Here is a 112,970-nt window from a genome sequence, read left to right as displayed (position 1 = left end):
GAGTTACACTATCCTACACAATTTTTTAACAAAAACTGAGACAAGTACGACTTTTTGCGTGCACAGGTTACATCCCGCGGGTTTCTTGGTTTAATAACCGCATTCATTTCCACCTCATTTTAAAATTGAAACAGGGCATTGAAATGCAAAAACTTATCAACTCGGTGCAGAACTATGCGTGGGGCAGTAAAACGGCGCTGACGGAGCTTTACGGCATAGCTAACCCGCAGCAGCAGCCGATGGCGGAGCTGTGGATGGGCGCGCACCCAAAAAGCAGCTCTCAGGTGGTTGATGCTAACGGCCAAACCGTGTCGCTACGTGACGTCATCGAAAAGCATAAATCCACCCTGCTGGGCGATGCGGTTGCTGAGCGTTTTGGAGAGCTGCCCTTCCTGTTTAAAGTCCTTTGCGCCGCACAACCGCTGTCCATTCAGGTGCATCCGAACAAACGTAATTCTGAAACAGGCTTTGCCCGGGAAAATGCCGCCGGGATCCCGCTGGATGCCGCCGAGCGCAACTACAAGGATCCGAACCATAAGCCAGAGCTGGTTTTTGCCCTGACGCCGTTCCTGGCGATGAACGCATTTCGCGAGTTCTCTGAGATCGTCTCCCTGCTGCAACCGGTCGCTGGCGCTCACACCGCTATCGCGCATTTTCTGGAAAACCCCAATGCTGAACGGCTGAGTGAACTGTTCGCCGGTCTGCTGAATATGCAGGGGGAAGAAAAATCCCGCGCGCTGGCGATTCTGAAAGCCGCTCTGGAAAATCAGCAAGGCGAACCGTGGCAGACGATTCGTCTTATCGCCGAGTTTTACCCGGATGACAGCGGCCTGTTTTCGCCGCTGCTGTTAAACGTGGTGAAACTGAATCCGGGAGAAGCCATGTTCCTGTTCGCTGAAACGCCGCATGCCTATCTGCAGGGTGTGGCGCTGGAAGTGATGGCCAATTCTGATAACGTTTTGCGCGCCGGACTGACGCCAAAATATATCGATATTCCGGAACTGGTCGCCAACGTCAGATTCGACGCTAAGCCAGCCAACCAGTTGTTAACAACGCCGGAGAAAAACGGTGCGGAACTGGACTTCCCTATTCCGGTAGATGATTTCGCCTTCTCGTTGCACGACCTGTCCGCGCAGGAAACGCCCGTCGCGCAGCAAAGCGCGGCGATTCTGTTCTGCGTGGAAGGCGAAGCTGTGCTCAGCAAAGGCGAGCAACGTCTGGTGTTGAAGCCCGGCGAGTCTGCGTTCATCAGCGCTGCGGAGTCGCCGATCATGGCCAGTGGCGTGGGCCGTTTAGCGCGGGTCTACAACAAGTTCTAGCAACTTACTGAATTTTTTAACAACTCTTGCTAAGCTAGTAAGAGGTCTTTGCGTTCTCCAGGCGGCCCGGGCTGCCTGGTTTCATTTTATGGATAAACAATATGAAAAAATCGCTGGTAGCTGCGAGTGTCATCGTCGCACTCGGTATCGTCTGGACGGGCGGTGCATGGTACACAGGTAAGAAGCTGGAAACCCATCTTTCTGAGATGGTCAGTCAGGCCAATGAGCAAATTAAGCGCAGCGCGCCGCAGGCGAATGTGGAACTTGGCTATCAAAACTATCAGCGCGGCGTGTTCAGCAGCCAGCTGCAACTGGTGCTTAAGCCGGTTGCCGGCAAAGAAAATCCGTGGCTGAAAGCGGGCCAGAGCGTGGTTTTCAATGAGTCTGTCGATCATGGTCCTTTCCCCTTCGCGCAGTTAAAAACCCTGAATCTCATCCCGTCAATGGCCTCGGTGAAAACCACCCTGCAAAATAACGAGGTCAGCAAGCCGCTGTTTGATCTCGCCAAAGGTGAAGCCCCCTTTGAGATCAACTCCCGTATAAGCTACAGCGGCGATACGCGTTCGGTGATGGCGGTGAAGCCGCTGAATTACGAAAATGAGACCGATAAAGTTGCCTTTAGCGGCGGCGATTTCATCTTCAACGCCGACAAAGAAGGCAAAGAGGTGTCGCTTTCCGGTGAAGCGCAGAGTGGTCTGGTGAACGCAGTAAACGAATATGGTCAGAAGGTTCAGTTCACCTTCAACAATCTTAAGACCGAAGGTTCCAGCACCCTCGCGAGCTTCGGCGAGCGCGTTGGCGATCAGAAACTGACCCTCGATAAAATGGCGATCTCTGTAGAAGGCAAAGAGATGGCGCTGCTCGAAGGTATGGAAATTAACGGCAAAACCGATCTGGTCAACGACGGCAAAACCATTAACAGCCAGTTGGATTATTCGCTTAACAGCCTGAAAGTGCAGAATCAGGATCTGGGTAGCGGTAAGCTGACGCTGAAAGTGGGCCAGATAGACGGCGAAGCATGGCATCAGTTTAGCCAGCAGTATAATGCGCAAACCCAGGCGCTGTTGACACAGCCGGAAATCGCAGATAACCCGGAACTCTATCAGCAGAAAGTGACCGAGGCGTTCTTCAGCGCCCTGCCGCTGCTGATGAAAGGTGAACCGGTGGTGACGGTCGCGCCGCTGAGCTGGAAAAACGCAAAAGGTGAAACCACCTTCAACCTGTCCCTGTTCCTGAAAGACCCGGCAACCGCGCAGGGCGAGCCGAAAACGCTGGCCGATGAAGTCGACCGTTCGGTGAAATCACTTGACGGCAAATTAGCCATCCCCATGGATATGGCCGTTGAGTTCATGACGCAGATTGCCAAACTGGAAGGTTACCAGCAGGAGCAGGCGGAAAAACTGGCTACACAGCAGGTCAAAGGTCTGTCAGCCATGGGGCAGATGTTCCGCGTGACCACCCTGGAAGACAACACCATTGGCAGCAGCCTGCAGTACGCTAACGGCCAGGTGACGCTGAACGGGAATAAAATGCCGTTGGAAGAATTTGTCGGCTTGTTCGGCATGGCGTCATTGCCGGTGCCAGACGCACCGACGCAGCCGTAAGGCCCACTCTGAACCCCTCGTCTGAGGGGTTTATTTTTGTATCACCAGCCGCGCCGATAACGTCTGGTTACGGGTGTGTCCGTCATCATGGCCGATGCGTTGCAGTATGCGTTCCGCCAGGGAATACCCCATTTCGCGCGCCGGCGTTGTGGCCCAAACAATAGGCAAATCATCCAGCGCGTTTTCCGGAACGTCGGCAAACGCCCCCAGTGAAATCTGCTGTTCAAAGTAACGATCGACGCCGACCTCGCCGCTCTGGCGACCGGCGCGCATCAGGCCAAACCACGCGCCCATGGCGATCACTTCGTTATAGCAGACCACGGCGCTGATGGTCGGATTTCGTCGTAGCAACGTGGTGATGGCCTCAGCCGCCTGTTTTTGGCTGGTGGCGCACTCCAGCACCCAGTCACTGTGAAACGGCAGACCATATTTCAACAGCGTGGCGCAGTAGCCGCCCACGCGTTCGGCACGGGTCAAAGAAGAGCTTTGCCCGCCTAACCAGGCAATACGCTGATGGCCGTGGCGGATGAGATGCTCCGTCAGCAACTGTGCCGCCTGCATGTTGTCGGGGCGCACGGTATCCACGTCGTCGGGATAGCTGGCGCGGGAGGCAAACACCACGGGAATGCCCTTTTCTTCCGCCATCACGCGTAGCGTCTCACTGCTCCCCGCAGCGCCGGCGATGATCACCCCATCGACACCCTGATTCAGTAACATCGTAAAACGCTGTTCCAGCTGTTCGCCGTCATGTCCGCCATGCAGCAGAAAGACCATCCGTCCCTGCGACTCCAGCGCTTCGGTCAAGCCCGCGGTAAGCTCCGCGTAAAACCGGGCGGATAAATCACGAACGATCAGCCCAACAACGCCGCTCTGTCCTCCCCGCAGCGCGGAAGCCTGACGGTTGCGCACAAAGCCCAGTTCTTCGATCGCCGCATTGACGCGCTCGCCGGTGGCGGTTGAAATACGTCCTTTACCGCTGAGCACCAGCGAAACCGTACTGACCGACACCCCCGCCGCCAGCGCCACATCGTGGATAGTGATTTTTTTGGCTATAGCCATGGAAACAACAAACTCCCCTGCTAACGTGACAGATAAAACGTTTTATCAATCACTTATATTTATACGCCCTATTATCCTTCGATAATGTGACTTTCGCCGCACTAAAATAAGGTAAAACGTTTTATCTTTCCGCTCAAATTTACGCATTACCGATGGATTTTCACAAGGAGTCGTTAGATGACGGCAAAAACAGTACCCAAAATCACGTTATGGGAATTTTTCCAGCAGTTGGGCAAAACCTTCATGCTGCCCGTCGCTTTACTGTCGTTTTGCGGCATTATGTTGGGCATCGGCAGTTCGCTAAGCAGCCACGATGTGCTGACTCTGCTTCCGGCGTTGGGCAATCCGGTCCTGCAGGCGATCTTCACCTGGATGAGCAAAGTCGGCTCATTCGCCTTTAGCTTCCTGCCGGTCATGTTCTGCATCGCGATTCCTTTAGGTCTGGCGCGCGAAAACAAAGGCGTCGCCGCGTTCGCCGGTTTCGTCGGCTATGCGGTGATGAACCTTGCGGTTAACTTCTGGCTAACCGCAAAAGGCATTCTGCCCGCCACCGACCCGGCGGTGCTGAAAGCCAATAACATCCAGAATATCCTCGGGATCCCGTCCATCGACACCGGGATCCTCGGCGCGGTCATCGCCGGTATTATCGTCTGGATGCTGCACGAACGTTTTCACAATATTCGTCTGCCGGATGCGCTGGCATTCTTCGGCGGGACCCGCTTTGTGCCGATTATCTCTTCCGTGGTTATGGGCCTGGTGGGTCTGGTCATTCCACTGGTTTGGCCGGTATTTGCGATGGGCATCAGCGGACTCGGTCATATGATTAACAGCGCGGGCGACTTTGGCCCTATGTTGTTTGGTACCGGCGAACGTCTGTTGTTACCGTTTGGTTTACATCACATTCTGGTTGCGCTGATTCGCTTTACCGACGCAGGCGGTACCCAGGAAGTGTGCGGTCATACGGTGAGCGGCGCCCTGACTATCTTCCAGGCGCAGTTGAGCTGCCCTACCACACAGGGGTTCTCTGAAAGCGCAACCCGCTTTCTCTCACAGGGTAAAATGCCCGCGTTCCTCGGTGGCTTACCGGGAGCCGCATTAGCGATGTATCACTGCGCCCGGCCTGAAAATCGCCATAAAATCAAAGGACTGTTGATTTCTGGCCTGATCGCGTGCGTCGTGGGCGGCACCACGGAACCGCTGGAATTTTTATTCCTGTTCGTTGCCCCGGTACTGTATGTGATTCACGCGTTACTGACGGGTCTGGGTTTCACCATTATGTCGGTGCTGGGCGTGACCATCGGCAACACTGACGGCAATATTATCGATTTTGTCGTGTTTGGTATTCTGCACGGCCTGTCGACCAAGTGGTATCTGGTGCCAGTGGTAGCCGCTATCTGGTTCGCGGTGTACTACGTCATTTTCCGCTTCGCCATCACCCGCTTTAATCTGAAAACGCCGGGTCGCGACAGTGACATCGCCAGCACGATAGAAAAAGCCGTTGCCGGCGCGCCGGGTAAATCGGGCTATAATGTGCCAGCCATTCTGGCGGCGCTGGGCGGTGCCGATAATATCGTCAGCCTCGATAACTGCATCACCCGCCTGCGTCTGTCGGTGAAGGATATGTCGATTGTGAACGTCCAGGCGCTCAAGGACAACCGCGCCATTGGGGTGGTTCAGTTGAATCAGCATAATTTGCAGGTGGTCATTGGTCCGCAGGTTCAGTCGGTGAAAGACGAAATGGCGGGTCTGATGAATACCGTTCAGGCATAAGGGCTACGCTATGTTCGATTTTTCAACCGTTGTTGACAGGCATGGGACCTGGTGCACCCAATGGGATTACGTTGCCGACCGTTTTGGTTCTGCCGATCTGCTGCCGTTTACCATTTCCGATATGGATTTCGCGACGGCGCCCTGTATCCTGGAGGCGCTGCACCAGCGCCTCGCTCACGGCGTACTGGGCTACAGCCGCTGGCAAAATGATGCGTTTCTCGGCGCCATCGCCTCCTGGTTCGATCAACGACACAACACCGCGATCGACACCGGTTCGCTGGTGTATGGCCCCTCGGTGATCTATATGGTGTCGGAATTAATTCGCCAGTGGTCCGCGCCGGGTGACGGCGTGGTTGTCCATACGCCTGCCTATGACGCTTTTTACAAAGCCATAGAGGGCAATCAGCGCACCGTGATTCCCGTCGCCCTGGAAAACCCCCGTGCGGGATGGATCTGCGATCGGGATAAACTGGAAGCGGCGCTGGCGCGACCGGAGAGTAAAATTCTGTTGCTGTGCAGCCCGCACAACCCGACCGGTAAAGTCTGGACGCGCGGTGAACTGGAGATCATGGCGGCGCTGTGCGAGCGCCACGGCGTTCGGGTTATTTCCGATGAAATTCATATGGACATGGTGTGGGGAGAACAGCCGCACATTCCCTGGTGCAACGTGGCGAACGGCAACTGGGCGCTGTTTACCTCCGGCTCGAAGAGCTTCAATATTCCGGCGCTTACTGGCGCGTATGGCCTGATACAAGATGAACAGAGCCGCACTCGTTATCTCAATGCGCTAAAAGGTCGCGATGGTCTCTCGTCGCCTGCCGTCCTGGCGCTGACCGCGCACATCGCAGCCTACGAGCAAGGCGCGCCCTGGCTGGATGCGCTTCGCGGTTACCTGAAGGATAATTTGCGTTATGTTGCCAATACGCTTAACGGCGCCTTTCCGGAACTGGCCTGGCAACCGCCGCAATCAACGTATCTGGCGTGGATCGATCTGCGTTCGCTGAAGATTGATGATCATGCGTTACAGTCTGCGCTTATTCATCAGCAAAAAATCGCCATTATGCCCGGCTTTACCTATGGCGATGAGGGTCGCGGCTTTGTGCGTTTAAATGCCGGTTGCCCGCGTTCGAAACTTGAACAAGGCGTCTCCGGTCTGATAAAGGCGATTCGTTCCGTCCGCTAACGCACCGTTGCGCAATGAAATTAATCATTGCGCAACATAGCTTTTCATCGGGATTTGTTTTTATAATAGCGCGCACTTTTCTATTCAAATAATGAGTGCGACCATGATTGATACTTCCCTGCCGTTAACTGACATTCATCGCCACCTGGATGGCAACATCCGCGCCCAGACCATCCTCGACCTTGGTCGCCAGTTCAATTTGACGCTTCCAGCCCAGACGCTCGACACGCTGATCCCCCATGTTCAGGTGACCGCGACGGAACCCGATCTGGTCAGTTTCCTCTCTAAGCTGGACTGGGGAGTCAAAGTATTAGGCTCCCTGGAGGCCTGCCGCCGCGTGGCGTTCGAGAACATTGAAGATGCCGCCCGAAATGGCCTGCACTACGTTGAACTGCGATTTTCTCCGGGTTATATGGCCATGACGCATAACCTCCCGATCGCGGGCGTGGTGGAAGCGGTCATCGCGGGTGTAAGCGAAGGTTGCGAAGCCTTCGGCGTGTCGGCGCGTTTGATTGGCATCATGAGCCGCACTTTTGGCGAAGCCGCCTGTTTGCAAGAGCTCGAGGCGCTTCTGGCGCACCGCGATCAGATCACCGCGCTGGATCTCGCCGGAGATGAACTGGGCTTTCCGGGCAGTTTGTTCCTGTCGCATTTTAACCGGGCCCGTGACGCCGGGTGGCGCATTACCATTCATGCGGGAGAAGCCGCGGGCCCGGAAAGCATCTGGCAGGCAATTCGTGAGCTGGGCGCAGAGCGCATCGGACACGGCGTGAAAGCCGTTGAGGATCCTGCGTTGATGGACTTTCTTGCGGAGCAGCGCATCGGAATTGAGTCCTGCCTGACATCAAATATACAGACCAGCACCGTGGCATCGCTGGCGGCGCATCCGCTGAAAACTTTCCTTGAGCATGGCGTACTGGCCAGTCTGAACACCGACGATCCGGCAGTACAGGGCGTAGATATTATTCATGAATATACCGTCGCGGCGCCGGCTGCGGGTCTGACGCGTGAACAAATTCGCCAGGCGCAGATCAACGGTCTGGAAATCGCTTTTCTGAGTGCGCAGGAAAAACAGGCGCTGCGCGAAAAAGTGGCGGCAGCGTAAAGGACGGTGCCGGATGGCGGTAATGCCTTATCCGGCCTACTGCATAAGCCTGCCCGGCGGGCGATAGCGCCGCCGGGCAGATAGCTCTTACGTCAGACTCAGCGTCGAACGGTGTTTAGCCGACTCAATACCAAGCTCAATCAATTCCATAATCTGAATCGCCTGGCTTGCAGGTACCGGGTTTTCTCCATTACCGTTCAGCGCGTCGCGGATTCCGGCGTAATACGCCGGATAATTCCCCGGAACGGTCAGCCAGGTCTCTTCGACGCGCGTTTCGCCTTCCACGCGGGTAAGCACGCCGTCGCGCATGTCGTAGCCCCAGTCTTCCTGTGGCAGACGCTCGCCGTTTTTCAGCCGCTCTTCCTGCGGGTCAAGGCCATATTTCACATAGCTCCCCCGCGAACCGTGTACGATATAGCGCGCCGATTCCGCCGCCGCCAGCATCGTTCCATGCAAAATCACCCGGCGCTGGGGATAAGAGAGCGTGGCGTGAAAATAGTCGGTTGACTGCGCCCCCGGACGCAGTTGCGCCAGATCGACGGTCATACTGACCGGCAGACCAAACAGGTTGATTGCTTGATCCAGCAGATGCGGCGCCAGATCGTACCAGATACCGCTACCTGGCCCGCCCTGTTCGCGCCAGCGATCGCGGACCTGCGGGCGGAAGCGGTCAAAGTGAGACTCAAAATAGGCCACTTCCCCCAGCACGCCCTCTGACAGCATCGCTTTCAGGGTCAGAAAATCGCTGTCCCAACGGCGGTTATGAAAGACGGAAAGCACCCGTCCAAAGCTGCGCGCCAGCGCATCCAGTTCGCGAGCTTGTGACAGTGTCACGGTAAAAGGCTTATCAACCACCACGTGCTTACCGGCTTCCAGTGCGGCTTTCGCCAGCGGGAAATGGGTGTCGTTAGGGGTGGGAATGACAATCAGGTCAATATTGGGGTCGTTAAACAAATGCTTTGGCTCAGAGACAACGGCCACGGCAGGCCAGTCCGCCTTCACCTTGGCTGCATCGCTGCTGGAAATGACGGCCAGTTCCAGACCGGGTGTACCATCAATTAACGGCGCGTGGAACGTCTTGCTGGCGTATCCATAGCCAATCAATCCTACGCGGATATTGTCACTCATCATGTTGCCTCTCGTTTCAGTCTGTGACCATTTCACACTATCCATAATCGTCTAACAATAGTTTACTTCGCCCCGCAGCAGAAAGGCGAAGAGTTAACTTAAGTCAAACAACCGTCATTTAAGCGGCGTCCGGGGTAATAAAGTGACTGAAACCGTTCCCGAAACCCTTGCTGGCTTAACTTTCGCTAAGTAAAATTCGCCGTCTGTGTTTAAGGATAAATCAAAGCAAATGTCGTCAGTGATCAATCGTATTATCGAATTAACGGGTTGGGTGGTTCTTGCATTTTCCGTGGTGCTACTGGGCGTGGCTAATCATATTGATAATTACCAGCCGCCAGAGCAAACCGCAGCCGTTCAGAAAAAATGATGCTCTCCCGCCAGGCGGCTTGCGTCGTCTGGCGTTCAGAAACGGGCTTTTAAATACAGAAAAGGCTGAAAAAGTATCTGAAAAAGGTAAATCTGCCGCTTACCGCGCCTGCGCATATTGCCAGTTTCAATGAAGCAGGATAACCTTCTGGCCAGTGCCGTCTGGCACGGCTTTAGCTGTTAAGAAATCACTTATTTTGCATTGGTATCCCGGGCGACCTGGTCAGGGATCGTTTGTTTATTTTTTTTACGTTCGCAACTCAATAGGCATTATTTTTATATTAGGGATCCCTGTTTATGACCGTTCAGGATTATTTATTAAAATTCCGCAAAATTAGTTCACTTGAAAGTCTGGAAAAGTTGTTCGACCATCTCCATTACACGCTTACCGACGATCGGGACATCATCAATATGTATCGCGCTGCCGATCACCGTCGCGCGGAACTGGTATCCGGCGGTCGACTGTTTGATGTGGGTCAGGTGCCAAAGTCCGTCTGGCGTTACGTCCAATAAGAAAGTAGCGCTTGCCAGCAAAAGCTTTATAATAACCGCCCCAAAAAGAACGGTACGTCTGGCAATTCCGGAGATTTTATGACCACAACCCCGGCACAACGCATTGGAGGCTGGTTACTTGGCCCACTGGCCTGGCTTTTAGTCGCGTTGTTAAGTGCTTCGCTGGCCCTTTTTCTTTACGCTACGGCGCTCGCAACGCCGCAAACGTTCAGAATGTTGTCAGAACAAAGCGGGGGCAATCTGGTTTTATGGGGCGTTTCTTTTCTTACCGCGATCGCCATGTGGTATTACACCCTGTGGTTGACGATTGCTTTCTTTAAGCGCAGACGTTGTGTGCCAAAGCACTATATTGTCTGGTTGCTGGTGTCGGTTTTGCTGGCGATCAAATCCTTTGCCTTTTCGCCCGTGCCCGATGCTCTTGCCGTACGTCAACTGCTGTTTCCGCTGTTGGCGGCAGCACTGCTGGTGCCCTATTTCAAACGCTCTGCGCGCGTGAAATCGACTTTCGTGAACCCGTAATAACCATACAGTTAACCTGTTGTCGCCTGCTGTAGATTGTCAGATAATAGGCGGCTTTTTTATTTCAGGCCGAAAAATGACTGATTACCTGCTGCTGTTTATCGGAACTGTGCTGGTCAATAACTTTGTACTGGTGAAGTTTCTGGGGCTTTGTCCGTTTATGGGGGTGTCCAAAAAACTGGAAACCGCCATGGGGATGGGCCTCGCAACGACGTTCGTGATGACCCTGGCCTCGATCTGCGCATGGCTGATTGATACCTGGATCCTGATTCCGCTCAATCTGATTTATCTGCGCACGCTGGCCTTTATTCTGGTTATCGCGGTTGTTGTCCAGTTCACCGAAATGGTGGTGCGTAAGACCAGCCCGGCGCTTTATCGCCTGTTGGGGATTTTCTTACCGTTGATCACCACCAACTGTGCCGTACTGGGCGTCGCGCTGCTGAATATCAACCTTGGTCACACTTTTTTACAGTCGGCGCTGTACGGATTTTCCGCCGCCGTCGGTTTTTCGTTGGTCATGGTGCTGTTTGCCGCCATTCGCGAGCGCCTCGCCGTGGCGGATGTCCCTGCCCCCTTTCGCGGTAACGCGATTGCGTTGATCACGGCAGGGCTAATGTCTCTGGCCTTTATGGGCTTTAGTGGTTTGGTGAAGTTGTAATGAATGCTTTCTGGATTGCCGTTGCCGCCTTGAGCCTGCTGGGCCTGGTGTTCGGCGCCATTCTGGGCTATGCCTCCCGCCGCTATGCGGTGGAAGATGATCCGGTCGTCGAAAAAATTGATGAAATTTTACCGCAAAGCCAGTGTGGGCAGTGCGGTTACCCCGGCTGTCGTCCCTACGCTGAAGCTATCGGTAGCCAGGGTGAGAAAATCAACCGCTGTGCGCCCGGCGGCGAAGCGGTGATGCTTAAAATCGCTGAACTGTTGAATGTCGATCCGCAGCCGATAGACGGCGATGAACAGGCCATTGCGCCTGTGCGTATGCTGGCCGTAATTGATGAAGCCAACTGTATCGGCTGCACGAAGTGCATTCAGGCCTGCCCTGTTGACGCGATTGTCGGTGCGACGCGCGCCATGCACACGGTGATGAGCGATCTCTGTACCGGCTGCAATCTCTGCGTCGATCCTTGCCCGACACAGTGTATCGAACTGCGCCCGGTCGCCGAGACGCCTGACAGTTGGAAGTGGGATTTAAACACGATCCCCGTGCGCATTATCCCCGTGGAACAACATGCTTAAGTTATTCTCTGCTTTCAGAAAAAATAAGATCTGGGATTTCGATGGCGGTATTCATCCGCCAGAAATGAAATCGCAGTCCAACGGAACGCCGCTGCGTCAGGTCCCCCTGGCGCAGCGCTTCGTTATTCCCCTAAAACAGCACATTGGCGCCGAGGGCGAACTGTGCGTTGCTGTCGGTGAGCACGTATTGCGGGGACAGCCGTTAACCCGTGGGCGCGGAAAAATGCTGCCGGTACATGCGCCCACCTCCGGTACGATAGCGGCAATTGCCCCGCACTCCACCGCCCATCCCTCCGCCCTCGCTGAACTGAGCGTGATCATTGATGCCGACGGCGAAGACCGCTGGATTGAGCGTGATGGTTGGTCGGATTACACCTCGCATAGTCGCGAAGAATTAATCACCCGCATCCACCAGTATGGCGTTGCGGGTCTTGGCGGCGCGGGCTTCCCAACCGGCGTAAAACTGCAGGGCGGCGGTGATAAAATCGAAACGCTGATCGTCAACGCGGCGGAATGTGAACCTTACATTACCGCTGACGATCGCCTGATGCAGGACTGTGCCGCGCAGGTCGTCGAGGGGATCCGCATCCTTGCGCATATCCTCCAGCCACGCGAGGTTCTGATTGGTATTGAAGATAACAAACCGCAGGCCATTTCGATGTTGCGCGCCGTGTTGGCCGACGCTCATGACATCTCCCTGCGCGTGATCCCCACTAAATATCCCTCAGGCGGCGCGAAACAACTTACCCAGATCCTGACCGGCAAACAGGTGCCCCACGGCGGTCGTTCCTCCGATATCGGCGTGCTGATGCAAAACGTCGGTACCGCCTATGCCGTTAAACGTGCGGTAATTGATGGTGAACCCATTACCGAACGCGTGGTGACGCTGACAGGCGAAGCCGTCAGTCGCCCCGGCAACGTCTGGGCGCGACTGGGTACGCCGGTGCGTCATCTTCTGAACGACGCGGGATTCTGCCCTTCAGCCGATCAAATGGTGATCATGGGCGGCCCACTAATGGGCTTCACTCTGCCCTGGCTCGATGTGCCGGTGGTCAAAATCACTAACTGTCTGCTGGCGCCTTCCGCAACCGAAATGGGCGACCCCCAGGAAGAAAAAGGCTGTATTCGCTGCAGCGCCTGTGCGGACGCCTGCCCGGCCGATCTACTGCCGCAACAGCTTTACTGGTTCAGTAAAGGGCAGCAGCATGATAAAGCCACCGCACACAACATTGCTGACTGCATTGAATGCGGCGCCTGCGCATGGGTATGCCCGAGCAATATTCCTCTGGTGCAATATTTCCGTCAGGAAAAAGCCGAACTGAACGCAATAAGCCAGGAAGAAAAACGGGCGGCGGAAGCCAAAGCGCGATTTGAAGCACGTCAGGCGCGTCTGGAACGCGAAAAAGCGGCACGCCTTGAGCGCCATAAAAAAGCGGCGGTCCAGCCAGCGGCGAAAGACCAGGACGCCATCGCTGCCGCCCTTGCGCGAGTGAAACAAAAACAAGCTCAGGCAACTCAGCCGGTTATCATCCAGGCCGGGGAAAAACCGGATAACAGCGCGGTCATTGCCGCCCGGGAAGCGCGTAAGGCTCAGGCGCGCGCAAAACAGGCGGAAAATAGTGTCACCACGGATACCGACCCGCGTAAAGCGGCGGTCGAAGCCGCTATTGCCCGCGCGAAAGCGCGTAAGCTGACACAGCCGGCAACGGACGAACAGGCCGCGCCCGCCGAACCGGTGGACCCGCGTAAGGCGGCGGTTGAGGCTGCCATTGCCCGCGCGAAAGCGCGTAAGCTGGCGCAGCAGGCAACGGACCAACAGGCCGCGCCCGCCGAACCGGTGGACCCGCGTAAAGCGGCGGTTGAAGCCGCCATTGCCCGCGCGAAAGCGCGTAAGCTGACACAGCAGGCAACGGACGAACAGGCCGCGCCCGCCGAACCGGTCGATCCGCGTAAAGCGGCGGTTGAAGCCGCCATTGCCCGCGCGAAAGCCAAAAAAGCCGCTCAGCAGCAGGTTGTCAACGAGGAATAAATGGTATTCAGAATCGCAAGTTCTCCTTACACGCATAACCAGCGTCAGACATCACGCATTATGCTGCTGGTTTTACTCGCCGCCGTACCGGGTATTGCCGCACAGCTGTGGTTTTTTGGCTGGGGCACGCTTTTTCAGATTGTGCTTGCAGGCATCAGCGCCGTTCTCGCAGAAGCCGCGGTGCTCAGACTGCGTAAACAGCCGGTTCTGTCCGTTTTAAAAGACAATTCCGCTGTGTTGACCGGATTGCTGTTGGCCGTCAGTATTCCGCCGCTGGCCCCCTGGTGGATGGGGGTGCTCGGTACCGTTTTCGCCGTGATTATCGCCAAACAGCTGTATGGCGGCCTGGGTCAGAATCCGTTTAACCCGGCAATGATTGGCTACGTTGTCCTGCTCATCTCCTTCCCCGTTCAGATGACAAGCTGGCTACCGCCACATGAGATTGCCGCGCTATCGCCAGGCCTGCTGGATGCGCTTCAGGTGATCCTGACCGGTCATACCGCCAGCGGTAACGATATGAATAGCTTGCGGATGGGCATTGACGGGATCAGTCAGGCCACGCCGCTGGATACCTTTAAAACTGCGCTGCATGCGGGGCGCTCTGTTGACCAGATCCAGCAATACCCTATTTACCGCGGCGCGTTTGCGGGTGTGGGCTGGCAGTGGGTCAATCTTGCATGGCTGGCTGGCGGTGTCTGGTTGCTGTGGAAAAAAGCGATTCGCTGGCATATTCCGGTCAGCTTTCTGCTCTCGTTAAGTGTCTGCGCAACGCTGGGCTGGTTTTTCGCCCCCGACGCCCTGGCCTCACCGTCAATCCACCTGCTTTCCGGTGCGACCATGCTCGGCGCGTTCTTTATTTTGACCGATCCGGTAACGGCCTCGACCACGAATCGGGGTCGTCTGGTGTTCGGCGCGCTTGCGGGGCTGCTGGTTTGGCTCATCCGCAGCTTTGGCGGTTATCCGGATGGCGTAGCCTTCGCCGTGCTGCTGGCGAATATTACGGTTCCGCTGATCGATTATTACACCCGTCCGCGGGTGTATGGCCATCGCAAAGGATAATCCATGCTGAAAACGATTCGTAAACATGGCATCACGCTGGCGCTGTTTGCAGCAGGCTCAACCGGACTGACCGCCGCCATCAATATGATGACCAAAACGACCATCGACGAGCAGGCCGCTCTCCAGCAAAAAGCGCTTTTTGATCAGGTGCTGCCCGCCGATCGCTATAACAATCAGCTACAGAACCGTTGTTTCATCGTTAGCGCCCCGGCGCTGGGGAAAGGCGAGCACCGCGTTTATATCGCCGAGAAAAACGGCACTCCCGTCGCGGCGGTAATGGAAGCGACGGCGCCTGATGGTTACTCCGGCGCGATTCAACTGCTGGTTGGCGCAGACTTCAACGGCACGGTTTTAGGCACGCGGGTTACCGAACATCACGAAACGCCAGGGCTGGGCGATAAAATCGAACGGCGCTTGTCAGACTGGATCACGCATTTCAGCGGTAAATCGATCCAGGGCGCAAACGACAGTCGCTGGGCAGTAAAAAAAGATGGCGGCGACTTTGACCAGTTTACTGGCGCGACCATTACGCCTCGCGCAGTGGTTAACGCCGTGAAGCGCGCTGGACTTTATGCACAAACGTTGCCCGCGCAACTTTCACACCTTCCCGCCTGTGGAGAATAGACCATGAGCGAAATCAAAGACGTTATTGTCCAGGGGTTATGGAAAAACAACTCCGCGCTGGTTCAGCTGTTGGGCTTATGCCCTCTGCTGGCGGTGACCTCAACGGCAACCAATGCGTTGGGCCTGGGACTTGCCACTACGCTGGTGCTGACGCTCACCAACCTGACCGTTTCAGCGTTGCGCCGCTGGACGCCAGCGGAAATTCGTATCCCGATTTATGTCATGATCATCGCGTCGGTAGTGAGCGCCGTGCAGATGCTGATCAACGCCTATGCCTATGGCCTTTACCAGTCGTTAGGCATCTTTATTCCGCTTATCGTGACCAACTGCATCGTGGTGGGCCGCGCGGAAGCTTTTGCGGCGAAGAAAGGACCGGCGCTTTCGGCGCTTGACGGTTTCGCTATCGGCATGGGCGCCACTGGCGCGATGTTCGTGTTGGGGTCACTGCGTGAGATCCTCGGTAACGGCACACTGTTTGACGGCGCGGACAGCCTGCTGGGAAGCTGGGCGAAAGTGCTGCGGATTGAAATTTTCCACACCGATTCCCCTTTCCTGCTGGCGATGTTGCCGCCGGGCGCCTTCATTGGGCTTGGCCTGATGCTGGCAGTGAAATACCTTATTGACGAGAAAATGAAAAAACGCCGCGCCAGCGTGGCGGTCGCAACGGAACTGCCCTCTGGCGAAACAGGGAATGCCTCATGAACAAAACGAAACGGCTGGAAATTTTAACCCGCTTGCGTGACAACAATCCGCACCCGACAACGGAACTGAACTTCAATTCGCCTTTTGAACTGTTGATCGCGGTCCTGCTGTCGGCCCAGGCCACCGACGTGAGCGTTAATAAAGCCACCGCGAAGCTTTACCCGGTCGCCAATACCCCTGCCGCCATGCTCGCGCTTGGCGTGGAGGGCGTTAAGTCATACATCAAGACAATCGGCTTGTTTAACAGCAAGGCCGAAAACGTCATCAAAACCTGCCGTATCTTGCTGGAAAAACATCAGGGTGAAGTACCCGAAGATCGCGCTGCGCTGGAAGCTCTGCCGGGCGTTGGTCGCAAGACCGCTAACGTCGTGCTTAACACCGCATTTGGCTGGCCCACCATCGCCGTAGATACGCATATTTTCCGCGTCTGTAACCGAACCCAGTTCGCGCCAGGTAAAAACGTTGAGCAGGTAGAAGAAAAGCTGCTGAAAGTGGTTCCCGCAGAGTTTAAAGTTGACTGCCATCACTGGCTGATTCTGCATGGCCGCTACACCTGCATTGCGCGTAAACCGCGCTGCGGCTCCTGCATTATTGAAGATCTTTGCGAATACAAAGACAAAGTCGACTTTTGACCGACCGGGGCGTCAGCCCGCCCCGTCATAACCCTTTGTTATCCTCTCCATGTGCGGTTCGTTACCGACAATCCTATCGCCTGACATCCAGACCCTAATGGAATATGCGGGTGTTTAAACACTTATCCAGGTTAATCATTTTTTTGATAGCAAAAATTTCTATCCAATTGTGATCGCGATCAAACTGATAACCCTATGTAAATTATTTTATTCATTCTGGTTAAATTCAGCTGCAAATGCCCCGCTCAAAACTTTTATTGACAATACAATACACTGGCTATTTTTCAGATATTGGCCTATATCACTGCCTTAATCGTCAAATAGCAGAACATATTGCCACAGACCCCTTTCACGCCCTCTTCATTAGCGTAAAAATCTGCCTTTTTACGATTAAAGAAATTTAACGCTGGATAACATTTCTCATGCCCGATGAATTCACCACTTCAGATATATGTAACAGATTATTACAAAGGACTTGTCTGAAAGTGCAAGATAGTGAACATTACTTGCCGTTTCCCCTCCCACTATAACAATTTCACGGCTGCGTAAGACGCATCACGTGACAGAACACCCCCGTTAATATGGGATGTAAAAAAAGAGGTATAAGTGTCTACTGCAAACAATAAACCAACGGAAAGCGTCAGTCTGAACGCTTTCAAACAACCGAAAGCGTTCTATCTCATCTTCTCGATTGAGCTCTGGGAGCGTTTTGGTTATTACGGCCTGCAAGGGATCATGGCCGTTTACCTGGTTAAACAACTGGGTATGTCTGAAGCGGATTCTATCACCCTGTTCTCCTCCTTTAGCGCCCTGGTTTACGGTCTGGTCGCCATTGGTGGTTGGTTAGGGGATAAAGTACTGGGCACCAAGCGCGTGATTATGCTTGGTGCGATCGTGTTGGCTATTGGTTATGCGCTGGTCGCCTGGTCCGGTCACGATGCCGGGATCGTTTATATGGGGATGGCAGCCATTGCAGTGGGTAACGGCTTGTTTAAAGCCAACCCGTCTTCCCTGCTGTCTACCTGCTATGCCAAAGATGACCCGCGTCTTGATGGCGCATTTACCATGTACTACATGTCCGTCAACATCGGTTCATTCTTCTCCATGCTTGCGACACCATGGCTGGCTGCGCGTTACGGCTGGAGCACCGCGTTTGCACTGAGCGTTGTCGGTATGCTGATCACCGTTGTTAACTTCGCCTTCTGCCAGCGCTGGGTGAAAAACTACGGTTCGAAACCTGACTTCGAGCCTGTCAACTATCGCAACCTGCTGCTGACCATTGTTGGCGTTGTCGCGCTGATCGCCGTTGCGACCTGGCTGCTTCACAACCAGGAAATCGCGCGCATGGCGCTGGGCGTGATCGCCCTCGGTATCGTGATTATTTTTGCGAAAGAAGCCTTTTCCATGCAGGGCGCGGCACGCCGCAAAATGATTGTCGCCTTCATTCTGATGCTGGAAGCGATCATCTTCTTCGTTCTGTACAGCCAGATGCCAACCTCGCTGAACTTCTTCGCGATCCGTAACGTTGAGCACTCCATTCTGGGTATCGCGTTCGAGCCGGAACAGTATCAGGCGCTGAACCCGTTCTGGATCATCATCGGTAGCCCGATCCTCGCCGCTATCTATAACAAAATGGGCGACACCCTGCCGATGCCGATGAAATTCGCGCTGGGTATGGTGCTGTGCTCCGGTGCGTTCCTCGTGCTGCCGCTGGGTGCGAAATTCGCCACCGACGCAGGCATCGTCTCCGTTAACTGGCTGATTATTTGCTACGGCCTGCAAAGTATCGGTGAACTGATGATCTCCGGTCTGGGTCTGGCGATGGTGGCGCAACTGGTTCCGCAGCGTCTGATGGGCTTCATCATGGGGAGCTGGTTCCTGACGACCGCTGGCGCGAATATCATCGGCGGTTACGTCGCGAACATGATGGCTGTACCAGAAAACGTTACCGACCCGCTGATGTCTCTCGAAGTATACGGTCGCGTCTTCCTGCAGATTGGTGTGGCTACCGCCGTTATCGCAGCGCTGATGCTGCTTACTGCGCCGAAGCTGAACCGCATGACCCTGGACGACAACAACGACCAGAAAGCGTCTAAAACCGCTACCGCGTAAGACGTTGGGAAACACAAACGAGAGCCGCTAACTTTGCGTTAGCGGCTTTTTTTTTGTTCGCTCTCGCACTAGGATACGGTAAACCTCAGTTGAAAGGAGTAACCGATGAAACTGTTCTATAAGCCAGGCGCCTGTTCTCTTGCTTCCCACATTACCCTTCGCGAGAGCGGCAAAGATTTCACCCTTGAAGGGGTGGACTTAATGAAAAAGCGGCTGGAAAACGGCGATGACTTTTTCGCGGTTAACCCAAAAGGGCAAGTTCCGGCGCTATTGCTTGACGATGGCACTTTGCTGACGGAAGGCGTGGCGATCATGCAGTATCTCGCAGACAGCGTGCCGGATCGCCAACTGCTGGCGCCGGTGGGCAGTATTTCACGTTATAAAACGCTGGAATGGCTTAACTATATCGCTACTGAGCTGCACAAAGGCTTCACCCCGCTGTTTCGCCCGGATACGCCAGAAGAGTACAAACCCGCCGTCCGCGCTTTGCTGGAGAAAAAACTGCAATACGTCGATGAATCACTCAAAGAGGGTCAGTGGATTTGCGGTCAGCGATTTACCATTGCCGACGCCTATCTTTTTACCGTACTGCGCTGGGCAAGTGCGGTGAAGCTGAATATGGCGAGCTTAAACCATATTGCAGGGTATATGCAGCGAGCGGCAGAACGACCGGCCATTGCCGCGGCGCTTAAGGCGGAAGGGTTGAAATAGCCGGACTGGCTGTGTAGCCGGGTATCGCTAACGCTTACCCGGCCTACGTTACGACAACCGCTTATAAGCGGGTCGCGCTGAAATAGTGCTCTGGTCTGGCGATACGATCCTGCGCCGCCACCACCTGCAGTTCATATTCCTGCATTTCCCGGGTCGCGATCATAATCTCATACACCGCCGCGGTGACATGTTCCAGCGCCTGCTGAAGGGTTGCTCCCTGCAACAGTTTTACCAACAGCAAACCGCTGGTGACGTCGCCAACCCCCACCGGCTGGCGCGTGCCGAAATCGACCAACGGACGGCTGATGTGCCAGGCTTCTTCTGCCGTTACCAGCAGCATTTCAAAACGCTCCATGCTGAAGCCTGCGCGCGCCAGATGTTTCACCAGAACAATCTGTGGACCCTGCGCGATTAACTCACGGGCTGCCGCGACAGCGTCTTCTACGCTGTTCACCGCATGTTCGCACAGGATTTCCAGCTCAATCAGGTTAGGCGCAATGATGTCGCTGGCGGGAAGCGCATGACGAACGTGAAACTCAGCGACGCCTGGCGCCACGATGCAGCCCTTTTCCGGGTGTCCCATGACCGGGTCGCAAAAATATTTTGCCGCCGGATTCGCCGCTTTCACCTGGCGGACGATCCCCAGAATATGCTCACCTTGCTCCGCAGATCCCAGATAACCGCTCAGCACTGCATCACAGCGTTTGAGCTGATCGATATCGGCGATACCCTGCACAATTTCGCTCAGATGCGACGGTGGCATAACACACCCCGTCCATTTGCCGTACTGCGTGTGATTAGAGAATTGTACCGTATTGAGGGGCCAGACGTTGGCGCCGAGGCGGCGCATTGGGAATTCCGCAGCGCTGTTGCCAGCATGTCCAAAAACCACATGGGACTGGATGGCGAGGATATTCTTCATTTTTTGCTTACCACAACCCTGAAAAAAGAAAGGGGCGTAGTTTCCCACGCCCCTGCTGACTTATTGTTACTTCCAGCACACCAGACAGTAATTCTTCTTGCCGCGACGCAGCAGCGTGTAGCGGCCATACAGACGATCGCTTTCCGCGAAGACATACTCCGGATCGGACTGCTTTGCGCCGTTAATGGTGATCGCGTTCGAGGCGATAGTTTTACGCGCCTGACCGCGAGAAGGCTGCAGCTCGGCATCCACCAGCGCCTGCATCAGATCTGCGCCCTTTTCCATCTCAACCATCGGAACGCCGTCCTGCGCAAGCTGTTCGAAGTCCGCTTCGCTCAGATCGCTCAGCGTCCCGTTGAACAGGCTCTCGGTGATGCGTTTCGCCGCCACCAGACCTTCTTCACCGTGGACCAGACGCGTCACCTGCTCAGCCAGCACGTACTGGGCGCGAGGCGCTTTGCCGCTGTTTTTGTCTTCTTCTTCCAGCGCGTTGATCTCTTCAATATCCATAAAGGTGAAGAATTTCAGGAAGCGATACACATCGGCATCGGCGGTGTTGATCCAGAACTGGTAGAATTTGTAAGTACTGGTTTTCTTCGGATCCAGCCACACTGCGCCGCCTTCGGTTTTACCAAACTTGGTGCCGTCGGCTTTGGTGATCAGCGGAACGGTCAGCCCGAACACCTGGTTCTGATGCAGACGACGGGTCAGGTCGATACCGGAAGTAATGTTGCCCCACTGGTCCGAACCGCCAATTTGCAGCGTCACGCCGTGAAGTTTATTCAGGCAGGCAAAATCGTAACCTTGCAGAAGATTGTAGGAGAACTCGGTAAACGAGATACCCTGATCGTCACGATTCAGGCGCTGCTTCACCGCTTCTTTGTTGATCATCTGGTTAACGGAGAAATGCTTACCGATATCGCGCAGGAAGGTCAGCACGTTCATGTTGCCGAACCAGTCATAGTTGTTCGCTGCGATGGCGGAATTGTCGCCGCAGTCGAAATCGAGGAACGGCGCAACCTGTTTACGGATTTTGTCTACCCACTCCTGAACGGTATCTTCCGTGTTCAGTTTACGCTCGGCGGCTTTGAAGCTCGGATCGCCAATCAGACCCGTTGCGCCGCCAACCAGCGCGACGGGCTTATGACCAGCCTGCTGGAAGCGTTTCAGGCATAACAAGGGAACCAGATGCCCCAAATGCAAGCTGTCAGCGGTAGGATCGAAGCCGCAATAGAGCGCGATCGGGCCTTGCGCCAGTCGCTCTGCTAACGCTTCCTCGTCCGTCACCTGGGCTACCAGCCCCCGCTCTTGCAATTGTTTAATCAAGTTACTGCTTGCCATCAAAATCTCCATGTATAAAACGACTGCACCTTTGCCGGTACACGACTTTTCGCCAGACGCGAAAGCTCTATAGAATAAAGCGCCGGGGCACGCAGCGCTAGCGCTTAAAACAACATTTTCGGGGTTTACGGGGCGAGCCGATCAATTTTCCACGCGTTATTTTCCCGCTGATAGAGAAAGCGATCATGCAGACGGTGCTGACCACCCTGCCAAAACTCCATTTGCTCGATGCTGATGCGGAATCCGCCCCAGAAGCTGGGCAGCGGTACGTCGCCCTGTTGGAACTTCTGTTTCAGCTCAAGGAATTTGCTTTCGAGGATCCCGCGAGCGGAAATTCGGCTGGACTGCTTAGAGACCCAGGCGCCTATCTGGCTGTCTCGCGGACGGCTGTGGAAATACTTGATCACTTCGAGCGTCGACAACCGTTCTGCCTGACCGATAACCATCACCTGACGTTCCAGCATATGCCACGGGAACAGCAGGCTGACGCGCGGATTATTTTCAATTTGATGCGCTTTGCGGCTTCCGAGGTTGGTGTAGAAGACCAGCCCTTTTTCATCATAGTGCTTGAGGAGGACGATACGCTGGTACGGTTGGCCATTTTCATCGACCGTAGCGACGACCATCGCGGTGGGATCGGCCAGTCTGGCTTCACATGCCTGAGCCAGCCAGCGTTCGAAAAGGGTTAATGGTTCAGCGGGGAGATCGTGGCGACGCAGGCCACCTTTTGTGTATTCACGGCGCAGGTGCGCGATTTGCTGCAATTCGTCGTTATCAGACATGGTGTTCGCTACGGATTGTCAGTGGGTGGCGCTATTGTGCGCCGCCCTGTTGAAAATCTCAACGCTTCGGGTTTTGTAACTGACAGTTATTCAACACGATGCGGTCGCGCTTATAAACGGTGGCGCTGTCGCCCTTCGACCAGAAAACATAAATGCCGTCGGTGTACCGCGCGCCGGAGGCTGATACGCCCTGCTTGAGAGTCAGCAGCTTATTATCATAAATAAAGCTAACGTCCTGGCGGGTGTTATTCGATTTAACGGTTAGCGGTTTTTCGTCGCACTGGTATTCCAGCGTGTCCGTTTGCATCCGCTCGACAAACTGGTTATAGACGCTGCAGCCTGACAGCATAAGCGGAAGGCAGAGGAGTAAGAGTTTTTTCATAGCCGTATCCTGAAGACTTTCCTGGTCATGGAGGGTGAAAATACCCTCCCTAATGTTCCGATTGTAACGTCAGACGCCGCCAGAAAAATTCAGTTAACTCTGAGTTCGCGGGTTAGCCGGAAAAATCCCGCCCAGCACACTCGCTTCGCGCGCGCCGGTCACCGACGGTAAATTACCCGGCAGTCCGGCTACCGTTCGCCACGCCAGCCAGGCGAAAGCCAACGCTTCCATATCATCACCGCTGACGCCCGCGGTATCGGTGGTGGTCACTTCCGTTCCCGGCAGTAACGCAGCCAACCTCGCCATCAGCAGCGGGTTGCGGCTTCCTCCGCCACACACCATCAGACGGTCGCAACCCCCGTTCAGCAACACTTGTTCAGAAATTGTCACCGCAGTCAGCTCGGTAAGCGTCGCCTGTACGTCCTGCGCTTTCACGCCGGGAAAGGACGCCAGTTGACGTTCGATCCAGCCATAGTTGAAATACTCCCGCCCGGTACTTTTCGGCGCAGGCAGCGCGAACCACGGATCGCTGAGCATCGCCTGCAGCAGAGGAATGATTACCGTTCCGCCGCGCGCCCATTCAGCATCTTTATCATATGGCTTCGCACACTGCCGCCAGATCCAGGCATCCATCAGCATATTGCCGGGCCCGGTGTCATGCCCGCGCACCGGCTGATCCGGTATCAACAGCGAAAGATTGGCGATTCCGCCGATATTGAGCACCATTCGCCGCTCCGTCGGATGCGCCAGCAGCGCCTGGTGAAAAGCAGGGACCAGCGGCGCGCCCTGTCCGCCCAGCGCGATATCCCGACGGCGAAAATCGCCCACCACCGTGATACCGGTGCGCGCCACAATCTGGTTGTTATCGCCTATCTGCATCGTATGCGGGAATGCGCCCGTCGGCTCATGCCATACCGTTTGCCCGTGACAGCCAATCGCCACAATGTCCTGAGGGCGAAGCTTTTCCTGAGCAAGCAGTCCGTTAACCGCGTCAGCGAAGAGTTGGCCAAGTTGCACATCAAGCTGGCCTAACCGGGAAAGGGTCAGGGGCTGTCCCTGGCAAATGTCGAGAATCGCGTGTTTAAGCGCGACGGGCATCGGCCAGCTCACGCTCGCCTGTTGCGCCACCATTGTGTCATCTATCGTCGCCAGTACCACGTCAACACCATCGAGGCTGGTGCCTGACATCACGCCAATATAGCGGCCCGATTTCATACCTGTTCCTTATTAAGCCTGACTTTGCGTCACACTCCATCATAAACCCGCGGGCAATGCTACGCTTCATTAACGTTTTGTTCCGAAATTCCGTATAGCGTCCTGTTTAATAAACTGACTGAATAGTTCGTTTAAAGTTGGTTAACGAGCCTGTTATTATGATTTCTGTTTAGTCTGGACAGAATATGTGACCTCAAACGCACAAATGCCATATAATTGAACCATGGGAGATGCCTGGATGGCGTTTCATGGTGAACAGGAGATTTTAAATGATTAAACGTGTGCTGATCGTTTCACTGGCTGGCCTGTCCTTAGTGGGCTGTGCTAACACCGATAGCCTTTCAGGTGATGTGTATACCGCTTCGGAAGCAAAACAAGTGCAGAACGTCACTTACGGTACCATCGTAAACGTTCGTCCGGTTCAGATTCAGGCGGGTAACGATGAAAACGTGATCGGTGCGATCGGGGGTGCGGTTCTCGGTGGTTTCCTGGGTAACACCGTTGGCGGTGGTACGGGCCGTTCACTGGCTACCGCAGCAGGCGCAGTCGCCGGCGGCGTCGCAGGCCAGAGCGTTCAGGGTGCGATGAATAAAACCCAGGGCGTGGAACTGGAAATCCGTAAGGATGATGGAAATACCATCATGGTCGTACAGAAACAGGGTAACACCCGTTTCTCTGCGGGTCAGCGCGTGGTGCTGGCAAGCAACGGTCGTCAGGTTACCGTCTCTCCGCGCTAATCGAATTACGTGTGGTCAGGGCTGGCCACACGTCTCCCCACCTCAGTCTCGCGACTGTAACTCGATAATATTGCGCTCAAGTCGGGCGATGAGTTTAATCAGCAGATCAATTTCCTGCGTTGAAATCCCTTCCAGAATTTCACCACGCGTTTTGTTGATGACCGCTTCCATGTCGGCAATCAGCGGTTCAGCCTTTTCCGTCAGCTTGATACGTTTTGCCCGACGATCGCTGGCGCACGTCTGTCGTGAAATCAGGCCTTTTTCTTCGAGCTGATCCAGCGTACGTACCAGTGATGGCTGTTCAATGCCGATCGCTTTTGCCAATTGAATCTGTGATTGATCGGGCGGCAATTGGTGAATATTATGCAGCGTTACCCAGTGTGTCTGCGTCAATTCCAGAGGCTTAAGACGGTGGTCTATCAAAGCACGCCAAATGCGCACCAACCGTGCCAGATCAGAACCTAATGGCGATTCCAATTTCATCTCCTTATAATTAGCTTGCTAAGATATTATACTGATTTTAGAATAGTGTGCAGCATTTGCATTCCTAAAACAAATGTATTGCTGCATTTGCTTACGTGTTGACATATTTTTCAGACATTACGCGAAAAAAGCGCGTTCTGAGTTTTTTTTTGCTAAACCTGTAGTAACGCGACCTGACGCAAAGGATTTTTGCTGTGACCATCGCACTTAATGCAACGGGAATGCCCTTACAAGACATGGTGATTGGCGCATCCATTTATTTCCCTCCCCTTTTCAAAGCCTTTGCGCTGGGCTTTATCCTGTGGCTGTTCATTCATCGCCTTCTGCGCGACCGCCTCTATTCCGGCGAATACTGGCATCCTTTGTTGCTGGATCTCTCTCTTTTTGCCCTGTGCGTCTGCGCTGGCCTGTTATTGTTGGTGGTGTTCTGATTATGTCACTTAAAACGTTAAAATATTTTTCGACGATCGTCATCGCCACTGCCGCGGTGCTCGCCGGTTGGTGGATGTGGAATTATTACATGCAGTCTCCCTGGACGCGTGACGGTAAAGTCAGAGCCGAACAGGTCAGCGTTACCCCGCAGGTATCCGGGGCGATCGTCGACCTGAAAGTGAAAGATAACCAGTTTGTTCACGCCGGCGACCTGCTGTTCAGCATCGACAAAACACCTTTTCATATCGCAGAGCTCAATGCGCAAGCTCAACTGGCAAAAGCACAGTCCGATCTGGCTAAAGCCAATAACGAAGCCAACCGCCGTCGCCATTTAACCCGTAACGTAATCTCCGCCGAGGAGCTTGACACGGCTAACCTGAATGTCAAAGCCATGCAAGCAAGCGTTGGCGTCGCCCAGGCAACGCTGAAGCAGGCCCAGTGGCAGCTCAGTCAGACGGAAGTACGCGCCCCGGTTTCCGGCTGGATCACCAACCTTTCCACCCGAACGGGGGATTTCGCCGCCACCGGACAGCCGCTGTTTGCGCTGGTCGACAGCCACTCTTTTTACGTGATGGGGTATTTTGAAGAGACCAAATTACGCCACATTCATCCTGGCGCGCCTGCGCAAATAACGCTTTATAGCGGCAACGTAAAGTTACAGGGTCACGTTTCCAGTATCGGTCGCGCCATTTACGACCAGAGCGTGGAAAGTGATTCAGGTCTGGTGCCAGACATTAAACCCAATGTGCCCTGGGTTCGGCTGGCGCAGCGGGTGCCAGTGCGGATTGAATTTAACGCATTGCCGAAAGACCTGACGCTTGTCTCTGGCACCACCTGCAGTGTGGCGATTGGGCAGTAAATGACGCTCCCTCGTCTCTCACTGCGCAATACGCCATGGCTGAAAGCCACCGCCGGACAATGGCGCTATGCGCTGCGTAACACCCTTGCCATGTGCCTGGCGCTGACCTTTGCCTATTACCTGAATCTCGATGAACCCTACTGGGCGATGACCTCCGCTGCGGTTGTCAGCTTCCCGACCGTGGGCGGCGTGATCAGTAAAAGCCTGGGCCGTATCGCGGGGAGCCTGCTTGGCGCTACCGCTGCGCTGATTCTCGCCGGGCACACCCTTAATGAACCATGGCTTTTTCTGCTTAGCATGGCGGCGTGGATCGGCTTTTGTACCTGGGCCTGCGCGTATTTCAGCAATAATGTCGCTTACGCCTTTCAACTGGCGGGCTACACGGCGGCGATTATCGCCTTTCCAATGGTAAACATTGTCGAAATAACCCAACTGTGGGATATCGCCCAGGCGCGAGTCTGCGAAGTGATTGTCGGGATTTTATGCGGCGGCATGATGATGATGATCCTGCCCAGTACCTCAGACGGCACCGCCCTGTTGACGGCGCTGAAGAAGATGCATGCGCGCCTGCTGGAACATGCGAGTTTGCTGTGGCAACCGGACACAACCGATGCCATTCGCGCCGCTCACGAAGGGGTGATAGGGCAAATACTGACGATGAACTTATTGCGTATCCAGGCGTTCTGGAGCCATTACCGCTTTCGTCGACAGAACCCGCTGCTTAATGCCCTGCTGCACCAGCAACTGCGTCTCACCAGCGTCATCTCCAGCCTGCGAAGAATGTTGCTGAACTGGCCCAATCCGCCCGCCAATAGCCGGGAGATTATTGAGGCGCTACTGCTCGCCCTGGCCCGACCGCAAACTGACAGCTATACCGTCGCCAGGATCCTTGCCCCGCTTGCACCGCCAGATAGATCAGATTTTCGTCACGTCGCCTTCTGGCAGCGGCTGCGCTATTTTTGCCGTCTTTATCTGCAAAGCAGCCGCCAGCTACGGCTACTGGAAACAGACACGCTACAGGCGCACATCAGCATCCCGCGGGTCCCAGCCCTTGCGCGCCATACTGACAGCGCGGAGGCTATCTGGAGCGGCCTGCGCACCTTCGCTACGCTAATGGCTATCGGCGCCTGGAGTATCGGCGCGCAGTGGGAATCGGGCTCGGGGGCGCTCACGCTGGCCGCCATCAGTTGTGTGCTCTATTCGGTAGTAGCGACACCGTTTAAATCGCTGTCGCTACTGATGCGTACGCTGGTGTTACTGTCGTTGTTCAGCTTTGTGGTGAAGTTTGGTTTGATGGTTCAGATCAGCGATCTCTGGCAATTTTTGCTGTTCCTGTTTCCGTTACTCGTCACCATGCAACTGTTCAAACTGCAAATGCCAAAGCTGGCGGGCCTGTGGGGACAATTGATTGTGTTTATGGGCTCATTTATCGCGGTGACGAACCCGCCCGTTTATGACTTTGCCGATTTCCTTAACGATAATACGGCCAAAATTGTTGGCGTCGCCCTGTCATGGCTGGCATTCGCCATTCTGCGTCCCGGTTCTGATGCGCGTAAAAGCCGGCGGCATATCCGCGCGCTGCGTCGCGATTTTGTCGATCAGTTAAGCCGTCGCCCCTCACTCAGCGAACATGAGTTTGAGTCGCTGACTTATCACCACGTCAGCCAGTTAAGCAACAGCCAGGACGCGCTGGCGAGGCGCTGGCTTCTGCGATGGGGAGTGGTGTTACTGAACTGTTCACACGTTGTCTGGCAGCTGCGCGCCTGGGAATCGCGCTCCGATCCGCTGTCGCGGGTGAGAGATATCTGTATCGCTTTGTTGCGTGACGTGATGAGCGAGCGCGGCGTACAACAGCGGCCGCTGGCGGCGTCCCTGGCGGAACTGCTGCGCATCTGCGAAACGCTTTCGCGTCACCCGCAGCCTGCCGCGCAGGAACTGGCCGCTCTTCTCTGGCGGCTACACTGCTCGCTGTCACAACTCGAGCAGGCGCCGCCAGAAGGAACGCTGACAACCTGATTATTTAATGACACCACAGGCAAACCGAGCCCCGCCGCCGCCCAACGGTTTTGGCTGATCGGACATATTATCGCCGCCAACGTGGATCATCAGCGCCTTATCTTTGATTTCATCGAGGGATTTCAGGCGTGATGCGGTCACAGGAATAACGGCTTTCCCTTCGTTGTTGACCACCAGCACGGGCAAGTCGCCTAAATGCCCTTCACCGTCTGGCCCGGCGTGCTTACCGGTTTGGTGGGGGTCGAAGTGCCCGCCCGCGGCTTCTGCGGCAGATGCTTTACCGTCTTTCATCGCCGGTTCGCAACTGCCATTCGCGTGAATGTGAAAACCATGCTCGCCCGGCGGCAACGCTTTCAGATCCGGCGTAAACTCCAGCCCTTTATCGGTTTCATTAATGGTCACCTCACCGATGGATTGCCCAATACCTTGTGCGGTGACCAGATTCATTTCCACTTTCTCACTGGCGGCCTGCGCCCCGGTACAGGCTAACAGGGTTAACACGGCCAGACTTAATCGTTTCATAGGACCTCCGTTTTGTGTGCATTTGGCTTAAGTGTAAACCAGAGACGCAATTTTGAACGGAAAATCCATTATTTAGCGATTACGGCACGTCATACCCGAGCGCGGCTTTACGAATACGGAACCATTGCTGACGGCTCATGTTCAGCGACGCCGATCCCACGGCGGCCCTGACGCGCTCAATTTTGCCGGAACCGATAATTGGCAGCGGCTGCGATGGCAAACGAAGCACCCAGGCGTACACGACCTGCTCAATCGTCTCTGCGTTTAGCTCCTCCGCCACTACCGCCAGCTCATTACGTAGCGGCTGAAACGCATCGTCGTTAAATAAACGACCGCCGCCGAGGCACGACCATGCCATCGGACGAATACGCAGTTGCTGAAGTTGATCGAGCGTGCCATCCAGCAGCAGCGGCTGATGCACCGGAGAAATCTCCACCTGATTCGTTGCCAGCGTGAACGGTAAACGGGACTGCAGCAGCGTAAACTGCGCGGGAGTAAAGTTTGACACGCCAAAGTGACGTACTTTTCCGCTCTGGTGCAGATGCTGGAAGGCTTCTGCCACCTCGTCGGCGTCCATCAGCGGATCGGGACGATGAATCAGCAGCAGATCCAGACGATCGGTGGCCAGATTGACCAGCGACTGCTCAGCACTCTTCACGATATGGTCACGATCGGTGATGTAGTGGCCGAGGGCGTTTTCTGCCCGCGCGGTGGTGGCGATACCGCATTTTGTGACAATCTCCATTTGCTCGCGCAGATGCGGCGCCAGCTTCAGCGCGTCACCAAAGGCCGCCTCGCACTGGTAGCCGCCATAAATATCCGCGTGGTCGACGGTGGTGATACCCAGTTCCAGGTGCTGCTCGATAAAGCTTACTCGCTCCTGGGGGGACATGTTCCAGTCCATCAGTCGCCAGTAGCCCATCACAAAGCGGGAAAAGGTCGGGCCTTGCGGCGCAATTGTCGTACGCTGAACCATAACTGCTTCCTCGTGAAATAAAGTGTTCCGAGTATATACAATTCGTCGGTTAAAAGAGTGAAGGCTGTTGCGGTTCTTCAGGCTCTGCGGGTTTGTTTGCGCGCAATTTACGCAGCAGGCGCTGGCGGCACAGCCTCAGCACGTCCTGCTTCTGGGCGTCACTCATTTTCTGCCAGTTGAAGCGTTCGTCACGGCTGCGAAAACAGCCGCGACAAAATCCCCTCTCGTCGGACTGACAGATGCCGCGACACGGACTCTGGACGGGAAAAAATTCTAACTGCTCTGCCACATCCCCTCCTCATCTTTCGCCTGTACACACTATTGAAGACGGAAACCTGCTATCTGGCAACCCGGCTTGCATTAGACCGACTGGTCTATTACACTCTGCCCTATGAACAAGCATACTGAATGCGATACCCGCGAACACTTACTGGCCACCGGCGAGCGTCTGTGCATGCAGCGCGGATTTACCGGGATGGGCCTTAGCGAACTGTTGAAGACCGCCGAAGTGCCAAAGGGCTCGTTTTACCACTATTTTCGCTCCAAGGAAGCTTTTGGCGTCGCGATGCTGGAGCGCCATTTTGCCGCTTATCATCAGCGATTGACGGAGCACTTTACTACGGGCGCCGGAAATTACCGTGACCGCATTCTGGCTTACTATCAGGAAACGCTGAACCAGTTTCGTCAGCAGGGGACCATCAGTGGTTGTCTGACGGTAAAACTGTCCGCTGAGGTGTGCGATCTGTCTGAAGACATGCGTTCCGCGATGGACAAAGGCGCGAGTAATATTATCGCCATTCTTGCCCATGCGCTGGAAAAGGGTCGCGAAAGCCATTGTCTGACATTTCCCGGCGAGCCGTTACAACAGGCGCAAATCCTTTACGCGCTCTGGTTGGGCGCGAATTTACAGGCCAAGATTTCGCGCAGCGCCATGCCGCTCGAAAACGCGCTGGCGCATGTGCGACGTATCATCACAACGCCTGAGGGTTAACAGGCGTTTTTATTTACTCAATCACTAGACGACCGGTCTATTCATCACTGGAGCCATTATGTCCTCTGAAAAACTGTTTACCCCACTGAAGGTGGGTGCGATCACCGCAGCTAACCGTGTATTCATGGCCCCGCTGACGCGTCTGCGCAGCATTGAGCCTGGCGACATCCCGACTCCGTTAATGGCAGAATATTACCGCCAGCGCGCCAGCGCCGGTCTCATCATCAGCGAAGCGACGCAAATTTCCGCCCAGGCGAAAGGCTATGCGGGCGCGCCGGGTCTGCACAGCGACGAGCAGATTGCCGCGTGGAAAAAAATTACTGCCGGCGTTCATGCAGAAAACGGGCATATTGCCGTACAGCTGTGGCACACCGGGCGCATTTCCCATGCCAGCCTGCAACCTGGAGGGCAGCCGCCGGTTTCCGCTTCCGCGCTCAGCGCCGGGACGCGCACCTCTCTACGTGACGAAAACGGCAATGCGATCCGCGTTGACACCTCCATGCCGCGCGCGCTGGAAACCCATGAAATCCCGGGTATCGTGAATGATTTCCGCCAGGCCATCGCCAATGCCCGCGAAGCCGGTTTCGATCTCGTTGAGTTGCACTCCGCCCACGGATATCTGCTGCATCAATTCCTTTCACCTTCGTCTAACCACCGTACCGACCAGTACGGCGGCAGCGTTGAAAATCGCGCGCGTCTGGTTCTTGAGGTAGTGGATGCGGGGATTCAGGAATGGGGCGCTGACCGTATTGGTATTCGCATCTCCCCTATCGGTACTTTCCAGAACGTGGACAATGGCCCCAACGAAGAAGCAGATGCGCTGTATCTGATCGAAGAACTGGGTAAACGTGGCATCGCTTATCTGCATATGTCCGAGCCGGACTGGGCAGGCGGCGCATCTTATACTGAAGCCTTCCGCGAAAAAGTACGCGCGCGTTTCCAGGGGCCCATCGTTGGCGCTGGCGCATACACCCGTGAAAAAGCGGAAACCCTCATTGAAAAAGGCCTGATCGACGCGGTTGCGTTCGGTCGCGATTACATTGCAAACCCGGATCTGGTCACCCGACTGCAACGTAAAGCCGAGCTGAACCCGCAGCGCAGCGAGAGTTTCTACGGTGGCGGCGCGGAAGGTTATACCGATTACCCGACGCTGTGATCCCGCCTGCGGCATTCCTCCATTGATAGCGGCGCGAAAACGCCGCTATACTAAAACAACATTTTGAATGTATTGACCATTTTTAAGGGGATAAACAATGCGTTTACTTCATACCATGCTGCGCGTCGGCGATTTGCAGCGTTCTATCGACTTTTACACTAACGTTTTAGGCATGAAACTGCTGCGTACCAGCGAAAACCCGGAGTACAAATATTCTCTGGCATTTGTCGGCTACGGTGAAGAGAGTGACGAAGCGGTGATCGAACTGACGTATAACTGGGGTGTCGATCGCTATGAACTGGGGACCGCCTATGGTCACATTGCGCTGAGCGTTGATAACGCAGCGGAAGCCTGCGAGCGGATTCGCCAGAACGGCGGTAATGTCACGCGCGAAGCGGGTCCGGTAAAAGGCGGCACCACCGTGATTGCGTTTGTTGAAGATCCGGACGGTTACAAAATCGAACTGATCGAAGAAAAAGACGCCGGTCGCGGTCTGGGTAATTAATCCCTTCCGGGCGCGGCTTCTCTGCGCCCGCAGTTTTACTGCAATGAACGCCTTTTTTTGGCATACTACGCGCTGCATTTTTTCTGTATTTAAGAGACCCCGATGTCCGATAACGCTCAACTTACCGGTCTGTGCGACCGTTTTCGCGGTTTTTACCCTGTCGTCATTGATGTTGAAACGGCCGGGTTTAATGCCAGAACCGATGCGCTGCTTGAAATTGCCGCCATCACGTTGAAAATGGATGAACAGGGCTGGCTGATGCCGGACACTACGCTGCATTTCCATGTCGAACCGTTCGAAGGCGCGAATTTGCAGCCCGAAGCGCTGGCGTTTAACGGCATCGACCCCAGCAACCCGCTGCGTGGCGCGGTGAGTGAATATGACGCCCTGCACGCCATTTTTAAAATGGTGCGGAAAGGAATTAAAGACAGCGGCTGTAACCGCGCGATCATGGTGGCGCATAACGCTACGTTCGATCACAGCTTTATGATGGCGGCGGCCGAGCGCGCCTCGCTGAAGCGCAACCCTTTTCATCCGTTTGTCACTTTCGACACTGCCGCCCTCAGCGGACTGGCGCTAGGCCAAACGGTTCTGTCGAAAGCCTGTCTGGCGGCAGGTATGGAGTTTGACGGCACGCAGGCTCATTCGGCGCTTTACGACACGGAACGTACGGCAGTGCTGTTTTGTGAAATCGTCAACCGCTGGAAACGTCTGGGCGGCTGGCCGCTGGCCATGCCCGAGGCTTAACGCCGAACGTAAAAAAGCGACCTTTCGGTCGCTTTTTTAGTGAGTGCCGGATGACCGCGCGTTGGCGACTTCTCCAGCCTGTCACCTCAATCCCGCAGGCGTCACCTTACTCGGTATCTGATTCTTCAGACTTGTACTTCGCCGCGGTCTCTTTGATCAGTTGCTGCAATTCGCCACGCTGATACATTTCGATCAGGATGTCGCAGCCGCCAACCAGTTCGCCATCAACCCACAACTGCGGGAAGGTTGGCCAGTTAGCATACTTCGGCAGTTCGGCGCGGATATCCGGGTTCTGCAAAATATCGACATAAGCAAAACGCTCACCACAGGCAGAAAGCGCCTGCACAGCCTGGGCAGAGAACCCGCAGCTTGGCAGTTTTGGCGAACCTTTCATATACAGCAGGATTGGGTTTTCAGCGATCTGGCGCTGAATTTTTTCGATAGTGGTGCTCATTGTCTTGCTTCCTTAACTTCTTTTACGGCAGTCGTCTGACATTGTAACGGCTCAGGCCGACATCGGAAAATAACATTTTCATTACGCTTTACTATTTTATCGTCTGAAGCCTTAAGTTGCATTGCAAATCACTGTTCAGGCCGCCCTTTTCAGCCAATTGTCTATTGAATAAGCAAATTTACCTTTGGTTGCTGCTTTTTTTGGCACTTATGCGCGTAACACTTTTTTTAACAATAAAAGCTATTAACTTTCTTCAATTCTATAGATTAGAATCATCAGGTTTTGTAAATCACATGCAGGCATGATTGCGCCTGCCTTAACCGAGGAATGCTCAGTGGCGCGGATTAACCGACTCTCCCTCACGCTCTGTGCTTTACTGTTTACAACGATTTCCTTTATGTCCGTGGCCCAGGCTTCCCGGCAGGCCAGGACAACGTCTGATATTTCTCACAGCAAGAAAACCGCAGACAAGAAAAAAAGCACCGCAACAGCGAAAAAGACCACGAAAAATTCCCAACGCACCGCAAAAAAAACAACCGCTAAAAACGCAGTGAAAACGGCATCGGCCAGCAAAAAACGTGTAACCCCCTCCAGCAAAACCTCCCGAACGACCAGTCGCCGCACAAAATCTGGCGTTTCGAAGACAGCCGTCGTGAGCTGGACGGAAAAATGCACGCCACGAAAAGGCCGCAAGCCACACTGCGTGAAGGTGAAAAGCGCAGCGGCCAGCACCCTTGCGGACGTGCATAAGTTAAAAGTCCAAAAAGCCACCAGTACAGCAATGAATAAACTGATGAGCCAGATTGGTAAACCCTACCGCTGGGGCGGTACATCGCCGCGTACTGGCTTCGACTGTAGCGGTCTGGTCTATTACGCCTATAAGGATTTGGTTAAATTCCGCATACCCCGCACGGCAAACGAGATGTATCACCTGCGTGATGCGGCGCCGATCGAACAGGGTGAGCTGAAAAATGGCGATCTGGTGTTCTTCCGTACCCAGGGTCGCGGCACAGCCGATCACGTTGGCGTCTACGTCGGTAACGGCAAATTTATTCAGTCGCCACGCAGCGGTCAGGAAATCCAAATCACCTCTCTTAGCGAAGACTACTGGCAGCGCCATTATGTCGGCGCCCGCCGGGTGATGACGCCGAAAACCATTCGCTAAAACTTTACCCTGTTGTTACACAACAGGGTAAGTTCTTCTTTTGCCACACCTTTCAATTTGCTACCCTATCCTTACGTACAATAAGGTTATTGTGCGAATCAATATTAATAATAAGGAGAGAAGCAATGTCGTTCGAATTACCTGCATTACCGTATGCCAAAGATGCGCTTGCGCCGCATATTTCCGCTGAAACGCTGGAATACCACTATGGCAAACACCATCAGACCTATGTGACAAACCTGAATAACCTGATCAAAGGCACCGCATTTGAAGGCAAATCGCTGGAAGAGATTGTGCGGAGCTCTGAGGGGGGCGTGTTTAACAACGCCGCTCAGGTCTGGAACCACACCTTCTACTGGAATTGCCTGGCGCCGAATGCCGGTGGGGAACCCACGGGTGAACTGGCTGACGCTATCGCCGCCGCGTTTGGCAGCTTCGCCGACTTCAAGGCCCAGTTTACCGATGCCGCGATCAAGAACTTCGGCTCCGGCTGGACCTGGCTGGTTAAAGACAAAGACGGCAAGCTGGCTATCGTGTCCACGTCTAACGCGGGGACGCCGCTCAACACAGACGCCACGCCGTTAATGACCGTCGACGTATGGGAACACGCCTATTACATTGACTATCGTAACGCGCGTCCGGGTTATCTGGAAAACTTCTGGGCGCTGGTTAACTGGGCGTTTGTGGCGAAAAACTTTGCCGCATAACTGAAAAATGCCCGACAGCACATTCGTGCGTCGGGCATTAAAGAGTTTGCCGTTTTAGCTGGCGACGCACTCTGTCTGCGGCTGTTTTCTGGCGGAAATAAACACCAGCAGTAGCGCCAGCCCCGCCACGATCGCCCCCATAACCGGAACAAAAGCGTAGCCCAGACCGCCGGAAATGACCGCCCCGCCCGCGGCAGCGCCCAGCGCATTACCCAGGTTGAAAGCGCCAATATTCACTGACGAAGAAAGGCCCGGCGCCTCGTGCGCCACACGCATCACCCGCATTTGCAGTGGAGGTACCACCGCGAAGGTCGCCGCTCCCCAGACCACCATAGCGATCGCTGCCCCCAGCGCATTTTGCGCCAGAAAGGGGATCGCCAGCATAATCACCATCAGAAGCAACAGAAAACCTTTCAGGGTGCCATTCACCGAACGGTCAGCCAGTTTTCCGCCAAAATAATTACCGATGGAAAACCCAACGCCAATCAGCACCAGCATACCGGTGACAAACGCTGGCGAGGCATGCGTAATGCTGTGCAATACGGGCGCGATGTAGGTATACAGCGTAAACATCGCCCCAGCCCCCAGAACAGTGGTTAATAACGCCGTCAACACCTGCGGACGCATCAGCACCGCCAGCTCCTTTTTTACCTCCGGACGCGTTCCAGCGCTGCCCTTCGGCAAGGAGAAGAACAGGCTCGCCATCGCGATAACGCCCAGCCCGGCGGTCGCCATAAACGACATTCGCCAGCCGATAGTTTCACCGAGCCAGGTGGCAGCCGGAACACCGCCGATGTTGGCGATTGTCAGTCCCATAAACATTGTTGCCACCGCGCTGGCCTGCTTATGCTTTGGCACTACGCTTGCCGCCACGACGGAGCCCAGCCCAAAAAAGGCGCCGTGGTTCAGACTGGTCAGAACGCGAGAGAGCATCAGGGTGGTGTAATCAGGAGAGATAGCGGAAAGCGCATTGCCCACGGTGAAAATGGCCATCAGAAAGATCAGCGCATTGCGACGTCCGCGATGTGAAAGCAGTAGCGTCATTAATGGCGCGCCGACCATCACCCCAATGGCATAAGCGCTGATCAGCATTCCTGCGGCGGGAATCGTCACATCAACGCCGCGAGCGATGACCGGCAATAATCCCATGGGAGAAAATTCAGTGGTGCCGATCCCGAACGCGCCTATGGCCAACGCCAGTAAAGGGTAATTTATTTTCATACGGTAATGACTCCGCCTGTTCGCGCTTAAACGCGGTGGACAAGAAAAGCCAAAAGCATGACATCAATCACAAAAAAAGAGAAGTTAACAAATTTACAAAAGACTTTTGCATTTTTGATAACAATTGGCGAAGGGAATGTGAGGGAGCGACACTCCCTCAGCGGTAAATCAGTGCAGTGCTGCGGTTAAACCACCTGCCACGATCAGAGCCAGAACAATAAACGTGGTCACTAATGAAAATTTCAGATCGGTGCTCATCAACTTTTCTCCTTTTTATTCCCACACAAAAAGTGATATAGCGCATTTTTACACACTTGAAAGCAAAAATCTCCCACGATTTAGGGTGATATCTGTTTTTAACACTTCCCCTTTTCGTTAAGATCAGCCAAAATTCGACGCTTACTTGTTTAGCGTACCGGCCATTGACCCCTTCCTGACGTTCCGTGTCGTTTTCCCGGCGTGCCGCAACCCTGATGTTGCGATCAGGGTGTGTAAAGGCAAACGTTTACTTAGCGTATTTTACTGTTCAGGTTGGGTCTGGAGTGAGATGTAATGGCAACAATTAAAGATGTAGCGAAACGAGCAAACGTTTCCACTACAACCGTATCACACGTTATTAACAAAACGCGTTTTGTTGCAGAAGAAACGCGTAACGCGGTGTGGGCGGCAATCAAAGAATTGCACTATTCCCCCAGCGCCGTCGCCCGAAGCCTGAAGGTCAACCATACCAAGTCCATCGGCCTGTTGGCGACCAGCAGCGAAGCCGCCTACTTTGCCGAAATTATAGAAGCCGTTGAAAAAAACTGTTTCCAGAAGGGTTATACCCTCATCCTCGGCAACGCGTGGAATAACCTGGAAAAACAGCGCGCCTATCTGTCGATGATGGCGCAAAAACGCGTGGATGGCCTGTTGGTCATGTGTTCTGAATATCCGGAACCTCTGCTTTCTATGCTCGAAGAATACCGTCATATTCCCATGGTAGTGATGGACTGGGGCGAAGCCAAAGCCGATTTCACGGACACGGTGATCGATAACGCCTTTGAAGGCGGCTATATGGCAGGCCGATACTTGGTGGAGCGCGGACATCGTGAAATCGGCGTGATTCCCGGTCCGTTGGAGCGGAACACCGGCGCAGGCCGTCTGGCTGGCTTTATGAAAGCGATGGAAGAAGCGCTGATCAACGTGCCGGAAAACTGGATTGTGCAGGGCGATTTTGAGCCGGAGTCCGGCTACCGCGCAATGCAGCAAATCCTGTCGCAGTCACACCGTCCGACAGCGGTATTCTGCGGCGGCGACATCATGGCGATGGGCGCGCTCTGTGCTGCCGATGAAATGGGTCTGCGCGTCCCGCAGGATGTCTCGCTGATCGGTTATGACAACGTGCGAAACGCGCGCTTCTTTACGCCAGCGTTAACCACTATTCATCAGCCGAAGGATTCTCTGGGTGAAACGGCGTTTAATATGCTGTTAGACCGTATCGTCAATAAGCGCGAGGAGTCCCAGTCGATCGAAGTCCACCCGCGACTGATTGAACGTCGCTCTGTTGCGGACGGCCCGTTCCGCGACTACCGCCGTTAAGTCGCGCCTGCGGGAGTCTCATCAGGCTCCCGCAGCCACTCTCTGTTCAGTGTTTCACTGTCTCCCAGATACTCCAGCAGCCACGCCAGCGCCGGCGAGGTATCGTTTTGTTGCCAGGTGAGACAGCAGGCGGCATCCGGGAAAGGATTTTCCAGCTCCAGCGCAACCCACTGCCCCGTGTTAAGACGAGGTTTGGCAAAATGCGTCGGCACCATGCCAATACACAAGCCAGCGCTGATACAGGTTGCGGAAGAGTCCCAGTCCGGCACGACCATACGGCGTTGATTATCCAGTAACCATGTGACGCGTTTGGGCAGGTTTCGGGAGGTATCCTCCAGCACCAGCGACGGCCAGTTTCGCAGCGTGTCGTCGCTCAACGGCCCCATTATGCTCGCCAGCGGATGGGAACGCGCCACCACGCAACTCCAGCTCAACATTCCCATATCGCGAAAGGCATAGCGACCGCCCACCGGAATAGCGCGCGTCGCGCCAATGGCCAACTCCACCCGACCATCGGACAACGCGTCCCAGACGCCGTTGAAAACTTCCTGAAAAACCAGCAGCTCTACATCATCAAAATGACGGTAAAAGTCGACGACCATCTGGCGGGTCCGTTCCGGACGCACGATATTATCCACCGCAACAGGCAACTGCCCGCGCCAGCCATTGGCGATTTGCTGACACTGTTGCCGGGTGTCCTGCATTTTTTTGATAACAGAACGCCCTTCTTTTAAAAACCAGGCCCCGGCGGGCGTCAGCACCACGTCACGGTGGCGGCGTTCAAACAGTGGGACCGCCAACCACTCTTCCAGTTGCCGTACCGTGTAGCTGACCGCAGAAGGCACCCGGTGCAATTCCTGAGCCGCTGAACTGAAGCTGCCGTTACGCGCAACGGCGTCGACGACTTCCAGCGCATATTCTGACCACATAATCTGCCTGCAAAATTTTTGAATGCAATAACCAAATATTACCGTTTCACAAGGAGAAAGACACTCCCTACACTCTGCGCGAAGATTATTCATTAAAATAAGAGAACAACTATGCAAACAGCGATGCAACCTGGAAAAGGGTTTTTAGTCTGGCTGGCGGGACTGAGCGTACTGGGCTTTCTGGCCACCGACATGTATCTCCCCGCTTTCGCCGCCATTCAATCCGACCTGCAAACGCCCGCGTCGGCGGTCAGCGCCAGCCTCAGCCTGTTTTTAGCAGGTTTTGCCGTTGCGCAACTGCTGTGGGGACCGCTTTCAGACCGCTATGGACGCAAACCGATCCTGCTGTCAGGTTTAGCCATTTTTGCCCTCGGCAGCCTGGGGATGCTGTGGGTAGAAAGCGCCGCCGCACTGCTGGTTTTACGCTTTGTGCAGGCGGTAGGCGTCTGCGCCGCAACGGTGATCTGGCAGGCGCTGGTAACGGACTATTATCCTTCGCAGAAAATTAACCGCATTTTTGCGACCATAATGCCGTTAGTGGGCCTTTCCCCTGCGCTGGCGCCCTTGCTAGGTAGTTGGATCCTGACCCATTTTTCCTGGCAGGCGATTTTCGCCACCCTGTTCGCGATTACCCTGGTGTTGATGCTGCCCGCTCTGCGTCTGAAACCGACTCAAAACGCCCGTAAGGATGGCCAGGATAAGCTGACGTTCGCGACGCTGCTGCGTACCCGGGCTTATCGTGGCAATGTGCTGATCTACGCGGCCTGCTCTGCCAGCTTCTTTGCCTGGCTCACCGGTTCGCCGTTTATCCTGAGCGAAATGGGCTATAGTCCGGCGGTCATTGGCCTGAGCTATGTGCCGCAGACCATCGCCTTTCTGGTTGGCGGTTATGGGTGTCGCGCAGCGCTGCAAAAATGGCAGGGGCAGCAGCTTCTTCCCTGGCTGCTGGTCCTCTACGCGCTAAGCGTTGTCGCCACCTGGGGCGTGGGTTTTCTGAATCACGTCTCGCTGACGGAAGTGCTGATCCCCTTCTGCGTCATGGCGATTGCGAACGGCGCGATCTACCCGATAGTCGTGGCCCAGGCGTTACGTCCGTTTCCCCAGGCGACGGGGCGCGCTGCGGCATTGCAGAATACGCTTCAGTTGGGATTATGCTTCCTGGCAAGTCTGGTGGTTTCGTGGTTAATCAGCACCCCACTTCTCACCACCACCAGCGTTATGCTGGCCACCGTTGTGCTGGCGGCATTGGGTTACAAAATGCAGGCGCAGGCGAGTATTGTGGAACGTCAGCAGGACAATCCGGAGATGGCCCACGGCGAATCCCATTGATAACGCTAATATATTTTATTCGTTAGGAAGCTAACAATTTTTGGTTGTATCATCGGTTTTTGAGGCCTATACTAAATTTCGGTTGTTAAAAATACGATAATAATTATGTGTTAACGGGAACCGGAGCGTTCCCGCTTCACCATGGATGGCCTTTTCGGCAAGGGTTTCTCCCTTCCTCTGTTCTACGTCGGATTATAGACTCGCGGAATATTTCCGTGAGATTTCTCACAAAGCCAAAAAGCGTCTACGCTGTTTTAAGGTTCTGATCACCGACCAGTGATGGAGAAGCTATGAGTTCATCGTGTATAGAAGAAGTTAACGTACCGGATGACGACTGGTACCGTATCACCAACGAATTATTAAGCCGCGCAGGCATAGCCATCAACGGTCCAGCCCCCGCTGATATCCGCGTCAATAACCCCCGTTTTTTTAAACGCGTATTACAGCAGGGCTCGCTCGGTTTGGGCGAAAGCTATATGGATGGCTGGTGGGAATGCGATCGTCTGGACATGTTTTTTAGCAAAGTCCTTCGCGCCGGACTGGAAAATCAACTCCCCCATCATTTCAAAGATACTCTCCGCATCGCTGGCGCTCGCCTGTTTAATTTACAAAGCAAAAAACGCGCCTGGATTGTCGGCAAAGAGCACTACGATCTGGGTAATGATCTGTTTAGTCGAATGCTCGATCCGTATATGCAATATTCCTGCGGATACTGGAAAGAAGCCGGAACGCTTGAGGCGGCGCAACAAGCCAAACTCCAACTGATTTGTGAAAAGCTGCAATTACGCCCCGGCATGCGCGTGCTGGATATCGGCTGCGGTTGGGGCGGTCTGGCGCAATATATGGCGACCCACTTCGGCGTCAGCGTGGTCGGCGTGACGATTTCCGCTGAGCAGCAAAAAATGGCGCAGGCGCGCTGTACCGGACTCGATGTCACCATCCTGCTTGAGGACTATCGTGATTTACGCGATCAGTTTGACCGCATTGTCTCGGTTGGGATGTTTGAACACGTCGGCCCGAAAAATTACAACACCTATTTCGAGGTGGTGGATCGGAATTTAAAACCGGACGGCATTTTTCTGCTGCATACCATCGGTTCGAAAAAAACCGACAATAACGTCGACCCGTGGATCAATAAGTATATTTTCCCGAACGGTTGTCTACCTTCGGTTCGCCAGATCGCGAACGCCAGTGAGTCGCGCTTTGTGATGGAAGACTGGCATAACTTTGGCGCGGACTATGACACAACCCTCATGGCATGGTATGAGCGATTCCTCGCGGCATGGCCTGATATTGCCGATAACTACAGCGAGCGCTTCAAACGGATGTTCAGCTATTATCTGAATGCCTGTGCGGGCGCGTTCCGCGCGCGGGATATTCAGCTGTGGCAGGTCGTGTTCTCACGCGGCGTAGAAAACGGTTTGCGGGTGGCCCGTTAAGTACCAAGCCCCTGTTCTGCTACAGGGGCTTTACGGGTTACGCTTCGCTTGTCGACCGGACTGTCGCCGCTTCCCGCGCCGCCAGTACCCGTTCTACCGTATCAACCACCGCCTGGGTTTGCGGGTCAATTTCGATATTCACCCGCGCGCCCAGCTTTTTCTTGCCAAGCGTTGTGCGCTCAATCGTTTCCGGAATCAGGTGAACGCAAAAGCGCGTCGCGGTCACTTCGCCTACCGTCAGACTGATCCCGTCAATGCCAATAAATCCTTTGTAGAGGATATATTTCATTAAGGTCGGATCCTGAACTTTAAACCAAATCTGGCGATTATTTTCTGAGGTCAAAATCTTAGAAACCTCTGCCGTGGTCATGATATGACCCGACATCAAATGACCGCCAATTTCATCGCTGAATTTCGCCGCACGTTCAACGTTTACCCGATCCCCCGCTTTCAGCTCGCCAAGATTGGTAATACGCAGCGTCTCTTTCATCAGATCAAAACTGATGTGGCTGCCGTTAATGTCGGTCACGGTCAGACAACAGCCGTTATGCGCGACCGACGCGCCCGTCTCCAGCCCGTCCAGCATGTATTCAGGTAATTCCACGACATGGGTGCGAAAGTTTGGTTTTTCATCAACAGACACCACTCTGGCGGTGCCCTGCACAATACCCGTAAACATAACTGCAACTCCCAAATTCAGTTCAACCATTTCTGCCTGCCACAATAGCAGTTGGAAAATCAGGTTGCCAGCGAAGCGCCCCCCGCGCCTGTTTTTTCACTGGAGAAATATCCATTCCTCGCTACAATAGACTGAAATTTCCCCGCATCTTCTTCTTGCTGCCCTTGCTGGCGGCTTTTTTAGTCTCTCTTATAACAACAAAATATAGGTGTTCACGTGCAGAAGTATATTAGCGAAGCGCGTCAGTTATTGGCTCTGGCAATACCGGTGATTCTTGCGCAAATCGCCCAAACCGCAATGGGTTTTGTGGATACCGTCATGGCGGGAGGCTACAGCGCTACCGACATGGCGGCAGTGGCGATTGGTACCTCCATCTGGTTGCCGGCCATTTTATTTGGACATGGACTGCTGCTGGCGTTAACGCCGGTTATCGCGCAGCTTAACGGCTCAGGCCGACGCGAGCGCATCGCCCATCAGGTCCGTCAGGGTTTCTGGCTGGCAGGCTTTGTCTCGGTTGCCATTATGATTGTGCTGTGGAACGCCGGATACATTATCCGCGCCATGCATAACATCGATCCTGCGCTGGCGGATAAAGCCGTCGGCTATCTCCGCGCGCTGCTGTGGGGCGCACCGGGGTATCTGTTCTTTCAGGTGGCGCGTAACCAGTGCGAAGGTCTGGCAAAAACCAAACCGGGGATGGTGATGGGATTTATCGGCCTGTTGGTCAACATTCCGGTGAACTATGTGTTTATTTATGGCCATTTCGGGATGCCCGAACTGGGCGGCGTCGGTTGTGGCGTGGCGACGGCGGCCGTTTATTGGGTGATGTTTGTCGCCATGATTTCGTGGGTTAAACACGCTCGCTCCATGCGTGACATTCGGAACGCCGAACGCTTCAGTAAACCCGATGGCGTAGTGATGAAACGCCTGGTACAACTGGGATTGCCCATCGCGTTGGCCTTATTTTTCGAAGTGACGTTGTTTGCGGTCGTGGCGCTGCTGGTGTCCCCCCTGGGCATTGTCGACGTGGCAGGCCATCAGATTGCGCTCAACTTCAGTTCGCTGATGTTCGTGCTACCGATGTCGCTTGCGGCAGCGGTTACCATTCGAGTGGGCTATCGTCTGGGGCAAGGTTCGACACTGGATGCGCAAACCGCAGCGCGTACCGGGATCGGTGTGGGCGTTTGCATGGCCTGCATCACCGCCATTTTCACCGTATCGCTGCGTGAGCAGATCACCCTGCTGTATAACGATAATCCTGAGGTGGTGACACTGGCTGCCCAACTGATGCTGCTGGCGGCAATCTACCAGATTTCTGACTCTATTCAGGTGATCGGCAGCGGCATTCTGCGTGGTTACAAAGACACGCGTTCGATTTTCTATATTACGTTTGTCGCTTACTGGGTTCTGGGTCTACCCAGCGGTTACATCCTTGCGCTAACCGATCTGGTGGTGAACCGTATGGGTCCTGCAGGATTCTGGATGGGCTTTATTATCGGTCTGACGTCAGCCGCCATTATGATGATGTTGCGTATGCGCTTCCTGCAGCGTCAGCCCTCGACGGTAATTCTTCAGCGCGCTGCGCGTTAAATCTGCAATAGCCGCCTTCTGGCGGCTATTCTCTCGTCACTTTGCGCACTTCCTCCGCAATCGAGCGAAAACCGAAAGAAAATAACCCTTTCCCTCTTGCCTCATTCCATCTCTGCCGCTAATATTCGTCCCCGTTGTCACCTACAACGTTGCGTTCATAGCTCAGTTGGTTAGAGCACCACCTTGACATGGTGGGGGTCGTTGGTTCGAGTCCAATTGAACGCACCATCTTTCTGTACAGTGCGTCCGTAGCTCAGTTGGTTAGAGCACCACCTTGACATGGTGGGGGTCGGTGGTTCGAGTCCACTCGGACGCACCATTCAGCTATCTTTCTGTTATTCCCGTTACTTTCTCTCTTTTTCTTTCTTTACGCTCACTCTGTTTTTCTCCTCACGCTTCCGTGTCGCGTTAGCATCAGACCGCATTGATGAAAAACGCCCGACATGCGCCGGGCGTAAAACAACGTCAGTTAACGATTACGGCTTATGTTCAAGCACCGGGTTCGCGTTTATGGCAATACGCTGAGGTTTCTCCTCTTCCGGTATATCCTGTAGCAACGCGATTGTCAGCAAACCGTTTTCCAGCGACGCGCCGGTGACGTTGACATGCTCCGGCAGACTGTAGCTGGCGCGGAAGTCGCTGCGGCTGATCCCCCGGTGGATCCATCCCTCTTCGCCGTGTTCTGTTTTCTCCTCTTCACGTTTACCGCTGATATTCAGCTGACCGCCGACGGTTTCAATTTCCAGCTCGCTCTCTTTCCAGCCCGGCACGCTGAGGGTGAGCTCATAGCGGTTATCCTCCAGCCGCCGGATATTGTACGAAGGCGTGGAGGGCAACGGCGTGCTGCCGGTTAGTTGGCTGAAAAGGCGATCGATGCGGTTAAAGCGGTCCGCAAACAGAGAGTCGGAGAGATCGTGTAATACGGGAAACGTTCTGAGCGTCATCATGTACCTCCTGAACAGTAAAGAAAATATTCAAAAAGTTCATGTCTTACGGGCAGGTGTTGTTTACCCTCACCCATTTTTCATATATGTCCGTAGCGTTGATTTTCAATACGACAAAGCGGAATTTTGCGATCTCTAGCACGCTACCGGTTTCTTACTCGCCACTTCGCTGAAAAGCAGACTCTCCGTCGAATAAACCGTCAGATTTACTGGAATATCCGTTCTGACGGATCACGCAAGTAGCGGACGTGAGATCATCTCCAGCCCCAGCACTGTCAGAAACAGCAAGAAACATAGCCTGAACAGCCGCAGGCCGATCCGTGCCCGAATTTTTTGTCCCAGCCACATCCCAAGGAGAGCGGGGATAATCGCCATCCCCGACAGGGACAGTTGCCTGACATGAATAGCATCATGCAGATACAGACCTGCAGCTAGCGCAATCGTCGAGACGGTAAACGAGAGGCCCAACGCCTGAACCAACTCATCACGCCCGAAACGCAGCGACTGAAGCCATGGCACGGCGGGCATGACAAAGACACCGGTGGCACCGGTGACAAAGCCAGTGACCAGTCCCATGACAGGCGACAGCAGACGTTCTAACCGCGCTGAGACGTGCATTGCAGGACGGCATAGCGCATAGCTGGCGTAAATGATAAGCGCGACGCCCAGGCCAACGCCTGCCCACAGCGGCGGAATACTGACCAGCAGAAACGACCCCACAACCGTGCCGATGACGATAAACATCATCATCAGCCAGAGACGCCGCAATACCTCTTGTAAGATAGGCCCCGAAAACAATTGCCAGAGATTCGTCACCAGCGAAGGGATAACCAGAAGCGCCGCCGCTTCAGCCAGCGGCATAACCGTACCAAGCAGACCCATCGCCACCGTCGGCAACCCCATGCCAGTCACACCTTTGACCCAGCCTGCGGCAATAAATATCAGGAAACAATACAAATAAAGGGGTTCATTCATCTTGCTGGCCCACATTGTTGAACAGAGCGGCATTGGAACATCTGGCCGGAGCCGCCACAATGCGGTATTTTCCTCGGCAACTGCGGAAAAACCGAAGGCGGAAATAAATGCGTTTTGATCTGGCCGACCTGCAATTGTTTATCTGTATCGTGGATGCCGGCAGCATCACCGGCGGGGCCTCTGCAGCCAACCTGGCACTGGCGTCCGCCAGCGAACGACTCCGAAAAATGGAAGGAAACTCTGGAATACCCTTATTGCTGCGTCATCCGCGCGGGATCTCATTAACGACAGCAGGAGAGGCAGTGGAGCGCCATGCCCGCATCATCCTTGAGCAACATCGGCGGTTGCGCGAGGAAATGGTCGCCCTTGCCGCGGGTCATCAGGAGACGCTTCGCCTTTATGCTAACAGCTCAGCGCTGACCACATTTCTGCCGGGTAAACTCGCCGCCTGGCTGACCTCCCATCCGGGGATACATATCGAAACCGAAGAACGCGCCAGCACCGATATTGTCAGCAGCTTACTGTCAGGTGAGGCAGATGTCGGCATTGTTTCAGACGCCGTGGCCGCCGGCATGCTCAAACGGGAGCCCGTCGCGGAGGATCCGCTCGTGCTGATCGTCCCGCTAACGCATCCGCTTGCGGATAAGGAGGCGCTTTTTTTCGTGGATATTATTGCGGCGCCAATGGTGGCGCTTTATTCCACCCGTGCCCTGCAACGCCATATTGAACAAAACGCAACACATGCTGGCCTGGCGCTTAATATCCGCATTCGGTTGAATCACTATGAGGGATTATGCGAGATGGTGGCACACGGCACCGGCGTGGCGATTCTTCCCGCCGTCATCGCCGCGCGTTATCAGAGCCGCTATCCTTTTGCGATCGTTGCGCTACGTGATGGCTGGGCGTTGCGCAGGCTGTGTCTGTGCTACCGAAACGACGTCGCCTTTAGCCCCGCCATACGATCCTTATTCGACTGTCTGAGACAGCCCTAACGGCTGTTTCATAACAGCCGTCGCGTCCTGCTTCCCCCGCGGGCGATGTTCAGCAGGCTTACCGTCTTTCAGTAAATTCTGTTAACAGGCGAATTGCCCGGAGATCCGTGCCACCCGGTCTATGCTGTCTATACTTTACCGTTAACGTTTTGTTATGGGAGGTAAGATGGAGTATCTGGCACGGCTTAACGTCGTTACTGTACTAATGTCAGCGACATTCTGGATCAATCTTGGCATCGTTTTCGTTGTCACCTTAATCACCTACTGGCTCATCAACTGGCTGCTGAATTTCATTTACAGAACCATTGAGCGTCGCGATCACAAGGAGATTAAGCATCCTGGGTTACGGGTGATCGTGTTTGACATGTTAAAGCGAACCAGCAAATTGCTGATTTTCTTTGCCGCATTCCTGTTCAGTTTGCGCTTCGTCGCCCTCCCCGATCGGCTGTTTGCAAGCCTGAGCCACGCATGGTTTCTCGTGATCGCCATTCAAATCGCCATCTGGCTGGATCAGGGGGTACAGTCGTGGATGCGCCATCTGCTACACGCGCCCGGTACGCATAAAAATCCGGTCACCCTGGTTATTCTTGGGATGATTCTGCGCGTGGTTGTCTGGTCCATGATGCTGCTGTCGATTCTGGCAAACGCTGGGGTGGATATTACCGCGCTGGTAGCAAGTCTCGGGGTTGGCGGTATCGCCATCGCGCTGGCGGTGCAGACCGTTCTCAGCGACGTCTTCGCCTCGCTATCGATTGGTTTTGATAAGCCTTTCGAGATTGGCGACTTCGTGGTGTTCAATGACGTCGCAGGGACAATCGAGCATATTGGCCTGAAAACAACGCGTATCCGCAGCCTCAGCGGCGAGCAGATTGTTTGCGCCAACGCGCAGCTGCTGCAGCAAACCATTCACAACTACAAGCGCATGCAAACGCGCCGCATTGTTTTTACCTTTGGCGTCGCCACCTCCACGCCGCCTGAAAAGCTGCGCCTGATTGGCGATACGGTAAAAAAAATCATTGAAGATGTCGGCGAAACGAAATTCGACCGCGCGCATTTTCTCGCCTTTAATCAGGATCGCCTGACCTTTGAAGTCGTGCATATTGTAAACACAGCCGACTACAACAAATATATGGATATACAGCAGGAGATTAATATTCGTATTATTGAAGCGCTGAATGAGCTAGAGGTGGAGCTGGCGTTGCCAAGTCTGGTGGTACGATCGCCGGTACAGGTCGCAGGCTCGGACAATCCTCTTCACGTTGAGCATTTGCAGGCTGAGAAATAGCGTTATGATGGTCTTTTCAAAAGGAGAGTACGATGGCCAAATTATTACAGCTTCACTTTGCGTTTAACGGCCCGTTCGGGCAGAAAATGACGGAACAACTGCGCGGACTGGCCGAATCCATTAACCAGGAACCCGGCTTTATCTGGAAAGTATGGACTGAAAGTGAACAAAATAAAGAGGCTGGCGGCATCTACCTTTTTGAAAGCGAAGAGACCGCCCTCGCGTATCTGGAAAAGCATAGCGCGCGTTTAAAGAATCTTGGTGTCAATGAAGTCATCGCCAAAGTCTTTGATGTTAACGTGCCGCTAAGCCAGTTAAACCACAGCCACGTGGCGTAAATGACGCATCCAGAGGGGGCTATGCCCCCTTTCTTCTCTTTCCTGTGCATTTTCCTTTCCGTCCTTTAAACCTCGCATCAGATAGACAGACAGCCAACCAGGCACTACATGTTAAGTCATGTCTGTCGCCACTGGCGCGTTTTGCGGATGAGAGGTGTGTATGTCTGTTGTGGTTATTACCGGAGGTAGCGCCGGAGCAGGAAAAGCAATCTCTGTGCGTTTCGCACAGGCTGGATATGACGTTGCGGTGATAGCCAGAGATGACGAAGGTCTTCAGGAAACCTGTGAGGAGTGCGAAAAATATGGCGTGAAAACGCTGGGTATTAGCGTCGATGTCTCCAAAGCCAATGCCACTCACGACGCAGCGGAAATGATTGAAAGTCGGCTGGGCGCCATTGATGTGTGGGTTAACAGCGCCATGACAACGGTACTGTCACCGTTTCGGGAAATCACCCCCGCAGAGTTTCAGCGCGTCACCGAAGTGACCTATCTGGGCTTCGTTAATGGTACCCGCGCGGCGCTGGCGATGATGGCGCCGCGAGACAGAGGCATTATCATCCAGGTCGGTTCCGCGTTAGCCTACCGCTCGATTCCCCTTCAGTCTGCTTACTGTGGCGCCAAAGCGGCCATCCGCGGCTTTACTGACGCCGTACGCACCGAACTGATGCATGAGCACAGCAAGGTGCATATCACGATGGTACAAATGCCGGGAATGAATACCCCGCAGTTTGGCTGGTCGCGCAACAAAATGGACGCGGCGATGCAACCTGTGCCACCGGTGTACCAGCCCGAAGTCGCCGCAGAGGCGGTATTTAGCGTGGTGAAACGTCCGGTTCGCGAACTGTGGGTTGGGAAAAGTACCGTACAGTCAATCGTCGGCCAGTTTTTCTTTCCCCGCTGGCTCGACCGGCTGATGGTAAAGAAAGCCTGGGAAGGCCAGCTTACCGATGATCCCAGTCCCCATGACAGTGCGGACATTCTCTACACGCCCCGACGGGGTAATCATCCCACTCACGGTGAATTCAGCGAAGGCGCAAAAACACGCGCGTTCACCCTGTCATCTGACTTCCCCGGTAAGCTCGCCGCAGGCGCCGCGCTGACCACCCTTGCGCTGGTGATCGGCCTGATAGCGCGGCGTAAAAAACGCTAATCGCGCCGACGGGAAAACCAGCGGTAGCCGTAGCCGTTCAGGAGGAGCGGCACGGTCTTCCCGCCCCGAAGCGTATCGTCATACCCCTTGTCTGCCAGGCAGGCTTCCCAGTAGCCGTCCGCAATGTCTCTTAGCGCTGCCTTAACCGGCTTTTCGCTGAAATTGGCCAGCGCGAGAACATCACGCTGCTCGCCACGGTAAAGAATGGCGAACACGGCCTCCTGTTTGAGCGGAATAATCTTCCACGGCGCCTGACAAATTTCATGCAGTTCCGCCCGAATATTCACCATATGACGCACCCGGTGCAACAAAGAATGGCGGCTTAGCTGCGACCGCTCTACGTTGACTTTTTTATAGCGCCACGGGCCGGACGAAATCGGTTGTCTGAATAAGCGCGACGTATCCGCAGTGGAAAATCCGCCATTTTTATCTGCCGACCACTGCATCGGCGTTCTGACCGAATAGCGCTCTTTCAGGCTAAGATCGTCACCCATTCCAATTTCATCACCGTAGCGGATCACCGGTACACCAGGCAGCGACAACAGCACCGCGTGACAAAACGCCAGCCGTTCGATATTCCCTGACAGCATCGGCGCCAGCCGTCTGCGTAACCCTCGCTGGTAAACATACATATCCTCGTCAGGGGCAAACGCGTCCAGCACCTTTTGCTTATTTACCTCGCCGATCCCCTCGAGATCCAGCTCATCGTGATTTCGCAGCCAGTTTGCAAAGCAGCAGCCATCCGGCGGCACAATCATCTTACTGAGCGCCCCGGCAAGCGGCAGTGCTTTTTTCTCCGCCAGGCTGACATAAAAATATTTATTCACCCAAAAGTTCAGCGCAATATGCAGCCGATCGTTTTTGCCGAAGTAGTTGCGATACTCCTGCGGGGCAACATCAACTTCGCCCAGCAGGATCGCTTCCGGATTCACGCTTTCTATCAGCCCGCGCAACTGCTCAAGGATCCAGTACCCCTTTTTGTCGTTACCGCCTCCGGCCTGTTTGGTTAAGTGAGAGGCCGCGTCGAGGCGAAAACCTGACACGCCAATCTTCAGCCAGAAGCGCACGATATTTTCGATTTCGTGGATAACCGCCTTTGAGGTGAGATTGAGATCGGGCTCATGACGATAGAACATATGCCGGTAGAATTGTTGAGCCTGTTCATCCCAGCGCCAGACGGATTCCTCCACCCCTGGAAACATGGGCGGATCGTCTTTTTCCGGGGGGGTATCGGCCCACAAATAAAAGTCCCGATAGAACGAATCGGGACTGCGTCTGGCCTCCTGAAACCACATGTGTTCAGAAGAAGTATGCTGAATCACCAGTTCGATGATCACATGCAGGCCCAGCGCCCGGGCCTGTTCGATAAACTCAATCACATCAGCAATCACCCCAAAACGAGGATCCGGTTGCAGATGGTCTGCGATATCGTAGCCTTCATCGCGAAACGGCGTAAGGTAAAATGGCGTGATCCAGATGGCTGTCGCGCCAAGACTGCGGATGTAATGCAGCTTTTCAGCGATCCCGGCAATATCGCCGAAGCCATCGCCATTCGCATCATAAAAGAGTGAAGTATCGACTTGATAGATCACCGCCTGGCTGTACCACTTCTGTTTTTTCTTCATAAGCTCGCTCCCAACGCGTGCTGGCAATGTTGCAAAAACGTCTGGTGTTATTGCAGACAGGAGAGATATTTCTCTGCCGAGCGCAGCACAATCTCATGCGCATGAGCAGTAATGTCCTGACCTTCAAACGCGCCGTACAGCTGTTCAAATGAAACGTCTTGCAGTCGCCGGGCAATTGCCGCGACACAAGCTGCGGACAGCGGCAGCATGTTGGGGTAGCTCCACATAAAGGAGACGGCGTTCGCGCCGGGTGTGACCTGAAGAATATCGCCTGCAAGGATCGTTCCGGCGCCCTCCCGCCAGTGCAGGACGGTGCCGCCTGCAAAATGGCCGCCGAGCCGCAGCAGCGTCACGGACGGCAGCACGTCGAGAGTGTCGCCTTCCCATCGCTGTATAAACGGGCTGTCGCGCATGATCCAACGCCGATCGTCGGCATGAAGATAAACCGGGGCGTTAAACTCTGCCGCCCAGTCCTGCATGGTGGTGTAGTAATGCGGATGCGAAATGGCGATGGCGCGCAGACCGCCCAGGGCGGCAATCAACGTCCGGGTCGCCGGATCGAGATTGGCGATACAATCCCAAAGGATATTCCCCGCGGGCGTTCTGAGCAGAAACGCCCGCTGGTTTATCGCAAATGAGGGAACCGTTTTGAGGGTAAAAAGCGACGGTGTGACCTGACGCCATTTGTTGGCGTGGCTGGACACCAGCGCGTCAAAATCCGTCCACTCCTGCCCTGATACCGGCACATACTGCCGTTCATCATCACAAACAGGACAGCGCGCTACGTTACGCTGGCTGTCGTCATACGATGTGCCGCAGGCTTTACACAGTATAATCATCTTCACTCCCGTTCCGGTTTGAACAAAAGTAAGTATGGCAGAGGATGCGCGAAGGAATAACAATCGTCCGGTATCGTTACGTCCGCACTTTACACCGTGGCGGCATTACCGCTTACCCGGAAATCGGTGCGGCGATGGCGAAAACCGTCTCGTCCCCGGCAGGCCGCGTTTGCCGCCGTCTCTATTTCTTCGATCGTTAACATCGCAGATTTTGCACATGCAACCCCCGGCATTCTTGTCCTATACTGGTCGCATCTCAAAAATGAAATCATGCAGGTGAGTAATGGAAATTGATCTCGACAATCTGGTGTTTGACGGACTGGATGAAGCACAAACGCGCAACGCGGAACGTCTGGAAGATGCGGACAAAAAAGCAGAATCGGTGATCGCCGATGATGACTGCGGCGATGCGTGCAAAATCTGACATAAAAAGCGACGTAATATCAGGGTCGGAAAACGGCCGATAGTAACATGGTTGCGTCGGATAGCAGCGTAACGTGCTATCCGACCAACATCCTGCTGCATCAGCATATCTGTCAGGAGTGATTCAGCACTCGACAAACTGATGCGTATCGTCGAGACGGTATTTCACCCCTGCCCGAATTCCTTTTTCACCTTCCACGGCCACCGCAAAACGCATTCGCTCACCGTCATGATAAGCCAACGCCGCACACCCGCCTGGCCCAAGCACGATGGCGTCGACCATGCCTGTACTGGCTATCACGGCGTTGTCGCCGTTGCAGATAATGTGTACATTGTCGCCGCTGTTGGCAATTCTGGCGCTGGCGCCGAAGCTGACGATCTGCGTGAGATCGCCATTGCTGGCAATATGGCTTCTCTCTCCCACCGCGCTGACCCGAACGCGCATCCCGCTACTGGCGATACGCGTGCCGTTACCTGCGCTGCTAATTCGCGTGGAGTTTCCCGCGGCTGCGATTCTGGCGCGATCGCCCGAACTGCTGATATGACTGTTATAGCCCATGCTGCCAAGCCGCACACAGTCGCCCGCACTGGCGATCTGCGCCGCGTAACCCACACTGGCGATTTTCATGTTATCGTCCGCGCATCCCAGACGGGCGTTATCCGCGGCGTTGGCAATCTGCCGACCACTCGTTACGACGTCAGGCAGCATCGGTGAGGACATGGCGAAAATATCCTGCCGGACAAAGTTTTCTTCGTCTATCCAGCGTGACCAGGCGTACTCCACCAGGCTGTTTGCCCAGTCGATATACCCGTCACGGCTTAACGCACGATGTACGTCAGCATAACTGCCGCCTTCCGGAAAACGCCGCAGGAACCAGCGGTACATCACTTTTCCAACCCGCCAGTTGCGTAAATCCTCTCGCGTCACAATCATCGGTTAATGCCGGTGATAGCCATCGACCATGCAACGGAATGTCTCCCCGGGCGTTCGTCCCGTGGTGCACAGATACAGATGTCCAAAGATAAAAAACAGGCTAACGATGGCCAGCGCGAAATGCGCCTGAAGCAGCCAATAGCGTACGCCGGGAAGGACATCCCCTGTGGCCTGTGGATACAGCGAAAGAAGACCGCTCAATAACAGCAGCGGCAGCAAGCCGTACATCACCCCGACATAAGCTGCCTGCTGTAACGGGTTAAACTTCGCCCGTGGCGTAGCCGGAAACGGGTGCGCATCTCCTTGTAAAATACCGTACAGATAAAAACGGGTTTGTTTCTTCGCTCTCGCCAACCAGCCATGCGGCTGAATGAGATAATGATGACCATTGCCGCCCAGGGCGTTAATCAACACAAAGCCCACCCAGCATGCCAGTAGCATAAATCCACAGATTTCATGTACCGCCAACACGCTTTTAGTCACCAACGGACTGACCAGCGAAAAGTGGTTAATGAGCCCACTGGCAAGCAAAAGGATAAACAATAACGCGTTAGACCAGTGCCACAAGCGCACCGCTTTTGAATACAAATAAACTTTCTCGCCATGCGCGGCCGCGACCTTGCGAACGGCGCGAAAACGAAGCCAGGCGTGCAGCCCCAGCACCAGCCACATCACTACCAGCAACACGCCCGCTATAACCAGCCAGACTGGCCAGTACTCCGGGGAAAACAGCGGCACGTAGCTCGCCAGTTGGGCGTGAAATTGTTCGGCACTCTGCGACGCGTTCATACATTTTCCTTCTTAATCAAATGTTGACCGAACCGACGATAAAGATGAGGCTCGCCTGCGCCAGGAAGCTGATACTGATAATATTTATTGTCCTGCAGCCAGCGCTGGATTTCAGGGCTATCTTCGCGTCCAAAGAGCAGTGCATGTTCCGGACAAGACGAGACGCAGATGGGCGGGAACCCTTTCGCCAGTCGCGACTCTGCGCAAAAATCGCATTTATCCGCCACCTTGGTGTGAGGATTCAGATAGCGCACCTGGTACGGACAGGCGCCAATACAATAGCTGCAACCAATACAGCGTGACGCATTTACGCGAACAATCCCCTGCTCATCACGCCAGGACGCGCCGGTTGGGCAGACGTCAATGCACGGCGCCTCGTCGCAGTGCTGACAAGACTGGCGGAAAAAATGATACAGGGTTTCGTTTTCATCCTCGGTGACAGGGATGTGCGCGATCGATAAGCGGCTTCCCTGCGCAGGAACATGATTGGTTTTGCGACAGGCGCGGGCGCAAATGTTACAACCGTTGCAGCGCGTTTCGTCGTGGATCATGACATAGCGCGCCGTTCCGCCTTGTGTCGTATTCGCCAGCAGCGACTGGCCCGGTCCGCTGAAAAAAATGACCGTCCCCATGCCAAGCACAAATTTTCGTCGAGTGAAGGACATCTTGTTATCCTCTAATGCGGTGGTCGCCCTCGCCACGCTATCCATGAATTCAGGGATTCTGAAACCGTTCAACTTCCAGCCATTCGCACAACCCATAGGCTTTGCCATAACGCATATAGCGCTCGCTAAAGAGATACGGAACGCCGTTGGATGACATCACCGGGCGAATATCGGCATAGTCGGGATGTGTTTCGATCGCCGCCAGCGCGGCGGCGATCTGCGCAGACTCGAAGTGGTAAGGCGACTGTTCCAGCATAGCGACCTTGTACGGGCGCGGATACGTCTGACATTCAAAACGCACCGCCTGAGCGATTGCCCGACAAAGATCCTTTTCCAGCACCTGCACACACATGTCGGCATAGTTGGCGCTCATGCTGCCCGTTGAGTAGAAATAAACCTCCTGGGCGCCGTGCACACACGCGATATCCGCGCCCACCTCCCCCTCAACGAGAACGGTCAATAATGGCTCAAGCTCGGCTTCTTCCATCGAATACGGCGGCTGTAGAAACAGTGTGCGCGTCACAAGCTGTCCTGCCGCCGTATGCTGGCGAATAAAATCAGCCATTATCTCTGCGGGGCTTGCCGGTTCAACAGGCGCACTATCCGCGTCATGCAAACGTAGCGCCTGCAGCCACTGCCGTTTTTCGAGATCCACGTCCGTCGTCGCTTCCGCGCCGACTTCCTCCAGATGGCTCATAAGGCTTTCCTTACGCTGGCAGCAAATTCTGCGCGGCCAGGTCAGCCGCCACGTCATCCAGTCCAAGCCGAATCAACGTGTCACGCGTTGGGCAACCCAGCTCAGGATCCCAGCCCATTTCCTGATAAAACAGGGTTAGCGACTCGCGCATATCGTCTCGATCCATCTTATCGGTGCCTTCAGTAAAGACCGGAATAGCCGGGTCTTTGTCGAATACCCATGAACAAATAAGATCGTGTTCGTTGCGCATATCTTTGGTCTGCATCAATTTCACCGTGTATGCCCGATGCAACGTAAAGATACGTTCAGCGGCCAGATCGAGGCTTGCCTGGGTGGTTTCGTCACCGGTTACCGCCTGAAAGAATTTCGCTTCCAGATCCAGATCGCCCCGGTAGTTACGGCTTTTCAGCGGCGATACCGTCATCGGCCAGACCCAGTTACAGAGCGTGACAGCGTTATGAAGACAGACCTTCAGCAGGGTCCATTTGGCGTAACGGATTTTAGCCGGATTAATCGGCGTATAATTTTTGGTTTCGTCGTAAGCATCTTCAGAGCCGAACAGCTCTGCCGCCACCTCTCGCTGAAGTTTCAACGGCAAACCGGAGCCAATAAAATTAATGTGCGTATGGGTCATGCAGTCGCGGTTGAACATGCAATTAGTAATCGCTCCGACCTGCGCGGAGGCTTCGTTAGCGTGATGTACCGGATACCCAAACGGGGACCACAGTTTGTTTTTCGCATAGCCCCAGTATTCCTCGCCCAGTTGCCAACGCTCTGCGATGGCATATGAACCATCCGCGAGATGACTGAGTTCGCCGACACGGTGAGCCAGACGATAATAAAAATCCTTGATGAAATGAGGATCGCCCGCCTCCAGTTGATCCCACGGAATTGACGCATATTCTTCGGCGGGTAATACGCGTTTAAAGACCCCTTTGCTGTAGCAGTAGGTAAAATCACGGTGCAACTGGCCGTAGTTGCACCAGATACCGTAATCATCGAACAGGTTCAGGCCAATAAGATTACCGATGACGCGCCCATCGTCTTTGTCCTCAAAATCCTTCGGCCCGTTCGGAAAAATGGTGGTGTGCACAAAGTTTGCCACGCAGGTGTTGCCGCCGGTGCTCGGTACGCCGAAATCTTTCACCCGGGGAATATTCATCTGCGTCATGCAGCGGATCGGACAGGAGTGACAGCCGCTCATTTTGACGGTGTATTTTTCTGCGGCCGGACCCAGATCGAAGACGGATTTGTAGGTACGGAAACCGACGGTATTTTGATTCCCCGGGGGAATTTCGCCTGTCTCGATAGGCCCGCCTTCGGCGGCCCCCCAGTAAAGCCCCTTTCTCGCCGTCCAGCGCGAGGCTGGAGAAGAATATTCCGCCCACGCTTGCGGAGTGCTTGGTACAACGTGGTTGTTATTCGCGCCAATCAGTTCCGTCATCATATAATCGTTCAGACGTTTCATCTCTTTGCGATCGGCGATATTTACGCCTTTTGTGCCCTCAACCGCAATGGCTTTCAGGTTCTTCGATCCCATGATCGCCCCGGTTCCGGCGCCGCCGCTATGGTTGCGGCTGTTGAGCATGCAAGAGAGCGGAACGAGGTTTTCACCTGCCTGACCAATTGCCGCCACGCAGGTTTCCGCGGAGGTCATGCGGCAAATTTCTTCGGTGGTCGCGCGAGTGCCTTTCCCCCATAAAAAATCGGCTTTCTCGATCGTCACCTTTTCGTCTTTGATATTAATCCACACAGGAGACGCCGCCTTGCCCTCGATAATAATGGCGTCATAACCGGCAAATTTCATTTGCGCCGCAAAAAAGCCCCCCATATGGGCATCAACAACCAAATTTCCCTTAGTGAATGTGGAAAGCGATGTGATATTCACGCGAGAGCTACAGGGCGCTCCGGAACCGGTTAACGGTCCCGTCGCAAATACCAGTTTATTACTTTCGTCAAAAGGCTTCGTACCCGGAGGCACTTCGTCATACATTATCTTATAGCCGAAGCCCATTCCGCCGATGAATTTTTTAAATTTACTGGAATCTTCAAGGGTAATATCGCCTGTAGTAAGATTGACCCGTAAAATATTACCTGTCCAACCGTTAGCCATAATGTTTTCCTTTGTAAGACTCAAACAGTAATATCTTTCCACTCAATAATTTTTAATGCCCCGGTCGGGCAGGCATTGGCGCATTCACCGCATAAAATGCATTTTGACGATTTTTTCGTTTCGCTATTGACGGTGGCCATCATCCAGGGACAAGCGGTGGTGCAAGCGCTACAGCCAATACAACGTCGATGATCAACAGCAATGCAGCCGTCTTTCTGCTGCCAGGTGATCGCCCCGACAGGACAAACATTCATGCATTGTGGATCTTTACATTGGCGACAGGTATCCGGTGTATAGTTCAGATCGCCATACAGGCCGCCGCCGGAACCGACACCCTCATCACCGAAGAAATAATTCCGGTGAATTTTGATGCGGGAAAAGAAGGTCCCTACCACGCCATCGTTATAATTGGTGCAGGAAATTTCACAACGGTGACAGCCGGTACAACGCGCACGCTGCGTCACCAGTACTCCTTTCGGCGTGTTAATCAACCCGACGGTGCCGCTGTCCACATCTTCCTGCTTACAGCCAAAAAGCGACAGCAGCGCTGGGGCAATGGTTAGCCCCGCCAGACCTTTTCCCGTCAAACGCAAGAATTCCAGCCGCGTTAAACCTGGATTTAATATTGGACGATCAACCTGGTTCATTAATTTCGCATCCTCTTCGTAAACGCAGTGTTGACAACCGTAACCAGGCCAATTTCTCATACGTCAAACAGCGCCCTGACGTTGTCTCCCACAGCTGAAGTTCCTGCCATAACCGAATCGAATAAATGACATGATTTAATGCAAACTTACTAATCCTTTAGGGTTAGGCGAAATAAATAATGGGTTTATTCCGTATGTATAACTTTGATCGTTATCAACTAAATTGGGGAAGAGAAATAATAAAAAAGAAGTGATATTTATTCTCATTTAGATGAGATGAAGCGGCATTTCATTATTTTCAAATTAATTGTGAAGCTGTTCCCAATATTAACTCTGACAGCCAAAAATAGCGTTATGCTCAGTTTAAACGTTGACGCATTATATTCTTGACATTCGATACAGTATTGCTGCTTAAAATTTCCAGTAATTTTGATAAGGGATGCCGCCATCCCTTATTATATGGATTATCCTGCCAGCGCGTTGATCACCGTTTCCATAGCCCGTTTTTCCAGTTCAGAGCGTTGAATACGCTGATTAGCCAGTGAGGTACGTAAAACACCGGCGATGACAATATGCTTCGGTTCTTGACCCAGATCGCGCATTTCCAGCACCACTTTTCCCACGACTCTGCACATCTCCCGGTACAGTTCATCATCTTTTGTCAGGTTTCCCATTTTTGTCTCTCCGTTGCAGGCTACATGCTTACAGCATATAACACCTGACGAATGAAGACAAAAAGCTAAAGAAAATCAATTAACTAACCGGAGCGCTATTCCGGCATCCGCCAGGGTCTGTACACCGACGATGGGCTGATGGATGCGGTGTCCGGGTTTAAATTGAAATGAATAAAAAAGAATTTGGTTATAACCAGGAGGAATATCTCATTGTTGCGCAACTGAACCATAAATTGCGCGAATGATTTTGGGCAATACGTTTCCTTTAAATACAGTTTGTTGTGAAACTGCCCAGATGTATTTTGAAACGCTGTTTTCATTTTCCTTTTTGGAAAAAAACAGCGTATAATGCGCGCCAACTGTCTCTTGAATGGTTTCAGCACATTGGCCTGTAAAACTCAGCGTACACAAAACGTCCCTTTCCGTTGGGCTGAAACACAAGCACACATTCCTCTGCACGCTTTTTCGATGTCACCTATCCTTAGAGCGAGGCACCATCACTTTCGTAATACCGGTTTCGCTTCCTGGCGGTGCGCGCCGGAAGCCAGCTTCCCATATCCTTCTCAACTTAAAGACTAAGACTGTCATGAAAAAGACGAAAATTGTTTGCACCATCGGCCCGAAAACCGAATCTGAAGAGATGTTAACCAAAATGCTGGACGCGGGCATGAACGTCATGCGCCTGAACTTCTCTCATGGTGATTATGCAGAACACGGTCAGCGTATCCAGAACCTGCGCAACGTCATGAGTAAAACCGGCAAGAAAGCCGCGATTTTGCTGGATACCAAAGGTCCGGAAATCCGTACCATCAAGCTGGAAGGCGGCAACGACGTGTCCCTGAAAGCAGGCCAGACCTTCACTTTTACCACTGACAAATCCGTTGTGGGTAACAGCGAAATCGTCGCTGTAACTTACGAAGGTTTCACCGCTGACCTCGCCGTCGGCAACACCGTACTGGTCGACGACGGTCTGATCGGCATGGAAGTGACCGCCATCGAAGGCAACAAAGTGATTTGTAAAGTGCTGAACAACGGCGATCTGGGCGAGAACAAAGGCGTAAACCTGCCGGGCGTCTCTATCGCTCTGCCGGCCCTGGCGGAAAAAGATAAACAGGATCTGATCTTCGGCTGCGAGCAAGGCGTTGACTTCGTTGCCGCATCCTTTATCCGTAAGCGCTCTGACGTGGTTGAGATTCGTGAGCACCTGAAAGCGCACGGCGGCGAAAACATCCAGATCATCTCCAAAATTGAAAACCAGGAAGGCCTGAACAACTTCGACGAAATCCTCGAAGCGTCCGACGGCATCATGGTTGCCCGTGGCGACCTTGGCGTAGAAATCCCGGTCGAAGAAGTGATCTTTGCGCAGAAGATGATGATCGAAAAATGTATCCGCGCGCGTAAAGTGGTGATCACCGCGACGCAAATGCTCGACTCCATGATCAAAAACCCACGCCCAACCCGCGCAGAAGCTGGCGACGTGGCGAACGCCATCCTCGACGGAACCGATGCCGTCATGCTGTCCGGCGAATCCGCGAAAGGCAAATACCCGCTGGAAGCGGTCTCTATCATGGCGACCATCTGCGAGCGTACCGACCGCGTGATGACCAGCCGTCTGGACTTCAACAACGACAGCCGTAAGCTGCGCATCACTGAAGCCGTGTGCCGTGGTGCTGTTGAAACCGCTGAAAAACTGGAAGCGCCGCTGATCGTGGTCGCGACCCAGGGCGGTAAATCTGCACGCGCCGTGCGTAAGTACTTCCCGGATGCGACCATCCTGGCGCTGACCACCAATGAAGTGACCGCACGTCAGTTAGTGCTCAGTAAAGGCGTTGTGCCGCAGCTGGTCAAAGAAATCAATTCTACGGATGATTTCTACCGCCTGGGTAAAGAAGTTGCCCAACAGAGCGGTCTGGCACAGAAAGGCGACGTGGTCGTGATGGTTTCTGGCGCGCTGGTTCCGAGCGGCACCACTAACACCGCCTCTGTTCACGTGCTGTAATAATTCCGGAGTGAATTAATTGGTTTAAAAAAGCGCCCTCGCGGCGCTTTTTTTATTTCATCAATAGCCGCTATTAATAAAAAAGCAAATCGGATTTCACTATCTAATTGCCGATTATCTAAGACGAATCCGATGGAAGCAGCCTGTTTTCCCTCAGTTTTTTAGATACATTCCGACATTTCGATGCTTCTTTGAGCGAACGATCAAAAATAAGCATCTTCTCATCAAAAAAATATTCTCAACCTAAAAAACTTTGTGTAATACTTGTAACGCTACATGGAGATTAACTCAATCTAGAGGGTATTAATAATGAATCGTACTAAACTGGTACTGGGCGCGGTAATCCTGGGTTCTACTCTGCTGGCTGGTTGCTCCAGCAACGCTAAAATCGATCAGCTGTCTTCTGACGTTCAGACTCTGAACGCTAAAGTTGACCAGCTGAGCAACGACGTGAACGCAATGCGTTCCGACGTTCAGGCTGCTAAAGACGACGCAGCTCGCGCTAACCAGCGTCTGGACAACCAGGCTACTAAATACCGTAAGTAATAGTACCTGCGTAATAAAAATGGCGCACATTGTGCGCCATTTTTTTTGCCCTTCGTTTGCCTTTCCTGCTACTGCGTTTGCGTTTCTTGCGTTACCCCACCATTCTGCGCTGACTGTACCACGGGGGTTGCCGCCACCGCTGGCGTCTGTCCGGAAGAAACGGCTACCGGATACCCGGCGCGCCGGTACAATGCTTTGTCCACCAGCGTGTTGTCGACCTCTTTCATCGCTTTGAACTGGGTGAAACCGGCAGGCAGAACATACGGCATGGTCTGCACATTCTGTTCCTCTTCCGGCGACAGCGGTCGATGAACTTCAACATACCGCATACCGTTCGGCTCAACGGCGTATTTCACCGGCTCGTTGATGACCTTAACCGGCGTTCCGGTTCGTACCGAAGCGAACAGCGCTTTAATGTCTGGCGCATTCATACGAATACAGCCGGAGCTGACGCGCAGCCCGACGCTGTCCGGCTGGCTGGTGCCATGGATAAGGTATTCACCGTTTCCATGCGCCAGACGCAGCGCAAAGCGTCCAAGCGGGTTATTCGGCCCGGCAGGGACGACCGCAGGCAGGGTTATTCCCCGCTCAAGAGAGCGCTTGCGGATGCCCGCTGTCGGCGTCCATGTCGGGTTCGGTATTTTCTGCCCTACCCGCGTTTCCATCACCGGCGTTTCCAGCCCCTCCAGACCAATACCGATAGGATAGACCTGCACGATATTTTCCCCCGGCGGGTAATAGTACAGACGTAGCTCTGCGAGATTCACGATGATCCCTTCACGCGGCGCGTCGGGCAGCAGCATTTGCGACGGGATAGTGATTAACGTACCGGGTTTCGGCACCGGAGCGATGGTATTGTTAGCCTCCAGAATGAGCATCGCGGCGGTATCAAAGCGACGGGCGATGGCCTGGAGATTTTTATCCCCCGCCTGCACCGTATACGTTTGATTCTGACCAATGAGACGACTTCCTGCCGGCGGCAGTGGATAATCCACCGCCCAGGCAGCCTGTAAAGCACTGTAAGCGCCGATAAGCATAAGTGTTAATAAAGACGCGCGTTTCATATGTCACCCCCCTGGCGTTGATGCCGGACGGCAGTGAATGCCGCATCCGGACTACGAGGCTCGCGAACCTGCAAGCCTGACAAGACGCACCTGCGTCCTGTCAGGTATTTTACAGCGTGCGTCTGTTAAGTTTAGCTAAGAGTTGCAGCTTTCGTGCGAATCGCGCGGATCATCGCTTCAAGCCCCTGGGAGCGGGACGGGGTGAGATGTTGGGTGAGCGCCATTTTTTCGAACCACGGGCGGACATCAAAATTAACAATATCCTGCGGCGTCATCTGGTGATACAAAATAAACACCACCGCAATCAGCCCCTTTACGATGGCCGCATCGCTGTCGCCCTCAAGCTCAATCACTCCCTGCCCGTTCTGGCGCATCACAATCCAGACCTGGCTCTGACAGCCCTCAATTTTATTATCAGCAACGCGATCGTTTTCAGACAGCATCGGCAGTCGCTGACCCAGCTCGATAATATACAGGTACTTTTCTTCCCAGTTCGCGCAACGTTGAAAATTACGTAATAGCTTCTCTTTATCCGGCAACGCGGCCATAGTGCCTCCCTGTTATCCCAGTAAGCGATGAATACGCTGCAGCCCGGTCACCAGACGATCCACTTCTTCATGGGTGTTATACATTGCCAGCGACGCGCGACACATCGCCGGAACCTGATAAAACGCCATCAGCGGCATAGCGCAATGGTGTCCGGTACGGACAGCAATACCGTAGTTATCAAGGAAACTACCGACATCATAGGCGTGATGGTGACCGAGATTAAACGCGATCACGCCAAGCCGGTTAAGCGGGCCGTACAGCGTGAGGTCAGGCACCGCCGCCAGTTGCGCCAGCGCGTAATGCATCAAATTCTGTTCGTACTCGCCGATATTTTCCAGCCCCAGCGCTGAGACATACTCCAGCGCGGCGCCCAGACCGATAATTCCTCCGGTATTCGGCGTACCCGCCTCAAAACGCCACGGCGCTTTCGTCCAGGTGGTGCCCTGGGTCAGGCTGACCGTAGCGATCATTGAGCCGCCCCCTTCCCACGGCGGCATCGCCTGCAGGATGACGTCTTTTACGTACAGCACGCCGATACCGGTCGGGCCGTACAGTTTATGCGCGGAAAAAACGTAGAAGTCGCAGTCCAGCGCCTGAACATCGACCGGGTGGTGCATGACCGCCTGCGCGCCGTCCACCAGGACTTTAGCCCCGTACTGATGGGCCAGCGCGGTGATTTCAGCGATCGGGTTCTCGGTGCCTAACACGTTCGAAACATGGGTAATGGCCAGCAGGCGGGTTTTCTCGTCCAGCAGCGATGGCAGAATTTCAAGCTGGAGCGTTCCGTCGGTATTGAGCGGAATTACCCGCAGTTCAGCCCCCACGCGCGCGCATAGCATCTGCCAGGGCACAATATTAGCGTGGTGCTCCATTTCGCTGATAATGATGTTATCGCCACGGTGAACGTTTTCCGGCCCCCAACTGTTGGCCACCAGATTGATGCCTTCCGTGGTGCCGCGAACGAACACCAGTTCCTCCGCTGAGCGGGCGTTAATAAACAGCGACGCCAGTTTGCGAACGTTCTCCATTCGCTCCGTCGCCTGGGCGCTCAGAGTATGAATACCGCGATGCACCGCCGCATAGCCATGGCGGTAGAATTCCGCCTCCGCGTCGATAACCTGACTGGGCTTCTGCGCGCTGGCGGCGCTATCAAGGTACGCCAGCGGCAGACCGTTGACTTCTCGCGTAAGCACGGGAAAATCCGCACGCACGTTGTCGATAGAAAATGTCATGCTCTGCCTCCCGGCAGGCGCTGGCCGATTCGCGCCAGAACCTGTTGCTTCAGCGCCTCGTCGCCGATGGCTTCCGTCAGTTCAGCGGCAAAGGCATAGAGAATCATCTGCTGGGCGTCCTGCTGGCCGATCCCGCGCGAGCGCAGATAGAACATCTGTTCATCGTCAATGCGTCCCACCGTCGCGCCATGGCTACACTTCACGTCGTCGGCGTAAATCTCAAGCTGCGGTTTGGTATCCACCTCGGCGAGTTTACCCAGCAGCAGATTATTGTTGGTCATCTGACCGTCGGTTTTGATCGCGTACGGGGCAACGTTAATCAGACCGTTGAAGACCGCGCGCCCTTTATCGCTGACAATGGTTTTATGCAGCTGACGGCTGTTGCAATAGCCTTTGTTGTGCTCAAGCCAGGTGCGGGTATCACAGACTTCATTTTTCACCGGCATCGCGAGGCTGTTGATTCGTAGCGTCGTGTTCTCACCGTTCAGCCGGGTGCTGGTGTTATGACGCAGTACCGCATCCCCCAGCAGAAAACTGTGGCTGTGCGCCGAGGCGTCCGCCGCCATTAAAATATCATTATGGGCGAAGTGATGGCTTAACGGATTTTCAAACGCCAGCTTCACGTGATGCAGATGCGCGTTGGCTGCCACATTCATTGTCAGACGCGCGCCGGTAAAGTGTCGCGCGTCATTGAGGCTCACGTAATGTTCAATGACCGTTGCTTCTGCGCCTTCCGCCAGTTCCAGATGATGACGATAATGAGCGGTGTTCACCTCATCGTCGCCCACACCCTGCGTAATGTGCATCAATAGCAGCGGCTTGTCAGGACGCTGATTACGCTTAACGTGGATATGGGTTACGCTGTGCGCCAGGCTTTCGGTGAGATGCAGAAACACCTCCGGCTGCACCGCGTCAGGCAGCGTCTGGCGCTCATCGTTGATCGCAACGTCAAAGCCGCTGTTTTCACAGCTGTCGCTCAGCGCCGGACTGAATTTCCCATCAACAAAAACCAGACGCAGCGCATCAATTTGTAGCGCCAACGCATCCCGCTGCGCCGTCCCTATGTCCGCGAAGCGGCTGACGAACTGGCTGTTGATTAATCCTTCCAGCGGCGTGTATTTCCAGTTTTCATGTTTCCGCGTCGGCAGGCCCAGTCGCAGTAATTGCTGTAAGTGCTGTTGCGCCTGGGTGGAACGCGACTCGCCCTCGGCTTCAAACAGATGATGCCACTGCTGCAACGCATTACTGCTGTTCGGTAAGCCAGCCATATCCCTGCTCCTCCAGTTGTTTGACCAGAGTGAAATCGCCAGACTTCACAATCCGCCCCTGATACAGGACGTGGACAAAATCAGGTTTGATATAGTCAAGGATGCGCTGATAGTGCGTAACGATGATGAATGCGCGCTTGCCGTCCCGCAGGGAATTCACGCCATCGGCGACGATTTTCAGGGCATCAATATCCAGCCCGGAATCCGACTCATCCAGAATGCACAACTCCGGCTCCAGCACCGCCATTTGCAGAATGTCGTTGCGTTTTTTCTCGCCGCCGGAAAAACCCACGTTGACCGAGCGGGTCAACAGATCTTCCGGCATTTTCAGCAGCGCGATTTTCTCTTCCATCAGGTCCTGAAAATCAAAACGGTCCAGCGTCTCCTGGCCGCGATAGCTGCGCACCGCGTTTAGCGCCGTTTGCAGGAAAAACTGATTGCTGACGCCGGGAATTTCCACCGGGTACTGAAAGGCCATGAAAATGCCTTCACCGGCTCTCTCTTCCGGCGCCAGCGCCAGCAGATCTTTACCTTTAAACGCGACGGAACCGCCGATTACCTCGTAATCTTCGCGTCCTGCCAGCGTCGCGGAAAGCGTGCTTTTACCGGAACCGTTCGGTCCCATGATCGCGTGCACTTCGCCGGGACGAACCTCAAGGTTCAGCCCACGCAGGATCGCTTTATCTTCGACACTGACCTGTAAATCTTTAATATTTAACATGATACTTCCTTAACCGACGCTGTGTTCAAGGCTAATAGCTAATAGTTTTTGTGCTTCGACGGCAAACTCCAGCGGCAATTCGGAGAACACGTCTTTACAGAAGCCGTTGACGATCATCGAGATCGCATCTTCTTCGCTGATACCGCGCTGCAGGCAATAGAACAGCTGATCTTCACCGATCCGCGATGTGGTCGCTTCGTGCTCGAGCTGGGCGCTGTTATTACGGCATTCGACGTACGGGAAAGTATGCGCCCCGCAATCCGCGCCGATCAGCATTGAATCGCACTGGGTAAAGTTGCGGGCATTGGTCGCCGTCGGCATGATTTTCACCAGCCCACGATAGCTGTTCTGGCTGTGTCCGGCGGAGATCCCTTTCGAAATGATGGTCGAGCGGGTATTTTTACCGATATGGATCATTTTGGTGCCGGTATCGGCCTGCTGGTGCCCGCTGGTCAACGCCACGGAATAAAACTCGCCAATCGAGTTGTCGCCACGCAGAATACAGCTCGGGTATTTCCAAGTGATCGCCGAGCCGGTTTCCGACTGGGTCCACGACATTTTGCTGTTTTCCCCTTCGCACAACGCGCGTTTGGTAACGAAGTTGAGGATCCCGCCGGTGTTGTTATCACCCGGGAACCAGTTCTGCACCGTGGAATACTTCACTTCGGCGTCTTTATGGATGATCACTTCCACGACTGCGGCGTGTAGCTGATAGCTGTCGCGCACTGGTGCTGAACATCCCTCGATATAGCTGACGTAGCTGCCCTCATCCGCCACAAGGATGGTGCGTTCAAATTGCCCGGTTTTTTCCGCGTTAATGCGAAAATAGGTGGAAAGCTCCATGGGGCAACGTACGCCCTTCGGCACATAAATGAAGGTACCGTCTGACGCCACGGCGGCGTTTAGCGCGGCAAAAAAGTTATCGTTCGCGGGGACTACCGTACCAAGGTATTTCTTCACCAGTTCCGGGTGATCATGGATCGCCTCGCCGAAAGAACAAAAAATAATGCCTTGTTCCGCCAGCTTTTCCCGGTAGGTGGTGGCGACTGAAACGGAGTCAAAAATAGCATCGACCGCCACTTCCCGCCCTTCGCGCACAGGCACGCCAAGCTGCTCAAACGCGGCCTCCACCTCTTTACTGAGGAACGCGTTGGCGCCCGTTTGCTGAACCGCTCCCGGCTGTGATGCGCAGGTGTCGTCGCAGTGACCGCATGACGGCGCAGAGTAATAGCTGTAATCCTGATAATTCAGCTTATCGTAGTGGGCTTTCAGCCAGTGCGGTTCAGCCATTTCTACCCATGCCCGGTAGGCATTGAGGCGAAAGGTCAGCATCCACTCTGGTTCGTTACGTTTTGCAGAAATCGCGCGCACCACGTCTTCGTTAATTCCTTTCGCCAGCTCATCAGTTTGTAACTGGGTAAAGAAACCTTCTTTGTAGTTCAGCGGGCCGCCGGTCCAGGTTTTGACATCGTCAGTTGCTTCAGTATTACGAGACATAGTACCGCCTATACCCCAAAGCTTTCGCCACAGCCGCATTCGTTCTGGGCTTTCGGGTTATGAAATTTGAATAACTGGTTTAATCCTTCCCGGACATAATCGACTTCCGTCCCGTCGATAAACGGCATCGCCTGAAGCGGGACGTAAAGTTTCGCGCCCTCGTATTCGAACAGCAGATCGTCCTTTTCAGGCTCACTGACCGTATCCAGCACGTAACCAAAGCCAGCGCAGCCGGTCTGTTTAACGCCCAGGCGCACGCCCAGCATTCCCGGCTGTTTGGCCACCAGTTCGCGAATATGCGCGGCCGCCGAAGGGGTTAGCGTTAATCCGCGCCAGGCAAAATCGTCTGGGTTAAATGTTCCTGAATGCAATTCCATAGAATGACCTCGCGTAATGAGCCATCAGGCTATAACACCATGTTAGTGATAATGATTATCACTTCAACCCCTCAACAGCAGGGGCATTCCCCTTAATCACCCTTTTTAACGGCTTTTATTAAGCATAGACCTTGCTACGCGGGTTATAAGTCAGGGTGAGTTTTTTGCAATTGTTTGAAAAATAAAGCGTTCAGAAAAAAACATCGACCAGGGTGGTCAAAAAGGGAAAGATGTATAGAAAATGTCTATTTCACGGATAGGCAGTGGCGCGTGATTGTCGCAAAGAAAAAAACCCTTAAGGCTGTTCATCACAGCCTTAAGGGTTCCCGCCCCATCCGGCGCTTATCTCCGGCACTCGCAATGGCTTAGCTCTTGAAGGGGCTTTAAGAATATTCTCATATCGTCAGCGATCAGTTTTAACACTAATTGCGATCCGCGCATTTTGTATGGCGGATCAATTTCTTCAGTTTACTGAGAGTATGTCTTTCACCGCGTCGAGCAGCAGTCGTAGCCCCGCCGACTGGTGCGCGCGGGAAAGATACAAGCCGTACACCGGCAAAGGCCGGGGTTTATGCCTGGGCAGCAAAGGCACCAGCGCACCGCTTGTTAACCCTTCCCGCGCCTCTTTTTCCGGTATCAACGCCACGCCCATTCCTGCCAACGCCGCCTCGCCTAAAAGCGAGGAAATCCCGGCGCTGAGGTTACCTTTTATCGCGACAGAAACCGCCTCACCGCGGGCATCAAGAAAGCGCCAGGATTTCCCGGCAAACCCGCTGTAATAAAGGCAGTTATGACGGGTAAGGTCGTCCGGTGTTTGTGGCGTACCATGTTGCTTCAGATAAGCAGGCGATGCGCAAAGCACTGACTCACAGCTGCCAAGACGACGAGCGATAGTACCCGGCTCCGGCGCGTCGGTAATACGAATAGCGAGATCGATTCGTTCCCCAACCAGACTCACGGGCTGGTTATTAATCTCGACTTCAATCCGCAGATCCGGGTAGCGGGTTAAAAATGCTGGCAGTACCGGCGCAAGAATATGCATCGCCGTAAAATGGGCACAGGCGACACGCAAGGTTCCGGAAGGCATACCTCCCGCCGCAACCGCGCCAATGCCCTGAGAAAGCTGCGCCAACGTGCGGGTTTTTAGCAGGACCTCTTCGCCAGCAGGCGTGATGGTGAGCCTGCGTAAAGAACGGTGGATCAGTCGTGCGCCAGCCCATTTTTCCATTTCCTCAAGATAGCGGCTGACCATCGGTCTGGAAAGCCCGAGCGCTCGCGCCGCGGCGCTCATACTGCCTAAATCACAGATGTGATTAAATACCGTCGCCGCCATCACTCTGTCCACTTTACCTCCATCCGATCGTTTTATGAAACTCAGCATGTCCTGTTTAAGGAATTCTAACAGATCGGGATTGGCTTAAAATGCGTAGCCTTAAACAACACTTCATCTGCAAAAGGTTACTGTCATGAAAATAAAAACCCTGGCGGCACTGACGCTGCTCGCTTCACCGGTCTTTGCCGCCCCACTGCATCTTGAGGTGTATAACCCTCAGGAGAACGCCATTTTCCCGGTCTCTTCCACCCTGGTATCCGGACCAACGGAAGCCATTTTGTTTGATGCGCAGTTCAGCACTAAAGATGGCGAAAAATTACTTAAGATGATTCAGGCCAGCGGTAAGTCACTGAAAGCCGTGGTCATTACCTCGGGTGATCCGGACTTTTACTTCGGTCTTGAGCCGATTGTGAAAGCCTATCCTCAGGTAAAAGTGCTGGCGACGCCTGAAGTGGTCAAACATATTCAGGAAACAAAAGACGCAAAGCTGCAATACTGGGGACCGCAGATGAAGGACGGCGTGCCGAAAACCATCACCGTACCGCAGGTCACTACCGGGACGCGTTTTCACATTGACGGAGAAACACTGGAACTTCGCCATCCTGGCAACTATGCGGCTTATGTCTGGATCCCGGCAAATCGGGCGATTCTGGGCGGTACCGGCGTCGCGTCCGGGATCCACATCTGGACCGCTGACACTCAATCTGAAAAGCAACGTACGGCCTGGCGCGACGTGCTGAGCGAAATGCGCAGCCTGCAGCCGACTCAGGTGATCCCGGGTCATTACCTCGGCGCACGACCCGCCGGTGATACGGCGATCCGCTTTACCCAAAATTATCTGCAAACGTTTGAACACGCGCTGGAGGCGAAAAAAGGGTCAGCTTACGTTATCGAAACCGTAAAGGCCGCGTGGCCCGGGCTGGCAGATGAAAGCTCGCTGGCATTGAGCGCAAAGGTGAACAGTGGTGAAATGACGTGGTAATGGCGTTTATTCGTCGACAAAAAATAACCCCGACCAGAGGCCGGGGCATTCGCTATGAGGTACATCGCTGAATCAATGAACGCCAAGGCGCCAGGCAAAATAGATCTCTTCCTTCAGTTCAGTCGAAGAAAGCGTCAGTAAATCGGCAAACTCCAGCTCAAGCTGTTTCAGTCTTTTAAGGTATTGGGCTGGTGAGAGCTCGGTTTTATCACGACGTAAAAATTCAATTGCCAGTTGGGCCGGGTCTAATTGGCTGGTCATATCATCCTCGCTTATGGTCAAAACATGCACATTGTATCACTTTCCGCTGCGCAAATAATGACCAAAAGCAATATAGATCACATTTTTTTGGTGAAAACGTCACACAATAGCTGTCGTTAAGCGTGATGTGCAGCATAAACGCTGCTGCTCATCATAGATATCGATTTGCCAGACCTGATGGCGTGAACCGGTGTGTATCGCCCTACAGACCCCTTTCACGCGTCCTTCCCGGGCAGAACGAACATGGTTGGCGTTTATTTCCAGTCCGACCACTTTTTGTTCGCCCTCAGTGCAGAGATACCCGGCGACGGAGCCGATGCTTTCGGCCAGCACGACAGACGCACCGCCGTGCAGCAGACCAAACGGCTGCTTTGTTCGGCCGTCAACAGGCATAGAGGCTTCAAGCGTATCCGCGCCGATCTTTTCAAAGCGAATGTCCAGTAACCCAACCATGTTGCCCTCGCCCATTGCGTTGAGCGCGTCGAGTGTGACGTCACGTTTCCAGATCATCCCATTATCTCCAGTAGTGCCTGTACAGGATGGCGTACGCCCGTGCCTTCCACCCGCTTCACCTGGCTGCGGCAGGAATACCCCGTCGCCAGGCAGCGGTTACGGGGCAGTCGCTCCATCGCCTGATGCCAGGACAGTTCATAAATCCCCAGGGAACTGGCATGATTCTTTGCCTCATGCCCGTAAGTTCCGGCCATACCGCAGCAGCCGACGCTGACATTTTCCAGTTTCGCGCCAAAGCGAGCAAAAATTGACGCCCACTGCGCAGGCGCGCCGGGAAGCGCGGTGACCTCGGTACAGTGGCCAAAGAAGTACCACGGCTCGCCGCTGATTTCTCCCATAGACTTCGGGGCCAGCGCTGTCGCCAGCCACTCGTTGGCCAGCTGTACGTGAAAATCACCGCGCTGCTCGCCGAGCGCGAGCGTATATTCATCGCGGTAGCAAAGCACCAGCGCCGGATCGACCCCCACCATCGGCATCCCCAGTTGCGCCACACGGTTTAAAAACTCAGAGGTCTTTTTAGCCGTTTTCGCAAAACGGGTCAGGAAGCCTTTAATATGTTGTGCCTTACCGTTTGGCGAAAACGGCAGCAGTACCGGCTGGAAACCTAACTTTTCGATCAGGCGTACAAAATCCGCCACAACCCGAGCGTCGTAGTAACTGGTGAACGGATCCTGCACCACCAGCACTGTATTCGCTTTTTGCGTATCGCTAAGCGCCTCAAGCTGCTCAAGCGTCATGTTGGCCGAACGGTGTCCGACCATTTGCTGCTGCAACGACGGCGTCGACAGTAGCGGCAGATCCACCATGCCGATGTGTTTTGCCGACAGCTTGCGCACCAGCGGCTGGTTAATAAAGAAGTTGAAGGTCTTTGGCGCGCGCGCCATCAGCGGCGCATAGGTTTCTACTGTCGCCACCAGATGATCGCGCAGCGGACGTAAGTAGCGCGTATGGTAAAGCTGCAGGAAACGCGAACGGAATTCCGGTACGTCAATTTTGATCGGACACTGGGTCGAACAGGCTTTACAGGCCAGGCAGCCGGACATCGCCTCTTTGACTTCATGCGAGAAATCATATTCGCCCTTACCCGCGTGCCAGGTATTACGGGTCCGGGCGATCAGCGAGCGTAAGCTGGGACGTTTATTCGCCAGCGCAGTTTCGAGGCGCACCGGATCAACACCGCGATCCGCCAGCAAACGCAGCCACTCACGCACCAGGGTCGCTCGCCCTTTCGGTGAATGGATACGGTTGAGACTGATTTTCATCGACGGACACATCGGGCTTTTCGCATCGAAGTTAAAGCACAGTCCGTTTCCGTTGCACTCCATCGCCCCGCGCCAGGTTTGACGCACCGCCAGCGGGATCTGCCGGTCATACGTGCCGCGCTTGACGGCGTCCACTTTCATCATCGGCGCGTCCACGCCTTCCGGCGGACAGATTTTCCCCGGATTCAGGCGGTTCTGCGGATCAAATACCGCCTTCACTTTACGCAGTTCCGCATACAGCGCGTCGCCAAAAAACGCCGGGCTGTACTCGGCGCGAAACCCTTTGCCGTGCTCACCCCAGAGCAGGCCGCCATACTTCGCCGTCAGCGCCACCACTTCATCGGAGATTTGCTTCATCAGCACTTCCTGCTGCGGATCGCACATGTCCAGCGCCGGACGCACATGCAGAACGCCCGCGTCTACATGGCCAAACATGCCGTAGCTCAGACCGTGACCGTCGAGCAAGGCGCGAAACTCGGCAATGTAATCGGCAAGATGCTCCGGCGGTACGCAGGTATCTTCGGCAAATGGGATGGGTTTCGCCGCCCCTTTCGCGTTGCCCAGCAGACCCACCGCTTTTTTGCGCATCGCATAAATACGCTCTACGCCCGCCAGATCGGCGCAAAGCTGCCAGCCAATCACCCCGGCTTCTCCATGGGCGATTAATCCGTCCAGCCGCTCACACAGTGCCGCCACCTGGCCGTCAATTAGCGCTTCGTCGTCACCGGCGAATTCAACGATGTTCAGGCCAAGCATCTCTTTGTCCGGCACATCGGTGATTAATTCGCTTACCGAATGCCAGACGATATCTTCCCGTGCCAGGTTCAGCACTTTCGAGTCGACGGTTTCGACGGAAAGCGCTCTTGCCTCTACCATAAACGGCGCATTGCGCAGCGCGGAGTCAAAAGAGTCGTATTTGACGTTCACCAGTCGACGAACCTTCGGCAACGGCGTAATGTCCAGCCGGGCTTCGGTAATAAAGGCCAGCGTCCCTTCCGAACCGGTGAGAATTCGGGTCAGATCGAACTCGGTCATGTCGTCGTTAAAAACATGCCGTAAGTCGTAGCCGGTAAGAAAGCGGTTCAGTTTGGGGAAGTTATCCATGATAAGCTGGCGATTGTCGCGGCAGCGTTCAAGGACCGTGCGATAGATACGTCCAATGGTGGTATGACTTTCCCCCAACGTTTCCGCCAGCGCTACCGGCAGCGGCTGCGTGTCGAGAATATCGCCGCCCAGCAGCACAGCGCGTACGCCCAGAACGTGATCGGAGGTTTTTCCGTAGACCAGCGATCCTTGTCCGGAGGCATCGGTATTGATCATCCCGCCAAGGGTGGCCCGGTTGCTGGTTGAAAGCTCCGGAGCAAAGAAATAGCCGTACGGCTTGAGGACCTGGTTCAGTTGGTCTTTAATCACCCCCGCTTCGACCCGCACCCAACCTTCTTCCGGATTGATTTCAATGATCCGGCTCATGTAGCGGGACATGTCCACGATAATGCCCTGGTTCAACGCCTGTCCGTTGGTTCCGGTACCGCCGCCGCGCGGGGTAAACACCAGCGAGGTGAAACGCGGTTCGGCGGCCACTCGGGCTATCAGCGCCACATCCGCCGTTGAACGCGGGAAAACGACGGCATCGGGAAGAAGTTGATAAATACTGTTATCTGTCGACATCGTCAGACGATCGGCGTAGCTCGTTGCCGTATCGCCAGTAAACCCTTGTTGCTCCAGCTCTTGCAAAAAATTGAGCACCAGTTGAACGACGCCAGGTGCCTGAGAAATTTGTGGAATCATTATTCTGACCCTTTCCTGCGGTCTGTATTGTGAGGTTATCGTTTGCCTTGGTTGATTCATTTGTTGTATCACATTTTTTTCTTATACGCTCAACAGAAATACTGGCAGAATCCGCCTGTTAAAACGCGCTGAAACTGCGCATGATTATGTGATGCGTTTCGCGTGTTCACGTCGCGTCAACGTTCTGACGCACTACAAAGGTGAAAAGAGTTTATGGTCAATGTTCGTCAGCCCAGGGATATCGCGCAGGTGCTGCTGTCGGTGCTGTTCCTTGCCATCATGATTGTGGCGTGTCTCTGGATTGTTCAACCTTTTATTCTGGGCTTTGCCTGGGCCGGTACGATTGTTATCGCCACCTGGCCGGTTTTACTACGCTTGCAAAAATTACTCTGGGGCCGCCGTTCTCTGGCGGTGCTGGTCATGACGCTTTTACTGGTGTTGTTATTCGTCATTCCTGTCGCACTTCTGGTGAACAGTATCGTCGACGGTAGCGGCCCGCTGATCCACGCCATAACCGGTGGCGACATGACGTTGCCGGATCTCGCCTGGTTGAACAGCATTCCGCTGGTTGGCGCAAAACTGTATGCCGGGTGGCATAACCTGCTGGAGATGGGCGGCGCGGCGATCATGGCGAAGGTTCGTCCTTATATTGGCGCAACGACCACCTGGTTTGTCGGACAAGCGGCGCACATCGGCCGTTTTATGATGCATTGCGGACTGATGCTGTTGTTCAGCGCCCTGCTGTACTGGCGGGGTGAACAGGTGGCGTTGGGCATTCGTCATTTCGCCTGTCGTCTGGCAGCCAAACGCGGCGACGCGGCCGTGCTGCTCGCCGCACAAGCGATCCGCGCGGTGGCGCTGGGCGTGGTGGTCACCGCTCTGGTTCAGGCGGTGTTGGGCGGGATTGGCCTGGCGATTTCCGGCGTACCGTATGCGACGTTGCTGACGGTGGTGATGATCCTCTCCTGCCTCGTCCAGCTTGGCCCGCTTCCGGTATTGATTCCGGCCATTATCTGGCTTTACTGGAGCGGCGACACCACCTGGGGAACCGTATTGTTGGTATGGAGCTGCGTGGTAGGTACGCTTGATAACGTCATCCGCCCTGTGCTGATTCGTATGGGCGCGGATTTACCGCTTATTCTGATCCTTTCTGGCGTTATTGGCGGCCTGATCGCCTTCGGCATGATTGGCCTGTTTATCGGCCCGGTTCTGCTGGCGGTTACCTGGCGACTGTTCTCCGCGTGGGTACATGAAGCGCCACCGCCAACGGATGAGCCAGAAGAAATCCTCGAAGAACTGGCGGAGATTGACGATCTCAACAAGTAACTCTCTTTCGGGCGACAGATGTCGCCCGAATGTTTAGTATTGCTTATTAATAGGCTGCTGAATTTTTCACATCTCCCCTATTACGGCTTCCGCTCTCCGGGTTTCTGTCGCAAATTCTTTACAGTTTTTAAACTATTGAGACGAATCTGATCGACGCTAAAACGTCGCATGCCCTACTATTAGCTCACGGTTATAGATCAACACATTGATTTATAAGCATGGAAATCCCCTGAGTGAAACAACGAATTGCTGTGTGTAGTCTTTGCCCATCTCCCACGATGGGCTTTTTTTTAACCATGATTCACTTCACACCGGCTCAACATCCGCCAGTTCTCTGGCATGACTCGCGTTTCGCCCGAGACGTTCACCGTCGCGCTTTCCCAGATCCTGGCGGAGGAATTGCCGATCATCAGCTCAAACTCGCCTGGCTCGACCACTCGTTTGCCGTCCCTGCGGGTAAAATTGAGCATATCGACAGGCACATAAAAGGTTAGCGTCGCCCGTGCGCCAGCATCCAGCTCTACGCGCTGAAAGGCTTTCAGTTCTTTTATCGGCCTGACCATGGAAGCCACTTTGTCGCGAACGTAGAGTTGTATCACCTCGCTTCCCCTGCGTATCCCATCGTTGCTTACAGTGACCGCAATCGCGATTTCGCCATCCATTCCCACCGCCGGGGTCAACAGAGTGACGGCTTCACTGGAAAACTCGCCCCAGCCCTTACCATAGCCAAAGGGATAGCGGGAACCAAAATGAAAGGCAAACGGTGTTCCGCCACTTTTCAACTTGTGATTGTAATAATATGGCATAGCGCCCGCGCTCTTCGGCACGCTCACCACCAGTCTTCCCTGTGGTTCAGCGCGTCCGGTCAACACGTCGGCGATGGCCCATCCCCCTTCCTGACCCGGCGCCCAGGCCATTAGCAATGCAGCGATCTTATCCTCCAACCCCTGCAGGTTGTAAGGTCTGCCACCGGTCATCACGACCACCACGGGTTTTCCGGTCGCCACCAGCGCCTCGAGCAACTGCTGCTGAACACCGGGCAGAGTAAGACTATCAGTATCGGACCCTTCACCTACCGTGCCGCTCTGAAACAGGCCAGCCAGATCGCCAACGCAGGCAATCACCACTTCACTCCGTTGGGCCGCGCTCACTGCGTCTGGAATAAGGGACGTGTCGAACGAAACGGGCGAGGCCTGCATTGGCTTACCGCTGCTGTCGCCCGGAAATACGGGAGCGCCTGCCAGCCGTTTTTCAATGATATGACACCCTTTGGCATACAGCACAGCGTCTTCACCGTAATAGCAACGCAGCGCGGCAAGGGGTGTGGTCACCTGCGCAGTCTTATCCATCTCATCGCTAATGATCAGATGCACCGGGAAGCTGTAGCCGCTGAGCAACGCCAGCGGGTCGTCTGCCGTTGGGCCCACTACCGCAATTCGCGGCTGCCCCTGCAACGGCAGGATGCCGTTATTTTCCAGCAGGGTCAGCGAACGGGTTGCCACTTCCCGGGCAATCTGGCGCGTCCCGGCGGACTGTAACGCAAGCGCCGTTTCATCAGCATAAGGCTGTTCAAACAGGCCCAGGCGGAATTTTTCCGTCAGAATGCGCGAAACGATTTCATCAATTTTCGCCATACCGATCAGTCCCCGTTCAACCGCCTCCGCCAGATGGCGGGCGCAGTCGTCTTTTGGCAGCTCCACATCCAGTCCGGCATTAAAGGCCAGCGCCGCCGATTCCGCCGCATCGTGAGAAACGCCATGATGCTGATGCAATAAACTTACGCCGCCATAATCCGCCACGATAATGCCGTCAAATCCCCATTGCTCACGTAGCAGCATGGTAAGCAAAAAAGCGTCGCTGTGACCGGGTTGATTATCAATGTCATGGTAGGCGGGCATCACAGAGCCTGCATTGGTCAGCTTCACGGCCATTTCGAAGGGAAGCAGGAACGTATCGTTCAGTTCACAGAAGCCCAAATGTACCGGCGCATGGTTACGGGCCCCTTCGCTGAAGGAGTGACCGACATAATGCTTCAGGGTGGCTAACAGATCGCGCTTTTCGCCCTGTAACCCTGCGACATACGCGCAGCCCATCACGCCAACCAGCCAGGGATCTTCGCCAAAAGTCTCTTCGGTTCTTCCCCACCGCACATCGCGTGAAACATCCAGAACCGGCGCCAGTCCTTGCCGGCAGCCCGTCGCGCGCGCTTCAAGGCCGATCTGCCGGGCCGCGCGCCTCACCAGTTCGGGATCCCACGTCGATCCGTAATTGAGCGATGAAGGAAACAGTGTGGCGCCCTTACACAGCATTCCAACCAGACACTCTTCATGAAACAACGCCGGAATACCCAGCCGCGTTTCTTCTACAAGCATTTTCTGTAAGCGGTTTGCGGCGCGTACCCCTGTTTTCGCGTCAACAATATGCGTACCCAGTGGACGCGTTATCTGCCCGACGCCGATCTTCAGTCGCTCATTCAACGCCGCCTGTTTACTCACGCCGGCAAACTCATCGCTCATATCGCTACGCTCCTGATGATGGCCCTCCTCCGACAGCACCAGCCAGTAAGCGTGCATCTGGGCAAATTTTTCTTCCGGCGTCATACGTCCCAGCAGGTCGGCGACACGCGCCTGTACCGGGCGATTTGCATCCTTATAGATCATCCTGGTTTACTCCTGTATCGCGTTATTCAGAGCGGAAGAGGACAGACTCTCCCCTGCGTTGTTGAGGTCGCGCTTCCGCGCCATCCCCAGGAGCGCACTGGCCATATCGCCAAGACCGTAACCGATTTTATCGCGGGCAGAGAGAACAGAGGTTATTGTCATTGTTGTGCCTTAATGTCAGAAAATACACCATTAACCAGGAATATCATTAACACTGCCGAACACGTTGCAGAATTCAGTATTGGAGGGAGAAGAAAAGGTCACAATTGCGGAAATAAACAGCGTTATTACGTTATTTGGTTAATGTGAGCTGCCGCACTACAGCGCCGAAAGCGCGACGCTTTCTTCCTTTTTCCTTCGCGATAGCGAATAATCATTGGCGCCTTTATCGCACGACGGGCGAAGGGGCTGTGGCCTGGCGGATCGGGTTCCGTAATTGATAAAAGGTATTTAATGAAAACCGTAACCGTAAAAAACCTTGTGATTGGCGAAGGAATGCCAAAAATTATCGTGTCGCTGATGGGCAAAGATATCGACAGCGTGCGTTCCGAGGCGCAGGCCTATCGCGACGCGCAGTTTGATATCCTTGAGTGGCGCGCCGACCATTTTACAGCCATCACCGAAAAAAACGCGGTTCTTGACGCGCTCAGCGCTATCCGTGACGCGCTTCCTGACACGCCGCTGCTGTGTACCTTCCGCAGCGCGCAAGAAGGCGGTGAGCAGGCGATCTCTACCGAAGCGTATGTCGCACTGAACCAGACTTTCATAGACAGTGGGCGCGTGGATATGATTGACGTGGAACTGTTCACTGGCGATGTCCAGGTACAACGCCTGGTCACCCATGCCCATGCGCGAGATATACGGGTGGTGATGTCTAATCATGATTTTAATAAGACGCCCGCCGCTGAAGAGATTATCCAGCGTTTACGCAAAATGCAGGCGCTGGACGCCGACATTGCCAAAATCGCCGTGATGCCGCAAAGCACGCGGGATGTGTTGACACTGCTCAGTGCGACGCTGGAGATGCACGAACGCTATGCAGATCGGCCTTTGATTACGATGTCGATGGCAAAAGACGGTGTGATTTCACGTCTGGCGGGAGAAACGTTTGGATCCGCCGCGACGTTTGGCGCGGTGAAAAAAGCCTCGGCGCCGGGGCAGATTTCGGTGCAAGACCTGCGCACCGCGTTAACCATTTTGCACAATGCCTGAGCAGGAATTGTGCCTGTTACGGATGGCGGCGAACCGCCATCCGACTTCCGTTTACTTCTTCAGTTCGGCCAGACTCAGCCAGGTCTGAACGACGGTGTCCGGGTTCAGCGACAGGCTGTCGATCCCTTCTTCCATCAGCCAGGCGGCAAAGTCTTCATGGTCGGACGGTCCCTGACCGCAAATGCCGACGTATTTACCCTGCTTCTTCGCTGCGCGAATCGCCATCGACAGCAGTGCTTTCACCGCATCGTTACGCTCATCAAACAGCTCAGACACCACCCCGGAGTCACGATCCAGACCCAGCGCCAGCTGCGTCATGTCGTTTGAACCGATGGAGAAGCCGTCAAAGTATTGCAGGAACTGCTCTGCCAACAGGGCGTTGGAAGGGATCTCGCACATCATGATGATCTTAAGCCCGTTCTCGCCGCGCTTCAGTCCCTGACGTTCCAGCTCCTCCACTACCGCTTTCGCCTGTTCAACGGTCCGGACGAACGGAATCATGATCTCAACGTTGGTCAATCCCATGTCGTTACGTACGCGTTTCACCGCTTCACATTCCAGCGCGAAGCAGTCACGGAAACTATCCGACACGTAACGGCCTGCGCCGCGGAAGCCCAGCATCGGGTTCTCTTCATCCGGCTCATAGCGCTCGCCGCCGACCAGGTTCGCGTATTCGTTAGACTTAAAGTCCGACAGGCGCACGATGACGCGCTTCGGATAAAACGCCGCCCCCAGCGTGGCGATGCCTTCCGTCAGGCGGCCCACGTAGAATTCACGCGGGGAATCAAAGCCCTTCATCATCCCGCGGATTTCGTTCTGAAGCGCGGCGTCCTGATCGTCAAACTCCAGCAACGCGCGGGGATGCACGCCAATCATGCGGTTAATGATAAATTCCAGACGCGCAAGGCCAACGCCTTCGTTGGGCAGGCAGGCGAAGTCAAAAGCGCGATCCGGGTTACCCACGTTCATCATCACCTTCAGCGGCAGATCCGGCATCGTATCGACGCTGGAACTTTTCACGCTGAAGTCGAGCAAATCAGCATACACATAGCCGGTGTCGCCTTCAGCGCAGGAAACAGTCACCTTTTCGTCATCCTTCATGCGCTCGGTAGCATCACCGCAGCCAACGACCGCCGGGATCCCCAGTTCGCGGGCAATGATCGCCGCGTGACAGGTTCGACCGCCGCGGTTGGTAACAATAGCCGCGGCTTTTTTCATGATCGGTTCCCAGTCCGGGTCGGTCATGTCGGTGACCAGCACGTCGCCGGGCTGGATGCGGTTCATCTCACTGATGTCATGGATGACTTTCACTGTACCCGCACCGATGCGGTGACCAATGGCGCGGCCTTCGGCGATGATTTTGCCCTGCGCGTGAAGCGTGTAGCGCTCCATCACCTGACCACGGGAGCGTACAGTTTCCGGGCGCGCCTGTACGATAAACAGCTTGCCGGTGTGACCGTCTTTCGCCCACTCGATGTCCATCGGACGACCATAGTGTTTCTCGATCTGCACCGCCTGCTTCGCCAGTTCCTGTACTTCCTCATTCGTCAGAGAGAAAACGTCACGCTGTTCCTGCGGCACATCCTCGATAGTGACCTGCTTGCCATGCTCCTGAGTCGGCGCATAGATCATGCGAATTTTTTTCGAGCCCATGGTACGACGCACAATCGCCGGGCGGTTTGCCGCCAGCGTCGGTTTATGCACGTAGAATTCATCCGGGTTCACCGCGCCCTGCACTACCATCTCGCCAAGCCCCCAGGCGGAAGTGATGAACACCACCTGATCGAATCCGGATTCAGTATCAATGGAGAACATTACCCCGGACGAAGCGAGATCGGAACGCACCATCCGCTGAACGCCCGCAGAGAGCGCCACGCCACGGTGGTCATACCCCTGATGGACGCGATATGAAATTGCGCGATCGTTAAACAGCGAAGCAAAGACGTGCTTCACCGCCACCAGTACTGCATCAAAGCCCTGGACGTTGAGGAAGGTTTCCTGCTGGCCGGCAAACGAGGCGTCCGGCATATCTTCCGCCGTCGCCGAGGAGCGCACGGCAAAAGAAGCCTGGTCGTCATCCGCAGAAAGCTGTGCGTAAGCATCGCGGATGGCGTTTTCCAGCTCTGGCTGGAAAGGAGTGTCGATAATCCACTGGCGGATCTGCGTACCTGCCTTCGCCAGCGCGGAGACATCATCAATATCCGTTTTATCCAGCAGTTCATAAATGCGCTGGTTTACACCGCTTTGGTCGAGAAACTGATTAAACGCATCGGCGGTTGTGGCAAAACCATTCGGCACGGAAACACCCATACCGGAAAGGTTAGTAATCATTTCACCCAGGGAGGCATTTTTGCCCCCAACTCTGTCTACATCATTCATGCCGAGTTGGTTATACCAAAGCACCAGCGGTGACGAGCCATTGTTGGACATCGAACAATCCTTTTGTGATAAATGAACGAGTATAGGAAACGCTTAACTGCATATTTATCTTTGCATACTTAACCGGATGAAAAAAACGGTGAATCGTTCAAGCAAATATATTTTTTATTTTTTCGGACAGTTTACCCGTTTGCGCAAACCCGCGTACGACATGGGATCTCCACAGAAATTGTCGGTATAAACATCCGTTCCATAAAATGAAATGCGCTTTTCATAAAATATAAAAATAGCATTTCATTTTATAATTCGGGCGCAATTTCCTACGCTTTAGGATAATTTTAATTTATGCTTTCAGAGAATTATCGCTGCTATTCAGGAAGGACAAAATGGATAATGCTGTAGATCGTCATGTCTTTTATATATCCGATGGAACGGCGATCACCGCCGAAGTGTTAGGCCATGCGGTGATGTCACAATTCCCGGTCACGATTAGCAGCATTACGCTGCCGTTTGTTGAAAATGAAAGCCGCGCTCGCGCGGTGAAAGATCAAATCGACGCGATTTTCCAGCAAACGGGCGTGCGGCCACTGGTGTTTTATTCCATCGTCTTACCCGAAATTCGCGCCATCATTCTGCAAAGTGAAGGCTTTTGCCAGGACATTGTGCAGGCGCTGGTTGCGCCGCTACAGCAGGAGATGAAGCTCGATCCCACGCCGATTGCCCATCGTACTCACGGGCTGAATCCTGGCAACCTGAACAAGTACGACGCGCGCATCGCGGCGATTGATTACACCCTCGCCCACGATGACGGTATTTCGTTGCGCAACCTCGATCAGGCACAGGTAATTCTGCTCGGCGTCTCCCGCTGCGGCAAAACGCCGACGAGTCTTTATCTGGCGATGCAGTTTGGTATCCGCGCGGCAAACTACCCCTTTATTGCTGACGATATGGATAATCTGATGTTGCCCGCATCGCTGAAACCCCTTCAGCATAAGCTGTTCGGCCTGACGATTGAGCCTGAGCGTCTGGCGGCGATTCGCGAAGAGCGCCGTGAAAACAGCCGCTATGCCTCACTGCGCCAGTGCCGCATGGAGGTTGCCGAAGTGGAAGCCCTTTACCGTAAGAACCACATCCCCTGCCTGAACAGTACCAACTACTCGGTAGAAGAAATTGCCACCAAGATCCTTGATATTATGGGGCTGAATCGCCGCATGTACTAATAAACTAGTTCACTGGTTTTGTTTTTTTGCTATGATGCCGTTCTGCTTGCGGGGTGTGACACACCTCGCACTTGAATTCGGCAGAGATTGGTTTAAGGTTGTGCCCATCACTTCCCGGCCCCTGCCGTAGAAGCACTCCATTTCTGAGAAAAGTCATGAACAGAACCGATGAACTGCGTACCGCGCGGATAGACAGTCTGGTAACGCCCGCTGAACTTGCGCACCGGCATCCCGTTTCCGCCGCCGTCGCCCGTCACGTTACCGACGCCCGCCGCCGGATTGAAAAAATTTTGAATGGCGAAGATCGCCGCCTGCTGGCCATTGTCGGTCCCTGCTCGATCCACGATCTTGACGCCGCCATGGAATATGCCACCCGCTTGCAGACGTTGCGTGACAAGCATCAGGCGCGTCTGGAAATCGTCATGCGCACCTATTTTGAAAAACCACGCACCGTCGTGGGCTGGAAGGGTCTGATTTCCGATCCCGACCTCAACGGCAGCTACCGTGTGAATCACGGCCTTGAGCTGGCGCGCAAGCTGCTGCTCCAGGTGAATGAGCTGGGCGTCCCCACCGCCACGGAATTTCTGGATATGGTGACCGGACAATTTATTGCCGACCTGATTAGCTGGGGGGCGATCGGCGCGCGAACCACAGAAAGCCAGATCCACCGCGAGATGGCCTCGGCGCTCTCCTGCCCGGTGGGCTTTAAAAATGGCACTGACGGCAATACGCGGATCGCGGTGGACGCTATTCGCGCCTCCCGCGCCAGCCATATGTTCCTGTCACCGGATAAAACCGGTCAGATGACCATTTATCAGACCAGCGGCAACCCGTACGGCCATATCATCATGCGTGGCGGGAAGAAGCCGAACTATCACGCGGACGATATCGCCGCCGCCTGCGATACGCTACATGAATTCGACCTGCCCGAACATCTGGTCGTCGATTTCAGCCACGGTAACTGTCAGAAACAGCATCGTCGTCAATTGGACGTTTGCGATGATGTTTGCCAACAGATCCGTAATGGCTCTACGGCCATCGCCGGGATTATGGCGGAAAGTTTCTTGCGTGAAGGCACGCAAAAAATCGTCAGCGGACAACCGCTGGTTTACGGTCAGTCAATTACCGATCCCTGCCTGAACTGGGAAGATACCGAACGGCTGCTCGATAAACTCGCCTCGGCGGTAGACACCCGCTTCTGACCTCCCCTTGCCCATTCCCCCCGGAATGGGCGCTTGCTCGCATTTTTTCGCTCCTCCCCTGATTTATCACTTGTCGTCGCCGGGTATATTATTGATAATAATAATCATTGTTACATTAATTATTATTAATTCACGCGCAATGTCATCTATGGATACCTTTGACTCTTCTCACCCTAAGGAAAGAGAAAGCATCGCCCCTTCTCACACGCCGCTTCGCAAAATCAGTAGCCAGAACCTGCTGGGAGAAGACGGTAAAGTTATCATTGATCATAATGGACAAGAATACTTGCTGCGCAAAACGCAGGCGGGGAAATTATTACTGACCAAGTAATGGCAAACGCCCGACACGTTTTGCGTATACGGGCGATTTAGCCGTTAGCTGGAACAACTGATCTCCAGTCGCCGTCCCCAGTCTGGCGGGCGGTGGGTATAGTCGTCGTTACGGTCGTTGAAAGGATGGCGCAGTACGTCATGTAAACGATGTAGCTCGTCCATCTCCCCCTTTTCTGCCGCATCGATGGCCCGCTGCGCGAGCCAGTTACGCAAGACGACAGCGGGATTCACGCTCTGCATCGACGCCTGGCGGGTGGCATCATCTACGCCGTCTAGTTGCAGACGTGTTCGGTAATGCGTGTACCAGGCGTCGAACGCGTCACGATCGATAAACTCATCGCGCAGCGGTGAAGTGGCACTCCGCTGTTCGGTGACGCTTAACATACGGAACGTTCGGCTGTAATCGGTTTTTTCACGCGCCATCAGTCCAAACAACGCATTCAACAGCTCGTTATCTTCTTTCTGTTCACTCAAAAAGCCGAGCTTCTGACGCATCCGCTGACCATAGCGCGTTAACAATGCCTGCTGATAGGTATCCAGCGCCTCATTCAGCGCATCAACGCGAATAAACGGCGACAGGCTCTGGGCGAGGCGCTGGAGGTTCCACAGCCCCACCGCAGGCTGATTGTCAAAGCGGTAACGCCCCTGGTGATCGGAATGGTTACAGATAAACCCCGGGTCGTAATCATCCAGAAAACCGAACGGACCATAGTCCATCGTCAGTCCCAGAATCGACATGTTATCGGTATTCATCACACCATGCGCAAAGCCAACTGTTTGCCAGTCAGCGATAAGCGTCGCGGTACGGCTCACCACATCCCGGAACCAAAGGACATATTTGTCGTTCTCGTCACGCAGATGCGGCCAATAATGGCGAATGGCGAAGTCGGCAAGTTGCTGAACCTTTTCTGGCTCACGGCGATAATAAAAATGTTCAAAATGGCCGAAGCGCATATGACTTTGCGCCACACGTACCAGCATTGCGCCAGCTTCCACCGTCTCGCGATAAACCGGTGTGTCGCTGGTGACGATGGTGAGCGCCCGGGTAGTTGGAATGCCCAAATAGTGCATCGCTTCGCTGGCGAGGCTTTCACGAATGGTTGAGCGCAGCACTGCACGCCCGTCGCCCATACGTGAATACGGCGTCAGGCCCGCCCCCTTAAGATGCCAGTCCACGGTGCTGCCATCGGCGAGTAACTGTTCGCCAAGCAGAATGCCACGCCCGTCGCCGAGCTGCCCGGCCCATACGCCGAACTGATGGCCACTGTACACTTGCGCCAGCGGCGACATACCGGGCAGCAACGTCTCGCCCCCCCATACGCCTGCGGGACGGTCGGTACTGAACAGCGCAGCAGGAATATTCAGCTGTTGGGCCAGGGCGTCGTTATGCCATATCAGCCGGGAATGGGTCAGCGGCGTCGGAGAAAGTGCGGTATACGTTGCCGGCAATTCATCATGCCAGCGGGCTGTAAAAGACAGGGTCATAGGGCCTCCTGTCTGTAGTGTAGTCGGTTAACGCCATCCTAAACACCAGCAAACCGAGGGGTTATCCCTGAATTAAGCGGGTCACCTGATCCGCCGTGACGGCAGGCCACAGCGCGCCCTGCATCCCACCGAAACCAAAAGGCGTGATGCGTGTCAGCAGTTCCTCGCTATCGATCCCGGCTATCAACAAAGAGTCGCAATAAGGCGAAATTTGCGTCACGATTGCCCGCATAAAGGGATCGAATGAAAGGCTCATTGCGCGTCGCTGCACAAAACCACGGTCGAGGGCGACACGTTTAAATAATCCCTCAAATATGGCTTTCGTCGAACTCTCCCCGGCGCCAAAGTTGGCAAGTACCAGGGGGAAACGTTCGGCCAGGGCGGCAAGCGCCGGATCCGCTTTCCCTGCCGCGAGTGCGGGAAAACTTTCATTAAGGGTGAGTTCAATAAATGAAAAACGTTTGATGGCCTGCAACCGTGACGTATTGATTAATAATAACGGTACGATTGCCGGGGTGATATTAATCCATGCGATCAGTTTATGCTGAATAAAAAAGTGTTGGCAGGTTTCCAGTAGCGCCAGTTTTTCTGCAAATAACTGGCACTGTTCGTCAGGCGAAAGTCGCGGTAATACCAGTTCTGTCGGAAAGCGCACCTTGCCGTCATCGCTGACAAAGTTCGCGGTCACTTCCAGACCGATAAGTTTTCGTTGTACATTTCGGGCGGGGAGAAAATAAAGTTCAGAATGATAAATATTATCCAGCGTGACGTCCATCAGGTCCGCCCCTCAGTCAGGGAGTGATACGGCAACCTGATACAAAGGACGTGAACGCACGTCTTTTCTGCTGCTAACGGGGAAACGTTCATCATGTCCTTTTTACCCGGAATCCGGTTCCTTTGTATTCGGCTAGCGATATTATATACGCTAATTCAGTTTTATTCTTTTTTCTGTAATAACCGGAGAGTATACCGTTAATGACAGCCAGGCATTAACGGCGTCAGATTCGTCGCGCCTGCCAAAAGTTTTTTCGCCAGTAGACATTATCCAACGATGATCGCATCACGCCACGGCTGGTGGAAGCATGAATAAACTGACCGTCGGTATCGTAAATACCCACATGCAACCCGCTGTCCCCTGAACCGGTTTTAAAAAAGACGAGGTCGCCTGGCAGCAGGTCGTCTTTATCAATTTTGGTGCCAATTTTGGCCTGTTGCCGCGTATCGCGCGGCAGCTGTAGCGCGAATTGATCGCGCATCGTCATGAGGACAAATCCGGAACAATCGACGCCGCGACGGCTCATCCCGCCATAACGATACGGCGTACCGCGCCACGTCCGAAGCTGATCGTTTAGCCCGGCTATCACGGTTATGGAGTCTGAAAGCCGGGCGTTTGGCGGCGGCGCCCGGTGGCTACTGCATCCTGCCAGAACCAGTGCTGTAAAAAGAAGAAACCAGAAACGCATTCAGGACGAATCCTCTGTTTTTTTATTCTTGTACCAATTTAGCGGGTATTTGCCCCGTTTTTCAAGACGCCGTGTCGTTTAGGTCGTGGAAATAAGCATTCGGTGGCCCTCAATGTCCAGACGGCGGAAATTCAGACCGTAAGCGCGCGCCAGATTCGCCGGGGTCATGACCTCATCGCGCGGTCCGCTGGCGAGCAGTTTCCCTCCCTTAAGCAACCAGGCTCGATGCGCATGACGCAGCGTATGATTGAGATCGTGGCTGCTCATCACAATGGCGATGCCCTGCTCGCACAGGGCGCTCAGAATACGATCCAGCGCATTCTGCTGCGCGACGTCAAGACTGTTCATGGGCTCGTCCAGCAGCAGCAATTGTCCCTGCGGATTGGTTTCCGGGGCAATTTGCAGGATAACCGCGGCCAGACGTACGCGCTGCCATTCCCCGCCCGAAAGCTGATTCGCATTTCGTCCGAGCTTATCTTCCAGCCCCAGCGACCCCGCCACCTGCTGAAGCTGATGAGTATGCGATTTGTCAGCCTGATGCAGCGTCAGAAAATGCCATACCGGCATTGCAAAAGGAGGATTCTGTTGCTGCGCCAGATATGCCCGATGGCGCGCCAGCCTGTTCGCGGGCCAGGACGCCAGCGCTTCGCCGCCAAATTTGATATGACCTGAGCCGGTGGTAAGTCCCGCCATACGCGCCAGCAACGTACTTTTTCCGGCGCCATTTGGCCCCACAAGGTGAAGGATCTCCCCGGCGCGAACTTCCGCACTCAGTGGGCCAAGCCGGGTGGTGTCGGCGACATCCTGTAGCTGCATCAGTGAAGACATTATTTTGCCAGTGCGATTTTGATACTTTCCATTACGATAGGATCTTCAGGCGTCATATCAGGTGAAAAACGCTGGACCACCTTTCCGTCCCTGCCCACGAGAAATTTTTCGAAATTCCATAAAATATCGTCCGGATAAAGCGGCGCGCGTCCTTTGCTTGCCATGCGCTCATAGAAGCCGCTGTTTTCCGGGGCCACTGCGGTTGGCGCAGCGGCAATCAGTTTCTGGTACAGGGGATGCCGTCCTTCACCGTTAACCTCAATTTTACTGAACATCGGAAACGTCACGCCCCATGTCGCGGCACACCAGGTTTTGATCTCTTGTTCGCTGCCTGGCTCCTGGCCGAGAAACTGATTGCACGGGAATCCCAGCACCAGAAACCCCCGGTCAGCCCAGGCTTTCTGAATATTCTCCAGTTGCTCGTACTGCGGCGTCAGCCCGCATTTAGAGGCCACGTTGACCACCAGCAGCACATTACCGGCATATTTCTCCAACGAGATAACGTCCCCATCAATCGTCGTGACTTCAGTATTCAGAATCGAGTCTTGCATAGCGTCTCCATAAAGTGAGTGATTTCAATGCCAGCTTTTAAGCATAGTTCGTCATGCAAGGTCTATCGTCCAGCTTTCAACAGTAACCAGATAAAGACCGGCGCGCCAAGCGTGGCGGTGACGACGCCGATAGGCAGCTCGGCGGAAGCCAGCGCCAGACGCGCAACCACATCGGCCAGCAATAGCGCAATGGCGCCTGCCAGCGCGCAACCGGGCAGAAGCACGCGATGATCGGTTAATCCGCATAACCGTAAAATATGCGGGATCACCAGACCAATAAAACCAATCGCCCCTGCCAGCGCGACGCTCACGCCAACCATCCAGCCTGTCGCCACCACCAGCAGATTACGCCAAAACCACAGCGGTAATCCCAATTGGCGGGCCGAGATTTCGCCCAGCGCCAGCATATTCATAGGCTGGGACTGACAGCAGATCCAGAGCAGAACCGGCACCAGCGCCAGCATCAGCCATAACTGTCCCCAGTCCACGCCGCCAAATCCCCCCATCATCCAGTACATCAACTGGCGAAGATCAAAAGAGGTAGAAAAATAGATGGCCCAGGTCATCAGGGCGCTGCAGATAATTCCCAGCGCGACCCCGGCAAGCAGCAGGCGGCTGGTGGAGAGATGGCGGCGAGCAAAGCGCAGGAGAATCAGTGTGATGATCAGTGCCCCGGCAATGGCGCAAAGACCTAACGACCACTGCGGCAACGTTCCCTGACCCAACAGAACAGCTGCAATCAGTCCAACGCCAGCGCCATTCGACACGCCCAGCAATCCTGGCTCCGCAAGAGGGTTTTCGAATAAAGCCTGCATCACCGCGCCGGAGAGCGCCAGCGCAGCACCCACCAACAGCACCGCCAGGGTACGCGGCAGGCGGATCTGCCAGACAAACAGTTCACCACGCGGGGTCAGCCAGTCAGCAGGCCAAATCCACTGTTCTCCCGCACACAGGCTTAAAAGCAGCGCCAGTACCATCAGTACTGTAAGACTCAGGAGCCAGCGTACATTCTGTCGCTGTTGTTGACGGGCAAAAGTCAGCATGTTTTCCATTCAGCTGCAAAGGATGTGATTGATTCTACGGTGCCGCGCGAGGACAGAAAAGAAAAAAGGCCGCATTGCGGCCTTTTTTGTTATTTAAGACGGTTCTGATCACTCGTCTTTGGGCGAAGCGTTTTCAACCCGGCTCTTTAACTTCTGTCCGGGTCTGAAGGTCACCACGCGCCTTGCTGTAATGGGAATATCTTCACCCGTTTTCGGGTTACGTCCCGGACGTTGATTCTTATCACGCAGATCGAAATTACCAAAACCAGAGAGTTTTACCTGCTCACCGTTTTCCAGAGCACGACGGATCTCTTCGAAAAACAGTTCGACCAGTTCTTTGGCATCCCGCTTGCTAAGCCCAAGCTTATCAAACAGATATTCTGACATTTCAGCTTTTGTAAGCGCCATAGGTTCAATCCCTCAATGATGCCTGGAATCGCTCTTTTAATGCCTCTACACATTTGGCGACGGTAGCGGCAATCTCCTCTTCTTCGAGTGTACGGCTGGTATCCTGAAGGATCAGGCTAATGGCGAGGCTCTTATACCCCTCCGCAACACCCTTACCACGGTACACGTCAAATAAGTTTACGCCAACTACCTGATTTACGCCAACTTTCTTACATTCGGATAAAACATCTGCAGCGGGAACGTTTTCTGCGACCACCACGGCGATGTCGCGGCGGTTTGCCGGGAAGCGAGAAATCTCACGCGCCTGAGGCACCACGCGGTCTGCAAGCTTGTTCCACTCCAGTTCAAACACCAGCGTACGCCCGTTGAGATCGAGCTTACGTTCCAGCTCCGGATGAACAACGCCAATGAAACCAATGCGTTCACCTTTCAGATAAATCGCTGCAGACTGTCCCGGATGCAGCGCCGGATTCGCTTCGGCTTTGAACTGCACATCGCCGAGCTTACCGGTGAGATCCAGCACGGCTTCCAGATCGCCTTTCAAATCATAGAAATCAACGGTCTCTTTTGCCAGGTTCCAGTGTTCATCGTAACGGTTGCCGCAGATAACGCCAGCCAGCATCAGGTCCTGTCGAATCCCAAGGTTCGCCTGGGTGTCCGGCACGAAGCGCAGACCGCTTTCAAAGATGCGCACGCGGTTCTGTTGACGATTCTGGTTATACACTACCGTGGCTAACAGCCCGATCCACAGCGACAGACGCATCGCGGACATGTCGACAGAAATGGGGCTTGGCAGCAGCAGCGCTTCTTCAGCCGGGTGAATCAACTGTTGTACTTTTGGATCCACAAAGCTGTAGGTAATAACTTCCTGATAGCCTTTGTCGTTGAGCAACGTTTTCACGCGTTTAAGCGACAAATCCGCTTCACGGTGCGTTCCCATGATCAGACCAGCCTGAACCGGTTCGTCAGGAATATTGTTGTAGCCGTACACGCGTGCGACTTCTTCTACCAGATCTTCTTCGATCTCCATGTCGAAGCGCCAGCTCGGCGCAACGGCCTGCCACTCGCCCTCGCCTTCGGTTACTTCGCAACCGAGACGACGCAGAATATCGCTGACCTGTTCGTCGGCAATATGATGGCCAATCAGGCGATCCAGCTTGCTCCGGCGCAGAGTGATCGTGGCGCGCTTCGGCAGCGTCGCATCGTTCGTCACGTCAATAACCGGACCAGCCTCACCGCCGCAAATGTCGATCAGCAGGCGGGTCGCACGCTCCATCGCTTTATACTGCAAAGCCGGATCGACGCCGCGCTCATAGCGATGAGAGGCATCGGTGTGCAGGCCATGACGACGCGCGCGGCCAGTGATCGACAGCGGGCTGAAGAAAGCACATTCCAGCAGCACATTTTGCGTTTCATCGTTCACGCCGGAATGCTCGCCGCCGAAAATACCGCCCATGGCCAAGGCCTTATGGTGGTCGGCAATAACCAGCGTGTCCGCGCTCAGCGTCGCTTCGCTCCCGTCCAGCAGCACCAGGGTTTCGCCTTCTTTCGCCATCCGGACAACAATACCGCCTTCAATGCGATCTTTGTCGAAAGCATGCATTGGCTGGCCCAGTTCGAGCAGCACATAGTTAGTGACGTCAACCACCGCGTCGATGGAGCGAATACCACAACGACGCAGTTTTTCCTTCATCCACAGCGGTGTAGGCGCTTTAACGTTGATGCCTTTCACCACTCGACCCAGATAGCGCGGGCATGCGTCGGCCGCTTCTACGGTAATCGGCAGCACATCGCTGACGGTCGCCGCCACCGGAGCAATTTCAGGCTCAACCAGCGGCGCTTTATTCAGTACCGCCACGTCGCGGGCGACGCCAATGATGCCTAAACAGTCGGCACGGTTGGGCGTTACGCTAATTTCGATGGTGTTATCATCGAGTTTCAGGTATTCGCGAATATCGGTTCCGATCGGCGCATCCGCGGGCAGTTCGATAATGCCGCTATGGTCGTCGGAAATGCCCAGTTCAGAGAATGAACACAGCATCCCTTCGGACGGTTCGCCACGCAGTTTTGCCGCTTTAATTTTGAAGTCGCCCGGCAGCACCGCGCCAATTGTCGCGACCGCCACTTTGAGCCCCTGACGGCAGTTTGGCGCCCCGCAAACAATATCCAGCAGACGATCGCCGCCCACGTTCACTTTTGTTACGCGCAGTTTGTCTGCATTCGGGTGCTGGCCGCACTCAACCACTTCACCAACAACCACGCCGTTAAACGCGCCAGCCACCGCTTCAACACCGTCAACTTCCAGGCCGGCCATGGTGATTTGATTCGACAGCGCGTCGCTGTCGATTGCCGGGTTAACCCACTCGCGTAACCACAGTTCACTGAATTTCATTATGTTGTCCTGCCCTTATTTAAACTGTTTGAGGAAACGCAGATCGTTTTCGAAGAAGGCGCGTAAATCGGTGACACCGTAACGCAGCATGGTCAGACGTTCCATCCCCATGCCAAACGCGAAACCGGAATAGATTTCCGGGTCGATACCGACATTGCGCAGCACGTTCGGATGCACCATGCCGCAGCCCAGGACTTCCAGCCATTTGCCGTTTTTGCCCATCACGTCAACTTCGGCGGAAGGCTCGGTGAACGGAAAATAGGACGGGCGGAAGCGAATTTGCAGATCTTCTTCAAAGAAGTTACGCAGGAAGTCGTGCAGCGTCCCTTTCAGGTTGGTAAAGCTGATGTTGGTATCGACAATCAGGCCTTCCATCTGATGGAACATCGGGGTGTGGGTCTGATCGTAGTCGTTACGATACACACGGCCCGGCGCGATAATACGGATCGGCGGCTGCTGCTCTTTCATGGTGCGAATCTGCACGCCGGAGGTCTGGGTGCGCAGTAAACGGGTGGCATCAAACCAGAACGTATCGTGGTCCGCACGCGCCGGGTGATGGCCCGGAATATTCAGGGCGTCAAAGTTATGATAGTCATCTTCAATCTCGGGCCCCGTCGCCACCGTAAAACCCAGCTCGCAAAAGAAACTTTCGATACGGTCGATAGTACGGGTTACCGGATGCAGGCCGCCGTTTTCGATACGACGACCGGGCAGCGACACGTCAATCGTTTCTGCCGCCAGACGCGCATTCAGCGCCGCATTTTCCAGATCCGCCTTGCGCGCGTTCAGCGCCTGCTGCACCTGCTCTTTCGCTTCGTTAATAACCGCACCGGCTGCAGGACGCTCCTCAGGAGGCAGTTCACGCAGGGTCGTCATTTGAAGGGTCAGGTGCCCTTTTTTGCCCAAATATTCGACGCGTACATTGTCTAACGCGGCAACATCTGACGCCTGGTTAATGGCTGCCTTCGCACTGGCAACCAGCTCTGCGAGATGTGACATGGTTTTCCTCATTATGTGGCGATAATCATAAGTCGCTCGTCTATACGCAAAATCATTCAGGTTGTATCACAAAACACATAAGTGTTTTAACAGCGCTTGCGCTGCCCCCACAGGGCGAGGCTGCAAGCCGAGTCACGCGGCAAGAGAGCGCATCCTCAGAAGCGTACATCAGTACGTGACTGGGGTGAGCGAATGCAGCCAACACAACGACAACTTGAAGGATAAAGCGTATAAAAAAAGCCTCCACCAGGGAGGCTTTATGCGCTGTTTTTCGTTTCTTCTTTCACGCGCTAGCCTCCTGGATCAGGTGCTAAAGTAAAAAAAGAAGCGGAAAATAGCAGCATTCATGCTTGCGTTACCTTGTAGGGTAAAAACCGGAGAACCTTTATTGAAAAGGGTTACGGATGAATTGTCAACTCATTGACGACATTACAAATAAAAGAGAGGGAGCCAGGCTCCCTCTTTTCACTGGCTTATGCCAGAGCTGCTTTCGCTTTTTCAACCAGCGCGCTGAACGCTACTTTGTCGAATACGGCGATGTCAGCCAGGATCTTACGGTCGATTTCAACAGAGGCTTTTTTCAGGCCGTTGATGAATTTGCTGTAAGAAATACCGTTCTGACGTGCTGCTGCGTTGATACGCGCAATCCACAGTTGACGGAACTGACGCTTACGCTGACGACGGTCACGGTAAGCGTACTGACCTGCTTTGATAACAGCCTGGAAGGCAACGCGGTATACGCGAGAACGCGCACCGTAGTAGCCTTTCGCTTGTTTCAAAATTTTCTTGTGACGTGCACGTGCAATTACACCACGTTTTACGCGAGCCATGTTGCTCTCCTGTATCTATTCTGATTTGCCCTTTACCGCTGTCAACCCAGGACCTGAATTGCCTGGCGTTGAAGCGCGTCAATTGGGCGTAAAAAAGTTAAAAAAATCGTTAACGGCTTATGCGTACGGCAGGCACGCGATAACCAGGCCCAGATCGCCTTTGGAAACCATGGCTTTCGGACGCAGGTGACGTTTACGTTTGGTCGCTTTTTTGGTCAGAATGTGACGCAGGTTAGCGTGCTTGTGCTTAAAGCCACCTTTACCGGTTTTTTTGAAGCGCTTAGCAGCACCGCGTACGGTCTTAATTTTTGGCATCTTAATAACTTCCACTTCGCATTGTTAATTAAACGAAACGTAGGGCGAACAAAATCTGTGAAGCCCGAAGGCTTCACAGAAATGGTTACTTGAAGGCCTTACTGTTTCTTCTTAGGAGCGAGCACCATAATCATCTGACGGCCTTCGATCTTCGATGGGAAGGATTCGACCACTGCCAGTTCTTGCAAATCGTCTTTCACGCGATTAAGCACTTCCATACCGATTTGCTGGTGGGCCATCTCACGACCGCGGAAACGCAGCGTGATTTTGGCCTTATCGCCATCTTCGAGAAAGCGAATCAGGCTGCGGAGTTTTACCTGATAGTCACCTTCATCAGTACCAGGGCGGAATTTAATTTCCTTCACCTGGATAACTTTCTGCTTCTTCTTCTGTTCCTTAGAAGACTTACTCTTTTCATAAAGGAACTTGCCGTAGTCCATGATACGACAAACTGGCGGTTCGGCGTTAGGGCTGATTTCAACTAAATCTACTCCAGCCTCTTCAGCCTTTTCGATCGCTTCTCTCAGACTCACAATTCCCAGTTGCTCACCTTCCAGACCTGTTAAGCGAACTTCCTGGGCGCGAATCTCGCCATTGATACGATTCGGACGTGCCGTTTGAACTCGTTTTCCGCCTTTAATACCTTATTCCTCCAGTTGTTGAAGACTGCGGCTGCGAATCTCTTGTTGCAGCTTCTCGATCACTTCATTTACGTCCAGGCTGCCCAGGTCTTTACCACGGCGGGTGCGAACGGCCACTTTGCCAGCTTCCACCTCTTTGTCACCGCAGACCAACATATAAGGGACACGACGTAAAGTGTGCTCGCGGATTTTAAAGCCAATCTTCTCATTTCTCAAGTCTGCTTTTACACGAATGCCCGCATTTTGTAGTTTCTGCGTCAATTCGTTAACGTATTCAGACTGCGAATCGGTGATGTTCATCACCACGACCTGAACCGGCGCCAACCAGGTCGGGAAGAAGCCAGCGAACTCTTCGGTCAGGATACCGATGAAACGTTCCATTGACCCAAGAATGGCGCGGTGAATCATCACCGGCACTTTACGCTCGTTGTCTTCGCCGACATAGGACGCGCTCAGACGGGACGGCAGTGAGAAGTCCAACTGTACAGTTCCGCACTGCCACGCACGATCGAGGCAGTCATACAAAGTAAATTCAATTTTCGGACCGTAGAAGGCGCCTTCACCCAGTTGATACTCAAACGGGATGTTGTTTTCTTCCAGCGCCACCGCCAGGTCCGCCTCAGCACGATCCCACATTTCGTCGCTGCCGATACGTTTTTCAGGACGAGTGGAAAGTTTGACAACGATCTTCTCGAAGCCAAACGTGCTGTACATATCGTAGACCATACGAATACAGGCGTTAACTTCATCGCGGATCTGCTCTTCGGTACAGAAGATGTGCGCATCATCCTGCGTAAAACCACGCACACGCATCAGACCATGCAGCGCGCCTGACGGTTCGTTACGATGGCAGCTACCGAATTCCGCCATACGCAGAGGCAGATCGCGGTAGGACTTCAGGCCCTGGTTAAAGATCTGCACGTGCCCCGGGCAGTTCATCGGCTTGATGCAGTATTCACGGTTCTCAGACGAGGTCGTGAACATCGCATCTTTATAGTTTTCCCAGTGCCCGGTTTTTTCCCACAGCACGCGGTCCATCATAAACGGACCTTTCACTTCCTGATACTGGTACTCTTTCAGCTTGGAGCGGACGAAAACTTCCAGTTCACGGAAGATGGTCCAGCCGTCGTTATGCCAGAACACCATGCCCGGCGCCTCTTCCTGCATATGGTAGAGGTCGAGCTGCTTACCGATTTTACGATGGTCGCGTTTCGCCGCTTCTTCCAGACGTTGCAGGTACGCATTAAGGGCTTTTTTATCTGCCCATGCGGTACCGTAAATACGCTGCAGCATCTTGTTGTCGCTGTCGCCACGCCAGTATGCGCCCGCGGTTTTCATCAGTTTAAAGTGATGGCAGAAACGCATATTCGGCACGTGCGGACCGCGGCACATATCAATATATTCTTCATGATGATACAGGCCAGGCTGATCGTCATGAGCAATGTTCTCATCAAGAATAGAGACTTTGTACGGCTCGCCGCGTTTCACAAAGGTTTCGCGCGCTTCGTGCCAGCTCACTTTTTTCTTGATGACGTCGTAGTTTTTCTCCGCAAGCTCGTGCATCCGCTTCTCGAGCGCGTCGACATCTTCCTGGGTCAGGGTGCGGTCAAGATCAACGTCATAGTAGAAACCATTGTCGACAACCGGGCCAATCGCCATTTTGGTATTTGGCCAGAGTTGTTTGATCGCATGGCCCAGCAGGTGCGCGCAGGAGTGACGAATGATCTCCAGCCCTTCTTCATCTTTCGCGGTGATGATAGACAGCGAAGCGTCATTTTCGATCAGATCGGAAGCATCCACCAGTTCACCGTTAACACGGCCAGCGATGGTAGCTTTTGCCAGACCCGGACCGATATCCAGGGCAACATCCATGGGGCTTACAGCGTGGTCGTAATGGCGTTGACTGCCATCAGGAAGAGTAATAACAGGCATGTTATGTCCTTATTTGCAGTGGTGACCCATACGCAAGATCACATACAAAGTTTCGATATTTAAAATTACCAAAAAGTAATGGGCTGATTCCCGCTTCACTCTGCGAAATATGTCACGGGTCACCGTAATGGCGACACTGGGCCTACACCCGCTTTTTGATAACACCGTCTGACAGTGTACACGGCATTGCCTGCCGTTCAAAGTCGCAATCACCCTGCCTGGTATGATGTAAATCAATTCACTGAAGCGCAGCAAGTTTTGTTACACTGCCGCCACGAACAAAGACAGACAGGACATGAATGATGCCAACGCAACGCTTCGCAAAAAAACACTGGAAAATGGTGGTGGTGCTTATTGCCATTTGTGGCGCCATGCTTCTTCTGCGCTGGGCGGCAATGATTTGGGGTGAGTGACGGGCGACTTGTTTCAGACGGGCCACGCTGCGAGACGCTTAGAATAATTTACGTTTCATCACGAAAATAAAAAAACCGGTACATCAGGATCCGGTTTTTATAAAGAAAAATAACGAGTAGAACACACGTTGCGGTAATGAAATATTAAGACCATTCACCCGCAACCAACGTATGCACATTAAACGCATCATTCATGCTTTGCCCCGTAGACTGCGAACCCGGTGCGATATTCGAGCCGGCTTCTACGTCAGACGCCTGGGTAATGCCCACGCGCGAGGTGTTGTCTGCGTGCGTTGCGGTCACAGGTTCGGCAGCGAAAGCGCCGAAAGAGAGTGCGGAAAGCACGATCGCCGCACTGGCTGTTTTGATATTATTCATATTGTTTTATCTCTTACTTGAATTAAAATCTGGTATTAAAGGCAATAATCTGCCTGTATCGCTAAGTGTAGATCTGGATCACACTTTTGCCTAGTCAAAATAATTAACAATTCGTGTCAAATAAATTGTATAAAGCAAGGATGTGATAAAGATGGAGAAAATATGAAGAAATGAAAATTTCGAAAAAAATAAAACTCCGGTTGAAAAATAATAATACGGTAGCGCAATTTTAAACGCCAGACTGCATAACAGCCTGGCGGAGTATTACATCTTGTATCCGAGCGATACGGTCGTGCGGCGATCCGTATGCTCCGGTGCTGTTGCTGGCGGTTCGGAGTTCCAGGTAACGTTATACGCCACCTTCAGACCAAAGTGTTCGTTGATGGCGACGTTGAGCGCCGTTTCAGAGTTCAGCGTAGTGTCCTCCGCACCGAACACCGACACACCCTGAGTGAATTTGGTGGTATCGGTCATCTGCCATGCATAAGCGCCTGACGCGTAACCCAGCGGCTGTGTCTCGGTGGTGCCATCGGTGTGCTCGTCGTATCGAACGCCCGGACCGAATTCGAAACGGAAGCTGTGTACGGGGCCATTCAGGAACTGCCGTCCGTAACCGGCGGTGAGAACATCACGTTCGCGATAGCCGTTATAACGATCCGTCAACCAACTGGCCTGACCAAAGAGATAATCGTAGTCGCTTAAGTTAAAACGGCTACGCCCGCCAACGGCATATTTTTCTGAAGAACGCTCATCGTTAGAAGAGGTATTGCTTGCGTTGCCCCACAGCGACCAGGCGGTGGTTTGCCCGTACCATGTCATCGTTGTGTCCGCCGTTAAGGACGAACTTTTGGTATTACCCGACTGCGCCAGATAGCCAGCGTTGAGGTTACCTTCGAAGGGTTTCTTCGCACTTGAGGGATCGTCCATGACAGTAAAAACGGAATCATCGGCAGCTGCATACATTGACGCAAACACGCCACCCGCCAGCAGAAACGCAGCGGGAACTGTCTTTAAAAGCTTCATTTATAAAGAGTCCGTACAACAAAAAAAGAGACCGTTACGGTCCCGGAAACTTTCAGAGGGATCAATGACAAACGCCTCAGGAAAGGTAACAAATTATAAAAAGGCTCGAATAACATAGCAATGAATTCTTATTTCATTTTTTGAATAAGAGAGTTCCCAAAGCATTAAATTGTTTATATATCTTTAAGGCAAACAAATTTAATAAAGAGCCAATAAATCAGCTTGTTATTGACTTCACTTTATGCCTGTTCGGTGCCAGACTGAAATAAGCCTAACAGGAGGAAAAGATGGTACGTATCTACACGTTAACACTTGCGCCCTCTCTCGATAGCGCAACGATCACGCCGCAGATCTATCCCGAAGGGAAGCTTCGTTGTACGGCGCCCGTTTTTGAGCCTGGCGGCGGCGGCATTAATGTTGCCCGCGCCATTGCCCATCTGGGCGGCACCGCTACCGCCATTTTCCCGGCAGGCGGCGCAACTGGCGAACACCTGGTATCGCTGCTGGCTGACGAACACGTTCCAGTGTCGACCGTCGACGCCAAAGACTGGACCCGGCAAAACCTTCATGTTCATGTTGAATCCAGCGGTGAACAGTATCGCTTTGTGATGCCCGGCGCGGCACTGAATGACGATGAGTTTCGCCAGCTTGAAGAGCAGGTTCTGGAGATAGAATCCGGCGCGATCCTCGTTATTAGCGGCAGTTTGCCGCCAGGGGTGAGCGTGGACAAGCTGACTCAGCTTATTACCGCAGCCCAAAAACAGGGCATTCGCTGCATTATTGATAGCTCCGGCGAGGCGCTGACCGCGGCGCTGGCGATCGGCAATATCGAGCTGGTAAAGCCCAATCAGAAGGAACTGAGCGCGCTGGTTAACCGTGAGCTGACCCAACCCGATGACGTGCGTAAAGCGGCGGAAGAGATCGTTCGTAACGGTAAAGCCCGTCGCGTCGTCGTTTCTCTTGGTCCTCAGGGGGCGCTGGGCGTGGACGGTAAAAGCTGCGTGCAGGTCGTTCCACCGCCGGTAAAAAGCCAGAGCACCGTTGGCGCAGGCGACAGCATGGTGGGCGCCATGACCCTAAAACTGGCGGAAGACGCTTCGCTGGAGGATATGGTGCGCTTTGGCGTCGCGGCAGGTAGCGCGGCGACAATCAATCAGGGAACGCGGTTGTGTTCTCATGAGGACACACAAAAAATCTACGCCTGGCTCTCACAAGCCTGATGCTCTCCCCCTCGTCCTGAGGGGGATGCGTTACACCTGTCGGCATCCGCATTCACCGACTATGCTAAAAAAGCATGTATTTACAAAGAGGTGTCAAATGGCCAGTGGGGATATCACCCGGTACATCGTTACCGTCAAGTTTCATGAAGATTCATTAACCGAAATCAACGAGCTTAACAACCATTTCACCCGCGCGGGTTTTCTGCTCACGCTAACCGACGAAGACGGCAATGTGCATGAACTGGGCACAAACACGTTTGGGGTGATCAGCGCGCAAAGCCCGGATGAGGTAAAAGCTCTCGCGACCGGACTGGCGGAAAGCGCGTTAAACAAAACGCCCGATATCACAATAATGACCTGGGACGAATGGCAGAACGGGGAAAAATCATCGCCATTAGCCCGTTAACGCGTCCACGTTGTGCGTTAGTTCGTGTTTTTTCACCGCATTATTGCGCTAACCTTATGATCTGGCAGACAACATGGGGAGAGACATCATGTGGCAGGCTATCAGTCGTCTTTTAAGCGAGCAACTCGGTGAAGGCGAAATCGAACTGCGTAACGAACTGCCTGGCGGAGAAATTCATGCCGCATGGCATGTGCGCTATGCCGGACGTGATTTCTTCGTTAAATGTGATGAACGGGAAGTGCTTCCTGACTTCACCGCCGAAGCCGATCAACTGGAACTGTTATCACGCAGCCATACTGTCACCGTACCAGAAGTCTGGGCGGTGGGAGCCGATCGGGATTACAGTTTCCTGGTGATGGATTATCTCCCTCCCCGTCCGCTGGACGCGCACAATGCGTTTATTCTGGGGCAGCAGTTGGCCCATCTTCATGAGTGGAGCGATCAGCCGCAGTTTGGTCTGGATTTTGACAACGCCCTATCCACTACGCCGCAGCCCAACGCCTGGCAGCGACGCTGGTCGACCTTTTTTGCAGAGCAGCGCATCGGCTGGCAACTGGAATTAGCCGCCGAGAAAGGCATTGCCTTCGGTAATATCGACGCCATCGTGGAACATATTCAGCAACGTTTGTCATCGCATCAGCCCCAGCCCTCTTTGCTGCATGGCGATTTGTGGTCCGGCAACTGCGCGCTGGGGCCGGACGGCCCGTACATTTTCGATCCTGCCTGCTACTGGGGAGACCGCGAGTGCGATCTGGCGATGCTGCCGCTACATACGGAACAACCGCCGCAAATTTATGATGGCTATCAGTCGGTCTCGCCGCTGCCGCTCGATTTTCTCGACAGGCAGCCGGTTTATCAACTGTACACGCTGCTTAATCGTGCCAGACTGTTTGGCGGTCAGCATCTGGTAACAGCACAAAAGGCGCTGGACCAGATTTTAGCGGCCTGACATTCATTCCCGGCGACACTGCGCAGCCCTGCCGGACAGGCGTAAACCGCCCTCCGGCAGGGTTGTTTTATAAAAAGCCGAGCAGAGAAAAAAAGACGTAGCCAAGCGCGATAATAACCACCGGCAGGATATAGAGCGGGAAAATCTGCAGAAAAATGGTGTGGTGCGGTACGACAATGCGCGACTCGATTTGCTCGCGGGTTAGACCTTCACTGCCCTTCGCTTTTTCCAGAATAAGTTGATCCTCAACGCCCTCACGCAGAAAACGGGCCTGGCGGCTCATTCTGGCCCCGGAATCCTGCATTGCCAGCCCCACGAAAATCAGAATAAAAATCAACCAGAACATAATGTTCAGGCTATTCTGGAAATCAGGCGTCGGCGAGTTGTACCAGAACAGATTAAGAAACGGGGTGTTCACCCGCATCATGTCTATCATGACATGGGTAAAATCGAGCATGACGGCATTAATGCCTTCCTGCTTTTCGCTATGCGCATACATAAATTTCAGCGCGGAAATCAAAGTAGAAAGTAATGCTGGTATAAAAATCACCCATCCCAGGATCCGTTTTAGCACCGCTATGCGTCCCGCTTGTTGATACGTCATGAGCTCCCCTTGATAAAGACGCGTCGTTTTGGCTTAAGTCTACCCGCTGATGACTGTTTTCGCTCGATCTTTAAAGACGCTATGATTATTCTCTGACCCCTGAACGCTCTATAAGGAGAGGTGGTAATGACAATTCCGCGTCAAATTCTTGCGGCAATATTCGATATGGATGGCTTGCTGATTAACTCCGAACCACTATGGGATCGGGCTGAACTGGACGTGCTGGCAAGTGTAGGCGTAGATATCACCCGCCGCCATGAACTTCCCGATACGCTTGGACTGCGCATCGACATGGTGGTTGATCTTTGGTTCGCCCAGCAACCCTGGAACGGCCCGAGCCGTCAGGAGGTGACTGAGCGCATTATTCGCCGCGCGATCACGCTGGTCGAAGAGACGCGCCCGCTGCTCCCCGGCGTAAAAGAAGCCGTGGCGCTGTGTAAAGAACAGGGGCTGCTCGTGGGTCTGGCATCGGCATCACCGCTGCACATGCTGGAGAAAGTGCTGACCATGTTTGACCTGCGCGACAGTTTCGACGCCCTCGCCTCGGCGGAAAAACTGCCTTACAGTAAGCCACATCCGCAGGTCTATCTCGACTGTGCGGCAAAACTGGGCGTGGATCCGCTTACCTGTGTCGCGCTGGAAGACTCCGTCAACGGCATGGTGGCTTCTAAGGCGGCGCGAATGCGCTCCATTGTCGTGCCTGCAAAAGAGGACCAACACGACCCACGTTTCGCGCTTGCCAACGTTAAGCTGACCTCACTGACTGAACTTACCGCCGCCGATCTGCGCGGTTGATCACGCACGGGCAGTGTCAGGCACTGCCCGTTTTCCCCATCCCACCAACAAAAATAAAACATTGTTTCATTTTGTATTGTGTTCTGTGTCTTCCTCTTCTATCCTTTTCTGCGGGCAAATAACGAATAACAGCGGGTCGCCGAGGTCACTATGATTTTGAATGCGTTTTCTCTTACAGGTAAAGTCGCTCTTGTTACCGGTTGCGATACCGGACTTGGCCAGGGAATGACCGTCGCGCTTGCCGAAGCGGGCTGCGACATCATCGGGGTGAACCGTAAAATACCCCATGACACCGCCGCCAAAGTCGCGGCGACCGGTCGCCGTTTTTTCGCCATTCAGGCCGATCTCAGTCAGCAAGACCCTCTTGCGGATATCGTCGCGCAAGCCGTCGGGCAGTTTGGTCGTCTCGACATTCTGGTGAATAACGCCGGCATCATTCGCCGCGAAGACGCGCTCAATTTCAGCGAAAAAGACTGGGATGACGTGGTGAATCTGAACCTGAAATCCGTCTTCTTTCTCTCGCAGGCCGTAGCCCGCCAGTTTATTGCCCAGGGTGATGGCGGAAAAATCATTAATATCGCGTCAATGCTGTCGTTCCAGGGCGGGATTCGCGTTCCCTCATACACCGCGTCAAAGAGCGGCATCCTCGGGATAACCCGGCTGCTGGCGAATGAATGGGCGCAGTATGGGATAAACGTCAATGCCATTGCTCCCGGCTATATGGCGACCAATAACACGCAGCAGCTGCGTGAAGACGCAGAGCGCAACAAAGAGATTGTCGATCGCATCCCCGCCGGACGTTGGGGTACGCCGGAGGACCTGCAAGGCCCGGTGGTTTTCCTCGCGTCTCGAGCCTCGGATTACATGAATGGCTACACACTGGCGGTGGATGGCGGTTGGTTAGCGCGTTAATCGCGCAATATTGACAAAGAGTTACAACGTCACCACTTCCGCCTACTGTATAAAAATCCTATACTGTACGAATTAACAGTTTATTGGGTTGTATCATGACGGCGGAAGGTCACCTTCTCTTTTCTATTGCCTGCGCGGTGTTCGCCAAGAACGCCGAGTTGACGCCCGTGCTTGCACAGGGCGACTGGTGGCATATCGTTCCTTCCGCCATCCTGACCTGTCTGCTGCCGGATATCGATCACCCGAAGTCGTTTCTCGGGCAACGGCTGAAGTGGATCTCAAAACCGATCGCCCGGGCGTTCGGGCATCGCGGATTCACGCACAGCCTGCTCGCCGTCTTTGCCTTGCTGGCGACGTTCTATCTGAAAGTGCCAGAGACCTGGATCATTCCGGCGGATGCCTTACAGGGTATGGTTCTCGGCTATCTGAGCCATATTCTCGCCGACATGCTCACCCCGGCAGGCGTTCCACTGCTCTGGCCGTGTCGCTGGCGTTTCCGGTTACCGATCCTCGTCCCGCAGAAAGGGAATCAACTGGAGCGTTTTCTCTGCATGGCACTGTTTGCCTGGGCGGTGTGGATGCCCCAGTCGTTGCCCCAGAACAGTGCGGTACGCTGGTCATCCGACATGATCAATACGCTGCAAATGCAGTTCAACCGCTTTATAAAACATCAGATCGATTAGTAAATCAGCGAAATTGTCATTTTTGGCATAAACAATTCCATTTGAATATAAGAGCCGGTTCACACTTCTGCTACTCTTGCGCCAACAGGCTCGCTCCAGATAGCGAGACGAATAATAAAATCAGGAGAACGGGGATGAATTTTCCATTAATCGCGAACATCGTGGTGTTCGTCATTCTGCTGTTTGCGCTGGCGCAAACCCGTCATAAACAGTGGAGTCTGGCAAAGAAAGTACTGGTTGGTCTGGTCATGGGTGTGGTCTTTGGCCTCGCCCTCCATACTGTTTATGGTTCTGACAGCCAGGTACTCAAAGATTCCGTACAGTGGTTCAACATTGTCGGTAATGGCTATGTACAACTGCTGCAAATGATCGTGATGCCGCTGGTGTTCGCCTCTATTTTGAGTGCGGTAGCCCGCCTGCATAACGCCTCACAGTTGGGAAAAATCAGCTTCCTGACCATCGGCACGCTGCTGTTTACTACGCTTATCGCCGCACTGGTGGGTGTGCTGGTGACCAACCTTTTCGGTCTCACCGCAGAAGGGCTGGTACAGGGCGGCGCCGAAACGGCGCGCCTTAACGCTATCGAAACCAACTACGCCGGAAAAGTCGCAGACCTCAGCGTCCCGCAGTTGGTGCTGTCGTTTGTACCGAAAAACCCGTTTGCCGATCTGACTGGCGCGAATCCGACCTCTATCATTAGCGTCGTGATCTTCGCTGCGTTCCTCGGCGTGGCTGCGCTTAAGCTGCTAAAAGATGACGCGCCTAAAGGCGAGCGCGTATTAACCGCTATCGACACCCTGCAAAGCTGGGTAATGAAGCTGGTCCGCCTGGTGATGCAGTTAACCCCTTACGGCGTACTGGCGTTGATGACCAAAGTCGTGGCGGGCTCCAACCTGCAGGACATCATTAAGCTGGGCAGCTTTGTGGTGGCCTCCTATCTGGGGCTGGCGATAATGTTTGTTGTCCACGGCGCGCTGCTGGGCGTTAATGGCGTCAGCCCGTTGAAATACTTCCGTAAGGTCTGGCCGGTGCTCACTTTCGCTTTCACCAGTCGCTCCAGCGCCGCGTCTATTCCGCTGAATGTTGAAGCGCAAACCCGTCGTCTCGGCGTGCCGGAATCCATCGCCAGCTTCGCCGCCTCGTTTGGCGCGACCATTGGTCAGAATGGCTGTGCCGGTCTGTATCCGGCTATGCTGGCGGTGATGGTCGCCCCGACGGTAGGAATTAACCCGCTCGATCCGGTATGGATTGCCACGCTGGTTGGCATTGTCACCGTCAGCTCCGCTGGAGTGGCGGGGGTTGGTGGCGGCGCAACTTTCGCCGCACTGATTGTTCTGCCCGCAATGGGCCTGCCAGTCACGCTGGTGGCGCTGCTGATCTCCGTTGAGCCGCTGATCGACATGGGCCGTACCGCGCTGAACGTGAGCGGCTCCATGACCGCTGGTACGCTGACCAGCCAGTGGCTGAAACAAACCGATAAAACCATTCTGGACAGTGAAGAAGACGCCGAACTGGCGCATCGCTAAGCGAAAAAACGCCCTTCTTTAACGATAATAACCGCCTTTCGGGGCGGTTTTTTTATGGCGCATTAGTCAGCGATTTCATTTTCCTGCCGTACCTGGTTTGCCCAGCGTTGAGCGGACTCCGGTACGGTAAAGGCGGGCGATCGCTGGAACGACTCACCCAGTAAGACAAACGCGACATATTTTCCACGCAAAATCCACACGTCACGAAACGCTTCCATTTTTATCGCATGTTCAGGCGGCGCGGGTTCCACTCGCGGGACATAGCTAATAACCGGGCGATTTTGTTGGCGTAGAGGTTTCATCATTAATTGCTTCACTAAGACCGATGCTAAAAATCAGAAAAGAACTATCTTAGCCGATTTTTCCCCTGCCCGTCCTGCTCTGCACGTGCGCTTTGCGCGTCGGCTCGCCGTCACCATGCCGTGGTCTTCCGATAGAATCTCCGTGGTGGTCTATAGTTAGTGGGGTTTTAACAAATAAAACGGTCTTTTCAGCCATGAAAAATGGAGACGAGTTCAATGTCGCATAATGACAAAAATCCCCATCCTCATCAGTCCCCTGTCCACGACACCCGTGAATCGCAGCCGGGACTTGACTCTCTGGCGCCTGAGGACGGCTCGCATCGCCCGTCCCCGGAACCCACTCCGCCGGGCGCACAGCCAACGGCCCCCGGCAGCCTGAAAGCGCCGGATACCGGAAATGAAAAGCTGAACGATCTCGAAAGCGTGCGTAAAGGCAGCGAAAATTTCGCGCTCACCACCAATCAGGGCGTGCGTATCGCCGATGACCAGAACTCCTTACGCGCCGGTAGCCGCGGTCCTACGCTGCTCGAAGATTTTATCCTGCGCGAAAAAATCACCCACTTTGACCATGAACGTATTCCGGAACGTATTGTTCACGCGCGTGGGTCCGCGGCGCACGGCTACTTTCAGCCCTATAAAAACCTGAGCGATATCACCAAAGCCGCTTTCCTTTCCGATCCGGACAAAATCACGCCAGTATTTGTGCGCTTCTCCACGGTACAGGGTGGCGCTGGCTCAGCGGACACCGTACGTGACATCCGTGGATTCGCCACCAAGTTTTATACTGAAGAAGGCATTTTCGACCTGGTGGGCAATAACACCCCCATTTTCTTTATACAGGACGCGCATAAGTTCCCGGATTTCGTCCACGCCGTTAAGCCCGAACCGCACTGGGCGATTCCGCAGGGTCAAAGTGCCCATGACACGTTCTGGGACTATGTTTCGCTACAGCCTGAAACACTGCACAACGTCATGTGGGCGATGTCGGATCGCGGCATCCCGCGGAGCTATCGCACCATGGAAGGTTTCGGTATTCATACCTTCCGACTGATTAACGCCGAAGGGAAAGCGACGTTTGTACGCTTCCACTGGAAACCGCTGGCGGGCAAGGCTTCGCTGGTATGGGACGAAGCGCAGAAACTCACCGGTCGCGACCCGGACTTCCATCGCCGCGAACTGTGGGAAGCTATCGAAGCCGGTGATTTCCCGGAATATGAATTAGGATTCCAGCTAATTCCGGAAGAAGACGAATTCAAATTCGACTTCGACCTGCTGGACCCAACCAAGCTTATCCCGGAAGAGCTGGTACCGGTGCAGCGCGTGGGGAAAATGGTGCTGAACCGTAACCCGGACAACTTCTTTGCCGAAAACGAGCAGGCCGCGTTCCACCCGGGCCACATCGTCCCCGGTATTGATTTCACAAACGATCCGCTGCTGCAGGGCCGACTGTTCTCGTATACCGACACACAGATCAGCCGCCTCGGCGGGCCCAACTTCCATGAAATCCCTATCAACCGTCCAACCTGCCCGTATCACAACTTCCAGCGTGACGGTATGCATCGGATGGGCATCGATACTAACCCGGCTAACTATGAGCCCAATTCGATCAACGACAACTGGCCGCGTGAAACGCCGCCAGCGCCTAAGCGGGGAGGTTTCGAGTCTTATCAGGAGCGCGTTGAAGGCAACAAAGTACGCGAACGTAGCCCATCCTTTGGCGAATATTACGCTCACCCGCGCCTGTTCTGGTTGAGCCAGACGCCGGTTGAGCAGTTGCATATCGTCGATGCCTTCAGCTTTGAGCTCAGTAAAGTGGTTCGCGCCTATATACGCGAACGGGTTGTGGATCAACTGGCGCATATTGACATAACGCTGGCGCAAGCAGTGGCGAAGAATCTGGGCATTGAACTGACGCCGGAACAAACGCAAATCGCCCCGCCGCCGGACGTCAACGGACTGAAGAAAGATCCATCGCTGAGTCTTTATGCGATCCCCGACGGTGATATTAAAGGTCGCGTGGTGGGGATTTTACTGAACGGTAAGGTAAAATCCGCCGACCTGCTGGCTATCCTGCAAGCGCTGAAAGCAAAAGGCGTTCATGCGAAACTGCTTTACTCACGCATGGGTGAAGTGGTGGCCGACGACGGTTCTACCCTGACCATTGCCGCCACCTTCGCTGGCGCGCCATCCCTTACCGTCGATGCCGTCATTGTGCCGTGCGGCGATATCGCGGATATCGAAAACAGTGGCGACGCCCGTTACTATCTGCTCGAAGCCTATAAACACCTCAAGCCTATCGCTCTGGCGGGTGATGCACGACGCTTTAAAGCTGTGCTGAATGTCGACAGTCAGGGGGAAGAAGGTCTTGTCGAAGCAGACAACGTGGACGGTCAGTTTATGGATGCGTTGTTTACGCTGATGGCCGCGCACCGCGTGTGGTCACGAACCGGCAAAGTGCCGCTAATCCCGGCGTAATCAATAAGTAAAAAATGCGGCGCATTGTGTATGCGCCGCAAACTCAGGCACTACACATCAAGAAAACTGCCCAGACGGTAGCCGCGTTCCACAATCGCCTTCCTCAGCGACGGGGACGTCAGTACCTCCAGTTCAGTCAGGCGGGGATAACAGTAGGCGCTTTGACGAATCACATTGTCGATAAACGCCGGATGACACATCACTTCCAGTGAAGCCTCCCCACGCGCCGCAGAGGCGTCCAGAACGTGCAGAAACAACGCTTCGGATATCGCTTCACCGTAAAACTCGCTGCTAAACCCTTGCGAACTTCGCAACGTTGCCGGCAGGTCCGCGGCATTAAACACCGGCTGGCGGTCAATACGCAGCGCCACTCCCCGTTCGGCGGCAAAACGCGCGACGACAGGAAAAATTTGCGGGAACATATGCACGTGATGATGGCTGTCCAGATGCGTAGGCTCCCGCCCAAACAGATCGATAAAACGCTGATACTGACACTCCAGTTCGCTGGCGATTTCATCCAGCGGCAGCGTATCCTCTTCCGCCATCTGCCAGATCCATTTCCCCAGACGCCCTTCCCGGGTCAGCCCTGGCATCCTGGTTAACGGGGCGCCGAGCGTCAGAACAAAGTGCATCCCGACGGCCAGTGACGGATGTTCGCGGCTTAACTGCGCCGCATGCTCAATGGCCTCGCCGTTCACCAGCGCCGTGGTGGAAGTCACCACCCCATGGCGACAGGCCTCAATGATGCCGTAGTTTTGTCCTTTGCTCAGGCCAAAATCATCCGCATTGACAATCAGCACGCGTTCCATAGTCAACCTCTTTAGTGTTGTGCGCCTTTCAGTTTTTCAATACAGCCAGCAAAGTTAGGCAGCCACTTTTCATGCGCCAGGATCAGCTCACGCGCCAGGGTTTCCGCATCGCGATCCGAATGGACCAGCGGACTGAGGTTAAGCGCCAGCAGCACGTCGTTAAACTCACCGCTCAACGCTGCCTTGCTGGCCGCCACTTCAAAGCCCTTGATGGTATAGATAAGCCCCAGCACTTTTTCGTCAAAATGGGTGATTCGCGGATGCGGCTTCGCGCCGTCGCGGCCCAATGTACAGGTCATTTCCACCGCCCAGTCCGCCGGAATGTTATCAACGTGCCCGTGATGCGGAACGTTGACATAATGTTCAGTCTGTTTGTCGTTGAAAATGGCGTTAATCACTTCGCACGCAGCATCAGAGTAGTAAGCGCCGCCGCGCTGCTCCAGCTCTTTCGGCTTCACGTTCAGCTCCGGATTTTTGTACAGATCAAACAGCTGTTTCTCAACTTTCTGCACTACCTGCGCGCGCGCGCCGCCCTTGTAGTATTCGCCCATTTCAATGGCCAGCATCTCTTTCTGCTTGAAGTAATACAGCAGATACGAGCACGGCAGCAGATTCAATGAGCGAATCAGACCTTCACTGAACGGCAGATCAAAAATGTTCTTCACGCCGGACGCTTTAAGCTGACCGGAAGCGACGCCATCCAGCAGTTCAGCAAAGCGCGACTCCCCGTTGACGAACACATCTTTGATGAACACCATGTGGTTCAGGCCAAACAGATCGATAGACAGCGCATCGCTCTCTTTCAGTCCCAGCACATCGCCGATGAACATTTTCATGCCGACAGGAATGTTGCACACCCCAATGAAGCGCTTAAAGTTGGTGTGGCGATACACCGCTTCGGTCACCATACCCGCCGGGTTAGTGAAGTTAATGACCCACGCATTCGGGCAAAGTTCTTCCACATCCTTAATGATGTCAAAAATCACCGGAATGGTGCGCAGGCCCTTAAACAGACCGCCTGCGCCATTGGTTTCTTGTCCCAGGTACCCCTGGCTCAGCGGAATGCGTTCATCCAGCTCGCGGGCTTTCAATTGTCCGACGCGCAGCTGGGTGGTTACAAAGTCTGCATCTTTCAGCGCTTCGCGGCGATCGAGGGTTTTAAAAACCTTCATCGGCACCCCCGCTTTCTCAACCATGCGCTGACACAGGCGGTAGATGATATCCAGCTTCTCTTCGCCGCCTTCCACGTCAACCAGCCACAATTCAGAGACCGGCAGCTCATGATAGCGCTTAATAAAGCCTTCGAGTAATTCTGGGGTATAGCTGCTCCCGCCACCAATAGTGACGACTTTTAATTTCTGGCTCATAATTTCTCCCTTCAGTGTCAGACACTGGCGTGAATTATGCTCGGCCCTTTTTTCAGGTGTAACGCGGGGGTCCCGCGTTAATATTGGGCAAGCTTTAAAATCAGGTTATTGAATAAAGTTTTTACTGATTATATTGCGTCAGTTTTTTTCGATAGCTGTTTGGCGTAAACGACGTCATTTTTTTAAACGTTTTAATGAACAAACTTGGGCTACTGTATCCGGCCTCGTAGGCGATATCCGTTACGGAGTAGTTCGTCATCTCCAGCTGTTTTTTGGCAAAGTTAATACGAATTTCGTTAATTAACTGCATCGGCGTTTTTCGATAATAACGCTGCGTCGCTCGCGTCAGGTATTCCTGGGATTTTGCGGACAGGGAAACCATATTTTCCAGCGCATTTTCACCAAACTGCTCTTTATTGTGCATGGTTTCGACAGTGGCTTTTAACCACTGCGGAATATCATCCAGCACCTGTTCCTCACGATAATGACGCAGGCGGTTGATAATGTAGAAGGTGACCACTTCCACAAATTCCTCCAGCCCGGTATCTCGAAAGTTGAGCGAGGCAATCACTGTTTCGA

At 54.1% G+C, this 112,970-nt stretch carries 117 protein-coding genes, 2 tRNA genes, 1 other RNA gene, 1 pseudogene and 1 other annotated feature (1 of these 122 running past the window's edge); of the genes and pseudogenes, 58 read left to right on the top strand and 63 right to left on the bottom strand.

Translation table 11 applies throughout. The features are described from left to right. Positions 1–143: 143 nt before the first annotated feature. Positions 144–1,319 (top strand): mannose-6-phosphate isomerase, encoded by a 1,176-nt coding sequence (gene manA / locus OOJ60_RS04100; RefSeq protein WP_060569716.1) that lies wholly within the window; start codon positions 144–146, stop codon positions 1,317–1,319. A 101-nt stretch (positions 1,320–1,420) separates the two neighbouring features. Continuing rightward, the gene (locus OOJ60_RS04095) at positions 1,421–2,923 is read left to right on the top strand and encodes a YdgA family protein (RefSeq protein WP_205611976.1); all 1,503 of its coding nucleotides are present in this window, start codon (positions 1,421–1,423) and stop codon (positions 2,921–2,923) included. 30 nt (positions 2,924–2,953) lie between these two features. On the opposite strand, the gene OOJ60_RS04090 is transcribed toward OOJ60_RS04095, so the two are convergent. Next, positions 2,954–3,982, bottom strand: coding sequence for a Mal regulon transcriptional regulator MalI (locus tag OOJ60_RS04090; protein WP_199957310.1), 1,029 nt, complete (start codon positions 3,980–3,982; stop codon positions 2,954–2,956). 177 nt (positions 3,983–4,159) lie between these two features. Here OOJ60_RS04090 and malX point away from each other — a divergent pair, with 177 nt between their 5' ends. The 3 genes from malX (at position 4,160) to add (ending at position 8,040) form a co-directional block, all read left to right on the top strand. Next, on the top strand, positions 4,160–5,752 hold the full coding sequence (gene malX / locus OOJ60_RS04085) for a PTS maltose transporter subunit IICB (protein ID WP_205611975.1): 1,593 nt from the start codon (positions 4,160–4,162) through the stop codon (positions 5,750–5,752). 10 nt (positions 5,753–5,762) lie between these two features. After that, on the top strand, positions 5,763–6,935 hold the full coding sequence (locus OOJ60_RS04080) for a MalY/PatB family protein (RefSeq protein ID WP_205611974.1): 1,173 nt from the start codon (positions 5,763–5,765) through the stop codon (positions 6,933–6,935). Positions 6,936–7,038: 103 nt separating this feature from the next. Further along, a complete protein-coding gene (gene add, locus OOJ60_RS04075) occupies positions 7,039–8,040 on the top strand; it encodes an adenosine deaminase (protein WP_205611973.1) in 1,002 nt (333 codons plus the stop codon). Positions 8,041–8,127: 87 nt separating this feature from the next. Here add and OOJ60_RS04070 read toward each other — a convergent pair whose 3' ends face one another. Next, positions 8,128–9,168: an oxidoreductase gene (locus tag OOJ60_RS04070; RefSeq protein WP_042282820.1), complete on the bottom strand. Its 1,041-nt coding sequence runs from the start codon at positions 9,166–9,168 to the stop codon at positions 8,128–8,130. Between the two features lie 241 nt (positions 9,169–9,409). Here OOJ60_RS04070 and blr point away from each other — a divergent pair, with 241 nt between their 5' ends. The 12 genes from blr (at position 9,410) to gstA (ending at position 19,671) form a co-directional block, all read left to right on the top strand. Further along, positions 9,410–9,535, top strand: a complete 126-nt coding sequence (blr, locus tag OOJ60_RS04065) for a division septum protein Blr (protein ID WP_205612151.1) — start codon at positions 9,410–9,412, stop codon at positions 9,533–9,535. A gap of 296 nt (positions 9,536–9,831) precedes the next feature. Beyond that, positions 9,832–10,047 (top strand): transcription modulator YdgT, encoded by a 216-nt coding sequence (ydgT, locus tag OOJ60_RS04060; protein WP_042282818.1) that lies wholly within the window; start codon positions 9,832–9,834, stop codon positions 10,045–10,047. Positions 10,048–10,125: 78 nt separating this feature from the next. After that, complete coding sequence (locus tag OOJ60_RS04055; RefSeq protein WP_042282816.1) at positions 10,126–10,566, top strand: DUF2569 domain-containing protein; 441 nt, start codon at positions 10,126–10,128, stop codon at positions 10,564–10,566. 76 nt (positions 10,567–10,642) lie between these two features. After that, positions 10,643–11,224: an electron transport complex subunit RsxA gene (gene rsxA / locus OOJ60_RS04050; RefSeq protein WP_042282814.1), complete on the top strand. Its 582-nt coding sequence runs from the start codon at positions 10,643–10,645 to the stop codon at positions 11,222–11,224. Next, positions 11,224–11,802: an electron transport complex subunit RsxB gene (gene rsxB, locus OOJ60_RS04045; protein ID WP_042282812.1), complete on the top strand. Its 579-nt coding sequence runs from the start codon at positions 11,224–11,226 to the stop codon at positions 11,800–11,802. Before rsxA ends, rsxB begins: the two co-directional genes overlap by 1 nt. Further along, a complete protein-coding gene (gene rsxC / locus OOJ60_RS04040) occupies positions 11,795–13,831 on the top strand; it encodes an electron transport complex subunit RsxC (RefSeq protein WP_205611972.1) in 2,037 nt (678 codons plus the stop codon). Before rsxB ends, rsxC begins: the two co-directional genes overlap by 8 nt. Continuing rightward, positions 13,832–14,890 (top strand): electron transport complex subunit RsxD, encoded by a 1,059-nt coding sequence (rsxD, locus tag OOJ60_RS04035; RefSeq protein ID WP_042282809.1) that lies wholly within the window; start codon positions 13,832–13,834, stop codon positions 14,888–14,890. A gap of 3 nt (positions 14,891–14,893) precedes the next feature. After that, positions 14,894–15,514, top strand: coding sequence for an electron transport complex subunit RsxG (rsxG, locus tag OOJ60_RS04030; RefSeq protein ID WP_042282807.1), 621 nt, complete (start codon positions 14,894–14,896; stop codon positions 15,512–15,514). A 3-nt stretch (positions 15,515–15,517) separates the two neighbouring features. Beyond that, positions 15,518–16,216 carry an electron transport complex subunit E gene (locus OOJ60_RS04025; protein WP_042282805.1) on the top strand — a complete coding sequence of 233 codons (699 nt, stop codon included), beginning with the start codon at positions 15,518–15,520 and terminating at the stop codon, positions 16,214–16,216. After that, a complete protein-coding gene (nth, locus tag OOJ60_RS04020) occupies positions 16,213–16,848 on the top strand; it encodes an endonuclease III (protein ID WP_060569707.1) in 636 nt (211 codons plus the stop codon). Before OOJ60_RS04025 ends, nth begins: the two co-directional genes overlap by 4 nt. Before the next feature lie 606 nt (positions 16,849–17,454). Beyond that, complete coding sequence (gene dtpA, locus OOJ60_RS04015) at positions 17,455–18,960, top strand: dipeptide/tripeptide permease DtpA (protein ID WP_042282802.1); 1,506 nt, start codon at positions 17,455–17,457, stop codon at positions 18,958–18,960. A gap of 105 nt (positions 18,961–19,065) precedes the next feature. Next, positions 19,066–19,671: a glutathione transferase GstA gene (gene gstA / locus OOJ60_RS04010; RefSeq protein ID WP_042282800.1), complete on the top strand. Its 606-nt coding sequence runs from the start codon at positions 19,066–19,068 to the stop codon at positions 19,669–19,671. A 61-nt stretch (positions 19,672–19,732) separates the two neighbouring features. Here the strand turns inward: gstA and pdxY are convergent, their stop codons facing one another. The 5 genes from pdxY to anmK form a co-directional block, all read right to left on the bottom strand. Beyond that, positions 19,733–20,593 carry a pyridoxal kinase PdxY gene (gene pdxY, locus OOJ60_RS04005; protein WP_042282799.1) on the bottom strand — a complete coding sequence of 287 codons (861 nt, stop codon included), beginning with the start codon at positions 20,591–20,593 and terminating at the stop codon, positions 19,733–19,735. A 66-nt stretch (positions 20,594–20,659) separates the two neighbouring features. Then, a complete protein-coding gene (gene tyrS / locus OOJ60_RS04000; protein WP_205611971.1) occupies positions 20,660–21,934 on the bottom strand; it encodes a tyrosine--tRNA ligase in 1,275 nt (424 codons plus the stop codon). A gap of 125 nt (positions 21,935–22,059) precedes the next feature. After that, entirely contained in the window at positions 22,060–22,716 is a 657-nt protein-coding gene (gene pdxH / locus OOJ60_RS03995; RefSeq protein WP_205611970.1) for a pyridoxamine 5'-phosphate oxidase, read from the bottom strand. A gap of 58 nt (positions 22,717–22,774) precedes the next feature. After that, the gene (gene mliC, locus OOJ60_RS03990) at positions 22,775–23,098 is read right to left on the bottom strand and encodes a C-type lysozyme inhibitor (RefSeq protein ID WP_042282791.1); all 324 of its coding nucleotides are present in this window, start codon (positions 23,096–23,098) and stop codon (positions 22,775–22,777) included. A 93-nt stretch (positions 23,099–23,191) separates the two neighbouring features. Then, positions 23,192–24,313, bottom strand: a complete 1,122-nt coding sequence (gene anmK, locus OOJ60_RS03985) for an anhydro-N-acetylmuramic acid kinase (RefSeq protein ID WP_205611969.1) — start codon at positions 24,311–24,313, stop codon at positions 23,192–23,194. A gap of 269 nt (positions 24,314–24,582) precedes the next feature. On the opposite strand from anmK, the gene slyB reads away from it, so the two are divergent. Continuing rightward, positions 24,583–25,050 (top strand): outer membrane lipoprotein SlyB, encoded by a 468-nt coding sequence (slyB, locus tag OOJ60_RS03980; RefSeq protein WP_042282788.1) that lies wholly within the window; start codon positions 24,583–24,585, stop codon positions 25,048–25,050. A 42-nt stretch (positions 25,051–25,092) separates the two neighbouring features. Here slyB and slyA read toward each other — a convergent pair whose 3' ends face one another. Next, a complete protein-coding gene (slyA, locus tag OOJ60_RS03975; protein ID WP_082636795.1) occupies positions 25,093–25,533 on the bottom strand; it encodes a transcriptional regulator SlyA in 441 nt (146 codons plus the stop codon). A 194-nt stretch (positions 25,534–25,727) separates the two neighbouring features. Between slyA and OOJ60_RS03970 the strand changes: the two genes are divergently transcribed. From OOJ60_RS03970 to OOJ60_RS03960, 3 genes and pseudogenes are all read left to right on the top strand, one after another. Next, complete coding sequence (locus OOJ60_RS03970; protein ID WP_120714876.1) at positions 25,728–25,964, top strand: DUF1656 domain-containing protein; 237 nt, start codon at positions 25,728–25,730, stop codon at positions 25,962–25,964. 2 nt (positions 25,965–25,966) lie between these two features. Continuing rightward, entirely contained in the window at positions 25,967–26,824 is an 858-nt protein-coding gene (locus tag OOJ60_RS03965) for an efflux RND transporter periplasmic adaptor subunit (RefSeq protein ID WP_060569703.1), read from the top strand. Then, positions 26,825–28,898 (top strand): annotated as a pseudogene (locus tag OOJ60_RS03960) (FUSC family protein). Here the strand turns inward: OOJ60_RS03960 and sodC are convergent. The 3 genes from sodC to OOJ60_RS03945 all read right to left on the bottom strand — a co-directional run bounded on the left by sodC (position 28,841) and on the right by OOJ60_RS03945 (position 30,627). Continuing rightward, positions 28,841–29,362, bottom strand: coding sequence for a superoxide dismutase [Cu-Zn] SodC (gene sodC / locus OOJ60_RS03955; RefSeq protein ID WP_042282781.1), 522 nt, complete (start codon positions 29,360–29,362; stop codon positions 28,841–28,843). The pseudogene OOJ60_RS03960 and the gene sodC overlap by 58 nt on opposite strands. A gap of 79 nt (positions 29,363–29,441) precedes the next feature. Next, the gene (locus tag OOJ60_RS03950) at positions 29,442–30,338 is read right to left on the bottom strand and encodes an aldo/keto reductase (RefSeq protein WP_181821389.1); all 897 of its coding nucleotides are present in this window, start codon (positions 30,336–30,338) and stop codon (positions 29,442–29,444) included. Between the two features lie 49 nt (positions 30,339–30,387). Then, positions 30,388–30,627, bottom strand: coding sequence for a DUF1289 domain-containing protein (locus tag OOJ60_RS03945; RefSeq protein WP_042282778.1), 240 nt, complete (start codon positions 30,625–30,627; stop codon positions 30,388–30,390). 102 nt (positions 30,628–30,729) lie between these two features. On the opposite strand from OOJ60_RS03945, the gene OOJ60_RS03940 reads away from it, so the two are divergent. The 4 genes from OOJ60_RS03940 (at position 30,730) to rnt (ending at position 33,737) form a co-directional block, all read left to right on the top strand. Continuing rightward, on the top strand, positions 30,730–31,329 hold the full coding sequence (locus OOJ60_RS03940; protein WP_205611967.1) for a TetR/AcrR family transcriptional regulator: 600 nt from the start codon (positions 30,730–30,732) through the stop codon (positions 31,327–31,329). Positions 31,330–31,387: 58 nt separating this feature from the next. Then, positions 31,388–32,485 (top strand): alkene reductase, encoded by a 1,098-nt coding sequence (locus OOJ60_RS03935; protein WP_042282773.1) that lies wholly within the window; start codon positions 31,388–31,390, stop codon positions 32,483–32,485. A gap of 97 nt (positions 32,486–32,582) precedes the next feature. After that, entirely contained in the window at positions 32,583–32,990 is a 408-nt protein-coding gene (gloA, locus tag OOJ60_RS03930; RefSeq protein ID WP_042282771.1) for a lactoylglutathione lyase, read from the top strand. Between the two features lie 102 nt (positions 32,991–33,092). Continuing rightward, positions 33,093–33,737 (top strand): ribonuclease T, encoded by a 645-nt coding sequence (gene rnt / locus OOJ60_RS03925; RefSeq protein ID WP_042282769.1) that lies wholly within the window; start codon positions 33,093–33,095, stop codon positions 33,735–33,737. A 106-nt stretch (positions 33,738–33,843) separates the two neighbouring features. Here the strand turns inward: rnt and grxD are convergent, their stop codons facing one another. Further along, complete coding sequence (gene grxD / locus OOJ60_RS03920; RefSeq protein WP_042282768.1) at positions 33,844–34,191, bottom strand: monothiol glutaredoxin 4; 348 nt, start codon at positions 34,189–34,191, stop codon at positions 33,844–33,846. Between the two features lie 334 nt (positions 34,192–34,525). Between grxD and OOJ60_RS03915 the strand changes: the two genes are divergently transcribed. Further along, positions 34,526–35,356 (top strand): C40 family peptidase, encoded by an 831-nt coding sequence (locus tag OOJ60_RS03915; RefSeq protein WP_205611966.1) that lies wholly within the window; start codon positions 34,526–34,528, stop codon positions 35,354–35,356. Between the two features lie 125 nt (positions 35,357–35,481). After that, positions 35,482–36,063 carry a superoxide dismutase [Fe] gene (gene sodB / locus OOJ60_RS03910; RefSeq protein ID WP_205611965.1) on the top strand — a complete coding sequence of 194 codons (582 nt, stop codon included), beginning with the start codon at positions 35,482–35,484 and terminating at the stop codon, positions 36,061–36,063. Between the two features lie 54 nt (positions 36,064–36,117). Here sodB and OOJ60_RS03905 read toward each other — a convergent pair whose 3' ends face one another. Together OOJ60_RS03905 and cydH are read right to left on the bottom strand one after the other, a co-directional pair. Continuing rightward, positions 36,118–37,284 (bottom strand): MFS transporter, encoded by a 1,167-nt coding sequence (locus OOJ60_RS03905; protein WP_205611964.1) that lies wholly within the window; start codon positions 37,282–37,284, stop codon positions 36,118–36,120. 168 nt (positions 37,285–37,452) lie between these two features. Next, the gene (gene cydH, locus OOJ60_RS03900) at positions 37,453–37,542 is read right to left on the bottom strand and encodes a cytochrome bd-I oxidase subunit CydH (RefSeq protein WP_086512609.1); all 90 of its coding nucleotides are present in this window, start codon (positions 37,540–37,542) and stop codon (positions 37,453–37,455) included. Positions 37,543–37,836: 294 nt separating this feature from the next. Here cydH and purR point away from each other — a divergent pair, with 294 nt between their 5' ends. Then, on the top strand, positions 37,837–38,862 hold the full coding sequence (purR, locus tag OOJ60_RS03895) for an HTH-type transcriptional repressor PurR (protein ID WP_042282761.1): 1,026 nt from the start codon (positions 37,837–37,839) through the stop codon (positions 38,860–38,862). Here the strand turns inward: purR and punR are convergent. Beyond that, positions 38,859–39,791 carry a DNA-binding transcriptional activator PunR gene (gene punR, locus OOJ60_RS03890; protein WP_042282759.1) on the bottom strand — a complete coding sequence of 311 codons (933 nt, stop codon included), beginning with the start codon at positions 39,789–39,791 and terminating at the stop codon, positions 38,859–38,861. The genes purR and punR overlap by 4 nt on opposite strands. A 123-nt stretch (positions 39,792–39,914) precedes the next feature. Here punR and punC point away from each other — a divergent pair, with 123 nt between their 5' ends. Together punC and cfa are read left to right on the top strand one after the other, a co-directional pair. Beyond that, entirely contained in the window at positions 39,915–41,120 is a 1,206-nt protein-coding gene (gene punC, locus OOJ60_RS03885; RefSeq protein ID WP_205612150.1) for a purine nucleoside transporter PunC, read from the top strand. A 290-nt stretch (positions 41,121–41,410) separates the two neighbouring features. After that, positions 41,411–42,559, top strand: coding sequence for a cyclopropane fatty acyl phospholipid synthase (gene cfa, locus OOJ60_RS03880; RefSeq protein WP_060569696.1), 1,149 nt, complete (start codon positions 41,411–41,413; stop codon positions 42,557–42,559). Positions 42,560–42,596: 37 nt separating this feature from the next. Here the strand turns inward: cfa and OOJ60_RS03875 are convergent, their stop codons facing one another. Beyond that, positions 42,597–43,238 (bottom strand): riboflavin synthase, encoded by a 642-nt coding sequence (locus OOJ60_RS03875; RefSeq protein ID WP_042284678.1) that lies wholly within the window; start codon positions 43,236–43,238, stop codon positions 42,597–42,599. A 216-nt stretch (positions 43,239–43,454) separates the two neighbouring features. Between OOJ60_RS03875 and mdtK the strand changes: the two genes are divergently transcribed. The 3 genes from mdtK to OOJ60_RS03860 all read left to right on the top strand — a co-directional run bounded on the left by mdtK (position 43,455) and on the right by OOJ60_RS03860 (position 45,147). Beyond that, positions 43,455–44,828 carry an MdtK family multidrug efflux MATE transporter gene (gene mdtK, locus OOJ60_RS03870; RefSeq protein WP_205611963.1) on the top strand — a complete coding sequence of 458 codons (1,374 nt, stop codon included), beginning with the start codon at positions 43,455–43,457 and terminating at the stop codon, positions 44,826–44,828. 151 nt (positions 44,829–44,979) lie between these two features. After that, positions 44,980–45,056 (top strand) — tRNA-Val (locus OOJ60_RS03865). Positions 45,057–45,070: 14 nt separating this feature from the next. Further along, a tRNA-Val gene (locus OOJ60_RS03860) sits at positions 45,071–45,147 on the top strand. Positions 45,148–45,304: 157 nt separating this feature from the next. Here OOJ60_RS03860 and OOJ60_RS03855 read toward each other — a convergent pair. Together OOJ60_RS03855 and OOJ60_RS03850 are read right to left on the bottom strand one after the other, a co-directional pair. After that, positions 45,305–45,775 carry an Hsp20 family protein gene (locus OOJ60_RS03855; protein ID WP_084588962.1) on the bottom strand — a complete coding sequence of 157 codons (471 nt, stop codon included), beginning with the start codon at positions 45,773–45,775 and terminating at the stop codon, positions 45,305–45,307. 228 nt (positions 45,776–46,003) lie between these two features. Beyond that, a complete protein-coding gene (locus OOJ60_RS03850; protein WP_205611962.1) occupies positions 46,004–46,747 on the bottom strand; it encodes a sulfite exporter TauE/SafE family protein in 744 nt (247 codons plus the stop codon). A 107-nt stretch (positions 46,748–46,854) separates the two neighbouring features. Here OOJ60_RS03850 and OOJ60_RS03845 point away from each other — a divergent pair, with 107 nt between their 5' ends. From OOJ60_RS03845 to OOJ60_RS03830, 4 genes are all read left to right on the top strand, one after another. Then, on the top strand, positions 46,855–47,739 hold the full coding sequence (locus OOJ60_RS03845) for a LysR substrate-binding domain-containing protein (RefSeq protein ID WP_205611961.1): 885 nt from the start codon (positions 46,855–46,857) through the stop codon (positions 47,737–47,739). A 166-nt stretch (positions 47,740–47,905) separates the two neighbouring features. Beyond that, positions 47,906–49,024, top strand: a complete 1,119-nt coding sequence (locus tag OOJ60_RS03840; protein ID WP_042282750.1) for a mechanosensitive ion channel family protein — start codon at positions 47,906–47,908, stop codon at positions 49,022–49,024. A 32-nt stretch (positions 49,025–49,056) separates the two neighbouring features. Continuing rightward, on the top strand, positions 49,057–49,362 hold the full coding sequence (locus tag OOJ60_RS03835; protein ID WP_205611960.1) for a monooxygenase: 306 nt from the start codon (positions 49,057–49,059) through the stop codon (positions 49,360–49,362). A 160-nt stretch (positions 49,363–49,522) separates the two neighbouring features. Then, positions 49,523–50,512: an SDR family oxidoreductase gene (locus tag OOJ60_RS03830; protein WP_042282747.1), complete on the top strand. Its 990-nt coding sequence runs from the start codon at positions 49,523–49,525 to the stop codon at positions 50,510–50,512. On the opposite strand, the gene OOJ60_RS03825 is transcribed toward OOJ60_RS03830, so the two are convergent. Together OOJ60_RS03825 and OOJ60_RS03820 are read right to left on the bottom strand one after the other, a co-directional pair. Continuing rightward, entirely contained in the window at positions 50,509–52,137 is a 1,629-nt protein-coding gene (locus OOJ60_RS03825; RefSeq protein WP_205611959.1) for an alpha-amylase family protein, read from the bottom strand. The genes OOJ60_RS03830 and OOJ60_RS03825 overlap by 4 nt on opposite strands. Before the next feature lie 47 nt (positions 52,138–52,184). After that, complete coding sequence (locus OOJ60_RS03820; RefSeq protein WP_042282742.1) at positions 52,185–52,976, bottom strand: MBL fold metallo-hydrolase; 792 nt, start codon at positions 52,974–52,976, stop codon at positions 52,185–52,187. Positions 52,977–53,020: 44 nt separating this feature from the next. On the opposite strand from OOJ60_RS03820, the gene OOJ60_RS03815 reads away from it, so the two are divergent. Together OOJ60_RS03815 and OOJ60_RS03810 are read left to right on the top strand one after the other, a co-directional pair. Then, positions 53,021–53,176: a hypothetical protein gene (locus OOJ60_RS03815; protein ID WP_205611958.1), complete on the top strand. Its 156-nt coding sequence runs from the start codon at positions 53,021–53,023 to the stop codon at positions 53,174–53,176. A gap of 83 nt (positions 53,177–53,259) precedes the next feature. Next, on the top strand, positions 53,260–53,400 hold the full coding sequence (locus tag OOJ60_RS03810; protein WP_120714875.1) for a hypothetical protein: 141 nt from the start codon (positions 53,260–53,262) through the stop codon (positions 53,398–53,400). Positions 53,401–53,523: 123 nt separating this feature from the next. Here the strand turns inward: OOJ60_RS03810 and ydhT are convergent, their stop codons facing one another. The 8 genes from ydhT to OOJ60_RS03770 form a co-directional block, all read right to left on the bottom strand. After that, entirely contained in the window at positions 53,524–54,333 is an 810-nt protein-coding gene (ydhT, locus tag OOJ60_RS03805) for a protein YdhT (RefSeq protein ID WP_205611957.1), read from the bottom strand. 3 nt (positions 54,334–54,336) lie between these two features. Beyond that, a complete protein-coding gene (gene phsC / locus OOJ60_RS03800) occupies positions 54,337–55,122 on the bottom strand; it encodes a thiosulfate reductase cytochrome B subunit (RefSeq protein WP_042282738.1) in 786 nt (261 codons plus the stop codon). Next, positions 55,119–55,787, bottom strand: coding sequence for a 4Fe-4S dicluster domain-containing protein (locus tag OOJ60_RS03795; RefSeq protein WP_072014927.1), 669 nt, complete (start codon positions 55,785–55,787; stop codon positions 55,119–55,121). Before OOJ60_RS03795 ends, phsC begins: the two co-directional genes overlap by 4 nt. A 49-nt stretch (positions 55,788–55,836) precedes the next feature. Next, positions 55,837–56,484: a YdhW family putative oxidoreductase system protein gene (locus OOJ60_RS03790; RefSeq protein ID WP_205611956.1), complete on the bottom strand. Its 648-nt coding sequence runs from the start codon at positions 56,482–56,484 to the stop codon at positions 55,837–55,839. 10 nt (positions 56,485–56,494) lie between these two features. Next, positions 56,495–58,597: an aldehyde ferredoxin oxidoreductase gene (locus tag OOJ60_RS03785; protein WP_042282735.1), complete on the bottom strand. Its 2,103-nt coding sequence runs from the start codon at positions 58,595–58,597 to the stop codon at positions 56,495–56,497. Positions 58,598–58,617: 20 nt separating this feature from the next. Further along, the gene (locus OOJ60_RS03780; RefSeq protein WP_042282734.1) at positions 58,618–59,244 is read right to left on the bottom strand and encodes a ferredoxin-like protein; all 627 of its coding nucleotides are present in this window, start codon (positions 59,242–59,244) and stop codon (positions 58,618–58,620) included. A gap of 464 nt (positions 59,245–59,708) precedes the next feature. After that, positions 59,709–59,918, bottom strand: a complete 210-nt coding sequence (gene fumD / locus OOJ60_RS03775; RefSeq protein WP_042282732.1) for a fumarate hydratase FumD — start codon at positions 59,916–59,918, stop codon at positions 59,709–59,711. 207 nt (positions 59,919–60,125) lie between these two features. Further along, positions 60,126–60,329: a hypothetical protein gene (locus OOJ60_RS03770; RefSeq protein ID WP_131729035.1), complete on the bottom strand. Its 204-nt coding sequence runs from the start codon at positions 60,327–60,329 to the stop codon at positions 60,126–60,128. Between OOJ60_RS03770 and ynhH the strand changes: the two genes are divergently transcribed. From ynhH to lpp, 3 genes are all read left to right on the top strand, one after another. Further along, the gene (gene ynhH / locus OOJ60_RS03765; RefSeq protein ID WP_248316086.1) at positions 60,303–60,497 is read left to right on the top strand and encodes a protein YnhH; all 195 of its coding nucleotides are present in this window, start codon (positions 60,303–60,305) and stop codon (positions 60,495–60,497) included. The genes OOJ60_RS03770 and ynhH overlap by 27 nt on opposite strands. Positions 60,498–60,504: 7 nt before the next feature. Further along, entirely contained in the window at positions 60,505–61,917 is a 1,413-nt protein-coding gene (gene pykF, locus OOJ60_RS03760) for a pyruvate kinase PykF (protein WP_042282731.1), read from the top strand. A gap of 309 nt (positions 61,918–62,226) precedes the next feature. Beyond that, a complete protein-coding gene (gene lpp / locus OOJ60_RS03755; protein ID WP_001082307.1) occupies positions 62,227–62,463 on the top strand; it encodes a murein lipoprotein Lpp in 237 nt (78 codons plus the stop codon). A 68-nt stretch (positions 62,464–62,531) separates the two neighbouring features. On the opposite strand, the gene ldtE is transcribed toward lpp, so the two are convergent. The 8 genes from ldtE to OOJ60_RS03715 form a co-directional block, all read right to left on the bottom strand. Further along, positions 62,532–63,527 carry a L,D-transpeptidase LdtE gene (gene ldtE, locus OOJ60_RS03750; RefSeq protein ID WP_042282727.1) on the bottom strand — a complete coding sequence of 332 codons (996 nt, stop codon included), beginning with the start codon at positions 63,525–63,527 and terminating at the stop codon, positions 62,532–62,534. A gap of 131 nt (positions 63,528–63,658) precedes the next feature. Continuing rightward, positions 63,659–64,075: a cysteine desulfuration protein SufE gene (gene sufE, locus OOJ60_RS03745; RefSeq protein WP_042282726.1), complete on the bottom strand. Its 417-nt coding sequence runs from the start codon at positions 64,073–64,075 to the stop codon at positions 63,659–63,661. 12 nt (positions 64,076–64,087) lie between these two features. Further along, positions 64,088–65,308 (bottom strand): cysteine desulfurase SufS, encoded by a 1,221-nt coding sequence (sufS, locus tag OOJ60_RS03740; RefSeq protein ID WP_042282724.1) that lies wholly within the window; start codon positions 65,306–65,308, stop codon positions 64,088–64,090. Then, positions 65,305–66,576 carry a Fe-S cluster assembly protein SufD gene (gene sufD, locus OOJ60_RS03735; protein WP_042282723.1) on the bottom strand — a complete coding sequence of 424 codons (1,272 nt, stop codon included), beginning with the start codon at positions 66,574–66,576 and terminating at the stop codon, positions 65,305–65,307. Before sufD ends, sufS begins: the two co-directional genes overlap by 4 nt. Then, a complete protein-coding gene (sufC, locus tag OOJ60_RS03730; protein ID WP_060569680.1) occupies positions 66,551–67,297 on the bottom strand; it encodes a Fe-S cluster assembly ATPase SufC in 747 nt (248 codons plus the stop codon). Before sufC ends, sufD begins: the two co-directional genes overlap by 26 nt. Positions 67,298–67,306: 9 nt before the next feature. After that, the gene (gene sufB / locus OOJ60_RS03725) at positions 67,307–68,794 is read right to left on the bottom strand and encodes a Fe-S cluster assembly protein SufB (RefSeq protein WP_060569679.1); all 1,488 of its coding nucleotides are present in this window, start codon (positions 68,792–68,794) and stop codon (positions 67,307–67,309) included. Between the two features lie 8 nt (positions 68,795–68,802). After that, complete coding sequence (gene sufA, locus OOJ60_RS03720; protein ID WP_042282717.1) at positions 68,803–69,171, bottom strand: Fe-S cluster assembly scaffold SufA; 369 nt, start codon at positions 69,169–69,171, stop codon at positions 68,803–68,805. A gap of 463 nt (positions 69,172–69,634) precedes the next feature. Further along, on the bottom strand, positions 69,635–70,516 hold the full coding sequence (locus OOJ60_RS03715) for a LysR family transcriptional regulator (protein WP_233470871.1): 882 nt from the start codon (positions 70,514–70,516) through the stop codon (positions 69,635–69,637). Positions 70,517–70,637: 121 nt separating this feature from the next. On the opposite strand from OOJ60_RS03715, the gene OOJ60_RS03710 reads away from it, so the two are divergent. Further along, complete coding sequence (locus tag OOJ60_RS03710; protein ID WP_205611955.1) at positions 70,638–71,486, top strand: Vmh family MBL fold metallo-hydrolase; 849 nt, start codon at positions 70,638–70,640, stop codon at positions 71,484–71,486. A gap of 72 nt (positions 71,487–71,558) precedes the next feature. Here OOJ60_RS03710 and OOJ60_RS03705 read toward each other — a convergent pair whose 3' ends face one another. The 3 genes from OOJ60_RS03705 to ydiJ form a co-directional block, all read right to left on the bottom strand. After that, positions 71,559–71,747, bottom strand: a complete 189-nt coding sequence (locus OOJ60_RS03705; protein WP_042282711.1) for a YdiH family protein — start codon at positions 71,745–71,747, stop codon at positions 71,559–71,561. 99 nt (positions 71,748–71,846) lie between these two features. After that, positions 71,847–72,257, bottom strand: coding sequence for a 1,4-dihydroxy-2-naphthoyl-CoA hydrolase (gene menI / locus OOJ60_RS03700; RefSeq protein WP_060569676.1), 411 nt, complete (start codon positions 72,255–72,257; stop codon positions 71,847–71,849). Beyond that, positions 72,254–75,310 carry a D-2-hydroxyglutarate dehydrogenase YdiJ gene (gene ydiJ, locus OOJ60_RS03695; protein WP_205611954.1) on the bottom strand — a complete coding sequence of 1,019 codons (3,057 nt, stop codon included), beginning with the start codon at positions 75,308–75,310 and terminating at the stop codon, positions 72,254–72,256. Before ydiJ ends, menI begins: the two co-directional genes overlap by 4 nt. Positions 75,311–75,523: 213 nt before the next feature. On the opposite strand from ydiJ, the gene ydiK reads away from it, so the two are divergent. Next, a complete protein-coding gene (gene ydiK / locus OOJ60_RS03690) occupies positions 75,524–76,636 on the top strand; it encodes an AI-2E family transporter YdiK (RefSeq protein ID WP_205611953.1) in 1,113 nt (370 codons plus the stop codon). A 186-nt stretch (positions 76,637–76,822) separates the two neighbouring features. Further along, an RNA gene (gene rprA / locus OOJ60_RS03685) (antisense sRNA RprA) lies at positions 76,823–76,930 on the top strand. On the opposite strand, the gene OOJ60_RS03680 is transcribed toward rprA, so the two are convergent. Then, positions 76,927–79,296 (bottom strand): glycoside hydrolase family 3 N-terminal domain-containing protein, encoded by a 2,370-nt coding sequence (locus tag OOJ60_RS03680; RefSeq protein WP_205611952.1) that lies wholly within the window; start codon positions 79,294–79,296, stop codon positions 76,927–76,929. The two genes, rprA and OOJ60_RS03680, sit on opposite strands and share 4 nt — an antisense overlap. 6 nt (positions 79,297–79,302) lie before the next feature. Continuing rightward, the gene (locus OOJ60_RS03675; protein WP_157449579.1) at positions 79,303–79,458 is read right to left on the bottom strand and encodes a hypothetical protein; all 156 of its coding nucleotides are present in this window, start codon (positions 79,456–79,458) and stop codon (positions 79,303–79,305) included. Positions 79,459–79,749: 291 nt separating this feature from the next. Here OOJ60_RS03675 and aroD point away from each other — a divergent pair, with 291 nt between their 5' ends. Beyond that, a complete protein-coding gene (gene aroD / locus OOJ60_RS03670; RefSeq protein WP_200033101.1) occupies positions 79,750–80,508 on the top strand; it encodes a type I 3-dehydroquinate dehydratase in 759 nt (252 codons plus the stop codon). Between the two features lie 51 nt (positions 80,509–80,559). On the opposite strand, the gene ppsA is transcribed toward aroD, so the two are convergent. Continuing rightward, positions 80,560–82,938, bottom strand: a complete 2,379-nt coding sequence (gene ppsA, locus OOJ60_RS03665) for a phosphoenolpyruvate synthase (RefSeq protein ID WP_042287426.1) — start codon at positions 82,936–82,938, stop codon at positions 80,560–80,562. A 335-nt stretch (positions 82,939–83,273) separates the two neighbouring features. Between ppsA and ppsR the strand changes: the two genes are divergently transcribed. From ppsR to hemP, 3 genes are all read left to right on the top strand, one after another. Continuing rightward, positions 83,274–84,107 (top strand): posphoenolpyruvate synthetase regulatory kinase/phosphorylase PpsR, encoded by an 834-nt coding sequence (ppsR, locus tag OOJ60_RS03660; RefSeq protein WP_042287427.1) that lies wholly within the window; start codon positions 83,274–83,276, stop codon positions 84,105–84,107. Positions 84,108–84,262: 155 nt separating this feature from the next. Beyond that, the gene (aroH, locus tag OOJ60_RS03655) at positions 84,263–85,309 is read left to right on the top strand and encodes a 3-deoxy-7-phosphoheptulonate synthase AroH (protein ID WP_205611951.1); all 1,047 of its coding nucleotides are present in this window, start codon (positions 84,263–84,265) and stop codon (positions 85,307–85,309) included. 139 nt (positions 85,310–85,448) lie between these two features. Beyond that, positions 85,449–85,640: a hemin uptake protein HemP gene (gene hemP / locus OOJ60_RS03650; protein ID WP_199957342.1), complete on the top strand. Its 192-nt coding sequence runs from the start codon at positions 85,449–85,451 to the stop codon at positions 85,638–85,640. Between the two features lie 44 nt (positions 85,641–85,684). On the opposite strand, the gene selO is transcribed toward hemP, so the two are convergent. The 14 genes from selO to thrS all read right to left on the bottom strand — a co-directional run bounded on the left by selO (position 85,685) and on the right by thrS (position 98,529). Beyond that, entirely contained in the window at positions 85,685–87,127 is a 1,443-nt protein-coding gene (gene selO / locus OOJ60_RS03645; protein ID WP_205611950.1) for a protein adenylyltransferase SelO, read from the bottom strand. 61 nt (positions 87,128–87,188) lie between these two features. After that, positions 87,189–87,902, bottom strand: coding sequence for an EAL domain-containing protein (locus OOJ60_RS03640; RefSeq protein WP_042287437.1), 714 nt, complete (start codon positions 87,900–87,902; stop codon positions 87,189–87,191). 223 nt (positions 87,903–88,125) lie between these two features. Further along, positions 88,126–88,590, bottom strand: coding sequence for a C40 family peptidase (locus tag OOJ60_RS03635; RefSeq protein ID WP_042287438.1), 465 nt, complete (start codon positions 88,588–88,590; stop codon positions 88,126–88,128). A gap of 78 nt (positions 88,591–88,668) precedes the next feature. After that, the gene (btuD, locus tag OOJ60_RS03630) at positions 88,669–89,418 is read right to left on the bottom strand and encodes a vitamin B12 ABC transporter ATP-binding protein BtuD (RefSeq protein WP_205611949.1); all 750 of its coding nucleotides are present in this window, start codon (positions 89,416–89,418) and stop codon (positions 88,669–88,671) included. Then, positions 89,418–89,969, bottom strand: coding sequence for a glutathione peroxidase (locus OOJ60_RS03625; RefSeq protein ID WP_042287441.1), 552 nt, complete (start codon positions 89,967–89,969; stop codon positions 89,418–89,420). Before OOJ60_RS03625 ends, btuD begins: the two co-directional genes overlap by 1 nt. 62 nt (positions 89,970–90,031) lie before the next feature. Beyond that, the gene (gene btuC / locus OOJ60_RS03620; protein ID WP_205611948.1) at positions 90,032–91,012 is read right to left on the bottom strand and encodes a vitamin B12 ABC transporter permease BtuC; all 981 of its coding nucleotides are present in this window, start codon (positions 91,010–91,012) and stop codon (positions 90,032–90,034) included. A gap of 108 nt (positions 91,013–91,120) precedes the next feature. Beyond that, complete coding sequence (gene ihfA, locus OOJ60_RS03615; protein WP_001229265.1) at positions 91,121–91,420, bottom strand: integration host factor subunit alpha; 300 nt, start codon at positions 91,418–91,420, stop codon at positions 91,121–91,123. Positions 91,421–91,424: 4 nt separating this feature from the next. Continuing rightward, positions 91,425–93,812, bottom strand: a complete 2,388-nt coding sequence (gene pheT, locus OOJ60_RS03610; protein ID WP_205611947.1) for a phenylalanine--tRNA ligase subunit beta — start codon at positions 93,810–93,812, stop codon at positions 91,425–91,427. A 15-nt stretch (positions 93,813–93,827) separates the two neighbouring features. After that, the gene (gene pheS, locus OOJ60_RS03605) at positions 93,828–94,811 is read right to left on the bottom strand and encodes a phenylalanine--tRNA ligase subunit alpha (protein WP_205611946.1); all 984 of its coding nucleotides are present in this window, start codon (positions 94,809–94,811) and stop codon (positions 93,828–93,830) included. Between the two features lie 230 nt (positions 94,812–95,041). Next, positions 95,042–95,164 (bottom strand) — a sequence feature (Phe leader region). Beyond that, complete coding sequence (gene pheM, locus OOJ60_RS03600; RefSeq protein ID WP_001386830.1) at positions 95,115–95,159, bottom strand: pheST operon leader peptide PheM; 45 nt, start codon at positions 95,157–95,159, stop codon at positions 95,115–95,117. It overlaps the preceding feature by 45 nt. Positions 95,165–95,284: 120 nt before the next feature. Then, a complete protein-coding gene (rplT, locus tag OOJ60_RS03595) occupies positions 95,285–95,641 on the bottom strand; it encodes a 50S ribosomal protein L20 (protein WP_000124849.1) in 357 nt (118 codons plus the stop codon). A gap of 117 nt (positions 95,642–95,758) precedes the next feature. Beyond that, complete coding sequence (rpmI, locus tag OOJ60_RS03590; RefSeq protein ID WP_001124225.1) at positions 95,759–95,956, bottom strand: 50S ribosomal protein L35; 198 nt, start codon at positions 95,954–95,956, stop codon at positions 95,759–95,761. Between the two features lie 98 nt (positions 95,957–96,054). Further along, positions 96,055–96,597 carry a translation initiation factor IF-3 gene (infC, locus tag OOJ60_RS03585; protein ID WP_042287453.1) on the bottom strand — a complete coding sequence of 181 codons (543 nt, stop codon included), beginning with the start codon at positions 96,595–96,597 and terminating at the stop codon, positions 96,055–96,057. Positions 96,598–96,600: 3 nt separating this feature from the next. Beyond that, entirely contained in the window at positions 96,601–98,529 is a 1,929-nt protein-coding gene (thrS, locus tag OOJ60_RS03580; protein WP_042287456.1) for a threonine--tRNA ligase, read from the bottom strand. A 302-nt stretch (positions 98,530–98,831) separates the two neighbouring features. Between thrS and yniD the strand changes: the two genes are divergently transcribed. Beyond that, positions 98,832–98,942 carry a small membrane protein YniD gene (gene yniD / locus OOJ60_RS03575; protein ID WP_120714873.1) on the top strand — a complete coding sequence of 37 codons (111 nt, stop codon included), beginning with the start codon at positions 98,832–98,834 and terminating at the stop codon, positions 98,940–98,942. 144 nt (positions 98,943–99,086) lie between these two features. Here yniD and OOJ60_RS03570 read toward each other — a convergent pair whose 3' ends face one another. Both OOJ60_RS03570 and OOJ60_RS03565 read right to left on the bottom strand, forming a co-directional pair. After that, complete coding sequence (locus OOJ60_RS03570; RefSeq protein ID WP_042287459.1) at positions 99,087–99,320, bottom strand: hypothetical protein; 234 nt, start codon at positions 99,318–99,320, stop codon at positions 99,087–99,089. Positions 99,321–99,584: 264 nt separating this feature from the next. Then, positions 99,585–100,343 (bottom strand): DUF481 domain-containing protein, encoded by a 759-nt coding sequence (locus tag OOJ60_RS03565; protein ID WP_042287461.1) that lies wholly within the window; start codon positions 100,341–100,343, stop codon positions 99,585–99,587. 287 nt (positions 100,344–100,630) lie between these two features. Here OOJ60_RS03565 and pfkB point away from each other — a divergent pair, with 287 nt between their 5' ends. From pfkB to OOJ60_RS03550, 3 genes are all read left to right on the top strand, one after another. Next, on the top strand, positions 100,631–101,563 hold the full coding sequence (gene pfkB / locus OOJ60_RS03560) for a 6-phosphofructokinase II (protein WP_200033092.1): 933 nt from the start codon (positions 100,631–100,633) through the stop codon (positions 101,561–101,563). 97 nt (positions 101,564–101,660) lie between these two features. Next, positions 101,661–101,969, top strand: a complete 309-nt coding sequence (gene ghoS / locus OOJ60_RS03555; RefSeq protein WP_060569664.1) for a type V toxin-antitoxin system endoribonuclease antitoxin GhoS — start codon at positions 101,661–101,663, stop codon at positions 101,967–101,969. An 88-nt stretch (positions 101,970–102,057) separates the two neighbouring features. Then, positions 102,058–102,918 carry a fructosamine kinase family protein gene (locus OOJ60_RS03550; RefSeq protein WP_060569663.1) on the top strand — a complete coding sequence of 287 codons (861 nt, stop codon included), beginning with the start codon at positions 102,058–102,060 and terminating at the stop codon, positions 102,916–102,918. 67 nt (positions 102,919–102,985) lie between these two features. Here OOJ60_RS03550 and OOJ60_RS03545 read toward each other — a convergent pair whose 3' ends face one another. Then, the gene (locus OOJ60_RS03545) at positions 102,986–103,522 is read right to left on the bottom strand and encodes a YniB family protein (protein WP_042287466.1); all 537 of its coding nucleotides are present in this window, start codon (positions 103,520–103,522) and stop codon (positions 102,986–102,988) included. A gap of 126 nt (positions 103,523–103,648) precedes the next feature. On the opposite strand from OOJ60_RS03545, the gene hxpB reads away from it, so the two are divergent. From hxpB to tcyP, 4 genes are all read left to right on the top strand, one after another. Further along, the gene (hxpB, locus tag OOJ60_RS03540) at positions 103,649–104,317 is read left to right on the top strand and encodes a hexitol phosphatase HxpB (protein WP_181821422.1); all 669 of its coding nucleotides are present in this window, start codon (positions 103,649–103,651) and stop codon (positions 104,315–104,317) included. Between the two features lie 150 nt (positions 104,318–104,467). Next, positions 104,468–105,229, top strand: a complete 762-nt coding sequence (gene kduD / locus OOJ60_RS03535; protein WP_205611945.1) for a 2-dehydro-3-deoxy-D-gluconate 5-dehydrogenase KduD — start codon at positions 104,468–104,470, stop codon at positions 105,227–105,229. A 95-nt stretch (positions 105,230–105,324) separates the two neighbouring features. Then, positions 105,325–105,912, top strand: a complete 588-nt coding sequence (locus OOJ60_RS03530; protein WP_042287473.1) for a metal-dependent hydrolase — start codon at positions 105,325–105,327, stop codon at positions 105,910–105,912. A 134-nt stretch (positions 105,913–106,046) separates the two neighbouring features. Next, positions 106,047–107,438: a cystine/sulfocysteine:cation symporter gene (gene tcyP, locus OOJ60_RS03525; protein ID WP_042287476.1), complete on the top strand. Its 1,392-nt coding sequence runs from the start codon at positions 106,047–106,049 to the stop codon at positions 107,436–107,438. Positions 107,439–107,500: 62 nt separating this feature from the next. On the opposite strand, the gene cedA is transcribed toward tcyP, so the two are convergent. After that, a complete protein-coding gene (gene cedA / locus OOJ60_RS03520; RefSeq protein WP_072014981.1) occupies positions 107,501–107,755 on the bottom strand; it encodes a cell division activator CedA in 255 nt (84 codons plus the stop codon). Positions 107,756–107,956: 201 nt separating this feature from the next. Between cedA and katE the strand changes: the two genes are divergently transcribed. Beyond that, positions 107,957–110,215, top strand: coding sequence for a catalase HPII (katE, locus tag OOJ60_RS03515; protein WP_205611944.1), 2,259 nt, complete (start codon positions 107,957–107,959; stop codon positions 110,213–110,215). Positions 110,216–110,265: 50 nt separating this feature from the next. Here the strand turns inward: katE and chbG are convergent, their stop codons facing one another. The 3 genes from chbG to chbR all read right to left on the bottom strand — a co-directional run. Next, positions 110,266–111,024 carry a chitin disaccharide deacetylase gene (chbG, locus tag OOJ60_RS03510; RefSeq protein ID WP_205611943.1) on the bottom strand — a complete coding sequence of 253 codons (759 nt, stop codon included), beginning with the start codon at positions 111,022–111,024 and terminating at the stop codon, positions 110,266–110,268. A gap of 11 nt (positions 111,025–111,035) precedes the next feature. After that, positions 111,036–112,391 carry a 6-phospho-beta-glucosidase gene (locus OOJ60_RS03505; protein WP_042287485.1) on the bottom strand — a complete coding sequence of 452 codons (1,356 nt, stop codon included), beginning with the start codon at positions 112,389–112,391 and terminating at the stop codon, positions 111,036–111,038. A gap of 121 nt (positions 112,392–112,512) precedes the next feature. Beyond that, positions 112,513–112,970, bottom strand: partial view of a transcriptional regulator ChbR gene (chbR, locus tag OOJ60_RS03500; protein WP_082636792.1) — the 3' portion only. It continues 391 nt past the right edge of the window; the window shows 458 of its 849 coding nt (coding positions 392–849); its start codon lies off the right edge, out of view; its stop codon occupies positions 112,513–112,515.

The organism is Citrobacter sp. R4 (assembly GCF_026719175.1).
Lineage (GTDB): Bacteria > Pseudomonadota > Gammaproteobacteria > Enterobacterales > Enterobacteriaceae > Citrobacter_A > Citrobacter_A sedlakii.
Note: the sequence above shows the minus strand (reverse complement) of the source record. Positions and strands in the feature narration are given on the sequence as shown.

Excerpts from the sequence above, each read along its gene's own strand:
- pykF (WP_042282731.1), top strand. The coding sequence starts at position 60,505 with ATGAAAAAGACGAAAATTGTTTGCACCATCGGCCCGAAAACCGAATCT.
- pheS (WP_205611946.1), bottom strand. The coding sequence starts at position 94,811 with ATGTCACATCTCGCAGAGCTGGTTGCCAGTGCGAAGGCAGCCATTAAC.
- OOJ60_RS04090 (WP_199957310.1), bottom strand. The coding sequence starts at position 3,982 with ATGGCTATAGCCAAAAAAATCACTATCCACGATGTGGCGCTGGCGGCG.
- aroD (WP_200033101.1), top strand. The coding sequence starts at position 79,750 with ATGAAAACCGTAACCGTAAAAAACCTTGTGATTGGCGAAGGAATGCCA.
- rplT (WP_000124849.1), bottom strand. The coding sequence starts at position 95,641 with ATGGCTCGCGTAAAACGTGGTGTAATTGCACGTGCACGTCACAAGAAA.
- sufE (WP_042282726.1), bottom strand. The coding sequence starts at position 64,075 with ATGGCCGCGTTGCCGGATAAAGAGAAGCTATTACGTAATTTTCAACGT.
- OOJ60_RS03845 (WP_205611961.1), top strand. The coding sequence starts at position 46,855 with ATGCGTTTTGATCTGGCCGACCTGCAATTGTTTATCTGTATCGTGGAT.
- sodC (WP_042282781.1), bottom strand. The coding sequence starts at position 29,362 with ATGAAACGATTAAGTCTGGCCGTGTTAACCCTGTTAGCCTGTACCGGG.
- OOJ60_RS03550 (WP_060569663.1), top strand. The coding sequence starts at position 102,058 with ATGTGGCAGGCTATCAGTCGTCTTTTAAGCGAGCAACTCGGTGAAGGC.
- OOJ60_RS03940 (WP_205611967.1), top strand. The coding sequence starts at position 30,730 with ATGAACAAGCATACTGAATGCGATACCCGCGAACACTTACTGGCCACC.
- katE (WP_205611944.1), top strand. The coding sequence starts at position 107,957 with ATGTCGCATAATGACAAAAATCCCCATCCTCATCAGTCCCCTGTCCAC.
- sufC (WP_060569680.1), bottom strand. The coding sequence starts at position 67,297 with ATGTTAAATATTAAAGATTTACAGGTCAGTGTCGAAGATAAAGCGATC.
- OOJ60_RS03820 (WP_042282742.1), bottom strand. The coding sequence starts at position 52,976 with ATGATTATACTGTGTAAAGCCTGCGGCACATCGTATGACGACAGCCAG.
- rsxG (WP_042282807.1), top strand. The coding sequence starts at position 14,894 with ATGCTGAAAACGATTCGTAAACATGGCATCACGCTGGCGCTGTTTGCA.
- sodB (WP_205611965.1), top strand. The coding sequence starts at position 35,482 with ATGTCGTTCGAATTACCTGCATTACCGTATGCCAAAGATGCGCTTGCG.
- hxpB (WP_181821422.1), top strand. The coding sequence starts at position 103,649 with ATGACAATTCCGCGTCAAATTCTTGCGGCAATATTCGATATGGATGGC.
- OOJ60_RS04080 (WP_205611974.1), top strand. The coding sequence starts at position 5,763 with ATGTTCGATTTTTCAACCGTTGTTGACAGGCATGGGACCTGGTGCACC.
- tcyP (WP_042287476.1), top strand. The coding sequence starts at position 106,047 with ATGAATTTTCCATTAATCGCGAACATCGTGGTGTTCGTCATTCTGCTG.
- rsxA (WP_042282814.1), top strand. The coding sequence starts at position 10,643 with ATGACTGATTACCTGCTGCTGTTTATCGGAACTGTGCTGGTCAATAAC.
- pdxH (WP_205611970.1), bottom strand. The coding sequence starts at position 22,716 with ATGTCTGATAACGACGAATTGCAGCAAATCGCGCACCTGCGCCGTGAA.
- selO (WP_205611950.1), bottom strand. The coding sequence starts at position 87,127 with ATGACCCTGTCTTTTACAGCCCGCTGGCATGATGAATTGCCGGCAACG.
- OOJ60_RS03795 (WP_072014927.1), bottom strand. The coding sequence starts at position 55,787 with ATGTCCTTCACTCGACGAAAATTTGTGCTTGGCATGGGGACGGTCATT.
- OOJ60_RS03780 (WP_042282734.1), bottom strand. The coding sequence starts at position 59,244 with ATGAACCAGGTTGATCGTCCAATATTAAATCCAGGTTTAACGCGGCTG.
- tyrS (WP_205611971.1), bottom strand. The coding sequence starts at position 21,934 with ATGGCAAGCAGTAACTTGATTAAACAATTGCAAGAGCGGGGGCTGGTA.
- OOJ60_RS03640 (WP_042287437.1), bottom strand. The coding sequence starts at position 87,902 with ATGGACGTCACGCTGGATAATATTTATCATTCTGAACTTTATTTTCTC.
- sufB (WP_060569679.1), bottom strand. The coding sequence starts at position 68,794 with ATGTCTCGTAATACTGAAGCAACTGACGATGTCAAAACCTGGACCGGC.
- OOJ60_RS03875 (WP_042284678.1), bottom strand. The coding sequence starts at position 43,238 with ATGTTTACGGGTATTGTGCAGGGCACCGCCAGAGTGGTGTCTGTTGAT.
- sufD (WP_042282723.1), bottom strand. The coding sequence starts at position 66,576 with ATGGCTGGCTTACCGAACAGCAGTAATGCGTTGCAGCAGTGGCATCAT.
- OOJ60_RS03625 (WP_042287441.1), bottom strand. The coding sequence starts at position 89,969 with ATGCAAGACTCGATTCTGAATACTGAAGTCACGACGATTGATGGGGAC.
- OOJ60_RS03835 (WP_205611960.1), top strand. The coding sequence starts at position 49,057 with ATGGCCAAATTATTACAGCTTCACTTTGCGTTTAACGGCCCGTTCGGG.
- ydiK (WP_205611953.1), top strand. The coding sequence starts at position 75,524 with ATGGTCAATGTTCGTCAGCCCAGGGATATCGCGCAGGTGCTGCTGTCG.
- anmK (WP_205611969.1), bottom strand. The coding sequence starts at position 24,313 with ATGAAATCGGGCCGCTATATTGGCGTGATGTCAGGCACCAGCCTCGAT.
- OOJ60_RS03705 (WP_042282711.1), bottom strand. The coding sequence starts at position 71,747 with ATGACCAGCCAATTAGACCCGGCCCAACTGGCAATTGAATTTTTACGT.
- OOJ60_RS03855 (WP_084588962.1), bottom strand. The coding sequence starts at position 45,775 with ATGATGACGCTCAGAACGTTTCCCGTATTACACGATCTCTCCGACTCT.
- OOJ60_RS03850 (WP_205611962.1), bottom strand. The coding sequence starts at position 46,747 with ATGAATGAACCCCTTTATTTGTATTGTTTCCTGATATTTATTGCCGCA.
- ppsA (WP_042287426.1), bottom strand. The coding sequence starts at position 82,938 with ATGTCCAACAATGGCTCGTCACCGCTGGTGCTTTGGTATAACCAACTC.
- thrS (WP_042287456.1), bottom strand. The coding sequence starts at position 98,529 with ATGCCTGTTATTACTCTTCCTGATGGCAGTCAACGCCATTACGACCAC.
- punC (WP_205612150.1), top strand. The coding sequence starts at position 39,915 with ATGCAACCTGGAAAAGGGTTTTTAGTCTGGCTGGCGGGACTGAGCGTA.
- OOJ60_RS03905 (WP_205611964.1), bottom strand. The coding sequence starts at position 37,284 with ATGAAAATAAATTACCCTTTACTGGCGTTGGCCATAGGCGCGTTCGGG.
- OOJ60_RS03710 (WP_205611955.1), top strand. The coding sequence starts at position 70,638 with ATGAAAATAAAAACCCTGGCGGCACTGACGCTGCTCGCTTCACCGGTC.
- OOJ60_RS04025 (WP_042282805.1), top strand. The coding sequence starts at position 15,518 with ATGAGCGAAATCAAAGACGTTATTGTCCAGGGGTTATGGAAAAACAAC.
- aroH (WP_205611951.1), top strand. The coding sequence starts at position 84,263 with ATGAACAGAACCGATGAACTGCGTACCGCGCGGATAGACAGTCTGGTA.
- rsxB (WP_042282812.1), top strand. The coding sequence starts at position 11,224 with ATGAATGCTTTCTGGATTGCCGTTGCCGCCTTGAGCCTGCTGGGCCTG.
- manA (WP_060569716.1), top strand. The coding sequence starts at position 144 with ATGCAAAAACTTATCAACTCGGTGCAGAACTATGCGTGGGGCAGTAAA.
- btuD (WP_205611949.1), bottom strand. The coding sequence starts at position 89,418 with ATGTCTTCACTGATGCAGCTACAGGATGTCGCCGACACCACCCGGCTT.
- lpp (WP_001082307.1), top strand. The coding sequence starts at position 62,227 with ATGAATCGTACTAAACTGGTACTGGGCGCGGTAATCCTGGGTTCTACT.
- rpmI (WP_001124225.1), bottom strand. The coding sequence starts at position 95,956 with ATGCCAAAAATTAAGACCGTACGCGGTGCTGCTAAGCGCTTCAAAAAA.
- OOJ60_RS03785 (WP_042282735.1), bottom strand. The coding sequence starts at position 58,597 with ATGGCTAACGGTTGGACAGGTAATATTTTACGGGTCAATCTTACTACA.
- ydiJ (WP_205611954.1), bottom strand. The coding sequence starts at position 75,310 with ATGATTCCACAAATTTCTCAGGCACCTGGCGTCGTTCAACTGGTGCTC.
- grxD (WP_042282768.1), bottom strand. The coding sequence starts at position 34,191 with ATGAGCACCACTATCGAAAAAATTCAGCGCCAGATCGCTGAAAACCCA.
- OOJ60_RS03840 (WP_042282750.1), top strand. The coding sequence starts at position 47,906 with ATGGAGTATCTGGCACGGCTTAACGTCGTTACTGTACTAATGTCAGCG.
- ghoS (WP_060569664.1), top strand. The coding sequence starts at position 101,661 with ATGGCCAGTGGGGATATCACCCGGTACATCGTTACCGTCAAGTTTCAT.
- OOJ60_RS03570 (WP_042287459.1), bottom strand. The coding sequence starts at position 99,320 with ATGAATAATATCAAAACAGCCAGTGCGGCGATCGTGCTTTCCGCACTC.
- sufS (WP_042282724.1), bottom strand. The coding sequence starts at position 65,308 with ATGACATTTTCTATCGACAACGTGCGTGCGGATTTTCCCGTGCTTACG.
- ldtE (WP_042282727.1), bottom strand. The coding sequence starts at position 63,527 with ATGAAACGCGCGTCTTTATTAACACTTATGCTTATCGGCGCTTACAGT.
- sufA (WP_042282717.1), bottom strand. The coding sequence starts at position 69,171 with ATGGAATTGCATTCAGGAACATTTAACCCAGACGATTTTGCCTGGCGC.
- ydgT (WP_042282818.1), top strand. The coding sequence starts at position 9,832 with ATGACCGTTCAGGATTATTTATTAAAATTCCGCAAAATTAGTTCACTT.
- OOJ60_RS03790 (WP_205611956.1), bottom strand. The coding sequence starts at position 56,484 with ATGAGCCATCTGGAGGAAGTCGGCGCGGAAGCGACGACGGACGTGGAT.
- OOJ60_RS03965 (WP_060569703.1), top strand. The coding sequence starts at position 25,967 with ATGTCACTTAAAACGTTAAAATATTTTTCGACGATCGTCATCGCCACT.
- OOJ60_RS03810 (WP_120714875.1), top strand. The coding sequence starts at position 53,260 with ATGGAAATTGATCTCGACAATCTGGTGTTTGACGGACTGGATGAAGCA.
- menI (WP_060569676.1), bottom strand. The coding sequence starts at position 72,257 with ATGATCTGGAAACGTGACGTCACACTCGACGCGCTCAACGCAATGGGC.
- cfa (WP_060569696.1), top strand. The coding sequence starts at position 41,411 with ATGAGTTCATCGTGTATAGAAGAAGTTAACGTACCGGATGACGACTGG.
- slyB (WP_042282788.1), top strand. The coding sequence starts at position 24,583 with ATGATTAAACGTGTGCTGATCGTTTCACTGGCTGGCCTGTCCTTAGTG.
- mliC (WP_042282791.1), bottom strand. The coding sequence starts at position 23,098 with ATGAAAAAACTCTTACTCCTCTGCCTTCCGCTTATGCTGTCAGGCTGC.
- OOJ60_RS03935 (WP_042282773.1), top strand. The coding sequence starts at position 31,388 with ATGTCCTCTGAAAAACTGTTTACCCCACTGAAGGTGGGTGCGATCACC.
- OOJ60_RS03635 (WP_042287438.1), bottom strand. The coding sequence starts at position 88,590 with ATGCGTTTCTGGTTTCTTCTTTTTACAGCACTGGTTCTGGCAGGATGC.
- fumD (WP_042282732.1), bottom strand. The coding sequence starts at position 59,918 with ATGGGAAACCTGACAAAAGATGATGAACTGTACCGGGAGATGTGCAGA.
- OOJ60_RS03830 (WP_042282747.1), top strand. The coding sequence starts at position 49,523 with ATGTCTGTTGTGGTTATTACCGGAGGTAGCGCCGGAGCAGGAAAAGCA.
- purR (WP_042282761.1), top strand. The coding sequence starts at position 37,837 with ATGGCAACAATTAAAGATGTAGCGAAACGAGCAAACGTTTCCACTACA.
- pfkB (WP_200033092.1), top strand. The coding sequence starts at position 100,631 with ATGGTACGTATCTACACGTTAACACTTGCGCCCTCTCTCGATAGCGCA.
- ppsR (WP_042287427.1), top strand. The coding sequence starts at position 83,274 with ATGGATAATGCTGTAGATCGTCATGTCTTTTATATATCCGATGGAACG.
- OOJ60_RS04095 (WP_205611976.1), top strand. The coding sequence starts at position 1,421 with ATGAAAAAATCGCTGGTAGCTGCGAGTGTCATCGTCGCACTCGGTATC.
- rsxC (WP_205611972.1), top strand. The coding sequence starts at position 11,795 with ATGCTTAAGTTATTCTCTGCTTTCAGAAAAAATAAGATCTGGGATTTC.
- OOJ60_RS03565 (WP_042287461.1), bottom strand. The coding sequence starts at position 100,343 with ATGAAGCTTTTAAAGACAGTTCCCGCTGCGTTTCTGCTGGCGGGTGGC.
- malX (WP_205611975.1), top strand. The coding sequence starts at position 4,160 with ATGACGGCAAAAACAGTACCCAAAATCACGTTATGGGAATTTTTCCAG.
- phsC (WP_042282738.1), bottom strand. The coding sequence starts at position 55,122 with ATGAACGCGTCGCAGAGTGCCGAACAATTTCACGCCCAACTGGCGAGC.
- chbG (WP_205611943.1), bottom strand. The coding sequence starts at position 111,024 with ATGGAACGCGTGCTGATTGTCAATGCGGATGATTTTGGCCTGAGCAAA.
- cydH (WP_086512609.1), bottom strand. The coding sequence starts at position 37,542 with ATGAGCACCGATCTGAAATTTTCATTAGTGACCACGTTTATTGTTCTG.
- add (WP_205611973.1), top strand. The coding sequence starts at position 7,039 with ATGATTGATACTTCCCTGCCGTTAACTGACATTCATCGCCACCTGGAT.
- OOJ60_RS03505 (WP_042287485.1), bottom strand. The coding sequence starts at position 112,391 with ATGAGCCAGAAATTAAAAGTCGTCACTATTGGTGGCGGGAGCAGCTAT.
- gstA (WP_042282800.1), top strand. The coding sequence starts at position 19,066 with ATGAAACTGTTCTATAAGCCAGGCGCCTGTTCTCTTGCTTCCCACATT.
- OOJ60_RS03815 (WP_205611958.1), top strand. The coding sequence starts at position 53,021 with ATGCGCGAAGGAATAACAATCGTCCGGTATCGTTACGTCCGCACTTTA.
- OOJ60_RS03675 (WP_157449579.1), bottom strand. The coding sequence starts at position 79,458 with ATGACAATAACCTCTGTTCTCTCTGCCCGCGATAAAATCGGTTACGGT.
- btuC (WP_205611948.1), bottom strand. The coding sequence starts at position 91,012 with ATGCTGACTTTTGCCCGTCAACAACAGCGACAGAATGTACGCTGGCTC.
- pdxY (WP_042282799.1), bottom strand. The coding sequence starts at position 20,593 with ATGAAGAATATCCTCGCCATCCAGTCCCATGTGGTTTTTGGACATGCT.
- ydhT (WP_205611957.1), bottom strand. The coding sequence starts at position 54,333 with ATGATTGTGACGCGAGAGGATTTACGCAACTGGCGGGTTGGAAAAGTG.
- pheT (WP_205611947.1), bottom strand. The coding sequence starts at position 93,812 with ATGAAATTCAGTGAACTGTGGTTACGCGAGTGGGTTAACCCGGCAATC.
- kduD (WP_205611945.1), top strand. The coding sequence starts at position 104,468 with ATGATTTTGAATGCGTTTTCTCTTACAGGTAAAGTCGCTCTTGTTACC.
- OOJ60_RS04055 (WP_042282816.1), top strand. The coding sequence starts at position 10,126 with ATGACCACAACCCCGGCACAACGCATTGGAGGCTGGTTACTTGGCCCA.
- OOJ60_RS03680 (WP_205611952.1), bottom strand. The coding sequence starts at position 79,296 with ATGATCTATAAGGATGCAAATCGCCCGGTACAGGCGCGTGTCGCCGAC.
- OOJ60_RS03530 (WP_042287473.1), top strand. The coding sequence starts at position 105,325 with ATGACGGCGGAAGGTCACCTTCTCTTTTCTATTGCCTGCGCGGTGTTC.
- rnt (WP_042282769.1), top strand. The coding sequence starts at position 33,093 with ATGTCCGATAACGCTCAACTTACCGGTCTGTGCGACCGTTTTCGCGGT.
- nth (WP_060569707.1), top strand. The coding sequence starts at position 16,213 with ATGAACAAAACGAAACGGCTGGAAATTTTAACCCGCTTGCGTGACAAC.
- OOJ60_RS03545 (WP_042287466.1), bottom strand. The coding sequence starts at position 103,522 with ATGACGTATCAACAAGCGGGACGCATAGCGGTGCTAAAACGGATCCTG.
- OOJ60_RS03950 (WP_181821389.1), bottom strand. The coding sequence starts at position 30,338 with ATGGTTCAGCGTACGACAATTGCGCCGCAAGGCCCGACCTTTTCCCGC.
- ihfA (WP_001229265.1), bottom strand. The coding sequence starts at position 91,420 with ATGGCGCTTACAAAAGCTGAAATGTCAGAATATCTGTTTGATAAGCTT.
- gloA (WP_042282771.1), top strand. The coding sequence starts at position 32,583 with ATGCGTTTACTTCATACCATGCTGCGCGTCGGCGATTTGCAGCGTTCT.
- hemP (WP_199957342.1), top strand. The coding sequence starts at position 85,449 with ATGTCATCTATGGATACCTTTGACTCTTCTCACCCTAAGGAAAGAGAA.
- punR (WP_042282759.1), bottom strand. The coding sequence starts at position 39,791 with ATGTGGTCAGAATATGCGCTGGAAGTCGTCGACGCCGTTGCGCGTAAC.
- OOJ60_RS04070 (WP_042282820.1), bottom strand. The coding sequence starts at position 9,168 with ATGAGTGACAATATCCGCGTAGGATTGATTGGCTATGGATACGCCAGC.
- rsxD (WP_042282809.1), top strand. The coding sequence starts at position 13,832 with ATGGTATTCAGAATCGCAAGTTCTCCTTACACGCATAACCAGCGTCAG.
- slyA (WP_082636795.1), bottom strand. The coding sequence starts at position 25,533 with ATGAAATTGGAATCGCCATTAGGTTCTGATCTGGCACGGTTGGTGCGC.
- yniD (WP_120714873.1), top strand. The coding sequence starts at position 98,832 with ATGCCAACGCAACGCTTCGCAAAAAAACACTGGAAAATGGTGGTGGTG.
- OOJ60_RS03825 (WP_205611959.1), bottom strand. The coding sequence starts at position 52,137 with ATGAAGAAAAAACAGAAGTGGTACAGCCAGGCGGTGATCTATCAAGTC.